General features: G+C 61.4%; 105 protein-coding genes and 2 pseudogenes (1 of these 107 running past the window's edge). 65 read left to right on the top strand and 42 right to left on the bottom strand.

The features are described 5' to 3' along the window. The 5 genes in view from galE to GHK62_RS07455 are tightly spaced (at most 25 nt apart) and all read left to right on the top strand, a layout consistent with a single transcriptional unit that may run on beyond the window. Positions 1 to 172 carry the 3' end of a UDP-glucose 4-epimerase GalE gene (gene galE / locus GHK62_RS07475; protein ID WP_153437718.1) on the top strand. 815 nt of this gene lie to the left of the window's left edge, so the window shows 172 of its 987 coding nt (coding positions 816–987); its start codon lies beyond the left edge, outside the window; the stop codon is at positions 170 to 172. Next, entirely contained in the window at positions 169 to 2,028 is a 1,860-nt protein-coding gene (locus tag GHK62_RS07470) for a glycosyltransferase family 2 protein (RefSeq protein WP_153437716.1), read from the top strand. Before galE ends, GHK62_RS07470 begins: the two co-directional genes overlap by 4 nt. 9 nt (positions 2,029 to 2,037) lie before the next feature. Then, positions 2,038 to 2,652: a DUF995 domain-containing protein gene (locus tag GHK62_RS07465; protein WP_153437714.1), complete on the top strand. Its 615-nt coding sequence runs from the start codon at positions 2,038 to 2,040 to the stop codon at positions 2,650 to 2,652. After that, positions 2,649 to 3,602: a glycoside hydrolase family 26 protein gene (locus GHK62_RS07460; protein ID WP_153437712.1), complete on the top strand. Its 954-nt coding sequence runs from the start codon at positions 2,649 to 2,651 to the stop codon at positions 3,600 to 3,602. Before GHK62_RS07465 ends, GHK62_RS07460 begins: the two co-directional genes overlap by 4 nt. Before the next feature lie 25 nt (positions 3,603 to 3,627). After that, complete coding sequence (locus tag GHK62_RS07455) at positions 3,628 to 4,143, top strand: DUF995 domain-containing protein (RefSeq protein ID WP_153437710.1); 516 nt, start codon at positions 3,628 to 3,630, stop codon at positions 4,141 to 4,143. A gap of 97 nt (positions 4,144 to 4,240) precedes the next feature. Here the strand turns inward: GHK62_RS07455 and GHK62_RS34135 are convergent, their stop codons facing one another. Next, complete coding sequence (locus GHK62_RS34135; RefSeq protein WP_234886809.1) at positions 4,241 to 4,546, bottom strand: hypothetical protein; 306 nt, start codon at positions 4,544 to 4,546, stop codon at positions 4,241 to 4,243. A 273-nt stretch (positions 4,547 to 4,819) separates the two neighbouring features. Between GHK62_RS34135 and GHK62_RS07450 the strand changes: the two genes are divergently transcribed. The 3 genes and pseudogenes from GHK62_RS07450 (at position 4,820) to GHK62_RS07440 (ending at position 9,039) form a co-directional block, all read left to right on the top strand. Next, positions 4,820 to 6,118, top strand: a complete 1,299-nt coding sequence (locus GHK62_RS07450; RefSeq protein ID WP_153437708.1) for an amidohydrolase family protein — start codon at positions 4,820 to 4,822, stop codon at positions 6,116 to 6,118. Between the two features lie 168 nt (positions 6,119 to 6,286). Beyond that, a pseudogene (locus GHK62_RS07445) lies at positions 6,287 to 6,675 on the top strand (hypothetical protein). Positions 6,676 to 6,753: 78 nt separating this feature from the next. Next, positions 6,754 to 9,039: a mechanosensitive ion channel family protein gene (locus GHK62_RS07440; RefSeq protein ID WP_153437706.1), complete on the top strand. Its 2,286-nt coding sequence runs from the start codon at positions 6,754 to 6,756 to the stop codon at positions 9,037 to 9,039. Between the two features lie 73 nt (positions 9,040 to 9,112). Here the strand turns inward: GHK62_RS07440 and GHK62_RS07435 are convergent, their stop codons facing one another. From GHK62_RS07435 to GHK62_RS07425, 3 genes are all read right to left on the bottom strand, one after another. Continuing rightward, on the bottom strand, positions 9,113 to 9,862 hold the full coding sequence (locus tag GHK62_RS07435) for a sensor histidine kinase (RefSeq protein ID WP_167528175.1): 750 nt from the start codon (positions 9,860 to 9,862) through the stop codon (positions 9,113 to 9,115). 354 nt (positions 9,863 to 10,216) lie between these two features. After that, entirely contained in the window at positions 10,217 to 12,115 is a 1,899-nt protein-coding gene (locus GHK62_RS07430) for a PAS domain-containing sensor histidine kinase (protein WP_153437702.1), read from the bottom strand. Positions 12,116 to 12,266: 151 nt separating this feature from the next. Continuing rightward, positions 12,267 to 12,917, bottom strand: coding sequence for a response regulator transcription factor (locus GHK62_RS07425; protein WP_153437701.1), 651 nt, complete (start codon positions 12,915 to 12,917; stop codon positions 12,267 to 12,269). Between the two features lie 496 nt (positions 12,918 to 13,413). Between GHK62_RS07425 and GHK62_RS07420 the strand changes: the two genes are divergently transcribed. From GHK62_RS07420 to GHK62_RS07390, 7 genes are all read left to right on the top strand, one after another. Further along, on the top strand, positions 13,414 to 14,967 hold the full coding sequence (locus GHK62_RS07420; protein ID WP_153437699.1) for an ABC transporter substrate-binding protein: 1,554 nt from the start codon (positions 13,414 to 13,416) through the stop codon (positions 14,965 to 14,967). Between the two features lie 153 nt (positions 14,968 to 15,120). After that, positions 15,121 to 16,893 (top strand): ATP-binding cassette domain-containing protein, encoded by a 1,773-nt coding sequence (locus GHK62_RS07415; RefSeq protein WP_153437697.1) that lies wholly within the window; start codon positions 15,121 to 15,123, stop codon positions 16,891 to 16,893. An 8-nt stretch (positions 16,894 to 16,901) separates the two neighbouring features. Further along, positions 16,902 to 17,744, top strand: a complete 843-nt coding sequence (locus GHK62_RS07410) for an ABC transporter permease (protein WP_234886808.1) — start codon at positions 16,902 to 16,904, stop codon at positions 17,742 to 17,744. 2 nt (positions 17,745 to 17,746) lie between these two features. Beyond that, positions 17,747 to 18,736 (top strand): ABC transporter permease, encoded by a 990-nt coding sequence (locus tag GHK62_RS07405; RefSeq protein ID WP_153437694.1) that lies wholly within the window; start codon positions 17,747 to 17,749, stop codon positions 18,734 to 18,736. A 173-nt stretch (positions 18,737 to 18,909) separates the two neighbouring features. Further along, a complete protein-coding gene (locus GHK62_RS07400) occupies positions 18,910 to 19,494 on the top strand; it encodes a helix-turn-helix domain-containing protein (RefSeq protein ID WP_153437692.1) in 585 nt (194 codons plus the stop codon). Positions 19,495 to 19,931: 437 nt separating this feature from the next. Further along, positions 19,932 to 21,131, top strand: a complete 1,200-nt coding sequence (locus GHK62_RS07395; protein ID WP_283065070.1) for a multidrug effflux MFS transporter — start codon at positions 19,932 to 19,934, stop codon at positions 21,129 to 21,131. 615 nt (positions 21,132 to 21,746) lie between these two features. Next, positions 21,747 to 22,709 (top strand): MBL fold metallo-hydrolase, encoded by a 963-nt coding sequence (locus GHK62_RS07390; RefSeq protein ID WP_153437690.1) that lies wholly within the window; start codon positions 21,747 to 21,749, stop codon positions 22,707 to 22,709. Positions 22,710 to 22,850: 141 nt separating this feature from the next. Here GHK62_RS07390 and GHK62_RS07385 read toward each other — a convergent pair whose 3' ends face one another. Beyond that, positions 22,851 to 23,318, bottom strand: coding sequence for an SRPBCC family protein (locus tag GHK62_RS07385; protein ID WP_153437688.1), 468 nt, complete (start codon positions 23,316 to 23,318; stop codon positions 22,851 to 22,853). Positions 23,319 to 23,571: 253 nt separating this feature from the next. Between GHK62_RS07385 and ric the strand changes: the two genes are divergently transcribed. From ric to GHK62_RS07365, 4 genes are all read left to right on the top strand, one after another. Continuing rightward, entirely contained in the window at positions 23,572 to 24,231 is a 660-nt protein-coding gene (gene ric / locus GHK62_RS07380) for an iron-sulfur cluster repair di-iron protein (RefSeq protein ID WP_153437686.1), read from the top strand. A gap of 8 nt (positions 24,232 to 24,239) precedes the next feature. Next, positions 24,240 to 25,424: an NnrS family protein gene (locus GHK62_RS07375; RefSeq protein ID WP_153437684.1), complete on the top strand. Its 1,185-nt coding sequence runs from the start codon at positions 24,240 to 24,242 to the stop codon at positions 25,422 to 25,424. A gap of 17 nt (positions 25,425 to 25,441) precedes the next feature. Then, complete coding sequence (locus GHK62_RS07370; protein ID WP_153437682.1) at positions 25,442 to 25,708, top strand: DUF6522 family protein; 267 nt, start codon at positions 25,442 to 25,444, stop codon at positions 25,706 to 25,708. A gap of 445 nt (positions 25,709 to 26,153) precedes the next feature. Then, positions 26,154 to 26,591 (top strand): pseudoazurin, encoded by a 438-nt coding sequence (locus GHK62_RS07365; RefSeq protein WP_153437681.1) that lies wholly within the window; start codon positions 26,154 to 26,156, stop codon positions 26,589 to 26,591. A 64-nt stretch (positions 26,592 to 26,655) separates the two neighbouring features. Here the strand turns inward: GHK62_RS07365 and GHK62_RS07360 are convergent, their stop codons facing one another. The 3 genes from GHK62_RS07360 to GHK62_RS07345 form a co-directional block, all read right to left on the bottom strand. Continuing rightward, positions 26,656 to 28,824 carry a methyl-accepting chemotaxis protein gene (locus GHK62_RS07360; RefSeq protein WP_153437679.1) on the bottom strand — a complete coding sequence of 723 codons (2,169 nt, stop codon included), beginning with the start codon at positions 28,822 to 28,824 and terminating at the stop codon, positions 26,656 to 26,658. Positions 28,825 to 29,147: 323 nt separating this feature from the next. Continuing rightward, on the bottom strand, positions 29,148 to 29,339 hold the full coding sequence (locus tag GHK62_RS07355) for a hypothetical protein (protein WP_153437677.1): 192 nt from the start codon (positions 29,337 to 29,339) through the stop codon (positions 29,148 to 29,150). A 694-nt stretch (positions 29,340 to 30,033) separates the two neighbouring features. Further along, positions 30,034 to 30,480, bottom strand: coding sequence for a DUF2214 family protein (locus GHK62_RS07345; RefSeq protein WP_153437675.1), 447 nt, complete (start codon positions 30,478 to 30,480; stop codon positions 30,034 to 30,036). A gap of 136 nt (positions 30,481 to 30,616) precedes the next feature. Between GHK62_RS07345 and GHK62_RS07340 the strand changes: the two genes are divergently transcribed. The 5 genes from GHK62_RS07340 (at position 30,617) to GHK62_RS34130 (ending at position 36,387) form a co-directional block, all read left to right on the top strand. Further along, a complete protein-coding gene (locus tag GHK62_RS07340; protein WP_153437673.1) occupies positions 30,617 to 31,213 on the top strand; it encodes a TetR/AcrR family transcriptional regulator in 597 nt (198 codons plus the stop codon). 322 nt (positions 31,214 to 31,535) lie between these two features. Further along, complete coding sequence (locus GHK62_RS07335; RefSeq protein WP_153437671.1) at positions 31,536 to 31,685, top strand: hypothetical protein; 150 nt, start codon at positions 31,536 to 31,538, stop codon at positions 31,683 to 31,685. Beyond that, entirely contained in the window at positions 31,682 to 34,825 is a 3,144-nt protein-coding gene (locus GHK62_RS07330; RefSeq protein WP_153437669.1) for an efflux RND transporter permease subunit, read from the top strand. The genes GHK62_RS07335 and GHK62_RS07330 overlap by 4 nt, the downstream gene beginning before the upstream one ends. 10 nt (positions 34,826 to 34,835) lie before the next feature. Beyond that, positions 34,836 to 35,987 (top strand): efflux RND transporter periplasmic adaptor subunit, encoded by a 1,152-nt coding sequence (locus tag GHK62_RS07325; protein ID WP_153437667.1) that lies wholly within the window; start codon positions 34,836 to 34,838, stop codon positions 35,985 to 35,987. 211 nt (positions 35,988 to 36,198) lie between these two features. Beyond that, complete coding sequence (locus GHK62_RS34130) at positions 36,199 to 36,387, top strand: hypothetical protein (protein ID WP_167528174.1); 189 nt, start codon at positions 36,199 to 36,201, stop codon at positions 36,385 to 36,387. Between the two features lie 91 nt (positions 36,388 to 36,478). Here GHK62_RS34130 and GHK62_RS07320 read toward each other — a convergent pair whose 3' ends face one another. Further along, positions 36,479 to 37,375, bottom strand: coding sequence for a LysR family transcriptional regulator (locus tag GHK62_RS07320; RefSeq protein ID WP_184108913.1), 897 nt, complete (start codon positions 37,373 to 37,375; stop codon positions 36,479 to 36,481). Between the two features lie 300 nt (positions 37,376 to 37,675). On the opposite strand from GHK62_RS07320, the gene GHK62_RS07315 reads away from it, so the two are divergent. From GHK62_RS07315 to GHK62_RS07300, 3 genes are all read left to right on the top strand, one after another. Continuing rightward, positions 37,676 to 38,308, top strand: coding sequence for a response regulator transcription factor (locus tag GHK62_RS07315; RefSeq protein WP_153437665.1), 633 nt, complete (start codon positions 37,676 to 37,678; stop codon positions 38,306 to 38,308). A gap of 476 nt (positions 38,309 to 38,784) precedes the next feature. Next, positions 38,785 to 39,264, top strand: coding sequence for a carboxymuconolactone decarboxylase family protein (locus GHK62_RS07305; RefSeq protein ID WP_153437661.1), 480 nt, complete (start codon positions 38,785 to 38,787; stop codon positions 39,262 to 39,264). 62 nt (positions 39,265 to 39,326) lie between these two features. Further along, entirely contained in the window at positions 39,327 to 40,082 is a 756-nt protein-coding gene (locus tag GHK62_RS07300) for an SDR family oxidoreductase (protein WP_184108902.1), read from the top strand. Positions 40,083 to 40,317: 235 nt separating this feature from the next. Here GHK62_RS07300 and GHK62_RS07295 read toward each other — a convergent pair whose 3' ends face one another. Continuing rightward, positions 40,318 to 41,142: an SDR family NAD(P)-dependent oxidoreductase gene (locus GHK62_RS07295; RefSeq protein ID WP_234886807.1), complete on the bottom strand. Its 825-nt coding sequence runs from the start codon at positions 41,140 to 41,142 to the stop codon at positions 40,318 to 40,320. A 245-nt stretch (positions 41,143 to 41,387) separates the two neighbouring features. On the opposite strand from GHK62_RS07295, the gene GHK62_RS07290 reads away from it, so the two are divergent. Continuing rightward, complete coding sequence (locus tag GHK62_RS07290) at positions 41,388 to 42,362, top strand: alpha/beta fold hydrolase (RefSeq protein ID WP_153437657.1); 975 nt, start codon at positions 41,388 to 41,390, stop codon at positions 42,360 to 42,362. Between the two features lie 143 nt (positions 42,363 to 42,505). Here the strand turns inward: GHK62_RS07290 and GHK62_RS07285 are convergent, their stop codons facing one another. After that, complete coding sequence (locus GHK62_RS07285) at positions 42,506 to 42,925, bottom strand: RrF2 family transcriptional regulator (protein WP_153437654.1); 420 nt, start codon at positions 42,923 to 42,925, stop codon at positions 42,506 to 42,508. 105 nt (positions 42,926 to 43,030) lie between these two features. Between GHK62_RS07285 and GHK62_RS07280 the strand changes: the two genes are divergently transcribed. Beyond that, positions 43,031 to 43,711: a TehB-like domain-containing protein gene (locus GHK62_RS07280; protein ID WP_283065082.1), complete on the top strand. Its 681-nt coding sequence runs from the start codon at positions 43,031 to 43,033 to the stop codon at positions 43,709 to 43,711. Between the two features lie 19 nt (positions 43,712 to 43,730). Continuing rightward, positions 43,731 to 44,945, top strand: a complete 1,215-nt coding sequence (gene hmpA, locus GHK62_RS07275) for an NO-inducible flavohemoprotein (RefSeq protein WP_153437652.1) — start codon at positions 43,731 to 43,733, stop codon at positions 44,943 to 44,945. 183 nt (positions 44,946 to 45,128) lie between these two features. On the opposite strand, the gene GHK62_RS07270 is transcribed toward hmpA, so the two are convergent. Together GHK62_RS07270 and GHK62_RS07265 are read right to left on the bottom strand one after the other, a co-directional pair. Continuing rightward, a complete protein-coding gene (locus GHK62_RS07270; protein WP_153437651.1) occupies positions 45,129 to 45,659 on the bottom strand; it encodes a dihydrofolate reductase family protein in 531 nt (176 codons plus the stop codon). Between the two features lie 547 nt (positions 45,660 to 46,206). Further along, positions 46,207 to 46,701: a response regulator transcription factor gene (locus GHK62_RS07265; protein WP_234886806.1), complete on the bottom strand. Its 495-nt coding sequence runs from the start codon at positions 46,699 to 46,701 to the stop codon at positions 46,207 to 46,209. Positions 46,702 to 47,025: 324 nt separating this feature from the next. Here GHK62_RS07265 and GHK62_RS07260 point away from each other — a divergent pair, with 324 nt between their 5' ends. The 7 genes and pseudogenes from GHK62_RS07260 (at position 47,026) to GHK62_RS07235 (ending at position 53,955) form a co-directional block, all read left to right on the top strand. Continuing rightward, entirely contained in the window at positions 47,026 to 47,286 is a 261-nt protein-coding gene (locus GHK62_RS07260; RefSeq protein ID WP_153437649.1) for an ATP-binding protein, read from the top strand. Next, positions 47,283 to 47,909, top strand: coding sequence for a response regulator transcription factor (locus tag GHK62_RS07255; protein ID WP_153437647.1), 627 nt, complete (start codon positions 47,283 to 47,285; stop codon positions 47,907 to 47,909). The genes GHK62_RS07260 and GHK62_RS07255 overlap by 4 nt, the downstream gene beginning before the upstream one ends. 14 nt (positions 47,910 to 47,923) lie before the next feature. Then, positions 47,924 to 48,301 (top strand): response regulator transcription factor, encoded by a 378-nt coding sequence (locus tag GHK62_RS07250; RefSeq protein ID WP_153437645.1) that lies wholly within the window; start codon positions 47,924 to 47,926, stop codon positions 48,299 to 48,301. Between the two features lie 383 nt (positions 48,302 to 48,684). Beyond that, a pseudogene (locus tag GHK62_RS07245) lies at positions 48,685 to 50,217 on the top strand (MASE1 domain-containing protein); the annotation flags it as partial. A 75-nt stretch (positions 50,218 to 50,292) separates the two neighbouring features. After that, positions 50,293 to 50,766 (top strand): sensor histidine kinase, encoded by a 474-nt coding sequence (locus tag GHK62_RS35175; RefSeq protein ID WP_420377792.1) that lies wholly within the window; start codon positions 50,293 to 50,295, stop codon positions 50,764 to 50,766. A gap of 373 nt (positions 50,767 to 51,139) precedes the next feature. Beyond that, positions 51,140 to 52,174 (top strand): HlyD family secretion protein, encoded by a 1,035-nt coding sequence (locus GHK62_RS07240; protein ID WP_184108904.1) that lies wholly within the window; start codon positions 51,140 to 51,142, stop codon positions 52,172 to 52,174. After that, positions 52,171 to 53,955 (top strand): MFS transporter, encoded by a 1,785-nt coding sequence (locus GHK62_RS07235; RefSeq protein ID WP_153437641.1) that lies wholly within the window; start codon positions 52,171 to 52,173, stop codon positions 53,953 to 53,955. Before GHK62_RS07240 ends, GHK62_RS07235 begins: the two co-directional genes overlap by 4 nt. Here the strand turns inward: GHK62_RS07235 and GHK62_RS07230 are convergent. Then, a complete protein-coding gene (locus GHK62_RS07230; RefSeq protein ID WP_184108905.1) occupies positions 53,848 to 55,302 on the bottom strand; it encodes a GntP family permease in 1,455 nt (484 codons plus the stop codon). The two genes, GHK62_RS07235 and GHK62_RS07230, sit on opposite strands and share 108 nt — an antisense overlap. A gap of 3 nt (positions 55,303 to 55,305) precedes the next feature. Beyond that, the gene (locus GHK62_RS07225; RefSeq protein ID WP_153437639.1) at positions 55,306 to 56,346 is read right to left on the bottom strand and encodes a patatin-like phospholipase family protein; all 1,041 of its coding nucleotides are present in this window, start codon (positions 56,344 to 56,346) and stop codon (positions 55,306 to 55,308) included. A gap of 278 nt (positions 56,347 to 56,624) precedes the next feature. Between GHK62_RS07225 and GHK62_RS07220 the strand changes: the two genes are divergently transcribed. From GHK62_RS07220 to GHK62_RS07190, 7 genes are all read left to right on the top strand, one after another. Next, the gene (locus tag GHK62_RS07220; protein ID WP_234886805.1) at positions 56,625 to 57,101 is read left to right on the top strand and encodes a MarR family winged helix-turn-helix transcriptional regulator; all 477 of its coding nucleotides are present in this window, start codon (positions 56,625 to 56,627) and stop codon (positions 57,099 to 57,101) included. Positions 57,102 to 57,212: 111 nt separating this feature from the next. Further along, positions 57,213 to 58,214 (top strand): nitrilase-related carbon-nitrogen hydrolase, encoded by a 1,002-nt coding sequence (locus tag GHK62_RS07215; protein WP_153437638.1) that lies wholly within the window; start codon positions 57,213 to 57,215, stop codon positions 58,212 to 58,214. Between the two features lie 40 nt (positions 58,215 to 58,254). Next, a complete protein-coding gene (locus tag GHK62_RS07210; RefSeq protein ID WP_153437636.1) occupies positions 58,255 to 59,196 on the top strand; it encodes an NmrA family NAD(P)-binding protein in 942 nt (313 codons plus the stop codon). Between the two features lie 161 nt (positions 59,197 to 59,357). Next, on the top strand, positions 59,358 to 59,759 hold the full coding sequence (locus GHK62_RS07205) for a cupin domain-containing protein (protein ID WP_153437634.1): 402 nt from the start codon (positions 59,358 to 59,360) through the stop codon (positions 59,757 to 59,759). Positions 59,760 to 59,811: 52 nt separating this feature from the next. Continuing rightward, complete coding sequence (locus tag GHK62_RS07200) at positions 59,812 to 61,116, top strand: epoxide hydrolase family protein (RefSeq protein WP_234886804.1); 1,305 nt, start codon at positions 59,812 to 59,814, stop codon at positions 61,114 to 61,116. Between the two features lie 144 nt (positions 61,117 to 61,260). Then, positions 61,261 to 61,998: a response regulator gene (locus GHK62_RS07195; RefSeq protein ID WP_153437632.1), complete on the top strand. Its 738-nt coding sequence runs from the start codon at positions 61,261 to 61,263 to the stop codon at positions 61,996 to 61,998. After that, positions 61,995 to 63,320: an ATP-binding protein gene (locus tag GHK62_RS07190; RefSeq protein ID WP_153437630.1), complete on the top strand. Its 1,326-nt coding sequence runs from the start codon at positions 61,995 to 61,997 to the stop codon at positions 63,318 to 63,320. The genes GHK62_RS07195 and GHK62_RS07190 overlap by 4 nt, the downstream gene beginning before the upstream one ends. 143 nt (positions 63,321 to 63,463) lie before the next feature. On the opposite strand, the gene GHK62_RS07185 is transcribed toward GHK62_RS07190, so the two are convergent. The 8 genes from GHK62_RS07185 to GHK62_RS07150 all read right to left on the bottom strand — a co-directional run bounded on the left by GHK62_RS07185 (position 63,464) and on the right by GHK62_RS07150 (position 72,232). Continuing rightward, positions 63,464 to 64,099, bottom strand: a complete 636-nt coding sequence (locus GHK62_RS07185; RefSeq protein WP_153437628.1) for a VOC family protein — start codon at positions 64,097 to 64,099, stop codon at positions 63,464 to 63,466. Between the two features lie 55 nt (positions 64,100 to 64,154). Next, complete coding sequence (locus tag GHK62_RS07180) at positions 64,155 to 65,522, bottom strand: epoxide hydrolase family protein (protein ID WP_234886803.1); 1,368 nt, start codon at positions 65,520 to 65,522, stop codon at positions 64,155 to 64,157. A 492-nt stretch (positions 65,523 to 66,014) separates the two neighbouring features. Continuing rightward, the gene (locus GHK62_RS07175) at positions 66,015 to 67,061 is read right to left on the bottom strand and encodes an alpha/beta fold hydrolase (RefSeq protein WP_153437626.1); all 1,047 of its coding nucleotides are present in this window, start codon (positions 67,059 to 67,061) and stop codon (positions 66,015 to 66,017) included. Positions 67,062 to 67,255: 194 nt separating this feature from the next. Then, positions 67,256 to 68,194, bottom strand: coding sequence for a GlxA family transcriptional regulator (locus GHK62_RS07170; RefSeq protein ID WP_153437624.1), 939 nt, complete (start codon positions 68,192 to 68,194; stop codon positions 67,256 to 67,258). Between the two features lie 194 nt (positions 68,195 to 68,388). Continuing rightward, complete coding sequence (locus tag GHK62_RS07165) at positions 68,389 to 69,192, bottom strand: SDR family NAD(P)-dependent oxidoreductase (protein ID WP_153437623.1); 804 nt, start codon at positions 69,190 to 69,192, stop codon at positions 68,389 to 68,391. A gap of 133 nt (positions 69,193 to 69,325) precedes the next feature. Then, complete coding sequence (locus tag GHK62_RS07160; protein ID WP_153437622.1) at positions 69,326 to 69,463, bottom strand: hypothetical protein; 138 nt, start codon at positions 69,461 to 69,463, stop codon at positions 69,326 to 69,328. A 142-nt stretch (positions 69,464 to 69,605) separates the two neighbouring features. Beyond that, positions 69,606 to 71,366, bottom strand: a complete 1,761-nt coding sequence (locus GHK62_RS07155) for a cytochrome c biogenesis protein DipZ (protein WP_153437621.1) — start codon at positions 71,364 to 71,366, stop codon at positions 69,606 to 69,608. A gap of 191 nt (positions 71,367 to 71,557) precedes the next feature. Next, positions 71,558 to 72,232 (bottom strand): type 1 glutamine amidotransferase domain-containing protein, encoded by a 675-nt coding sequence (locus GHK62_RS07150; RefSeq protein WP_167528172.1) that lies wholly within the window; start codon positions 72,230 to 72,232, stop codon positions 71,558 to 71,560. A 254-nt stretch (positions 72,233 to 72,486) separates the two neighbouring features. Here GHK62_RS07150 and GHK62_RS07145 point away from each other — a divergent pair, with 254 nt between their 5' ends. From GHK62_RS07145 to GHK62_RS07130, 5 genes are all read left to right on the top strand, one after another. Next, positions 72,487 to 73,419, top strand: a complete 933-nt coding sequence (locus GHK62_RS07145; protein ID WP_153437619.1) for a LysR family transcriptional regulator — start codon at positions 72,487 to 72,489, stop codon at positions 73,417 to 73,419. Between the two features lie 144 nt (positions 73,420 to 73,563). After that, complete coding sequence (locus GHK62_RS07140; RefSeq protein ID WP_153437618.1) at positions 73,564 to 74,277, top strand: SDR family NAD(P)-dependent oxidoreductase; 714 nt, start codon at positions 73,564 to 73,566, stop codon at positions 74,275 to 74,277. Between the two features lie 79 nt (positions 74,278 to 74,356). Next, complete coding sequence (locus GHK62_RS07135; protein ID WP_153437617.1) at positions 74,357 to 74,596, top strand: tautomerase family protein; 240 nt, start codon at positions 74,357 to 74,359, stop codon at positions 74,594 to 74,596. A gap of 98 nt (positions 74,597 to 74,694) precedes the next feature. Continuing rightward, positions 74,695 to 74,946, top strand: a complete 252-nt coding sequence (locus GHK62_RS34125) for a hypothetical protein (protein ID WP_234886814.1) — start codon at positions 74,695 to 74,697, stop codon at positions 74,944 to 74,946. Beyond that, positions 74,840 to 75,664 (top strand): NAD(P)H-dependent flavin oxidoreductase, encoded by an 825-nt coding sequence (locus tag GHK62_RS07130; protein WP_234886802.1) that lies wholly within the window; start codon positions 74,840 to 74,842, stop codon positions 75,662 to 75,664. The genes GHK62_RS34125 and GHK62_RS07130 overlap by 107 nt, the downstream gene beginning before the upstream one ends. On the opposite strand, the gene GHK62_RS07125 is transcribed toward GHK62_RS07130, so the two are convergent. The 5 genes from GHK62_RS07125 to GHK62_RS07105 form a co-directional block, all read right to left on the bottom strand. Further along, positions 75,631 to 76,398: an SDR family oxidoreductase gene (locus GHK62_RS07125; protein WP_153437616.1), complete on the bottom strand. Its 768-nt coding sequence runs from the start codon at positions 76,396 to 76,398 to the stop codon at positions 75,631 to 75,633. The genes GHK62_RS07130 and GHK62_RS07125 overlap by 34 nt on opposite strands. 33 nt (positions 76,399 to 76,431) lie before the next feature. Continuing rightward, on the bottom strand, positions 76,432 to 77,049 hold the full coding sequence (locus GHK62_RS07120) for an HAD family hydrolase (RefSeq protein WP_380787191.1): 618 nt from the start codon (positions 77,047 to 77,049) through the stop codon (positions 76,432 to 76,434). A gap of 163 nt (positions 77,050 to 77,212) precedes the next feature. Then, positions 77,213 to 77,875 carry a metallophosphoesterase family protein gene (locus tag GHK62_RS07115; RefSeq protein WP_153437615.1) on the bottom strand — a complete coding sequence of 221 codons (663 nt, stop codon included), beginning with the start codon at positions 77,873 to 77,875 and terminating at the stop codon, positions 77,213 to 77,215. 308 nt (positions 77,876 to 78,183) lie between these two features. Then, positions 78,184 to 78,564: a hypothetical protein gene (locus GHK62_RS07110; RefSeq protein ID WP_153437614.1), complete on the bottom strand. Its 381-nt coding sequence runs from the start codon at positions 78,562 to 78,564 to the stop codon at positions 78,184 to 78,186. Positions 78,565 to 78,772: 208 nt separating this feature from the next. After that, complete coding sequence (locus GHK62_RS07105; RefSeq protein WP_153437738.1) at positions 78,773 to 80,479, bottom strand: phosphoethanolamine transferase; 1,707 nt, start codon at positions 80,477 to 80,479, stop codon at positions 78,773 to 78,775. A 253-nt stretch (positions 80,480 to 80,732) separates the two neighbouring features. Here GHK62_RS07105 and GHK62_RS07100 point away from each other — a divergent pair, with 253 nt between their 5' ends. From GHK62_RS07100 to GHK62_RS07055, 10 genes are read left to right on the top strand one after another with little or no spacing between them, the layout of a single operon-like run. Beyond that, positions 80,733 to 81,014 (top strand): PepSY domain-containing protein, encoded by a 282-nt coding sequence (locus GHK62_RS07100; RefSeq protein WP_153437613.1) that lies wholly within the window; start codon positions 80,733 to 80,735, stop codon positions 81,012 to 81,014. Next, positions 81,011 to 81,565, top strand: coding sequence for a cytochrome b/b6 domain-containing protein (locus tag GHK62_RS07095; protein WP_153437612.1), 555 nt, complete (start codon positions 81,011 to 81,013; stop codon positions 81,563 to 81,565). Before GHK62_RS07100 ends, GHK62_RS07095 begins: the two co-directional genes overlap by 4 nt. A 13-nt stretch (positions 81,566 to 81,578) precedes the next feature. Further along, positions 81,579 to 82,253, top strand: a complete 675-nt coding sequence (locus GHK62_RS07090; RefSeq protein ID WP_153437611.1) for a response regulator transcription factor — start codon at positions 81,579 to 81,581, stop codon at positions 82,251 to 82,253. Beyond that, on the top strand, positions 82,250 to 83,602 hold the full coding sequence (locus GHK62_RS07085) for a sensor histidine kinase (protein ID WP_153437610.1): 1,353 nt from the start codon (positions 82,250 to 82,252) through the stop codon (positions 83,600 to 83,602). The genes GHK62_RS07090 and GHK62_RS07085 overlap by 4 nt, the downstream gene beginning before the upstream one ends. A gap of 48 nt (positions 83,603 to 83,650) precedes the next feature. Next, positions 83,651 to 83,824: a CBS domain-containing protein gene (locus GHK62_RS34985; RefSeq protein ID WP_337731618.1), complete on the top strand. Its 174-nt coding sequence runs from the start codon at positions 83,651 to 83,653 to the stop codon at positions 83,822 to 83,824. Positions 83,825 to 83,849: 25 nt separating this feature from the next. After that, entirely contained in the window at positions 83,850 to 84,554 is a 705-nt protein-coding gene (locus GHK62_RS07075; RefSeq protein WP_153437609.1) for a CerR family C-terminal domain-containing protein, read from the top strand. Beyond that, complete coding sequence (gene hlyD, locus GHK62_RS07070) at positions 84,551 to 85,558, top strand: secretion protein HlyD (protein WP_153437608.1); 1,008 nt, start codon at positions 84,551 to 84,553, stop codon at positions 85,556 to 85,558. The genes GHK62_RS07075 and hlyD overlap by 4 nt, the downstream gene beginning before the upstream one ends. After that, positions 85,555 to 87,315, top strand: a complete 1,761-nt coding sequence (locus GHK62_RS07065) for an ATP-binding cassette domain-containing protein (protein ID WP_153437607.1) — start codon at positions 85,555 to 85,557, stop codon at positions 87,313 to 87,315. The genes hlyD and GHK62_RS07065 overlap by 4 nt, the downstream gene beginning before the upstream one ends. Further along, entirely contained in the window at positions 87,312 to 88,466 is a 1,155-nt protein-coding gene (locus tag GHK62_RS07060; protein ID WP_153437606.1) for an ABC transporter permease, read from the top strand. The genes GHK62_RS07065 and GHK62_RS07060 overlap by 4 nt, the downstream gene beginning before the upstream one ends. Then, the gene (locus GHK62_RS07055) at positions 88,467 to 89,579 is read left to right on the top strand and encodes an ABC transporter permease (RefSeq protein ID WP_153437605.1); all 1,113 of its coding nucleotides are present in this window, start codon (positions 88,467 to 88,469) and stop codon (positions 89,577 to 89,579) included. It abuts the gene before it with no gap. 4 nt (positions 89,580 to 89,583) lie between these two features. On the opposite strand, the gene GHK62_RS07050 is transcribed toward GHK62_RS07055, so the two are convergent. From GHK62_RS07050 to GHK62_RS07035, 4 genes are all read right to left on the bottom strand, one after another. Beyond that, the gene (locus tag GHK62_RS07050; protein WP_153437604.1) at positions 89,584 to 89,970 is read right to left on the bottom strand and encodes a type II toxin-antitoxin system VapC family toxin; all 387 of its coding nucleotides are present in this window, start codon (positions 89,968 to 89,970) and stop codon (positions 89,584 to 89,586) included. Continuing rightward, positions 89,967 to 90,212 carry a type II toxin-antitoxin system Phd/YefM family antitoxin gene (locus GHK62_RS07045; protein ID WP_184108907.1) on the bottom strand — a complete coding sequence of 82 codons (246 nt, stop codon included), beginning with the start codon at positions 90,210 to 90,212 and terminating at the stop codon, positions 89,967 to 89,969. Before GHK62_RS07045 ends, GHK62_RS07050 begins: the two co-directional genes overlap by 4 nt. Positions 90,213 to 90,270: 58 nt before the next feature. Then, positions 90,271 to 90,873: an alpha/beta hydrolase gene (locus tag GHK62_RS07040; protein WP_153437602.1), complete on the bottom strand. Its 603-nt coding sequence runs from the start codon at positions 90,871 to 90,873 to the stop codon at positions 90,271 to 90,273. A 105-nt stretch (positions 90,874 to 90,978) separates the two neighbouring features. Beyond that, complete coding sequence (locus tag GHK62_RS07035) at positions 90,979 to 91,911, bottom strand: VOC family protein (protein ID WP_153437601.1); 933 nt, start codon at positions 91,909 to 91,911, stop codon at positions 90,979 to 90,981. 238 nt (positions 91,912 to 92,149) lie between these two features. Here GHK62_RS07035 and GHK62_RS07030 point away from each other — a divergent pair, with 238 nt between their 5' ends. Beyond that, positions 92,150 to 93,976, top strand: coding sequence for a sensor histidine kinase (locus GHK62_RS07030; RefSeq protein WP_184108909.1), 1,827 nt, complete (start codon positions 92,150 to 92,152; stop codon positions 93,974 to 93,976). Next, positions 93,973 to 95,337, top strand: coding sequence for a sigma-54-dependent transcriptional regulator (locus GHK62_RS07025; RefSeq protein ID WP_153437599.1), 1,365 nt, complete (start codon positions 93,973 to 93,975; stop codon positions 95,335 to 95,337). Before GHK62_RS07030 ends, GHK62_RS07025 begins: the two co-directional genes overlap by 4 nt. Positions 95,338 to 95,342: 5 nt before the next feature. Here the strand turns inward: GHK62_RS07025 and GHK62_RS07020 are convergent, their stop codons facing one another. The 5 genes from GHK62_RS07020 to GHK62_RS07000 all read right to left on the bottom strand — a co-directional run bounded on the left by GHK62_RS07020 (position 95,343) and on the right by GHK62_RS07000 (position 102,181). Beyond that, a complete protein-coding gene (locus tag GHK62_RS07020; protein WP_153437598.1) occupies positions 95,343 to 96,689 on the bottom strand; it encodes a mechanosensitive ion channel family protein in 1,347 nt (448 codons plus the stop codon). Positions 96,690 to 96,878: 189 nt separating this feature from the next. Further along, positions 96,879 to 98,480, bottom strand: a complete 1,602-nt coding sequence (locus tag GHK62_RS07015) for an ABC transporter ATP-binding protein (protein WP_153437597.1) — start codon at positions 98,478 to 98,480, stop codon at positions 96,879 to 96,881. A 1-nt stretch (position 98,481) separates the two neighbouring features. Further along, positions 98,482 to 99,612 (bottom strand): ABC transporter permease, encoded by a 1,131-nt coding sequence (locus GHK62_RS07010; RefSeq protein WP_153437596.1) that lies wholly within the window; start codon positions 99,610 to 99,612, stop codon positions 98,482 to 98,484. Then, the gene (gene oppB, locus GHK62_RS07005; RefSeq protein WP_153437595.1) at positions 99,605 to 100,528 is read right to left on the bottom strand and encodes an oligopeptide ABC transporter permease OppB; all 924 of its coding nucleotides are present in this window, start codon (positions 100,526 to 100,528) and stop codon (positions 99,605 to 99,607) included. Before oppB ends, GHK62_RS07010 begins: the two co-directional genes overlap by 8 nt. Before the next feature lie 54 nt (positions 100,529 to 100,582). After that, positions 100,583 to 102,181 (bottom strand): peptide ABC transporter substrate-binding protein, encoded by a 1,599-nt coding sequence (locus GHK62_RS07000; RefSeq protein WP_153437594.1) that lies wholly within the window; start codon positions 102,179 to 102,181, stop codon positions 100,583 to 100,585. A gap of 756 nt (positions 102,182 to 102,937) precedes the next feature. Here GHK62_RS07000 and fba point away from each other — a divergent pair. After that, positions 102,938 to 103,984, top strand: a complete 1,047-nt coding sequence (fba, locus tag GHK62_RS06995; protein WP_153437593.1) for a class II fructose-bisphosphate aldolase — start codon at positions 102,938 to 102,940, stop codon at positions 103,982 to 103,984. 60 nt (positions 103,985 to 104,044) lie between these two features. Here fba and GHK62_RS06990 read toward each other — a convergent pair whose 3' ends face one another. The 5 genes from GHK62_RS06990 to GHK62_RS06970 form a co-directional block, all read right to left on the bottom strand. Beyond that, the gene (locus tag GHK62_RS06990) at positions 104,045 to 105,838 is read right to left on the bottom strand and encodes an ABC transporter ATP-binding protein (protein WP_153437592.1); all 1,794 of its coding nucleotides are present in this window, start codon (positions 105,836 to 105,838) and stop codon (positions 104,045 to 104,047) included. 8 nt (positions 105,839 to 105,846) lie between these two features. Continuing rightward, the gene (locus GHK62_RS06985; RefSeq protein ID WP_153437591.1) at positions 105,847 to 106,884 is read right to left on the bottom strand and encodes a glycosyltransferase family 2 protein; all 1,038 of its coding nucleotides are present in this window, start codon (positions 106,882 to 106,884) and stop codon (positions 105,847 to 105,849) included. 1 nt (position 106,885) lies between these two features. Next, complete coding sequence (locus GHK62_RS06980) at positions 106,886 to 107,989, bottom strand: glycosyltransferase family 2 protein (RefSeq protein ID WP_153437590.1); 1,104 nt, start codon at positions 107,987 to 107,989, stop codon at positions 106,886 to 106,888. 16 nt (positions 107,990 to 108,005) lie between these two features. Beyond that, positions 108,006 to 109,193, bottom strand: a complete 1,188-nt coding sequence (locus GHK62_RS06975) for an acyltransferase family protein (protein ID WP_153437589.1) — start codon at positions 109,191 to 109,193, stop codon at positions 108,006 to 108,008. Between the two features lie 394 nt (positions 109,194 to 109,587). Next, complete coding sequence (locus tag GHK62_RS06970; protein ID WP_153437588.1) at positions 109,588 to 110,412, bottom strand: MerR family transcriptional regulator; 825 nt, start codon at positions 110,410 to 110,412, stop codon at positions 109,588 to 109,590. Between the two features lie 228 nt (positions 110,413 to 110,640). On the opposite strand from GHK62_RS06970, the gene GHK62_RS06965 reads away from it, so the two are divergent. The 3 genes from GHK62_RS06965 to GHK62_RS06955 all read left to right on the top strand — a co-directional run bounded on the left by GHK62_RS06965 (position 110,641) and on the right by GHK62_RS06955 (position 114,650). After that, a complete protein-coding gene (locus tag GHK62_RS06965; protein ID WP_153437587.1) occupies positions 110,641 to 111,909 on the top strand; it encodes a 4-aminobutyrate--2-oxoglutarate transaminase in 1,269 nt (422 codons plus the stop codon). 123 nt (positions 111,910 to 112,032) lie between these two features. After that, a complete protein-coding gene (locus GHK62_RS06960; RefSeq protein WP_153437586.1) occupies positions 112,033 to 113,508 on the top strand; it encodes an NAD-dependent succinate-semialdehyde dehydrogenase in 1,476 nt (491 codons plus the stop codon). Positions 113,509 to 113,704: 196 nt separating this feature from the next. Continuing rightward, positions 113,705 to 114,650, top strand: a protein-coding gene (locus tag GHK62_RS06955; protein WP_167528167.1) for an IS630 family transposase whose coding sequence is annotated in 2 segments (ribosomal slippage) — positions 113,705 to 114,043 and positions 114,045 to 114,650 — 945 coding nt in all. Because the reading frame shifts where the segments join, the coding sequence is not laid out codon by codon here. The last annotated feature ends 15 nt before the right edge of the window (positions 114,651 to 114,665 follow it).

Raw genomic sequence — 114,665 nt, 5'->3', positions numbered from 1 at the left:
CGGGCACGATGTCCCGGTCGTGTATCGCCGCCGACGCTGCGGAGATCCGCCGGCGCTTTATGCGGATGCGACGCTCGCGCATCAGACGCTCGGCTTCCTGCCCCGCTATTCCGACCTTGAGACGATCGTGCGAACGGCTGCCCCATTCTTCGGACTGGAGGCGCGACCATGACCCGCCTTTCTGCCAATGACGGAACAAAGGCAACGGAGAGCGGCGAGCCGTCGCTCGTCCCCGTGCTCACAGGTTATCGCCGCGCGGAATACCTCCTCGGCGCCGGCGTCTGGGCAGCAGCCCTCTTTTATTTTTGGGTCTGGTGGCTCGAGCCGCGCCACCACGTGGACACTTTGGGCAGCATCATGGTGACCGCGGTCCTCGCGTGGGTTACCCTGCTGCCCGCCTATTTCATAGCGGTCTTCTACCGCGCAGCAAAACCAAATGGACCCCTGCGGCTGCCGGCCGGAAGTCGCGTCGCCATGGTCGTGACCAAGGCGCCATCAGAACCCTTCTCGATCGTGTCGGAAACACTGAAGGCGATGCTCGCACAGGATGTTCCGCACGACACCTGGCTCGCGGACGAGGATCCCTCCGAGGAGACGCTCGCGTGGTGCCGCCGGTATGGCGTCTTCGTCTCGACCCGTAAAGGGCGCGCTGATTATCATCGGACCTCGTGGCCGCGACGCACACGTTGCAAGGAGGGCAACCTCGCCTTCTTCTACGATCATTACGGTTATGAGCGCTATGATCTCGTAGCCCAGCTCGACGCGGACCATGTTCCCGAGCCCGGCTATCTTTTCGAGATGCTGCGCCCCTTTGCCGACCCCAGGGTTGGCTATGTCTCCGCACCGAGCATCTGTGACCGCAACGGGTCCGAAAGTTGGGCGGCGCGCGGGAGACTCCATGCCGAGGCGAGCATGCACGGCTCGCTTCAGGCTGGCTACAATGGGGGGCTGGCGCCGCTGTGCATAGGATCACATTATGCGGTCCGCACAGCGGCGCTGGAGGAAATCGGCGGGCTCGGTCCGGAACTGGCGGAAGACCATTCCACAACGTTGATGATGAATGCTGCCGGCTGGCGCGGTGTCCATGCGCTCGATGCGATTGCGCATGGTGATGGACCGCGCACCTTCGGGGACCTCGTGACCCAGGAGTTCCAGTGGTCGCGTAGCCTGGTCATGCTGCTGCTGCAGTATTCGCCACGTTTGGTTGGTCGACTCCCGCTGCGGCTGAAGTTTCAGTTCCTCTTCTCGCAGCTCTGGTACCCGCTTTTTGCGCTTTTCATGGCGATTATGTTCGCAATGCCGATCATTGCCCTTGCGCGCAGCGAGACCTTTGTCGCTGTGACCTATCCCGATTTTCTCGCGCATTTCACGCCGCTTTCGATCATCCTCGTCCTTCTGGCCTATCGCTGGCGGGCGAGTGGCACGTTCCGGCCATATGACGCGAAGATCCTCAGCTGGGAATGCATGCTCTTCCTCTTCGCGCGTTGGCCTTGGGCGCTTGCTGGCACGCTGGCGGCGATGCGCGACTGGGTTACGGGCTCCTTCGTGGATTTCCGCGTCACTCCGAAAGGTGCATCCGAGGTCGATCCGCTGCCGCTCCGCGTGCTGACGCCTTATGCGCTCCTCGCAGTTACTTCGGTGCTGCCGGTTTTCCTCGTCAGCGATGCGGCCGCGGCCAAGGGCCTCTATATTTTCGCGATCCTGAATGCAGCGATCTACTGCCTGCTTCTGCTGGTCATCGTCGCGCGGCATTCAAAGGAGAACGCGGTCGTCGCCACCTCTCGTTTTCGCCGTCCGGCAATGGCCGCCAGCCTTCTGGCTCTTGTCGCGTTGCCCGGTATCGCGACCGCCGAGCACGGGAAAGATGGGCTTGAGGCGCTCGCATGGGGTGCCGGGCACCTCCGCCTCTTCGAAGAGCGCTACGCGGTGGCCGGCGCCGGCCAGGACGGCACCGCCTTGCGAAAGATCGTCTTTCGACCGCGCTGGATTTCCGTAACGGCAGAACAGGGACCGGGTGGAGCACGCTGAGGACAAGCCATGACACAAAAAGTCGCACTCGATCGGAAACAGGGCTGGATTGCCCGCCAGGCGATGCTCGTCAGGCGCCTCGCCCTTGGCATCATGACTGTAGCCATTCTTCTCTGCCAATCGCCGGCATCGGCAGAAGACGTCGTTCCGGAAAATGCGCGCCTCATGACCGCGGCGGAAGTCTACATGATCTTCCGCGGCAAAACGTGGAAATGGGAGAAAGGCGCCGGACGAATGCAGGACCAAGGCCGCGTTTTTAAGGCCTGGGCGCAATCGGAGACCGGAATGACATGGGCGGAAGGCCGGTGGACCCTGAACGATCACGGTCAACTCTGTCTGAAGGCGGTCTGGCACAGCCAGGAAGCGGCCGCGAGGGACACGACCTGCTTCAGCCACCGGATACTCGACAACACCATCTACCAGAAGCGCGAGCCTGCTGGAGACTGGTACGTCTTCAAACATGCCAAGCCGTTGGCCGACGACGAGTTCAAGAGACTGGTCGACCAGGATTTGGTCGGTGCGAAGCTTCCCCTTGTTCAACGACTCGTCACGACACAGCCGAAATCAGAGACAGATGCCGTTCCCCCGCAAACCGAGGCGAACGAGCTTGGAGGCATGCAATGAACAGGAAATCGAACGCGATCATACTCTCATTCGTCGGCCTGTTGCTGTCAGGCACCGTCCTGGCGGCCACTATGCCGCGCGGGATTCCCGATGCGGATTCCGCTACCACGGCGACACTCTCACAGAAGCGGCCGGTGCTTACGGAGCACTCGATAGACTTCGGCGCCTACGACCCCCACGGCGACTTCAGCGAGCCGTCGCAGTCCAAGATCGAGCATCTTTTCTTGCCCTGGGAAGACGTCGATCTGGCAACGCTGAACCTTGCCGACGATTACGCCCGAGCACGTGGACGCTCTCTCATGATCACGATCGAGCCCTGGTCCTGGTCGCCCGAGTGGCGGGTCTCGGACCACGAGCTTCTGCGCACCATTCTGAGCGGCGAGCGCGATGAAAACATGGCCGCGGTCTGCTCGACGGCCGCCACGCTGAAAAGCCCGGTCATCATAAGGTGGGGGCAGGAAATGGACGAAACGGATAACCAGTTCTCCTGGTCGCACTGGCGGGGTGAGGAATTCAAGGCGGCCTACCGGCGCATGGTGAACGTGTGCCGCGAACACCTGAAGAACGCGAAATTCATGTGGTCGCCCAAGGGGAACCGGGGGCTGGAGGCGTTTTATCCCGGCGACGACGTCGTGGACATCGTCGGGTTGTCGGTATTCGGCTATCAGGACTACGACAAAGGCACGACTGGCCGCGATCAGTCATTTTCGGAACGGCTGACGCCCGGATATGAACGGGTGAAAGGCTACGGCAAGCCGATCATGGTTGCGGAGCTCGGCTACGAAGGTGACGCCTCCTATGTGGCGAGTTGGGCGGCAAGCGTTGCCGCGCCTCATGCCGAATTCCCCGCGCTGACCGCGGTCGTCTACTTCAACGACCGCGAAATCTACGAATGGCCCGGAGGCTATGGGCGGCCCGACTGGCGGGTTGCCCGCGAAACCACCAACTAGCATTCAGTCCGACAGGAGACTTGAGATGAGGCCAGCACTACGCACAATGTCCTTGGCTGTCGCCATCGCCGCGGCCATAGGCGCGACGGCATCGCTTGCCGAGGCCGCTGCCGGACACATAGACGCTCAAAAGGCAACGCCGCTGACGCATGAAGAGCTCTACAAGCTCTACGGCCAGAAATCGTGGATCTGGAAAGCGGGCGCCGGATATTTCTCGGTGCGCCAACGCCGGTTTACCGCCTGGTCGAAGGAGAACGGCAGTCCCTCCTATGGCGTCGGCCGCTGGTTCATCACCGGCCCAGGAAAACTCTGCTTCAAGGCCGACTGGCACGCCAAGGATGGCTCGGCTCCCGCTACAACCTGTTTCAGCCATCGCAAGCAAGGGAGTCTCATCCTTCAGAAACGCGAGCCGAATGGCGAATGGTACGTCTTCAGGAACGCGCCGGCAAAACCTGATGACGAGTTCGCCAAACTTCGCCGCGGCAACTATGTGAGCGCGCGGCTGAACAAGATCGAAGCCAGGCTCGGAAAGGTCGAATGATCTTGACCAAGTAACGGAGTTGCGCAGCCGATTGGCGTCAGCGTATCAATCCGGCTCCGCAGATGAGCCCGTCGCCGGTCGGCGCGCAACTCCGCTCCTATCGAAGGAAGCATCGCGATGTGCTGCCAAAACCGCTCGGCGTGCAAATATATGGCGCGCGTCCGAGAAAGGCGGCTCGTTCGAGTTTGGCCGCCTGTTGAACGACGATCTGCTTTGACGCGACGGGCTTGTTGCTCAACGCCGGATAGCCGACCTGTCTCGTCAGCGACGAGGTTCGGATACTCTGGTCCGGCGTGGCCGAACATCCCGACACGGCTGTTGCAAGGAGTAGAGCAAACACGCTCCGCACTATTTTGCTGCGGCCGTCGATTAGCCCGACCGAATTTCTTGTTTGCGCTTTCATGTCTAGAACTCCTGGTTCTCGAACCTCATGCGCATCACGGTAGATGAGACGATTTAAGTCGCCGTACAGAAAATGCTTACAACTTGACCTATCCCGTCTGGGGGCACCTGCATGTGAGAGATCGGCCGATCGCGACCCCCACTACCGCAACATTCCGGCACATGTGATCAGGCGACAATGCTAAATGGCGCTGGCGGCACATCGACGATAATATTTGCTGTCCATGACTCGTCGCGGACCGGCGCGCTGAGTGAACACCTGGAGAAGCCACCGATGTTCGACCTGATCATCCGCAACGCCAACCTGCCGGACGGCCGCAAGGGTCTCGATATCGGCCTTGCCGGCGGCAAGATCAGCGCGATCGAGAAATCCCTTGCTGCAACTGACGGCGAGGAGATTGACGCGACCGGTCGACTGGTCAGCCCGCCGTTCTGCGACCCGCATTTTCATATGGACGCGACGCTATCGCTCGGCATGCCGCGAATGAATGTCTCCGGCACGTTGCTGGAGGGCATCGCGCTTTGGGGGGAATTGCGCCCACAGCTGACGAAGGAAGCATTGGTCGAGCGGGCCTTGCGCTATTGCGACCTCGCCGTCAGCCAGGGCCTTCTCTTTATCCGCAGCCATGTGGACACGTCAGATCCGCGCCTTGTGACGGCCGAAGCACTCTTGGAAGTCAAGGAAAAGGTCGCGCCCTATATTGATCTGCAGCTCGTCGCCTTCCCGCAGGACGGCTATTACCGCGCCGCCGACGGCGTCCGCTCGCTCGAGCGTGCACTCGACATGGGCGTCGGTATCGTTGGCGGCATTCCGCACTTCGAACGCACGATGGAAGACGGCGCCCGCTCGGTCGAGGCGCTGTGCCGGATCGCCGCCGATCGCGGTCTGCCGGTCGACATGCATTGCGACGAAACCGACGATCCGATGTCGCGCCACATCGAGACGTTGGCGGCCCAGACGATGCGTTTCGGCCTCAAGGGACGCGTTGCGGGTTCGCACCTGACCTCGATGCACTCGATGGACAACTATTACGTTTCGAAACTCATCCCGTTGATCGCCGAGGCGGAGATCAACGTGATCCCCAATCCGCTGATCAACATCATGCTGCAGGGCCGTCACGACACCTATCCGAAACGGCGGGGTATGACACGGGTGCGAGAGTTGATGGCGGCGGGGATCAACGTTTCCTTCGGGCATGACTGCGTCATGGACCCTTGGTACTCGATGGGCTCAGGTGACATGCTGGAGGTCGCTCACATGGCAATCCACGTGGCGCAAATGGCCGGCATCGAGGACAAGCACAAGATCTTCGACGCGATTACCGTCAATTCGGCCAAGACGATGGGGCTCGAGGGTTACGGGCTTGATATCGGCTGCAAGGCAGATCTCGTCGTGCTGCAGGCGGCCGATGTCACCGAAGCACTGAGACTGAAACCGAACCGGCTGTTCGTCATCAAGGCAGGCAAGGTGATCGCAAGGACAGCGCCGCGCATCGGTGAGCTGTTCCTCGGAGGGCGTCCGGCGTGGATCGATATCGCGCAAGATTACCTGCCGCAAACGCCGCAGCGCTGAGCCGCTCTTCGTGCGGTCCACGCGGTATCAGACCGGCCACCTATATAGTGCGTACCTATGCGAAAGTATAGACAACACTTTCGTACAATAGATTTTCCTCTGAGCTTGATTGATCCTTTCCATAGCATCCAACCATGCAGATGCGCTCAGTGGAAAGGAAATCGTGTCATGAGACACTTGTTTCTCATCACGCAGGTTCCGTCGAAGTTTCGCGAACTCGCCGCGTTTCTGTCCCTGGTCGCCGTGTTTCTCGTCGGTGCATGGGTTCTGCTCATAGCGCCGAATGCCAGGGCGCATGATGCGCTGCCAACTGCCGCGCAACCGCACGGGGGGGCCTATCCCCTGTCCTGTTGCTCCGGCTACGATTGCCGTGAAGTCGCATATAGTGCCGTCGCAGAGCGGTCCGAGGGCTACGTTATCAAGGGTACGGGGAAGTGATCACCTCTATAGACAGCCGCATCCGGAACAGCCCCGATGGCCTCTTTCACTGGTGTTCGGCGGCGGGGGCGAATGATGGGCGCACCATCTGCCTGTTTGTACCTCCGCATGGATCCTGACCCTCACAACAGGTCGCCGAGCCCAGCTGCCGCCCCTCTGATCACGTCCACAACTCTCCGCCTTCAGTCAACGGTTGTTTGGCTGAAGGCGAAGAGTTTTGGGCCTCGACCGAGGTGCCGGCTTTGGCGCAAACTGAAGGGATGACAACCCCAGTTCGGTTAACTCCCGTCGGCACCTGTAAATGCGGTGGGCGGACCAAGGAACGTTACATGAATTACCGCTGCTTGTTCCTCCTGATCTTCGCATTGCTGATGCCGTACCAATCGGCGCTGGCTCAGGCGGGCATCAATCCGGCCGAGCAACAGACTTCCGGTGCTGCGGCACCACCTCCGGAAGATTTGCGACGGCTTGTCGATCTCTTGCAACGGCCCGATATTCAAGGATGGCTTCAATCGCAAACGGGGAACCGCCCGGTCGAAGCGCAAAGTTCGGTCGAGGCCACCAACGCCAGCGAGATGATTGTTGGCCGGTTGAATGCCGCGCGCGCCTTCATTCATGACATGGCGACCGCCATTCCGACGCTGCCTGCCGAGCTCGATAGAGCGCGTGTCGCATTGATGACCGAGATGAGGGAACAGGGACCCTTCGCCGCCATTCTGTCGATGGTCTTTTTTGTGACGCTGGGATTCGGTCTTGAGTGGTTCTATTGGTACGCCACTGCCGGCCTGCGCAAGCGGTTGATCGCCGCACATCTGGATACGGTCGACGACCGGTTGCGCGTCGCCGGATTGCGTATGCTCTACGCGCTCGGCATCCTTCTGGCCTTTGCCGTCGGAAGCATTGGCGCCTTCCTGCTGTTCGACTGGCCACCGCTACTGCAGCACACTGTCCTTGCTTATCTCCTCGTATTTCTGGCCGTGCGTTTGACGTTGGTTACGGGGCGGATCGTGCTTGCTCCCGGCGCTGAGCGGTTTCGGCTGATGCCGATGGCGACAGGCACCGCTCGCTTTTGGTTTTTCTGGTCGGCAGCGCTGGTTGGCAGCTTTGCATTCGGGCACTTCACCTATCAGTTGTTGCCGATGCTCGGAGTAGGACGCGAAGCCAACTACATTGTTGCGCTTGCATCCGGTTTGATCCTGTTCGGCTTGGCCCTCGTCGCACTGTGGCGCAGTCCAACATTCGACGGTCTCGATTTGGTTAATCGCCGCCACCGCGTCGGCACGGTGCTTGTTACGCTCTATATAATCACCAACTGGCTGGTCGCGCTCTCCGGCATCGCCGCCACATTTTACGTCGGGGTTATACTTCTGGTTTTGCCGATCGCGATCTCGTGTGTGAAGCTTTCGGTCGACCACATTATGCGTCCGCCGGGTGCGGTAGCCGCTGATGGCGGCATTCCTTCGCTCACCGGGGCAGCATTGGAACGCGGTTTGCGCGCTCTGCTGCTGATCGGAGCCGCTTACCTAATAGCCTCGCTACTTGGAGTCGACTTCGGCGCGCTGGCGGCCAGGGACACGATTGTGACCCGCTTTGTTCGAGGGCTCCTGAATGCCTTTGTCGTCATTCTGCTCGCCGATTTTACATGGCAGATAACGAGTGCATGGATTGATCGCAAGCTGATGCAGGCCGCGGCGGGCTATGCGATCGACTCCGACGAGTTACGCCGAAGCGCGAGGCTTCGCACGCTGCTTCCGGTCTTTCGCAACATATTGTTTGTTGTGCTGCTCGCGATGGCCATACTGATGGCGCTTTCCAGTCTGGGCGTGGAGATCGGTCCGCTTATCGCCGGCGCAGGTGTTGTTGGCGTTGCGGTTGGCTTCGGCGCCCAGACGCTGGTGAAGGACATCATCTCCGGAGTGTTCTTCCTCCTCGACGACGCCTTCCGGGTGGGCGAATACATCGAGAGCGGCAGCATCAAAGGTACCGTCGAATCCTTTTCGTTGCGCTCGATAAAGATCAGGCATCATCGTGGTGCGCTCCACACGATCCCGTTCGGCTCGCTCGACAAGATCACCAACTATTCCCGTGACTGGGCGATCGACAAGATCATGGTGAGCGTCACCTATGATACCGACTTGGACATCGTAAAACGTGTGGTCAAGGAGGTCGGCCAGCAGTTGCTGACCGATGAAGAGATCGCGCCGCTCATCATGGAAACATTGAAGATGCAAGGGGTCGAGCAATTTGGCGATTTCGCCATTCAGATCCGCATGAAGATCATGACCAAGCCGGGCGAGCAGGCGGTCATCCGCCGCCGTGCCTATGCCTTGATCAAGAAGGCCTTCGACGCCCAAGGGATCAAATTTGCCGTTCCGACTGTCTCCGTCGCCGGCAGCGGGGATGCAAGCAACGCGGTCGCTCAGAAGGCGCTTGATCTCATCAAGCCACCGCCGCCGACCGGGCCAGCAGCGTCGGATGCCTAGACTCGGCGCTTGCGCGCGGTGTCAGGGCGACGTTTCCAGGAGGGTACGCAAGCCTGACAGGGAACGCCCCGCTTTAAAATTCTGGTCGGGCGAACTCGGGCGAATGGCTCGGCATTGGCAGCACGGCCGCCCTCGCCTCCCCTGCTTCATCTAGAAGCTCCGCGTATGGCGCGGGTTCACGTGGCAAATCCACATCGACGATGGCACCATTGCGGCCATTTGATGCGTTGATCGTGCCTCCATGAGCTTCGACGATGGAGCGCGAGATCGACAGCCCGATACCCATGCCGGTCCGCTTGGTTGAAAAGTAGGCGTCGAAGATCTTGTCAAGCAGCGGCTCTGGTATGCCGGCGCCGTCATCCTCAATCGAAATGCGGACGCCATGGAAGCTCTGTTTTGACTTCACCCGGATTTCCCGATGCCCGGACGGAGCCAGTTCGATCGCTTGCACGGCGTTGATAAGCAGGTTGATGATTACCTGCTGCAGTTGCAGGGCGTCGCCACGGACGAACGGCGTTGCGGGATCGAGGGAACAATGGATCCGGATAGACCGTGCCACGGTTTCGATGGCCATAAGTTCAATGGAATCCGATATCACGCCATTGATGTCCACATCGGTACAGATCGGGTCGCGCTTCACCGCCATCTGCTTGATCCTATGAACAAGCTCATTCGCACGCCGGGCGCTGTCCTTCATCCGAGCCATGTTGAAACGGAGCTTTTTCAGGTCCGGCGAGTCCTGCGACAGCAACCGCAGACTCGTATCTATATCCATGGCAATTGCCGACAGCGGCTGGCGGATCTCGTGGACGATCGAGCTCACCATCTCGCCAAGCACGCAAAGGCGTGCCGCATGCGCCTGGTCCTCTTCAAGCTGGCGTAGCCGCGCTTCCGTTTGCGCCCGGTCTGGAAGAGCGTCGATCCTCAAAGCCACAGTACCCATGATTGCCGCCCCTGCCTGACGAGAGTTCGGAAGGTGACCATTAAAGTATTTGGAGCCGTTGCGAATTTCGACAGCCTTGCGGGATTAATCGATCTATTCGCGGGTATAGGACGCCCCGACCGCGAGTTGGGGCTCGCATCGCACGCCTTGGCAGTGTTTGCTCAAGACGCCTCAGGTGCCCTTCAAGCGCGCCCGAATCCCGTGGTGATGTAGGGGAATGCTCACCTATGCCGCTCAGGCGGGCAGACGATCATGCCCCTGCGCCATTTGCGTTTTGCTGGCGACCAACGTGCCGACGTCGATCGGTTCGCGCTCACGCTCCGGCGATTGGACCGGCAGGCTGAAGGTGACCGTCGCTCCGCGTCCAGGGGCATTCTCGGCCCAGACGCGGCCGCCATGCGTTTCGACGACGGAGCGGCAAATCGCCAGTCCCATGCCGATGCCGTCTTTCTTTGTCGTGAAGAACGGTTCGAAGATCCGGTCGGAATCGGCGATTCCGCGGCCCCGATCGGAGACTGCCACTTCCAGTGTTTCGGAATTGCGCATGTGTGTCGCTATGCGAAGGATACGGGCATGCACGGGGGTTTCCTGCATGGCTTCAATCGCATTGCGGACGAGATTGATAACCACCTGCTCGATTTGAACGCGGTCCGCCCCAACACCTGGCAGAGCGGGATCGAGGTCGATTTCCAGCCTGATCTTGCCCGCCTGAAGTTTGTCGGAGATCAGCTCGCACACTTCCTTGATGACCGTATTCAATTGGATCGGCTGTCGTGAATGGCCGGTCTGCGTAAATAGCGCCCGAATCCGATTAACCACATCGGCCGCAGCATCGACGTCTCGAACAATCCACTCTGCGGTGCGGCTCGCTCGTTCAAAGTTCGGCGGGTTCGCACGTAGCCACCGCTGGAAGGCATTGGCGTTTGCGACGACCGCCTGCAGTGGCTGATTGAGTTCGTGCGCGATCGAGACCGACATCTCAGAAAGACTTGCCGCACGCAGGGCGCGAGCCAGCTTCTCGTCCGCGAGACGGGCGGCCTCCTGGGCCTGCATCTCATCGTGAATGTCGAGGCATACGCCATACCATTGAAGAATGCGGCCATCGGTGTCGCGCAGAGGCTCGGCCTTGCCATCGATCCAACGATAATCGCCGTCAGCCCGTCGCAGCCGGTACTTCAACATGAACGGCTTTCCGGCCCTGAATGACTGGCTGAGAGCCGCCTGAAAGGACGCCCGGTCATCCGGATGGACGGCTTCGATGATCGTCGCGGCCAATTGGCCGGCGGTCCGAGTTGTGTCCCCGCTCTGAGACATGCCCGTCCAGCGCAGCAATGGCTGGTTGAGGTAAGACGGCTTGCCGTCCGGAGTTGCGCACCAAATGAGTGCCGGCACTGTATCGATGAGCTGGCGCAGTTGCTGTTCGCTTTCACGCAAAGCGGCCTCCGCCTTGCGCTGGTCATCGATATCGACGGTCGTACCGTACCAAGCGGTGATGCGCCCGTGCTCATCTCGCGATGCGACCGCGGAGTCGCGAAACCATCGGTAGGTGCCATCGTGACGGCGGACCCGCTGTTCGTCGATCAGTGGCTCTCCGGTACTCAGGCTGTGCTTCCACAGCGCAAGGCTGCGCTCGCGATCATCGGGGTGTACAAACGGTTGCCACCAGGCGGTGTCACCGGCCTCCATCAGTCGTTTCATTTCCTCGACTGTCAGCCCGACAAACTCCAGCGCCTTCGGATTGACAAAACGCATCCGCCCGTCGGGGTAGCAGGACCAACCAAGACCGGGAATATCCTCCATGGTCGGCTGGGCATTCCTGTAGACCTGCTCGTAGAAGGTGACGACCCTGAATAGCTGGACCACAAGCCATAGGCCGAATGCGCTGGCCACGAACACGGCGACACGAAGCCATCCACCCATGCCAATGGTATCAGAAGCCGTTTCAATCGCGGCTGCCGCAAAGCCGGCGATTGCGATCGCCAGCAATCCCCCTTTCCAGCCGATGCAAATGCAGGCGGCGGCAACCGCGATCAACAGGCCGGTCGGATCTGAGGAAAACCAAGCCAGGAGGGCGCCGGCCGCACTTATGGCCGCTGCAAAAGCCCGCCGCTTCGTCGATGACATTGCTTCCATCGAACCCCTCCAAGCCTTCAGGCCTTGATCAATGCGTATAGGTCGATTCAACCTACCAGCGAGGCGTTGGGTCTGAATACCTATGCCTTGGGACAGTCAACAAAGCCTTGATCCGTCAGCGGCTTGGCGCCGCGCAGGCCCTTGGTGCCCGTCACTCGTCACCCCGCCGCACGCTTTCAGGCAGGGACTGCCAAGCCGTGAACAGCTGCGTAATGGAGTTTGCGTGCATCTTCTTCATCATGTTACTTCGATGAAGTTTGACGGTAATTTCGCTGATGCCGAGTTCGAAGGCGATCTGCTTGTTCAGGGCGCCGCCGACGACCGAACGCAACACCTGCCGTTCGCGCTGCGTTAGCGTCTCGTAGTCGGCAGCATGCTTGCGCGCCGTGAGTGTCGCCTCCCGTCGCGCGATGTCGGTCGCGATGGCGTTGGAGACTGCATCGAGGAAGGTCTGGTCACGCACCGGCTTCGTCAGGAAGTCGACAGCGCCTGCCTTCATCGCCTCCACGCTCATCGCGATGTCACCGTGTCCCGTCAAGAACACGATCGGCGTCTCTATGCCGTTGGTCTGGAGGTGGCGTTGCAGGTCGAGCCCGCTCAATCCCGGCATGCGCACGTCAAGCACGAAACAGCTTGGCCGATCCGGAAGTTTGGCCTCGAGAACTTCCCGGGCGGAAGAGAACGAAATCGTTTCGATCCCAACCGAGTTGAGAAGGTTGCTCATGGCCTCACGGACCTTGGCGTCATCATCAACCAGCATCGCGATCGGTTTGTCTTCCGATCCGGAAAATGATGTGTCCATGCCCCGCCCTTCAATTCAAGCTTCAACCAAGACCCCGCGCGCGACATGTGGTCTGTCGCAGCCGCACCATGGCCCTCGCTCGGAAGACAATGCGGACGGTGATTCTCGGAAAATCGCAGGGAATATACCGTAAAAGCGCAGGGGACTCGAATACGATTCTTGTCGCGCACCGCGCAAGACTGTCTCCTCCTCCGCCTGGAACGCCGGACTGATGCTCAGAAACACGCATGCGGGCACGACCAGCCCCGGTGGGGTCATCTGCAGGCGTATGGCGCGGTGCACGCCTATGCCTTTGTCCGGCGTTACCGCAGTCCGATTCTTCAATATTTTCCAGCCTTCAGCCGCTAGGCTTGAGGCGCCACGCCTCGCTGGATAGGTTGCGCCGCAGGCTGGCAGACAGCATTGCCTGGCAAGCAAGTGGGTCTCGTTTTGATAATGATCAAATTTCGGTGATGACGGACGTCGCCGATGGGAATAGGGCGTACGGGGACGAGGAATGAACCCTTCTGACGTTACTGGCCGAGCGGCAAAGTTTCGCCTTGGTGTTTTCCTGCTAGGGCTTTTTACGGCGCTGCTGGCTCTGGCGATGCCGGCCTATGCGAAAGAGATTCTGCGCCTTCCATACGCCATCGACATCGGCACGTTCGACCCTGACAACGGTTTTGAGGTCGATGGTGTAAGCGCGATCAACAATGTCTATGAGGGCCTCGTCGAATACGCGCCAGGATCCACTCAGATCGTCGGTTTGCTTGCCAAGCGTTGGGCAATTTCCAATGACGGCCTCAGCTACACGTTTGATCTGGAGGATGGCGTCAAGTTTCATGACGGCGCGCCCTTGACCGCGCAAGCGGTGGTCGGCTCCCTCAAACGTCGTCGCGATGGTGGGCTCGCGCTCAGCTATATGCTCGGTAATGTCGCGGATATCAGCGCACCCGATGATGACACCGTGGTCATACGACTGAAGCAGCCTCAACCCTCGTTCCTGGATGCGCTGGCGAGCGCTTGGGGACCGAAGGTGATCAGTCCTCTGGCGCTCAGCGAGCACGACAAGTCGGATAAGGCCACAAACTGGCTCGGTGAACACGCCGCCGGTACCGGACCCTTCAAGCTCGCGGAAATCAAGCGCGGTGAGGGTTACGTCCTCGAACGCAATGCAGACTACTGGGGCAAGCGACCATACTTCGACGAGATCAACATACCCGTGGTGCCGGATATTGGACAACAGATCCTCAAGCTGAAAGCAGGTGAGCTCGATGTCGTGCCGACCAACTTCCCGTTCGCGCAGTTGAGCCACCTGCCGGCAGGGCTTGAGGTCACCGCCGCGCCGAGCATGACGCAATACGCCCTGTTCGTTAAGCCCGGCTCGCCTCTCGACAATCCGGAAATTCGCCGTGCCGTCCTGACAGCGATCAATCCGTCCCTTTGGGTCAAGGACGTATTCGGTCCCTACGCAGAGTTGTCGAAGTCGGCCTATCAGAACCTGATGCTCGATCCCGCCGATCCAATCGAATATCCGGGTGACATCGAGGCGGCCCGGGCCGCGATCGCGAAACTTGGCGAAGTCAACCTCAGCATAGGCTTGCACAGCACGAAGGCGGCCTATGCCCGGATCTCCGACCGTCTGATCATCCAGCTCGCCCTGATCGGCGTCAAAACAACGGCCCACGTCCTGCCGCCGGGAGCCGCCTTTGCGTTGAAGGGCGACCCCAGCGCACCCGACGCTTTGCTCACCATTTCGAGTCCCGACGCAGCTCATCCGGAGAACCAGGCGCGGGCATTCTTCACCAAGGACGCACCGCTCAATTTCTATGGCAGGAGCCTGCCTGAGGCTGACGCCATCGTCGACGTGGCTGGGACTAAGACGGACGTTGCAGAGCGCAACGCCCTCTACGAGAAGGCCGGGCGCCTCTATCTCGACGCCGGCCATGTCATTCCCCTTGTCGATGTGAAAGATGTCGTGGTGCATGCCAAGGGCCTGACTGACCTTGGGCTGCGCCCCGCCTTTCCACCCGGCAACATCGATTTTGCCACCATACGGTGGACACGCTGATGTAACGTTTGAGTGGTTGAAGACAATCAACGCGTGAGGCTCGCGACATGATCGGCGTTTTGAACCCTAGCAATCCGCAGCCGGACCGGCATTCCCCGGCCACCGCGCTTCGAGACGCGTGCTTCGCTGAGTTTGTAATCGCCGCGCACCGAGATGGTTGATCAAGTCCTCACTGTTGCCGGGCTCGGCGTCGTTCTCTCCAGGAACGGCAGAAAGCACCGCGTCCTCGACGACATCAGCTTCGCGGTAGCTCCGGGTGAAATCCTGGCTGTGGTCGGGGAAAGCGGCGCGGGAAAGTCGACGCTCGGCGCCGCGATCCAGGGGCTTCTGCCGAGCGACAGCGCGCCGGAAGTGAGCGGGTCGATTCGGCTTGCCGAGCTAGAGATCGTCGGCTCACCGCCGCACCTGTTGCGCTCAGCGCGACGTTTACTCGTGCGCGCCGTCCCACAGGACCCGATGGGGGCAATCAATCCCACGATGACAATCCGCCGTCAGTTGCACGAATCGGCAGACGGGGACGAGACGTTGATCCTTGATAGCCTGCGCCGCGCCGGTTTGCGCGACGAGAAGCGCATCGCGGGCGCCTTCCCGCATCGTCTGTCGGGAGGCGAGCGTCAGCGGGTTCTGATCGCAATGGCGATGATGGCGCGGCCGAAACTCCTGATAGCCGACGAGCCGACGACCGCGCTCGATGTCACGACGCAAGCGCAGTTGCTCCAGATCGTGCGCAATCTCGCTCGGGAGGAGCACACCGCTATCATCTATATCACCCACGACCTCAATGTCGCGGCCGCAGTGGCCGACCGCGTGATGGTACTTTTCGGCGGGCGAATGGCGGAGATCGGCACGCTGCGCGAAGTCGCGCGAAATCCGCAGCACCCCTACTCGGCCAGTCTCTTCGCTGCCCGCTACGATCTCACGTCCGATCGATCACGCCCGTTGCCGACGAAGCGGACGGCATTCAGGCGTGACGAAACGAGCGAACGTGGCTGCAACTATGTCTTGCACTGCCAGATCGCCCGGCCCGACTGTTCCAGCATCCGCCCCCGAGAGCGCCGCGCTCGATCGCATTCCGGCCTGGTGGCCTGCCATCGCTCGGACGAGACGCCGTTACCTACCATTCCTGTCGCGGCTTCGCGCGAGGCATGGGCGGGCGAAGAGGTCACGGACGGACCGGTGGCACTTGAGCTTTTGGACGTTCACAAGCACTTCCCTGCAGACAGGCAAGGGGTCTGGGAACGGCGGCGCCTGATACCGGCGCTCAGAGGCGTGAACCTGTCAATCGCGCTCGGCCAATCGGTCGCCGTCGTTGGTGAAAGCGGCTCCGGCAAATCGACCCTCCTGAAGATCGCCGCGGGATTGATGGCTGCCGACAGCGGGCACGTCTCGTGCCTTGACCCCCGGCCGCAGGTAATCTTTCAGGACTCCGTGTCGGCGCTGACGCCGTGGCTCTCCGTCGGCGATCAGGTCGGTGAACGGCTGCGTCCACACGTCGCCTCTGCCGCCGAGCGCCGGCGGAGGGTCGGTGAAGCCTTGCAGAGCGTCGGGCTCGATCCGTCGCTGATGCATGCATTGCCGTCCGAGCTCTCGGTCGGCCAGTGCCAACGCGCCATCGTGGCCCGGGCCGTTGTCGTGCCACCCAAGCTGCTTCTGTGCGACGAGCCTATCAGCGCCATGGACGTCCCGCTGGCTGCGGCAACTCTCAACCTGCTCAATGATCTTCGCAGGCGCCTTGGGCTCGCGATGCTGTTTGTAACCCATGATCTTGCCGCAGCAAGGGTCATTGCCGACCGTATCGTCGTGCTAAACAAGGGGACGGTCGTGGAGGAGTTTGAAGCCGACATGTTGCAGTCCCCTTCCCGTGGTGCTGTCACACGGGCACTGATTGAGGCCTGTCCAAGCCTCGACGCGATGCTCGCTCGATGATCCGCGGCATGAATGCACAGACAAACTCGTTAGCGCGCCTCTACGACGGCCTGCGGCTGGTCGGCTGGTCGGGTTGGGTCGGCATTATCGGAGTATTGCTGATTACGATCGTAGCTTTGTTGGCGACATGGCTGACACCCCATGATCCCTATGCGCGGGTCGCCGAGGCTTATCTTCCTCCTTCAGGAACATATTGGTTCGGTACGGACGAGGTCGGTCGCGATCTGTTCGCGCGCGTGCTTGTCGGCGTGCAATCCACCTGGCTTGCGAGCCTTGCGGTGATCATTTTCAGTCTCGTGCTCGGCTCCTTCATCGGGGTTGTCTCCGGTGCGATCGGCGGCAAGGTGGATTTCATCGTTCAGCGTATCGTCGACTTGTTCCTGGTGCTGCCCAGCACCATGATTGCGCTTGCGGCGGTTGCGGTTTTAGGGCCGAGCCTCCTCCACAGCATCATCGCACTCGCGATCTTCTGGTGGCCATGGTACGCCCGTGTCTCACGGGACGAAATTCGGCGGCTCCATGCGCGGCCGCATGTGGAGGCGGCAAGGGCGGCCGGTGTCGCCAGCCCCCGCCTGATGCTGCGCTATCTGCTTCCAGGAGCCGTCCCCTCTCTGATCATTGCGGCGACGCTCGATGTCTCCAACATGGTCATGGCGCTATCGGTGATGTCGTTTCTCGGCCTCGGCCAGCCGGCGCCTTCGGCCGAACTCGGAGCCATGACAGCACGCTCACTCGACAGTTTGACGGTTTTCTGGTGGATCCCGATGTTGCCGGCGCTCGCCCTCTTCGTCTTGTGCCTCTTCTCAAACCTCGCCGGCGATGGACTTCGCGCGGCGCTGAAGGGCGCGTGAGCATGGCCTTTTATCTCGCGAAACGGGCGTGCGGTCTGGCCATCGTTCTCATGGTCATGAGCTTCATCGTCTTTTTGCTGCAAAGCGTCGTCCCCTCTGACCCGGCGCGCGCCATCGCAGGCCCCTACGCGCCATCGACAACGATCGAAACCGTGCGCGAGGAATTGGGCCTGGATGATCCCATTGCCGTGCAATACGGCCAATTTCTGATGCAGGTGAGCGCCGGAGACCTCGGGAAATCGGTCCGCACGCGCCAGCCGGTGGGTGACGACCTTCTGAGATATCTGCCCGCGACGCTGGAACTCATCTTGGTGTCCACCATCCTGGCGATGGGATTGGCGTTTAGCCTGACGCTGCTTCTATTGGGCGGCGCGCGGTCGCAGGTCCTGCGGCACGTGTTTATTGCGCTGGGATCGACACCAATCATCCTGTTGGCTGTGTTGTTGGCCTATGTCTTCTGGTTCCGCCTGGCCTGGTTGCCAGGAAGCGGTCGCCTTCAATTTCGTGACTTCGTCGGCACGACGGGCTTTTATGTCATGGATGGCCTTCTTGCGGGGCGGCCGGATGTCAGCATCGATGCCCTGGCACATCTGATCCTTCCTGCGACGGCCTTGGCCCTGCCGTTCGCGGTCGCGGTCGTTCGCAGCCTCGCAGGAGCACTGCATGACGTGATGCGACAACCCTATATCCGAACGGCGCGAGGCAAGGGTCTTGGCGAGGCAACCGTTGTGTTGCGACATGGCCTCAGGAACGCCGCTTCCGCCCCGTTGGCGATGACCGGGCTGCAGATAAGGCTGCTCTTCGGTAACTTGCTGGTGGTTGAATCCGTGTTCGGCTGGCCGGGTCTTGGTCTATATATGACCCAGTCCTTTGCAACTGCCGATCTGCCGGCGATCCTCGGGGTCTCGTTGGTATTCGGGGCGATCTACATTCTCGTCAGTATTGCGGTCGAAATCGCTCAATCGCTCACCGATCCGCGGATCGAACTGTAAGCGCCGCCAAATCTGTCGCCGTCGCGCCGCTCTGACCTGTGAAGCAAGGGTGACCTATACCGTCGCATAGGTCGACAGATACTACGATACGGTGGAACGGCGCGAGGATATCGAGATCTAATCGTATTTGCTCTGTGCCATATGCTTATGGTGCGGCTGCGAATGGAGCAACCATGGACCGCCTTATCCAGCCCAAGAATATCAATGAAACATCAATGGATCGGCCGGATAGGCGCGAACCTGTCGCAATCGTTCCCGGCCCTGCCCGCGTGCCTTCGTCAATCGGGCTCGAATCCGAAGCCTTGCGTGACAGCAGGGATGTCCAGGCCGGAGCCGACACCAGCCACCCGATCGGTGGTATCCGCATCTATCCAGGCCAAGGCGACGGTGCGCTCAGCGACCGCCAGTTCGAGCGCGTCGTGGCCTATGTATCGCGCAACATGGATGGTCCGCTCAGGGTTCGTGAACTGGCTGCGGAGGTCGGACTTAGCCCCAGCCACTTCACCCGCGCATTCTCGGTGCGACTCGGAAAATCGCCCTACGCCTTCATCATGGAGCAGAGAATGCACCACGCCCGCAATCTGATGATGAACACCGGTCAGAAGCTGACCGAGATAGCCGGCAACTGCGGACTTGCGGATCAAGCACATCTCACACGTATGTTCAGGAGGTTCGAAGGCACGACTCCGGCGAGATGGCGGCGCCTTCGCCGGTCGGATCCGAAGGCGGATTGTCAAACACTAGAGACGCAGGGCTGATCGGCCCGTCTGAGACCTTCTTCATTCTGAAGGAAGCCGGCGGCGCTGAATAGGCGCTCCAGCCCGCGCGGATTTTCCCTGTCGGACCGGTTCGCTGGCGCGCTGCCGAGGCACTATACCTGTGTACACTGACGACGGTCTCCGAGAGATAGTATGCTATTACATCATCACTCGCCGCCGCTTCCAGCAGGTGATGGTGCCCCGGTCCTCCCTCCGCAGTGGCACGACAAACAAGACTGATCCGCATGATAGGGCCGTCTGAATCCTCCGCAGACGGCCCACTTTTTTGTTCCCAGCGAAAGCCGGCGATGTGTGGCGGCGGTGAAGCTTGAGCGCCGTACACATTGTGTAGACAGAGCGCGCATGAAGGCTATACTGCCGCCCTCGTTGCTTGAGGGCGCAACCTGAATTCGAAAAGCCTCTCCCGTAGGGAATTCGTGGCACTCGTAGCTGCCCTTATGGCCATCGAGGCGCTAGCGCTCGACATCATGCTGCCGGCGCTGCCAGATATCGGCGCTGCGTTCCAGGTCGCTGATCCAAACGACCGCTCGCTTGTCCTGACGATGTTTCTTATCGGCTTCGGCTTGCCGCAAGTGGTGTTCGGACCGCTCTGCGATCGTTTCGGCCGCCGCCGGCCAATATTGATCGGTATCGCCGTCTATATCGCCTGCGCGCTGGCTTCGGCCGCCGTGCGCGACTTTTCAGAGCTGCTTTCGCTTCGTTTTGCCCAAGGGGTGGCCGCGGCGGCGATCCGCGTCGGAATGATTTCGGCGGTGCGCGACCGATATGAGGGCGCTGCGATGTCGGAGGTCGTCTCGGTTGCCCTATCGATCTTCCTGCTCATTCCTCTTTTTATGCCCGGTGTCGGGCAGATCATCCTTCTGGTGGGGCCATGGGAGTTGATCTTCGTCGCCATGGGCGGCCTTGCGGCGATGATCGGAGTGTGGACCTTCCTGCGCATGCCGGAAACCCTGGCGCTCGCAAGCCGCCGACCACTCGACTTCACGAGCGTGGTGGATGGCTTTGCCATCGTGATCCGCAACCGGACCGGGTTCAGCTACGGGCTGTCCGGCATGTTCCTGCTCGGAATTATCTTCGCACTGATTAATACGTCACAGCAGGTGTATGTCGATATCTATGGGCTCGGTCCTTATTACCCGCTCGCCTTTGCCGCCATGCCCGGGGCCGCAATCGTCGGGTTCCTGGTCAATTCGCATCTTGTGGCAAGGTTCGGAATGCGCCGGCTGGCGCATGGCGCAATGCTCCTCTTTCTTGCCGGGAGCGTTGCGTGGCTTGCAATGGTCCAGCTTGCAACACCGCCGCTCTGGCTGTTTTCGCTCATGATCGTGCTGGTCACTCCCATGGTCGCGTTTGGTTTTCCCAATACCGGGGCGCTCGCGATGGAACCGCTCGGGGAAGTCGCCGGAACGGCGTCCGCCATCTTCGGCGCCATCCAGACCGTTGGCGGGGCGATCCTCGGCTGGGCGGTGGCGCAGTCCTTCGACGGAACACTGACGCCGGTGATCGCGAGCCTCTGCATCTTCGGCACCTGCGTGCTCGCCTGCTTCCTGGTCGCCGAGAAGGGTCGGCTGTTTGGCGACGGAACGGTGCAGAACGCACCTGCGGCGGACGCCTGATCGAACCCCGAAAGCGAATTTCCCATTTGTTAACCAAATTTGCTCATTGTCCGTGGCTCGACCAAAGAACCTCGGAGCACATGATGAGCTACGATTGGACCGGCGAGCGGACACGCCGAACGAGGATGCGGAGGATCAGTGGATTGGTCCTGATAACCGCCGCGATCATCGCCGTTGCAGCGGCCCTGTCCATGTAATGCGCGTCGCGCTCAATCGGACTCGTGTGACGCGCTTTAGGTCATTGATTTCATGCATCGTTGCCCGAAACCGCTGCACACTTTTGGCCGACAATGCATTAGGCTCAGGACCTGAGCCCAGCAGCCGGTCGCGGCAATGCGAACTTCGGCTGGCCCCACTCCGGGATGGCGGCGGAGGTGCCCGATACGGCCGTCGGTAAGCGGCTTCGAGTCAATGTGGAGTGCGGGGCCACCGTTCGGCGGGCGAGCGCGTCCACTTCTTCATGCCAGCCTCTTCATCACCAAATCCTCGCTGAGGCCGACTGACAGCACAGGCTACCCATACTCAGGTGTGGCTCGTTCGCCAACGCGCCTCAACATAGAGTCCGCGACGTCACTCGTGACCGACACAGTCGATCACGCAAAACAGGAGCGCGTCATGTCGCAGGCAGAAACAAAACCCCGTACGAATGGTCAGCAGGAGAAAAACATGAGCTTGGTCAAGACCTCACATCCGGGTAGACCCGAAGAGCTGGTTCCGTCGCGCTATGCGGTGCAGATCGGCGAGATCGAGGTGGTCGTGATCAGCGATGGGGTGCTACCGCTCCCGACCAAGATGTTGGGACACAACGCCGCCCCGGCCGCCCGGGCGGCCTGGCTGGACGAAATGTTCCTGCCCCCGGACGCTTTCGACTGGGCGCTGAATGTGGTCCTGGTGCGCAGCGGCGACCGGACCATACTTATCGACGCCGGGCTAGGCTTGGACCCGAACTTGAACCTGCCGCGGGCCGGGCAGCTGATCAAGCGACTGGAAGGCGCCGGCATCGATCTTGGCTCCGTGACCGACGTGGTGCTGACCCACTTGCACATGGACCACATTGGCGGGCTGCTCGTCAACGGGGTGAAGGAGCAGTTGCGTCCGGACCTGCGGATCCACCTGGCGGCCGCAGAAGTCAAGTTCTGGGAGGCGCCCGATTTCTCCCACGCGGTCATGCCCGACGGCTTCCCGGACGCGCTGCGGGCGACCGCCAAGCGGTTTCTGAGCGTATACCACAATCAACTGCAGCAGTTCGAGGATGAGTACGAGGTGGCGCCGGGCGTGGTCGCTACTCGCACCGGCGGCCACACCCCGGGGCACTGTGTCGTCCGCGTGGCTTCCGGCGGCGACCGGCTGATGTTCGCCGGCGACGCCGTGTTCGCGGTCGGGTTCGAGCACCCCGACTGGTACAATGGCTTCGAACACGACCCCGAGGAGGCGGCCCGCGTTCGGACCGGTCTTTTCAAGGAGCTTGCGGCGACCAGATCGTTGCTGGTGGCCACCCACCTGCCGTTCCCGTCCGTCGGTCGGGTGGCGGTCGATGGCGACCACTTCCGTTGGGTACCGGTCTTCTGGGACTACTGACAGCTTATTGGGCTAGGGCCAAACTACAACGCCGCGCGTCCAATCGGACGCGCGGCGTAGCACTTTGAATTGCTGCATGATTTTGTCGCTAATGATCTGGTGTCGGCGGCCGTGCGGCAGCTCGCCTGATGCGGGATCTCTTCATGTAGCGCGGGCCAGGCGATGCACGAGACCTCGCCGGCCGCGTTCCATCACGACTGCATGGTTCCAGCTGAAGACAGGTTTCAGGATGAATGAAAGTCTGATCATCCAGGGCTTGGTGACCCTGACGATCCAGTCGTAGCGGACATTGCATTTCGAGCCATCGGGTTGCAACGTCCATCGACCAAGCCCCTCGAGCTCGCCGCGGGCTCTCCCCTCGATGATGGATAGCGGCACGATCCTGGTGGTTTCGATTTCGAAGGCGAGGTCATAAGGCAATGCCGTGGACCATCTCATCCGATGGACGGCGCCGATGCCGGCCTCGTCGCCTTCGCGCAGAAGCGTGACCTCTTTCACCGTGGGCCACCATTCCGGCCAGGTTTCGGGCGCATTCAGCAACCGCCAGACATCCTCGACCGAGGCGTCGATGGTCCATGTCGTAACGAGCTGAAATTCGGTGGACGGCATTCAGTCTCCCGGCAGGCGAACGAGTGAGCTTCATTCTGACTTCATCGGCTCACGTGATCCAGCTTGATCGCTCAGTTCTGATTTGTCCAACCGGTCCATTCGCCTGCTTGTGCCTGTTTGCGCGGGCACAAAGACGAAACGGCGCCTTCTCCGACAAAATGGCGAGCACATCTCGATGTTGGATCATCGGCCGGCTCCAGTCCCGGCATCGTCGGCTCGAAAGATCCAGCGCCAACAGATCAAGGAACAGATCATGACCGGAATAAGCCTCGACCAGACAGTCGCAACGATCGCAGCGGAATTGCCAGGGGCGGCGGAACTTTTCCGCCGCCATGACATCAGCTTTTGTTGCGGCGGCAACCTGCGGCTCTCGGAAGCTGCCGTCAAGGCCGGGCTCGCACCGTCGACGTTGCTTTCCGAACTTGAGACATTGGTGGAGGCGGCAAGACGGGATGCGCCTGAAGAGACCGCTGACCTCATCGCGCATATCCTCGCCAGATATCACGAAACGCACCGCTCGGAACTGACCTGGCTAATTCCGCTCGCACAGAAGGTGGAGCGCGTACATGCCGACCATCCGTCGGCACCGATCGGGCTTTCACAGGCGCTGGAGGCTCTGCGGAACCAACTCGAAGGCCATATGGTGAAGGAAGAACTGGTTCTCTTCCCGATGATGCGGTCCGGCGGCAACGAGACGATCATGCATCCGATTACGCAGATGCGGCATGAGCATGATGACGAGGCGGAGCACCTCCGGACGATCGAGCATCTGACCCATGGCCTCTCGCTGCCGGCTGGAGCCTGTGGCTCGTGGACTGCGCTCTATACGGGGCTGCGCAAGTTTACCGATGACCTCGTCGCCCATATGCATCTCGAAAACGCCGTGCTGTTTCCTCGTTTCGAACCGGCATGACGGGTCGGATGACGAGTGCCGCTCCGAAGATTAGGATATCCATCTGGCAGGCGCCTTACCGCCCCTTGTTTCTTCTGGCGGGATTATGGGCGTTGGTCGCGCCCGCAGTCTGGCTGCTTCCAGCGGGAACAGGTCCGGAGCCCGTCGCCTGGCACCGCCATGAACTTCTCTTCGGCATGACCAGTGCTGCGGCGGGAGGCTACCTTTTGACAGCCTTGCCTTCCTGGACGAAAAGCCGCCCCGTCTCGCCCATCGTCACGGTCTTCGTCACCTGCCTCTGGTGCGCCGCCCGTATGACGGCAGCATTTTCGGACCCGTTGCCGTTTATCGCTGCGGCAATAGGAGCAACCGCCTATTTCGTCTGCCTGACAGTGATCCTGATGCATGGCGTGGTGTCCTCCAGGGCCTGGCATCGGCTCTGGGCGCCGCTCGGCATGGCCGCGCTCGGTGCAAACGCCCTGTCCCTTGTCGATCGAGGTGTGAGCCCCATAAGCACGCCGCTTTTGTATGTTGTCCTGATAATTCTGATCGGCGGACGTGCAGTGCCTGCTTTTACCCGTCGATGGCTCGACAGGACTGGTGCAGGGCCCCTTCGCGATCGCCCGGCGCTTTCGTACCTGGCGATAGCCGGCGTACTTGCCACCGCCTCGATCGAAGCTGTCCATCAGCATCAGACATCGGGTTACGTGCTGATGTCTTCGGGTGGTTTGCTGCTGCTGCAAATGAGGGCATGGCAAAGTGTCAGCACCTATCGTTATCCTGCCTTGTTCGTGTTGCATCTTGCGTTTGCCTGGACGCCGGCGGGTCTCGTTCTGAACGGTCTGGCGGTCGTCTTTCCCGATCGGATTCCGGCTGCCGCCGCTCTGCATGCGCTGACCATGGGTGCGATGGGAACGATGATGGCCGCCGTGATGATGCGCTCGGCCATGAGACGAAATGGAGAGGCCTTGGTCACCAATGGGACCATGGCGTGTGCATTCGGCCTCGTGACTCTTTCAGCGCTGCTGCGCATTCTCGCCGGATTGCCGATCGACGCGCATTTCAATCTTATGGTTGCGTCCGCGATCTGCTGGATGGCCGCTTGGGCGCTTTTCCTCGCCGTCTACATACCGGGCCTGACTGGTCCTGTTCCGAGGCCGGTGTTCAGCGCAGCAATCGGCAACCGCGGCGCACGCGCCGATAGCAACGACTGAACCGCAGTGAAATGCCAATGTACATAGAACGCAATCAAAGCGGAGACTTCATACTGGAATCAAGCGAGCTCGCAGAGCGGTTCGGGCTGTCGAGCGACGAGTTCCGCCAACATCTGAGGAGGGGCTCGGTGATGAGCATGGTCGAGCGCGGCGAGGCCGAGGATGCCGGCACGTGCCGCCTCAGCGTAAGGCTCGGAAACCGGATGTGGCGCGCCATCCTGGACGACCAGGGTCGGGTCGCGAGCGAAGAAATGACAATTCTTCGCAGCCGCGGGCGGCCCTGACCCTCGGTACAGGACCGCACTCCTCTTGGCTGCGCGCCCATTCGGTTGAAGCGGCCGAGCGAGCTGAGCATCTTTTGCGGGAACCGCTGCCGAGTCGCCTCTCCTGCAGCACGTGCCAGACAACGTCTCCGAGCGGCTGGTCCCGCTTTGTGAGTTCCTACTCGATTGCTACCTAGACTGCGCCGAACGCGAGCGCACGGAGGCGGAACGGAAGCAGGCGCAGACGTTTGCGGGCGACATGATCCGATGTCTGCAGGACATACGCGCCCTTCCGCCCTGGTAAGCGCATCTGAGTCACCGTCTTTCGGCTGCATGGAAACCAAAGGTTGCGTCGTTCTGACGCGAGCCAAATTTGCGTTATGTCAAAGAACGAACGGACCACACGGCTTAGTCATCGTCCCTGCAAGGCGCCCATGCGGGGTGTCTTCCAGCAAGGAGAATTGCAATGCGTTCCATGACCAAGTTTCTCGTCGGTGCAGCGTTCCTGAGTGTCTTGAGCGTTCCCGTTTTTGCCGCCGATCATGAGATCAAGATGCTCAACAAGGGCACGGACGGCGTGATGGTCTTCGAGCCGTCGGTACTCAAGGCCAGCCCCGGTGATACCGTGACCTTTGTGCCTACGGACAAGGGGCACAATGCGGAAACGGTCAAGGATATGATCCCGCAGGGTGCCGAAGCGTTCAAAGGGAAGATAAACGAAACGCTTAAAGTGACCCTGACCGAGCAAGGCATCTATGTGGTCAAATGCACGCCTCACTTCAGCATGGGCATGGTTGCCGTCGTTGTCGTCGGTGACGCACCAGCCAATGTCGAGCAAGTCAAGGCGGCAAAGTTCCCGAAGAAGGCGCGTGAACGGGTCGACGCCGCGCTCAGCAAGCTTTGAGCCTTCGTAAGGATGCGACCACGGCGAAGCAAGATGTCGGCGTGATCGCAGGGATGGGCGCGGGTCAGGCGGCATCGGCTTGCCGGCGCCTCTCCGCCCTCGCCTGCCGCGTCTGGAAGGTCGCCAGTTGACCGCGCAGCTTGCTGGCCTCGACCGCAAGGGTTTCCGAGGCGGCTGTCGTCTCCTCCACCATGCCGGCATTCTGCTGTGTGATCTGGTCGAGCTGGCTGACCGTGGCGGTAATCTCGCTGAGCGCCGAGGCCTGTTCCTTGGCGGACTGTGCGATAGTGAGAACCTGCCGGCTGATCGACTGTACGTGCCGCTCGATACCGGAAAGCGCCTCACCGGTCCTGCCCACCAGCGCGACGCCAGCCGAAACGTCGTTCGTAGCCTGACTTATAAGCGCCTTGATCTCCCGCGCCGCGGCGGCCGAGCGCTGCGCCAGCTCTCTAACCTCCTGCGCGACGACGGCAAATCCCTTGCCAGCTTCGCCTGCACGTGCCGCCTCGACCCCGGCATTCAGCGCCAGAAGATTGGTCTGAAAGGCGATCTCGTCGATCACACCGATGATCTGGCCAATCCGCTCGGAAGAGTTGGCAATATCGCGCATCGCGCTCACCGTTTCGGCGACAACACGGGTCGCCTCGGCCGCATCGCTGCCTGCGATGACGACCGAGCGCTGCGCCTCGTCGGCGCCAATCGACGACATCTTGACCGCAGCCGCGACCTCCTCCAGAGCGGCCGCCGCTTCCTCCAATGCAGTCGCCTGGCTGCCCGTGCGCCGCGCGAGGTCGTCCACGGCCATCCGCAACTCGGCACAACCGCCGTCGATGACATTCGCGTTCTCGCCGGCCAGGGAAACGAGCCGCTCCAGCGTCTCGACGGACCGGTTGAAGGCCGTTCGAAGCGCGTCGAAATCCGGGGCAAGCTTGTGGGCGATCCGGAAGCAGAGGTTCCCCCGCGAAAGTTCGTCCAAGCCACGGTTTACATTGTCCAGCGCCTGCTCGAGATCTCTTGCCCGCGCTGCCCGTTCTTCTTCGAGCGCCCGCGCCTCCGCCTGCCGCTCCGCCGCACGACGCAGATCTTCCTGACGCTGTGCCTCCGCCTGATGCCTGGCAGCCTCTACGGCCCTGGCGACTGCGCGCCCCATAGCTCCAACCTCGTCCTTGGCACCGGTCTGGCCCGCTGTCGTGCAGGCGTCGCCGTCCGCGAAACGCTCGATTGCCGCGGTGAGTGCCCGGATCGGCCGGACCACTCCGAGCGCAATCAGCACCGATACAAAGCCGGCGGCGGCGAGCGCGACGATCAGGCCGCCACCAATCATCAGCAGAGCCGTCATCTGCCGACGGGCGAGATCAGCGGCGTCCACTTGCGTCGCCTCGAGCAGCGCCTTCTCGACCTCGCGCATGGCGTCGATCCGCGCACTTGCCAGGTGATACCATTCGTCTGCATCAAGGGTGGAGAGGTCTCCTGCCTCGCCGACCGTCAAAAGCACCCGCCGCATTTCCGCCAGCGATGCCGAGGCATCAGGCATGACAGCCCTGGCCCGATCGGCGAAGGCCGGCAACTTGGCGGCGAACTCATTGAGCAGCGTCGTCTGCGCGCCATAAAGCTTGGCCAGGCGGACCAAGCCCTCTCGATCAGCCAGGCCCGTGGCGATCAAAGCGTTGCCAGCCGCCCGTTCCTGGCCCGCATATTCCTTCGCCAACGAGAAGAGGTTGTAGGCTTCGACGTCCCCGGCAAGCGCATCGTCGATGTGCCCGCCGTTGGTGAGCGCGCGCAGGACGCTGAGCAAGCGGGAAACGGATTGGCTGTACAGCGCACTGCTCTCCGCCGGCGCCAGCTCGCGCCGATCGACGCGGCCGCGCAGCACCGAAAGCTGCTGCAGTCCCTCTCGCAGGGGAGCATCCTGATCGATGGCGAGGTTTGACGCGGCAGTCAAAGCCGTTGCAGCACGGCCGTCGAAACCACGCCGTGCGGCGTTCAGTGATGCGTCGTCGCCATTGGCTTTACTCGCGAGAAAGATGGCCGTCGCGGCGCGCTCCATCTGCAGGGCATGCACTGCGTCGCCGAGGATTGAGATATAATCGCTGACCTCCACCAGGCGCGCAGCGTCCCGGTAGCTGGCCAGGCTCCCGTCGACCCGCCCATAGGCGAGCCAGGTGGCGACAAGCGCCGGCAGGGCAACACACCAGAGGATCCGCTTGGTCAGCGAGACGTCCGACAAACGCATGAGGCAACGCTCCAGGGGAAGTTCGACCTCATGCCGACGCGCCGCAATTCATTTTCGGCCCGATGCACTTACACCGCTGTCAGGTTCATCTCTTTGATCCGGCACAAACAACACGGTTCCCTGGGGGAAAGACAAGGCTTGTAAGCTGCCCGCAGAGGCCACATCGCCGACTGCGCACGATCGATAAGGCACGATCGGCGCCGCTCAAGGCAGTCTCCCCGCCTTGAGCAGTCGAACTTATCAAAATCGATCGTGATCGAGACCAATTTCCGGGAAAATGCCGAGCGGTTTCGCTTGGAGTCGGGTGATCTCAAAGCGTTAGATCATTCACGAAAGATGCCCTTGTAGTAGGAGCCGTTTCTTGGTGGGGCACCACTTGCCCTGGGGTTCAACGCCCCGTTCCGGTTCTCCGCATTGGGCGCTATCGATGCAGTGTCAGGGTTTTCTGATACGCAGGCTACGCTGCCGACGCTGATTGCCACCGCCGTCAGTGCGAGAATAACAAACTTGCTCATCTCTACTTCCTCTGTTGAAGCTCGCCCGATGATTCGAATTCAAATCGGGTTGGAAGCCAGGATCATCCGCTCCTCGTCGTAAGGACCCGGCCAGTCTGCGGTCGCGCGCCGGCTGCTGCAAAGTCGCGGAACTGCCTCGGACGGTTGTCGTCAATCGGTAGATCCGCCGCGCGAAGGATGTCCGGCACGAGTGGATCCGGCGCCTTTGCCGGATCGACTGCGGGGTCAAACGCTTTTGAAGCGATCCCTGCCATCCTCTCAGGATGGCCTGTGCCATGGAACTACAAGCTCAGTTTCGGCGCAAAATGTAACGGGTGTGTGACACCCCGCCCAGCTGGTTTTCTACTATTCTGAAAAGACCCCGCTCGCCGCCGCCATCGCTGCCTGAACGCGGCTGAGCCCAGCATAGGGCAGCATGTGGAGAATGGCCTCGGTCACTTCTTGCTTGTTGCCCCGGTATTCAACGCCCCTGCGACGTGGACCTTGAGGGGCGTTTCATCCGCTGTCGTGCCACGCGCCGCAAGTGTTGTTCAGGCCTGGCATGCTCGTCATGACGCAGATCCCGGCCACCAATGGCTTCGACGCGTGGTTCGCGAGATCTCGCAACAAACATGACGTTCTCCGTTCCGCAGAGCTACTTCGATGCCCCAGAACGTTTCGAGGCGGTCGACGTGCGGTCTTGCCAAAGGAACTCTCAATAACCGTAGCGAGCCATCGTGGCGGCGAGGACCGGAATAAGCGTGAAAACGCCGATTTGCGCCAGAATATAGCCGCGCACCTTGGCAACGTCCTCGGCTAGCGGGGTAAAGGTGTCTTCGTCCGCATTCTTTCGCCACTTGCGGATTTGCATCGTCGGCCTGATGGAGAGGAGCCCGACCACGGCAAAAGCCAGCATCTTCAGCCAGAACGCCCAATTGTAAACATAGGCTTCCCATCCCTTGAGACCGAAGAGGACACGAGCAATCCCGATGAGGAGCACAAGGGTGGCGGCCGCGCCGTAATACGCATCGATCCGCGAGAGTAGTCTCCCGCTTCCTCCCGACATATCCGGCCGCACAATTACGGCTTCCATCGCGATGATCGCGGCCAGCCCGAAAACCAGGACGTGGTGGGCACTAGCGAGAACAAGATCCGTGAACATCCGGCACTCCCCGCCCGTCTGACAAAAGGCCGCGGTCGGACGTGGTGGCTCCGCCTTGACTTTCGCGTGGGCACGTTAATCTTAACGGCGTTAACATAACGGCGTTCTTAACAGCGTCAAGATTGCGGTCCGAAGAATGAAGTCGAAAACACCCACACGAGGATATCATCACGGTGACTTGCGAACCGCGCTGATCGAAGCAGGATTGGAGCTGCTCGAGCGTGAAGGCCCGGGAGGAGTAAGTTTGCGCGCCGTGGCGCGCCTGGCCGGTGTCAGCCAGGCTGCCCCCTACGCGCACTTCGCCGGCAAGCGCGACTTGATGTCAGCCATTGCCGTCATCGGATTTTCGAGGCTGCGAGATCTGATCGCGCCGCTCGCTTCAGACCCCGCACAGAGCATTGGCGATCTTGGTGTAAAGTACATTGAATTCGCCAAAGGGAACCCTGGCCTCTACACGCTGATGTTCGGATCCAGCGAGTACATCGACAGTCGGGACGCGCAGTTGTCTCACGCCAGTCGCCAGGCTTTTGAGCTTCTTGTCAGGAAGGCGGGCCGGAAAGGGTCGAGCGCAGTTGGCGATCCGGGCCCGATTGCCGCCTGGTCTTTGGTGCATGGGCTCGTGATGCTGCTAATGAACGAGAAGATCCCGGCGGAAATGAACGAACGCCTGCCTGAAATCCTTCGCCTGCTGGAGCCGGGGATCGCCGAGCACACTCGCGAAGGAGGAGTATAGCGAAACGCCACGGACGTATCCTTCAGAAGCAGTTGCAAGCAGCGTCGAGAATGCAGCAACGCTTGGATCGCCGCAATTGGCTGCAGTCTAGTTGCCATCGGGCTCGGCCGGCCTATTTCGGTACGGATCGAGCGTTGCCCCCTGACGTTGGGTCTGATCGGTAGCGGAAGCTCCAGGAGCAGCCGATTTTCTCGAACGCTTCCGCATGTGGTGCTGACAGCACGAAAAAATTTCTGGCACAATGTCACAATGTCGGTTGGCACCATCGTCAAACGTCTAAGTAACGGTGCAAATCGCGATTTGCTGGTGCTGGAGCCTTACGATGCGCAAGCTGGCGGCGGCGGAAAGGATTCTGAATAATCGGATGGTCCGCGTGTCGGTGACCGCGGAGAAGGTCGATTTCTGCGGCGCCGACCGGGCGTTGCCGGCCCGCGGTGACGCTCGCGTCCAACGTGGATCGATCCGGCCATGATCGAGTTCTTTATCCACCGGCCGATCTTCGCCTCCGCTATCGCCATCGTCATGACGCTTGCGGGCACCATTTGCTATTTCCTGCTTCCCGTTTCGCAGTTTCCGGACATTACACCGCCGCAGATCGTCGTTTCCGCCAACTATCCGGGCGCCAGCGCCCAGGTCGTCGCCGATACCGTCACGACACCGCTCGAGCAGCAGATCAACGGCGTGCCGGGCATGCTCTACATGTCTTCGACGAGTTCCAATGACGGCTCGTCGAGGATCATCATCTCCTTCGACGTCGGTTATCCGATCGATGTCGCAGCGCTCGATGTGCAGAACCGCGTATCGCAAGCGGCATCCTCGCTGCCGGCGCTGGTCAACCAGAGCGGGGTGACGATCGCCAAGCAGATCCCGAACTTCACCGTGCTGGTCAGCCTCGACTCGCCCGACGATTCCGTCGATTTCGCCTCCGTCAGCAACTATGCCTACCTGCAGATCCTCGATCCGCTCAAGCGCCTGCCCGGCGTCGGCGATGTCCAGCTCTTCGGCGAACGGCGTTACTCGATGCGCGTCTGGCTCGATCCGGACCGGATGGCCAATCTGGGCATAACGGCGGTCGACGTAGAGAACGTCATCGAGGAGCAGAACGTCCAGGTTGCCGGCGGAAAGATCGGGCAATCCCCGGCGCCGGCCGGCACACCCTTCGAGATGCAGATCAACGCGGTCGGTCGTTTGAGCGACCCCAAGCAATTTGCCGATATCGTCCTGCGTGCCGACCCAGAGACCGGCGCGACGATCAGGCTGCGAGACGTGGCACGTGTCGAACTAGGCGCGCTGCTCTATTCGTCCTCCGTGAGCTTCAACGGCAAGCAGAGCGTCGTGTTGGCGGTGTTCCAGGCACCCGGCTCGAACGCACTCGATCTCCAGAGCCGGGTCAAGGCCAAGATGGACGAACTGTCACAGCGCTTCCCGAGCGGCGTCGCCTATCACATGTTCTACGACACCACGCGCTTCGTGTCAGCCGCAATGCATGATGTGGTGATCACTCTGGTCGAGGCGCTGGCGCTGGTAATTGCCGTCGTCTTCATCTTTCTCCAGAACGTCCGCACCACGATTATCCCGACGATCGCCATTCCGGTGTCGCTGATCGCGACGCTCATCGTCATGTACCTGCTCGGCTTCTCGCTGAACATGCTGAGCCTGCTCGGAATGGTGCTCGCCATCGGCCTTGTCGTCGACGACGCGATCGTGGTCGTCGAAAACGTCGAACGACAGCTCGAGGCCGGCCTGCCGCCGCTCGCCGCGACGCATAAGGCAATGCAGGAGGTGACGGGACCGATCATCGCGACGACCGCCGTTCTTCTTGCGGTCTTTGTGCCGGTCGCCTTCATTCCGGGCGTTGCGGGAAGCCTTTACAATCAGTTCGCCCTGACGGTCGCGATCTCGGTCGCGTTCTCGGCTTTCAATTCGCTGACACTCAGCCCGGCGCTCAGCGCCGCATTCCTGCGTCATCGCGGCGCGCCGAGATTCGTGCTCTTCCGCTGGTTCAACACCGGTTTTCACTGGCTATCGCATAGCTACGAGCGCAGCATTGCCAGGCTCGTCCGTTGGCGTTGGGCGCTCTTCGCACTCTTCCTGATCGCCATCGGCTCCACCTATGCGTTGTGGCAACGGATTCCCTCCACCTTCCTGCCCGTCGAGGACCAGGGATATTTCTTCGTGGTCATCCAGCTTCCCGACGGCGCGTCGATAGAACGAACCGAAGCCGTCGCGAGACAGTCGGAGGGCATCCTTCGCGGCACTGCGGGCGTGGATTTCGTCGGTTCGGTCGTCGGCTTCAATTTCCTGAGCTTCGCGAGCCAGTCGAATTCCGCGGTTCAGTTCGCGGTCCTGAAGCCGTGGGACGAGCGCCCTCCGGAACAAGGAGCATCGGCGCTGCGCGAAGCGGTGCAGCCGCTCCTGTTGCAGATCCCCGACGCTCTCGTGCTCGCCTTCGATCCGCCGTCGATACAGGGGCTCGGGGCGACAGGCGGCTTCGAATTCCAGGTCGAGGACTTGGGCGGGCGCGGCAGCGTGGCACTGAACGACGCCACGCAAGCGCTGATCGCCGAGGCGCGAAAGCAGCCGGAAATCAATCCGCACCAGCTCTTCACCACGTTCAGCACCTCAAGCCCGCAATTCAATTATGACCTCGACCGGGACAAGGCAAAGCAGCTGGGTCTCAGCCTGCCGGATATATTCAACACCTTGCAGATCTACTTCGGCTCGCTTTATGTCAACGACTTCAACCTATTCGGCCGAACTTTTCGCGTGACGCTTCAGGCCGATCAAAGCGCGCGCTCCAACCCCGCCGACATTTCCCGACTTTACGTGCGCAATTCGGCGGGTGACATGGTGCCGCTCAGCACGCTCGGCGCGCTGAAACCGACCGTCGGCCCCGAGACCGTCAGCCACTACAACAACTATCCCGCGGCGCTGATAAACGGCGCGGCCGCGCCGGGCTACAGTTCTAGCCAGGCGGTGGCGGCGATGGAGCGCACTGCGGCGGCCACGCTGCCGCGGGACTTCGGCTTCGAATGGACGGGCATCACCTATCAGGAGATCAGGGCAGGATCGATCGCCGCGCTCGTCTTCGCACTCGCGATTGTCTTTTGTTTCCTGATCTTGGCGGCGCAGTATGAAAGCTGGTCTATGCCCTTCATGGTGCTGCTTTCGGTGCCGCTCGCCCTTCTCGGTGCGCTGCTGGCCCTTTGGCTCAGGGCCATGCAGATCGACGTCTACTCGCAGATCGGCTTTGTGATGCTGGTTGGCCTTGCCGCGAAAAACGCTATTCTGATCGTCGAGTTCGCCAAGCGGCGCCGGCAGGAAGGCTTGGACATACTCACCGCCGCCGCCGAAGCGGCCCGCCTGCGGCTGCGGCCGATTTTGATGACGGCGTTCGCCTTCATCCTAGGCGTCATTCCGCTAATGTACGCGACGGGCGCCGGTGCCGCCAGCCGGCAGTCGATCGGCACGACGGTGTTTGGCGGCATGCTCATGGCAACCGTCCTGACACTTGTTTTTGTCCCGGTTTTCTACGCTGTCATCGAACAATGGCGGGAGGGGCTGTCGGCAAGCCCCGCCGACGGGCAGCGAGAGCCCAAAGCGGCGGAATAGGAAGGTAGATATGCGCGGTTTGAAACTAGGCCTTGCCGCAGCAGTCGCAATCGCGGCGCTGGCTGCGGCCTATTCATACACCGGCGGCAGGTTTGACCTTGAAGGCGGCGGCGCGGGCGCAGCGGTTGCAAATGCGCCCCCTGCCATGCCTGTCCCCGTCGCCGCGGTCGTCAAGAAGACGATCCCCATTTACCTCGAATATTCGGCACGGACGGAATCGATCCGCAACGTCACGCTCCGGGCCAAGGTTTCCGGCTATATACAGTCGCAGGAAGTTCCAGATGGCGCCGACGTTAAGCAGGGCGAACTCCTTTATCGGATCGACCCGCGCGACTTCGAAGCGGAACTCGATCAAGCCAAAGCCCAGGTCCAACGCGATGAGGCATCGCTCGCCTACCTTCGCAGCAATCTCACACGCGGCAACGAACTGGCGACGACAGGATATCTGGACAAGGACACCTTCGACCAGCGCGCAAGCGCGGTGCGCCAGGCGGAGGCGGCGCTCGCCATGTCGCGGGCAGCGGTCCGCACCGCCGAGATCAACCGCGACTACACTGAAATCCGCGCACCCTTCGCAGGAAGGCTCGGGCGAAACCTGGCTCCCGAGGGAACACTGGTCAGCGACACGGCCGGCACGCCACTCAACAACCTCGTGCAACTTTCGCCGATCTATGTCTCCTTCAATCCGAGCGAACCTGAGCTCGTCGATCTCCAGAAGGCACGGGCGGCCGGACCGGTTCAGGCCGAAGTGTTTCTACCGGGTGATACCGAGCCGCGTCACCGCGGCGATCTGACCTTCATCAACAATGTGGTCGAGCGCAATACCGGCACGGTCGTGGCGCGGGCGACCATCGAAAACGCGGATCTGACCTTGCTGCCCGGCCAATACGTGCGCGTCCGCCTGCGCGTCAGGGACGAACCGAACGTGCTCATGGTGCCGGAGACCGCACTCGGGTCGAGTCAACTCGGCAAATATGTCTATGTCGTCGGCAAGGGCGACGTTGTCGAGCAGCGGCTGGTCTCCCTCGGCCCCGGCACTGGCGGCCTCGTCGGCGTGTCATCCGGTGTTTCCGAAGGCGACAAGGTGATCGCCGGCAACCTGCAGAAAATCTTCCCCGGCGCGCCGGTCAAGCCGATGCCGGCGAACCAGGCGCAGAAATAGCCGAGCGGGAACGGTCGTTCGTTGCGCCGAGTGGGTACGGTTTCAGTTCTCGCATCCGATCCGGATGGTGCTCGTCAATTTGCTGCGCGAGGCACCGCAGCCATTAAACTCCCGTATAGTTACGGCACCTGCGGAAAGTATCTACACCGCCACGAGCGACGGCTAAACGGCATCCGGTCTACCGTTCACGAGATGGAGTGGGAGATACGGGATGACACGCAGGGATATTGGAGCCCTCGATGGGTCTCCGGCAAAGCATATCTTCGATGTGGCGGAATACTGCAGGCGGGCGGGTATAAGCGAAGCCGAGCAAAGGCGCCTGGTCAAAGTGCTCGGTCCGTATGCGTCAAGCCACGAACTGCAGATGAACATCGTTCGGCCTCGGATCCGCACGCGCTGAACGGCAAGAGGAAGACCGGCGGCGGCTCTGCCGCGATAGCCACCGGACGTAAGCGCGAGGACAACCGGCTACTCCGGCGTCATCGGAACTTTCACTGGCCATGAAGGTACGGTTTGATCTGTTCCGCCACGAAGTCCATGAACAGTCGTGCGCGCAACGGCGGCGTCCTGCCGAATGCATGAAGAAAATGAAGTGGCACGCGTTTGAGGGGGCGTGAGGGCAAAACGACTTCCAGCCGGCCCGCGCGGATGTCGGCTTCGACCGCGCAACGCAGGAGATAGGCCACTCCGAAGCCGTTTAATGCGGCGGCCCGAAGCGCGAAGCCACTATCCAGATCAAGACGGCCCTCAGGCTCGATGGTCTCACCATCCAGGAACTGGATGAGAAAAGGTCGCCCGCCGAGGATGTAGCGCAAATGATTTGCGCGGCCGAGCTGTTCGATGGAAACGGGACGTCCAATCTCGCTCAGATACTCCGGCGACGCTACCAGGACCATCGGCAGTTCGCCGAGCGTGCGGAGATTGAGTTCGCTGTCAATGGGCGCACCGGCACGCAATGCCAGATCGTAGCCCTCGCGGATCAATTCCACTGGACGATCCGCCCACCCCACCTCCAGCCTTATCTCCGGGTGGACGCGCAGGAAATCGGTTGTCAACGCGCCCATCAAAATTCTTCCGAGCTCGCTCGGCATCGTTACGCGCAGCGTGCCGCGAGCTGCGGAAGCCGACCGAACCACTTCCTCGGCATCCTCAAGGCCCCGGAGCAACGGCACGGTTCGCTCGTAATAGGCTGTTCCTTCGACGGTCAGCGTGAGCGATCGCGTGGAACGCCTGAAGAGCTTGGCTCCAAGGCGCTGCTCCAATCTTGCTACACTCTTTGAGACCGCGGATGGGGTGGTCCCCAGGAGCTTGGAAGCCGCGCTGAAGGAGCCGGTCTCTACGGTCAAAACAAAGGCCGATAAACCGGCGGTCTTATCACCAATAATCATTACGGACATCCCGGCACAAATGCTGTGCCAAACTAGGCACGCACGAGCCCGATTGTCGAGGATGCAATGCGCCGTGGTCTGGAGCCAAGCGAGTGCCGCATCGCCTAACCCGCGGACAATGCAGTGAAATCGCCGATCATTCAAAATCCTGGACGTTCAATTGCGCATTCTTCAGCCTCTGCTCGCTACGGCCAAAAACGCGGGCGGCCTAAACCATTCTATACCTTGAAACAGAGTGCCTCCCTCGGCAATTCGAGGCAGAATGCGGGCTATCGTTCCCGCATTCGAGGAGACAGCAACATGTCTGCCGCACGCAAAATCGAAGACGCGCCAGTCGAAGAACAAGCCGTGATTGTGATTGACGACGATGCTGAAATACGTCTCTCCATGACCGACCTCTTTGAATCTGTGGGCATCAAATCATGTTCTTTCCGCGATGCTCTGGATTTCATCGAGAATGGATCCTTGAATACATCCGGCTGCATTGTTCTGGATGTTCGCATGCCGGGGATGAGTGGCATCGAGTTTCAATCCCGGCTGGAGGATCTGGGATGCCAAACTCCAGTTGTCTTCGTGACCGGCCATGGCGATGTGCCCATGAGTGTGAGCGCAATGAAAGCCGGTGCGGTAGACTTTCTGCTAAAGCCCTTCACCAATGAAGAACTGCTCGGTGCAGTAGCGAGGGCCTTCGAGACGGACCGGTCCAAACGACAGGATGCCGTCGTCAGGAACGCTATCAAGCAGAAAGCGTCGACACTGACGCCCCGGGAAAAGGAAGTGATGCAGCACGTCACCGACGGCCTTATGAACAAGCAAATAGCCTATGAGCTTGGGATCAGCGAGATCATGGTCAAGATTCACAGAGCCAGCGTGATGCGAAAGATGGAAGCCCGCTCGCTAGCCGACCTGGTGAAAAAATCGGAGCTCATCTGATCCTGGCGTGGTGAACAACCGTCAGAGAACAATTGCTCGGCATCCCGTTTTCTAAAGACGCCCGTTCGACGCGACACGCGGCCTGTTGTGGCACCCCCCTCTGCCCTGCCGGCATCCCCCAACCAGGGGGGAGATTGGCAGAAGACACCGCCGTGTCCACCACCAGCTCCGAAGCGAGGTTCGCGATTCTCGAAAAGAGGGAGTGAAGAGTCCGCCTCTTGCGGATCTCCCCCCTTGTGGGGGAGATGCCCGGCAGGGCAGAGGGGGGTGTCGCCGCCGGGAGATAGAAGAGATAAAATCCCCGTAATCGTTGCTCCAGCCGCCGCAAATCTCGTGTCCGCGAGTGGCTCAAACTGGATCCTAAACCAAGGTTTAGGATCCGCGGGAGGGGCGTTCAAACTACTATTCGTGGCGTTCCATCTCCCACGTGCCGGCGTGGCCGGCATCCATTGGCGAACAAGCAAGGTAAGATTTCAATGACACAGCGCCTGAACTACGCACAGCAGTCCCCCGAGCTCTTCAAGAAGTTGATGGAGCTCAGCGCCGCAGTGAACGACAGCGTCATCGACCAGAAGACGCGAGACCTGGTGCAGATCCGTGCCTCCCAATTGAACGGCTGCGCCTTTTGCCTCGACATGCACGTCAAGGAAGCAAAGATCCATGGCGAAAGCGAATTGCGGGTCCACCATGTTGCGATCTGGCGTGAGTCCAACCTGTTTGCACCTCGCGAGCGGGCAGCGCTGGCCTGGACGGAAGTACTGACGAACCTGCCGGTCGGCGGTGTTCCCGATGACATTTACGAGCGTGTCCGCGGTCAGCTCTCCGAGAAAGAGATTTCCGACCTCACATTCGCAGTCATGACCATCAATGCCTGGAACCGCGCAAGCATCGGGTTCAAGGCCGTGCCGGGATCAGCCGACAAGGCCTTTGGCCTCGACAAGGCCGGCTTGAACTAGATCATTGCTCTCGACCGCTCGACTCCAAACGCGACTTGATCTGCAACCGGAGGTATATTTCTGTGAAAATCGTAATTATTGGCGGGACCGGCCTGATCGGTTCAAAGACTGCCGACCGCTTGCGCAAGCGCGGCCACGAAGTCATCGCTGCGGCACCAAATACGGGCGTCAACACGATTACCGGCGAAGGGCTCGCCGACGCTCTTAAGAATGCCGAGGTGGTCCTTGATCTCGCAAACTCCCCATCGTTCGAGGACAAGGCCGTACTTGAGTTCTTCGAGACTTCGGGCAGGAACCTGCTCGCTGCAGAGAAAGTGGCTGGTGTGCAGCACCACATCGCTCTGTCGGTGGTCGGCACCGAACGCCTGCAGGAAAGCGGCTACTTCCGCGCCAAACTGGCGCAGGAAAAGCTGATCCGGGCATCCGGCATTCCTTACACGATTGTGCACTCCACACAGTTCATGGAGTTCGTCAACGGCATCGCCCAATCCGGCACCGTCGGTGACACGGTGCACCTGTCGCCTGCTTTCATACAGCCGATCGCATCGGACGACGTCGCGGACGCCATGACCGAAGTGGCACTGGGCAAGCCGCAGAATGGAATCGTCGAAATCGCCGGCCCAGATCGTATGAAGCTCAGTGGATTGGTGGAGCGTTATCTGAAGAAGATGAACGATCCGAGAAAGGTCGTGGCAGATCCGGAAGCACGCTATTTCGGAGCCCGCCTCGAGGACAACTCTCTCGTTTCGGACAAAAGCCCGCGCCTTGGCCGCATTACGTTCGAACAGTGGTTTGCCATGGCGGCCCAGCCGAAGTAAAGCGGAGCACGTGACGAGAGCATTGGTGACGTGCCGGGCGACCGGCACCTCCTCACCGCAGAATGGGCCACTAATACCTGGAAACAGCAAGAGGCTGGCCGCGACAACTAAGATTCGCGGCCAGCCGTTTTCGTTCCCGTGTTGCCGCACGAACGGCGCCTCCGGGGGGGTCGGAGGGGACCGCTACACCCCCTCGCCAATTCAGCCGTCGCCCTCAGACCAAATCAGCGCAACCTCAGACGACCGAGAGCCCTCCATCTACCGACAGAATTTGACCAGTCGTCCATGCCGTGTCCGGGTTCGCAAACATTGCTATCCATTGCGCCACGTCTTGCGGTGCGCCGCGCCGCTTCAAGGGGATGAGATTGCGCTCATACTCCTTGACGTCCTCCGCTTCTTTGGCAGTCAGTCCCATCATCCCCGTCAGCGCGCCGGTTTCCGTCGGTCCGGCGGCAACTGCATTTACGCGAATTCCATGGGGTGCAAGCTCAAGCGCCCAGCAACGCGTGAGATGCTCGAGCGCTGCCTTGCTCGCGGCGTAATGCGAGAAGCCCGGAGCAGCCTTGTGACCATAGGTGCTGGAGATGTTGATGATCGTTCCGCCCCGGCCGCTCAGGTGCGGAAGGGCTGCGGCGGCCAACAGACTTGGGCCCACTACGTTGACAGCGAAGATGTCCTTTATGCGCTCCTCCGTGGCGTCCCCAAGCGGCATGATGCCACCTGCTCCGGCGTTGTTGATCAGAATATCCACCCTCCCCCAAAGACCGATTGCTTCCTCAACCGTCCGCTGGACATCTGCCGCCTTTGCTACATCGGCAACAATTCCTTTGATATTTTCCGATTGGGCGCAGACTTCATCAATTCCCGGCTGACGCCGTGCCGTTATCAGAACACGAGCTCCAAGCTTTGCTAAAGTAATAGCCACTTCGCGGCCGATGCCGGAACTGCCACCCGTAACGATTGCGACTAGATCGCGCATCACTAAACCTCTTAATTTCACTGGATTTTGGTCGTCATTGGCGACAACTGATCTTTGCCAAACGAACGACGTACTCTTCATTCCTGCTGACAGGAGCCGGACTGATCTATCACAAGCGGAGGTTTTTATTAGCTATCCACATGGCACGTCGCCTTTGCCGCTTTGTCTTGAATGATATCGCGATCGCACACAGACCCGGTACCCAAACCTATGTACAGCTTCAGCCGGCGAGCCTGGGCGGTCATGTTCGCAAGCGCTCAACGACCTCGAGCACGAAAACCATCCAACACGCATCGACGCCATTTTTGCGGATGCAGGAGAAAGCAATGGATTCCAATAGCACCCAGGCCACTCGCCGTGGCGTAATGACCGCCGGGCTCGGCCTCGCCACCGCAGCGGCTCTTCCCGTGACGTCGGCCACAACAGCCTCGGCCGCCCCCGCGTCTCCGGCGGTGGGCCGCGCATTGCGCGCAAACAGAGTCACAACCGCCGACGGCGTAGAGATCTTCTACAAGGATTGGGGCCCGAGGAGCGGGCAGCCTATCATGTTTCATCACGGTTGGCCGCTCAGCTCCGACGATTGGGACACACAGCTGCTTTTCTTCATGGAGAAGGGCTATCGCGTCGTCGCTCACGATCGACGTGGGCATGGGCGATCAAGCGATGTAAACGACGGCCACGATATGGACCATTATGCCAGCGATGCCGCGGCCGTGGTCGAGCACCTGGATCTTCGCAATGCGATCCACGTCGGTCACTCGACGGGGGGTGGCGAAGCCGCCCGCTATGCCGCCCGCCATGGCAATGGGCGCGTGGCCAAGCTGGTCCTCATTGGCGCAGTCCCCCCGCTGATGGTCAAGACGCCCGAAAACCCCGGCGGACTGCCCATTGAAGTGTTCGATGGTTTCAGGAGGGCACTGTTGGAGAACCGCAGCCAGCTTTACCGGGATTTCGCAAGCGGACCGTTCTACGGATACAATCGGCCCGGCGCGATCCCGTCAAACTCTGTGATCGAGAACTGGTGGCGGCAGGCAATGACGGGCAGCACCAAGGCCCAGTACGATGGCATCAAGGCATTCTCGGAGACTGACTTCACCGATGACCTCAAGACCATCGATGTGCCGGTACTCGTCATGCACGGAGATGACGACCAGGTCGTTCCGGTCGCCGACTCCGCCCTCTTGTCCGCCAAGCTTCTCAGCAACAACGTGCTCAAGGTGTACAAGGGGCTTCCCCACGGGATGGCGACGACCCATGCCGACGTGATCAACCGCGACATCCTCGAGTTTATCACCGCTTAAATACGATGCGCCGTGCAATACAGCCCCCAGCATCGCTGGGGGCTTCCGAAATGCCTGTAAACGGAACGTGCATTTTGCCTCGACATCTGCCACATGGTCGAGATCGAGCCATCAATCACCGGCCCCCTCCCCCTCACGGCCCGCTATGCCGCCTGCAGCAATGCCTGGAGGTCGCGTCTTCGTCGCAGAAGATCGGCGATGGTGTACTTCTCAAACACTGAGACAAAGGCTCTCGTTGCTTCCGACAGTATCGGTGGGAGACTGCAGGCCGGAGCTATCACACAGCCGGAACACTCAATAAGGTCCGTCAAACCCTCCGTATGCCTCAGCAGGTCCCCCAGGTTTATTTCGCCGGCGGGCCTGGCAAGCTGAATCCCACCATTTCGTCCGCGCGTCGACTTGATGAAGCCGACGTTCGCGAGATCCTGCACGACCTTCATCAGGTGGTTCTGCGAGATGTCGAACGCATCCGCAATCTCACGTATGGAGCACACGGCGGGTTCCCGCGCGCCCAGGTAAGTCAGCGTCCGGATCGCGTAGTCCGTATATCGCGTGAGCCTCATTTCCCCACCTGCGTCAAAACGCCTGCCCGATAAAGATGCATTTCAATAGCATCTTTTTGTGCGGCGCAATAGATGTATCTCAGAAGCATGTTATGGAGGCTTGCGGTGGAAAGAGAAAAACTCGACGAGCGCGAAATTCCGAAAATTCTGGCGCGGTTTTACGAGCGCGTGAGAGCCGACGCCGAGCTTGGACCAGTCTTTGCCGTCGTCGCGGATTGGGACGAGCACTTGGTCCGCCTGTCGGAGTTCTGGTCGTCGGTGATGCTGACGACAGGCCGGTACAAAGGAAATCCTGTCTCCATGCACATGATCCACGCCGAACGGATCCGTCCGGAAATGTTCGATCGCTGGCTGGCTCTGTGGCGCCTGACGACATCCGAGATGCTGCCGCAGCATTTGGCGATTGAGATGCAAGCCAAAGCCACACGTATAGCATCGCGGCTGTCGCGCGCCATTCGTCCTGAGGCGTCACAAGCATACTCGGGGCAGCCGGCCAAGACGGCAGGGCCGACCACGCCGTACAGGATCACCTCGGCGTTCGACGAGGCTTCTTTGCCTCAAGCCCTGCTTCGGTCGCATGCGCTCAAATCCGGAACCTGGGGTGTAATTCGCGTCCACGACGGCGCAGTGAGGTATCGCGCCGATGGCGCGACACAGGCGATCCTTCTTGATCGCTATAGACCGGGGATCGTTCCCCCCGAAGTTCCGCATCGCTTGGAGCTTGCGGGGCCGGTCAATCTGCAGATCGAGTTCTACGATCGCAATCCAGGCATTGAAATCAGCTAAGAGAAAGAAAGGACCCCTTATGCCACGTCCGCTGTCATCGCAGACAATCGAGCTCGTGAAACAGAGCGCACCCGCGCTTGCCGCGCATGGCGCTGAAATCACCAAGCGCATGTACACGCTGCTCTTTCAGGAGGAACACATCCGGGCACTCTTCAATCACGCCAATCAGGGTGAGAAGGGATCGCAAGTGCACGCGCTTGCGGCGGCGATCCTCGCATACGCCGAGAATATCGAAAACCTCGCGGTTCTCGGTCCTGCCATCGAACGCATCGCGCACAAGCACATCGGCTATCACATTCTGCCCGAGCACTATCCGTTCGTGGCCAGGGCACTGCTTTCGGCGATCGGAGACGTTCTCGGAGACGCCGCCTCTCCCGCCCTGCTTGAGGCCTGGGGCGAGGCATATTGGTTCCTTGCCGACGTGCTGAAGGAGCGCGAAGCCGAGATCCGCGCCGATCTTGATAGAAGGGCGGGCGGCTGGAATGGATGGCGAACATTCGCGATCGCCGAGAGGCGGAAGGAGAGTGACGTCGTCACGTCGTTCATACTTCGGCCGACGGACGGCCAGCCGGTCGTCAGGCACAGGCCGGGTCAGTACCTGACCTTCCGCTTCCGCCTCGCCGACGGATCCGACGTGAAGCGCAACTACTCGATTTCCAGCGGTCCCAATGACGAGTACTACCGGATTTCGGTGAAGCGTGAGGAGCACGGTCAGGGCGGCTCGAAATTTCTGCACGACCACGCGGAGATCGGCACCGTGCTCGAGGTTACTCCCCCCGCGGGGGACTTCTTCCTTCCGGATGAACCGAGCCGGCCGGTCGTGCTCCTCTCAGGCGGAGTCGGGCTCACACCGATGGTGAGTATGCTGGAAGCGATCGCCTCGGACTACCCGGAATTGGAGGCCCACTACGTCCACGGTGCGCTGAACAGCTCGACGCACGCGATGGATCGCCATGTGCGATCGCTCGCCAAAACGCACGGCGGCGTCACGGTCCGGACATTCTACAGCGAGCCGGGCTCGGCAGATGCGGCGGGCTACTCGCACGATCATGATGGCTTCATCACGGCAAACTGGCTGAGGGAGAATACGCCCTTCGCGTCGGCGGACTTTTACCTCTGCGGCCCCAAGCCCTTCCTGCGCGCCTTGGTCGGTGATCTGACCCGCGCGGGCGTTCCGAGCGAACGCGTTCACTTCGAGATCTTTGGGCCTGCGGACGAAAAGATTGCCGCCTGACAGCTCCGCCGGGGCCTCACGGCCCCGGCGGTTCCGTCGTGCTGTGAAGGTTCAAATCCATGCCCATAAAGACTCCTGGACCGCATACCCCAAAAAGGGGCGCCGCCGATGGGTCGCGAAGGGCGGCTTCCGCCCAAAGGCGGACCTGACGCATCGGCGTAGTGCATCGGGCGAGCAGCGCGACTAAGCCGGGACGTATATCAGCCGAACCGTGTCCTCGCCAACGCGATCGCTGGAAACAAGGCGGAGCGGCGGCCGTGGGGCGGCAAAGTATGGCGTACCGCGACCAAGCACGACGGGGTGGAAGTAGAGTCGATACTCATCAATAAGACCAAGATCGGTCAGGCTTCGTGCCAGATTTGGTCCAGAAACTGCAATCTCTCCAACGAGCCGAGCCTTTAGCGCACGGACCGCCGCCTCGACGTCATCCTCGACAAGTGTGGCGTTGGGGCCGACCGACTTCAAGGAGCGCGACACGACCCACTTCGGTTGGCGCCGCCACGCCGCCGCGAACTCGTGTTCCTCCTCACTCCACTCAGGACGGTCTTCATCCCAATAACGCATGATCTCGTACATGCGGCGACCGTACACACTGCCGGTCAGGTCGCGCACGTGCTCTATCCAGTGACGAAAGAGGGCGGGGCCAGGCGCAAATTCCTGGTGGTCGACGTAACCGTCTAGGGACAGGTTCATTCCGAAGACAAGCTTCGCCATGCTCCCAAATCTCCACCCCTGCAGCGCCGCGCGTCTCATCAGGCGCGCAAAGGACGCTAGCACCTTGAATTGCTGCCAATTTCCGTCCTTGAATCGAGTAGGATTTCAGGAAACATGCAGTAGGTCTTCACGATTAGTATGACCCGCGTGATGCAGAAAGTGAAGTTGGCCCGCATATTGCGGGCCGCGTCGTCGGTGCGACGAATAACCGGAAGCCCGTTGCCACCCGGAAATAGACATTCACGGGATGGTGGCGAGTGTCGCTCTCGGGATTCCATACCAACGTCTAGTTACGCACGCATGCATTTCTACGTACTCTAGCAACGTGGCATGCACCGGTTGACCACAAGGATGGGTCCCCCTCCCCGTCCTAGGGCGGCAAGTCCTTCCCCCTCCCCCGCCGCGGTGCAGCCGGCTTGGCCGCCCCTCACCTTCGAAGGGGCGGCCATTTTTCATGTCATTCGCAGACAAACGGCGTAGCTACGGGCGCCGTGCAGTCATCTGTTTGGAGGTCTGCGCCCCCTGCTCTGATGCCGGAAGTGAGCGGCTAGTCCGTGCCCTCACCGCAGTCGTCGCCGCCGACTGCCGACTCAAGCATCGCAACCAGTTGATCTGAGTCGATGGGCTTTGATAGAACACCACGAGCGCCCCCTTGCCGGGCAGCCGTGGTTAACCGCTGATCACGAAACGCCGTCATGAATATGAACGGCGTTTGTACACCCTTGCTGTTTAATATTTCCAACAACTGCAAGCCGTCGATACCTGGCATTTTGACATCGGAGACAATGCAGTGAATTGGGCATTGGCGGTGAAACGCGAGGAATTCCGACGCCGACGAAAAAGCAATGGCTTCGTAGCCCAGCGACTCTAGCATATCCTTCATCGACTCGCGGAGCGCGTCATCGTCATCAATAACAGCGATGGTGCATGAATGACTCAAGAACCTAACTCTACTTCGGAAACTACTTGGTTCGAAGGCTAATCCCTCGAACTGCGACTTGTGCTGGCCAAAACTGAATTTTGCCCAGGCCGGAACCTGCAACAGGTCTCCGGCACTTCAAGATGCGATACTACGTTCAACTCTGCCCTCGGGAAGTCCCAATCCTGACATTTAACACCCCGCACGCTTCGAGTGCTGGCGTTGGTTGTCCGCTATAGTTCAGCGCATGGTACGATCGCCTCCCATAGCGAGGAAGACGCGGTCAACGTACTCCAAACTCCAACCGCGTAAATCGCCGGGGCATCCTCCTTCTGTCTCATTGCAAAACTACCACATCGAGACTCGTATTCAGACTAAACGAAAGTTTAGGTTGTCTAATACTGGCCGCACACTCCAGGCGGCCGTCCACCAGGCGGGGAGGTGTTGATGAATCTGATCCGCGACGGTATCGAGGTGATGGACGCAGTTGTCGACGGCGCGTGCGCTCCAGATACGCTCCCGGACGCGACTCGCGCGGAGGTTCCCGACGCCGGAATCAGTTTCAAGGGCGCCGAGCGCGCCTTCGAGCCGTATTTCGCGACGAGGCAGCAAGAGATAGGCATGGGGCTCTCGATATGCCGTTCGACCATCGACTCTCATGGGGGGCGCCTCTGGATGGCCGACGACGAGGCGGGCGAGGCAGCATGAGCCGGCGCGAGGAAATGGTCTTCGTGGTGGACGACGACGCCAGGGTGCGCGAGGCGCTCGGTGAACTGCTGGAGTCGCTGGGATGGCGGGCCGTGACGTTCGCCGTCGCTGCGGATTACGTCGTCTATGCGAGGCCCGATGACCCGGCCTGCCTGATCCTCGACGTCGGGCTGCCCGGCATCAACGGCCTCGAGTTTCAGAAGCAGCTGTCCGGGGACATTCATCCCCCAATCGTCTTCCTTACGGGGCATGACATTTCAGCGTCGGAGCTTGCGATTGGGGGCGGCGTTGTCGGCATTCTGAGGAAACCGGTCGGTGAGGACGAACTGGTCGCGGTGGTTCGGGCGGCGATCGACCGGGACCGCGTTCAACGAGCGGCACGGGTGGAACTGACCGAGTTCGAACGCCGCTTGGCGGCACTTACGCCACAGGAGCGCGAGGTGCTGCCGCTTGTGGTGAGCGGTCTTCCGAACAAACAGGCGGCCACCGAGCTCGACATCGATGAGATCACGGTTGAAATGCACCGCAGCAAAATCATGCAGAAGATGCAGGCAAGCTCACTTGCAGATCTGGTGCGAATTGCGGAAAAATTGCAAGTTCCAGTCATTCGTTCCAGACGTTGAGGAAATTCTTGCGTATGTCCAACTCAAAGGGCGTGGTGGCGGTCGTCGATGATGACCGGCGCGTGCTCGATTCGCTTGCGGATCTTCTTGAGTCCGCGGGGCACACCGTACGGGCATTCTCGTCGGCCCATACCCTCTTGAACAGCGATGCGGTGCCGGAGATTGATTGTCTGATCACCGACGTCGGCATGCCCGGCATGGACGGCTTCGAACTGAGGCGCGTGATGAGCGAGATGCGCCCGGGATTGCCGGTGATCCTGATCACCGGCCGCCACGAGATCCCTGAGCCGCAGGAGGCAAAGCACAACCGGTTCTTCCGCAAGCCTTTTGACGGGCAAGCGCTGCTCGCAGCGATCGGCGAGGCCCTGGCTGGAAAAGAGAACCTACCGTGAGCGCGAGCTGCCAGAGCGGAATGCGCCACCGATCTCGGCCCGGGGCAATCGAGCCGAGAGGTTAGCTCTCATGCCAACGATTTCTTTGCATTAAACTCGCCATGCGGTGTACAAATGAACCGTCTCACAACAGCAAAAACTACGTCACCGGATGGTTCCCTGCGTCGGTTGACATCGGCGTGTTTCAACAGAACCGGGCTCCTCGTTGCGCGAGTGGGAGCGAGTGCTCTCACAGGTGTCCGCGCGACACTTGAATTTTCCAGGTATGGCTCGGGCCTTGGGGGGTAAGGCGTGGGTGCGATTTCTCCATCCCGGATATCGAGGACGAGCGCCATACGAAGCGCTGAAGTCCGGGACCTTGTTTTGTCCGGTGGGAGCAACCAATGATGAGCGTCTGGTTGCAGCGGCCTCGATTTTTGCATCTGGCACTCTTTGTGGCGGCCTATGTCTTGGGCTGCGCATTCGCAAATGTGCTCGGGATCGTACCCGGAACAAGCATTTCAATATGGCCGCCGGGCGGGCTTTTCATGGCTACGCTTATGCTCGCCTCCGCACCGAGCTGGCCGTGGTGGGTGCTGGCGGGCTGCGTCGGTGAACTGATCGGTCAGTTCTTGTGGTTCCATAGCCCGCTGCCTGCGTCCATCCTGATGTATGTGGGCAACGCTCTTGAAGCGATGGCCGGCGCTTGGCTCGTGACCCGGGTCTGCGGGCGCCCGGTTCGCCTGGAGAGCTTGAAGGAAGTTCTCGCATTCGTCGTATTGGGTGCTGGAATTGCGCCAGCCATAAGCGCGACAGTCGGAAGTGCGACACTTGCGTGGTTCGGCATATTGTCGCAGACCTTCACGGCGGCTTGGCCACTATGGTGGATAGGAGACGCCACCGGGGTCTTGATCGTGGCGCCGTTGGCGCTGGACGTATTCCAGAACTGGCATGGAAATTCCCGGCTCTCGGCCGCGCGATGGATCGAGGCCAGTGTCCTCGGGCTGATCTTTCTCGGTGTCGCCGCCCTTTCCTTGAGTGGTTATCTCCCCTTCGCCTATATCATCATGCCGCCTCTTCTTTGGGCGGCAGTGCGCTTTGAGCTCAGAGGCGCCGCCGTCACCTTGATCGTCCTCGCTCTGATCACTGCGGTGTTCACAATTTCCGGCGTCAGCCAATTTGCCGGCGATCCCGAGTCCCAGAGGCAGAGGCAGATCATGCTGCAGCTGTTCCTGGCCATTTCGGCACTATCGGCGCTCATCGTCGCCGCCATATCCCGGCAACACCAACTTGCGGTGCTCAGATTGCGGCAAAGCGAGCGCTCGCTGCGAGACCTCGTCGAGACCCTGCCTGCGCTTATCTGGTGTGCGGCGCCGGACGGTAGGCCCATATATTTCAGCCAGCAATTGCGTGGCTTCGTCGGTTTCGACGTCGAGGACAAGGATGTCGCCGACAGCTCACGCCTCGCCAACGTGCTGGACGCAATCATTTATCCGGACGATCTGGCCGCGGTAAAAAAGCTGTTCGCGCACTCTTTGACCACCGGCGAACCCTATGCGCAGAAGCATCGCCTACGTCGCTTCGACGGCGAGTACCGATGGGTTGAAATGCGAGCCGCCGCGATGCGCAATGGCGACGGCGCGATCGTACAATGGAATGGCGTCTGCCTCGATATTGAAGATCAGGTCCGTGCTCGGGATGACTTGCGGCTTGCCCAGGAGAACCTCGCCCGCGCCAGTCAGGCGGCGAGCCTTGCCGAACTCTCCGCGTCCATCGCGCACGAGGTCAACCAACCGCTGGCGGCCATCGTAGCAAACTCACACGCCTGCCAGCGCTGGCTCACCGCCGACCCGCCAAACATGGAGCGGGCGCAAAAGAGGATTGAGCGTATCATCCAGGATGCCAACTCGGCAGCGGACGTCGTCAGCCACATCCGTGCCTTGTTCAAGCACTCCAGAGAGACGAGGACCAGCACGACATTCGCCAGCGTCATTGCCGAAGCGCGCGATCTCATGGCCGAGGAGGCGGCGCGGCGGCGCGTTCGTATGGATGTTGATGTCGAAAGCAACCTTCCATTCGTCATGCTGGATCGCGTCCAGATCCAGCAGGTGCTGATCAACCTCATCCGCAACGGCATGGATGCGATGGATTCTTCCGCGGACGACAGGGTTTTCGGAATACGCGTGCGCCGGATCGGGGATCTCGTCCAGACCGAAATCAGTGACCGCGGCCCCGGCGTCGCGTTTCCCGACAGGATATTCGAGCCGTTCTTCACGACAAAAGAGCACGGGATGGGCATGGGGCTCGCAATTTGCCGCTCGATCGTCGAGTCCCACGGCGGTCAGTTACGGGTGGAGAATAACGAACCGCACGGAGCGAGATTTATCTTCACGCTGCCGGTCGACGCGCCGGCGGAAGCGACCGCCGTCCTTGCGGCAGGCCATCAAGGTCACGCCCTTCAATCTCCCGATCGCCAGGGGCATTAGCGCCGTGCCTGCACAGGCAATCATCAGCTCGAATTTTTCCTTGCTTCTTGGCGAGTTCGCTTCGATCGATGCAGCATGCGGTAATTCCTAGCGTTACAGGTTTGCTCGAAGAAGAGCTCGGTAGCGGCTTGAAGAAGGGCTCCCCATAGACTTTCCAACCGCATTGTTTCGCTGCAACCCCAGATTTTAAACTGTTGAATCCCGGCGCAATACTTGCCAACCTTTGTATAGTCGACGGCTACCTCTTCAGCCATTACGCTTCTTGCCAACATAGGCAAAACAACGCCCGTGATCTCAACGGACGATGCAGCCTCTTGACTGGTAACAGCCATTACCGTAAATGTGATGGTAACGCACATTACCGGAGGTCGTCGTGGCGCAACTCAACAAGAAAAAGGTCGTCGGCTTGGCGCTGTGCCTCGGGGCGGTGGTCGTCGTGGCGGCCGGCTGGGCCTGGGCCCGTTCCAGCGGCGCAACGTCGACCGATAACGCTTATGTCCGCGGGGATGTCACCTCGCTCGCCCCAAAGATCGCGGGCTATGTCACGGCGGTAGAGGTCAAGGACAATCAGGCGGTCCGCACGGGTGACGTTCTGTTCCGCATCGACGATCGCGACTATCGCGCGCGCCTTGCGCAGACAGAAGCCAACGTCGCAGCCGCCGAGGCGCACCTCACCAATGTCGATGCGGAGACTGAGCTCCAGCATGCCATGATCAGGCAGGCCGAGGCTCAGCGGCGTTCCGCCGTTGCGGAGCTGGACCTGGCGACCAAGGCCTATGACCGCCGCCGCGAACTCATCCGCAGCAACACCATCAGTCAGGCCCATGTCGATGAAAGCGACGCGGCGCGAACGAGAGCCGAGGCGAGCGTGTCGGCTGCCGCCGCAACGCTGGAGGCGCAGCAGCAGCGCATCGCCGTCCTTGCCGCCCAGCGCGAGGCGGCCGTCGCTGCGGTGGCCCAGGCACGGGCCGCGCGCGATCTCGCTGAGATCGATTTCGAGAGCACCGTGGTCCGCGCACCCGTCGGCGGCGTCATCGGCAACCGTCAGGTCCGCATCGGCCGGTTTGTTACGCCCGGCGTCCCACTACTCGATATCGTTCCGGTCAACGATGTGTGGATCGTGGCCAATTTCAAGGAGACCCAGGTCGAACATATCCAGGCCGGTCAGCGCGTCCGCATCACCATCGACGGCTATCCGAGCGGAGCGCTTGAAGGCGTGGTCGACAGCTTTGCACCCGGCAGCGGGTCAGCCTTCAGCTTGCTCCCGGCCGACAATGCAACAGGCAACTTCGTTCGCGTCGTCCAGCGTGTTCCCGTGAAGATCCGGTTTGCCAGCAATCCGATGCCCGGCCGCCTCGTGCCCGGCCTGTCCGCGCGCGTCGCGGTCGACACGGGAAGCGCGCCATGACCTCGGCCATCGCAGTTGCACCGGCCCGCGGAAGATCTGAGGCAGGAGCCCTTCTGATCGCGGGCATCGTGCTGGCCACGCTGACCGAGGCGATCGCGAGCACGGTCCTGTCGCTCGGACGCGGCGACATCATCGGTGACACATATGCCACTCCCGACGAGTTCGCATGGCTGGATGTCGGCTATACCGCTCTGAAGCTCATCGGTTTCATGGCAGTCCCCTGGTTGGTGAGCCGCATCAATCCGTTGAGCCTGATTATCGCCTCGACGCTCGCCATGGGTATGGCGTGCGGCGTTGCCGCCTTTACGACGCAGCTGGACCTGCTGATTGCACTGCGCATGATTCAAGGCTTCTCCGGCGCCACCCTGCTCGTCGGCGGCCAGGCGATCATTTTTCTCGCCTATCCGCAATCCCGGCAGCCCATCCTTCAGGCGCTGTTTGCGATGGGGTCCGTTGTCGCGCCGGCGACGATCGCCCCCGCTCTTCAGGGGTGGTTGCTCGATAGCCAATCCTGGACATGGATCTTCTTCAGCGTCGTTCCGGTCGCGCTGGCGGCTGCCGGGCTCCTGATGGTCGCGGATAGCCCGACGCCTGTCAGGACCGCACACCGCCGCCCGTTTGACTGGATCGGTTTCTCGCTGATTTCCATCACGCTGTTCTGTTTCACCTATGTCCTCAGCCAAGGCAGCCGATGGGACTGGTTCGAGGAACCGCGCATCCTGTGGCTGGCCGTGATCGGCGCGGCCGCTCTGCTGGCATTCCTCGGCCAACAGGTGTTGGCAAGGGGCCAAGGCCTGCTCGACTTAACCGTGTTCAAATCGGACGATTTTCTCTTCGCCTTCATCGTCAGTTTCGTCGCCGGCGCCGCACTGTTCGGGAGCGCGTACTTGATTCCGTCGTTTGCCGTGTCCGTCCTCGCCTTCACGCCCACCGATGCCGGGCAGTTGCTGTTGCCGAGCGGTGCACTTTTCGTCGGCGCACTCCTCTTTGCCGCCTTTCTCATGCAGGTCCGCCACGTTCCTCCGTTCGCCACCGTGCCTTTTGGCATCCTGATGATCATGGTTTCGATGTGGATGCTCTCCGGATCGACCAGCGAAAGCGGCGCGGATGACATGATGGCGGCGATCCTGCTGCGCGGGTTCGGTCTCGGCTTCCTGTTTCTCTCGATCACCCTGATCGCCTTCAGCAAGCTCGACAGCCGAAATCTCGCCTTCGGAATCGGCCTCTTCAATACGGGTCGTCAGCTTGGTGGCCTCATCGGGGTCGCCGCACTCCAGACCCTGATCGACCACAACGTCGCCGGCAATGTCGCGGTGCTCGGCGCCAGTGTCACGTCGGGGCGCTCCGCGGTCATCGAACGCCTGGCGACCACGACAGCCATGCTGAGCGCGAAAGGAATGGACGCGGCAGCCGCAGGCCGGGCAGCGACGGGCCTTCTCGGCCGGGCCGTGACAGGTCAGTCCACCGTGATCGCCTTCGACACGGCCTTCAACGCAGTCGCCCTGCTCTTTGTATTCGCCGCGCCCGTGCTGGTGGCGATCAAGATCGGCATCGCCCGGTACGAGAAAGCGCGCGCTGGGCGGCTGCCAGAAGCGCAGGATCGTAGCCAGGACCCAGCGTCAGAGGTTGAACCCGACGACTGCTCAGTCGCAACGTTCCCTCTCACGGGACTATCAAAACGAGCCGAAAATGGTCCCCAAAACGATGACCGCGATCAGCGCGAGGATCGCTCCGATAATTCCGACGACGACAATGTCGCGGTAGCTCTCTCCGTGGGTTGAGCCGCAAACGGCAAGCAGGGTAACGACTGCGCCGTTGTGGGGCAGGCTATCCAGCGTACCGGCGCCGATGACCGCGACACGGTGCAACAGCGCCGGGTCGAGACCTGTTTCCTGGGCGCGCATCAGGTAGGTGCTTCCAAGCGCGTCGAGGGCGATCGTGAGGCCGCCGGAGGCGGAGCCCGTGAGCGCCGCCAGGGTGTTCGTGGCCACCGCGATCGAAACGAGCGGTCCTCCACCGATACCGAGCACCCAGTCGCGTACGATCGCAAAGGCGGGCATCGCCGCGACAACCGCTCCAAAGCCGACCAGACTTGCGACCGCGACCGCCGGAAGGACGGACGCATTGGCACCTGCGTCCATCGTCGCGCGCAGTGTCGGCAATCGGCGGAAGTTCAACGCGACGACGGTCGCAACCGCGGCGGCCAGCGCCGTCACGACAGCCCATACACCGCTGACGGCGGAGCGGGAGGTCCCGCCCCAGCGCTCGTCCGCAAGAAACCTGAGATCAAGCGCCGGCAGGATCAACAGCGTCATGCCGAGATTGACAAGAACGACCACGGCGAGCGGCAGTATCGCGACCAGGATTGACGGCGCAGCTTCGGCGTGTTGGCCATGTGCGATCTCGGCCGGGTCGAATTCCCTGCCGACCGTGGCGCGTTCGCGCAGCCGGTCGTCGGAAGCGAGACGTTCTGGTGTGGCGGGTGCGCCCTCCCCGAACCCTTCGCCGGACCTGCGTGCGACCGCCGCTGCGCGACGAAGCCACCACATGCCGAAGCAAAGCATGATAACGGAAGCGACGATGCCGAGACCTGGCGCCGCAAAAGGTGTCGTACCGAAAAAGGGCATCGGGATGGCATTCTGTATCGATGGCGTTCCCGGAAATGCTGACATGGTGAAAGTCGACGTTCCAAGCACGATCGCCGCAGGCATCAGCCGCCGCGGAATGCCGGTCGACCGGAACAGCTCCTGCGCCATCGGCCCGAGGACGAAGAAGGCGACAAAGAGGCTGACACCGCCATAGGTGATCAGCGCACCGGCGACGACGACAGCGAGGATGGCGTGGTCCTTTCCCAGCCGCCGCATCATGAAATCGGCGATGGCGGTAATGGAACCGCTGTCCTCCATCAGCTTGCCGAAGAGTGCGCCAAGAAGGAACAGCGGAAAGAATTGAGCGAAGAAACCTGCCGCGCTGTTCATGAACGTCAGCGTCCAGTGCGCCAGCGCCGGTTCGCGGGCAAAGAGCGCGGTAACGAAGGCGCCAACCGGCGCCAGCAGCAGCACGCTCCAGCCCCGGAAGGCGAATGAGATCAAGAGCCCGAGCCCGATCAGAATGCCGAGAAGCCCCACGGGTCAGATCCCTTCCAGCAAGATATCGAGATCGAGCGACGAACGGTGGCCGAGATCGTCGCCATGGGCGTCCAGGAAGGCCTCGGCGGAGCTTCGACCCTCGTTGTGCAGCATGGTCAGAAACTCCCATTCCGCATTGAGCTTCGAGGAGTAGCCGAGGTCGGTCATGGTGTCGCTTGCGACCCGGTGGATCCGCATCGACGCCCAGCGTGCGCCCTCGTCATCCTTCACCTGCGCCACCTTCCGAAGCAGGGCGATCATCTTCAGTTCCTTTAAAAGGACTGCGTTGAAGGAGACTTCGTTGATGCGATTGAGGATCTCGCGCGCAGACCGGGGTGTGCCCGGCCTTTCAACCGGGTTGATCTGCACGAGGATGGTGTCCTGCGATGTGCATTCGCGAACCAGCGGCGTGATCGTCGGGTTGCCGGCGTAGCCGCCGTCCCAATAAGCTTCACCATCGATCTCGACAGCTTGAAAGAGCGCCGGTAGGCATGCGGAAGCAAGCAGCACGTCCGGCGTCAGCTCGCCGTTGCGGAACACGCGCCCGCGGCCGGTGCGGACATTCGTTGCCGTCACAAACAGCTTGGTCTGACTGGTCGACAGCCGCTCGAAATCGACGGTTTCCGCAAGTATGGCGCGGAGCGGGTTGGCGCCGGTAGGGTTGAGATTGTAAGGCGAGAACACCCGCGCCATCATGTCCATCGCCACGAAAACCGGCGAGTGGTCGAGCGTCCAGCGGCCGAGCAGGACATCGAGGGGGCCGCGTTGGAATGGACTGAAGCGCGCCGCCTCCGATACCCTGCGCCAGAATGCCCCCAGGGCCTCGCGAGCGCCTTCGGCACCGTTGAGGGCATAGCCGTGCGCCATGACGGCCGCGTTCATCGCTCCGGCTGAGGTGCCGGAAATCCCCTCGATCACCAGCCATGGCTCTTCCAGAAGGCGATCGAGCACGCCCCAGGTAAAGGCACCGTGGGCGCCGCCGCCCTGAAGGGCAAGGTCGACGCGGAGTGGGGCCCGTTGCGTTACCTTCGCATTTGCCGGCATCAGCCTTGCCTGTTTTCAGATTGTGCGGCGCACAAACAGTATCGCAGAATTGTGCACTCGTCATCCTCTCACCGTATTGGTGCAGGGGCGAACGAAACTATCTTCAGCGGCGCCAGGCCGACCCCCCGCTTCAGGTTGGTCGTCTCAACTGCAGACTGCGCAAATCCCGCCTGTGCGGCGGGACGGCAAGCCGCTGGTCGCGTCCTGCGTCGAAGCAGGCGTTGACAGAACGTTGCATATGCATCATTCTGTGTTGCATATGCACTATCGAGTGCCCCATGATGACGAGCAGCAACACCCCGACCGCCGAGGCAGGCGTTATAGGCGAGGTCACCCGCCATTGCGTGATGACCCGCACGCGTCGGATATCGCGCGTCGTAACCGGCATTTACGACCAGGCACTTCGGCCGCACGGCGTCAATGCCTCGCAGTTTTCGCTGCTGGTGCTGATCGCGAAGCTGGGCGGAGCAAGCCGCGCCGAAATCGGGCGGGCCAACTACCAGGATCGCTCAACGCTCACGCGCAATCTGGCGCCGCTTCTGTCGGAAGGCTGGGTCGAGGAGATCCCTTCCGAAGCGGGCGGCCGGAGCCGTCCGGTCTTCATATCGGAAGCGGGCAAGGAACTGTTGGTTATCGCGGCGCCCGCTTGGCGATCGGCGCAGGCGAAGGCAAGGGAATTGCTCGGCGAGGAAGGTATCACCGCCATCGTCAGCGTGGCTGACAGCCTTCCTCCCGACGAACCCGCAAGTCTTTAACGCAAACCCGACGAACAACGCTGCATGTTCCTCCAGGAACTGCTCTCATTTCCAATGTTGCATATACAGCATAAGGCGTGAACTCGAAACTCAACCTGAAAGGATAATCGCTTGAGCACCATCGTCAGAGCCGCCGCCGTGCAGATCAGCCCCGTATTGTACAGCCGAGAGGGTACGGTCGCCAAAGTCGTGAAGAAGATTCGTGAGCTGGGCAAACAGGGCGTCCGGTTCGCTACCTTTCCCGAGACCCTCGTCCCTTACTATCCCTACTTCTCCTTTGTACAGTCGGCGATCGAGATGATGCAGGGAAAGGAACATCAGCGCCTCCTCGAACAGTCGGTCACGGTCCCGTCCGACGAAACGCGGGCGATCGGCGAGGCTGCGAAAGCGGCGAACATGGTGGTCTCGATCGGCGTCAATGAGCGCGATGGAGGCACGATCTACAATACGCAGCTTCTCTTCGACGCGGACGGCACGCTGATCCAGCGCCGCCGCAAGCTCACGCCCACCTATCACGAACGCCTCGTATGGGGCCAGGGCGACGGCTCGGGCCTCGTCGCCGTCGACAGCGCCGTCGGCCGCATCGGGCAACTCGCCTGCTGGGAGCACTTCATGCCGCTGGCGCGCTACGCCCTCATCGCCGATGGCGAGCAGATCCATTCGGCGATGTATCCTGGATCGGCTTACGGTCAGCCGTTCACGGACAAGATGCAGGTCAGCATCCGCCAGCATGCGCTCGAATCGGCCTGCTTCGTGGTCAACGCCACCGCGTGGCTCTATGCCGACCAGCAAGCCCAGATCATGAAGGATACCGGCTGTTCCATCGGGCCGATCTCCGGCGGTTGCTTTACCGCCATCGTCAATCCGGAGGGCCAGATCATCGGCGAGCCGATCACGGAGGGCGAAGGCGAAGTGATCGCCGATCTCGACTTTGCCCTGATCGACCAACGCAAGAAGCTCATGGATGCGGCTGGCCACTACAGCCGCCCCGAAACGCTGAGCCTGCTGATCGACCGGACTCCGGCGCCGCATGTTCACGAGCGAACCGCCCCGTCCAGGATCGACTTTCTGCGGGCCGCCGCCGATGAGCGCAAGACCATCGAGATTGTCTGAGCAAACCGCTCCAACAAATTGTAATCGAAAGGAATTCAATATGACCGCCACATCCGTGAATGAGAGGCCGATCCTTGTCACCGGAGCCGCCGGCGATCTCGGCGCCATCGGCCGCAACGTCACCGAAATGCTGCTCGCCAAGGGCAAAAGGGTGCGCGCGCTGGTCCGCAAGGAAGACGAGCGTGCCGAGGGTCTAAGGCGGCTCGGCGCCGAAGTCGTGCAGGGGGACCTGACCGATCTTCAATCGATGCACCGCGCGATCGAGGGTGTTTCCCGCATCTATTTCGGCATGTCGGTTTCGCCGGCCTATCTGGAAGCCACCGTCAACACGGCCGCCGTGGCGCGGCACCATGGTGTCGAGGCATTCGTGAACATGTCGCAGATGACGGTGACACAGATGAGCATCACCGAAACCACAGACAGCCCGCAGCACAAGCTCCACTGGCTTGCGGAGCAGGCATTGGCGTGGTCGGGGCTTCCGGTCGTGACCGTGCGGCCGACGGTGTTCCTCGAGGGCTTCTTCCTGCGGCTGGCCGCCGCCGGCGTTAGGGAGCGCGACGAACTGGCGTTGCCGCTCGGCGACAGCAAGACTTCGCCGGTCTCGGCTGTCGACGTGGCGCGCGCAGTGTCGGTCATCCTTGACGAGCCGGCGCCCCATATCGGCAAGGTCTATAATCTGACAGGTTACGAGTCGGCGGATCTGGAGCACTATGCGCGCGTGTTCTCCGAGGCGTTGGGCCGCAAGATAACGTATCGCAACATGCCGCTTGCCGGCTGGATCGAGGCTCTGCGCGGCTTCGGCGTGTCGGATCACCTCGCCAGCCACCTTTCCGTAATGTCGAAGCTTCACGCGGATGGGCGCTACGACCGTATGACGGACGACTTGTTCAAACTCACCGGCAGGACGCCGACGAGGGTGCATGACTTCGTCAAGCTCCATGCCGCTGAATTCACGCAACGTGAAGCATCGGCCTGGGGGTAAGACCGATGCCGGCCGGGGCTCGCCCGGCCCGCCGACGGCGCGCCTGGATACATGGGCTTACAAATATCCCGCGCGTCCGACACATCGCCAATACACGCCTGCACTGAAATCGACGCCGGCCTCGGATGAAGGCTCGATCATAGGAGTGAAAGGATGACCTTATGAAACCCACTCGGATCATGGCAGCCGCATTGTTGATCGTTGGCGGCGGATGGACGCTGAACGTTGCTGAGGCACAGCAGCCGGGAATTCACCGCACCGATATCCTCAACGACGATCTTGGCACCCCCGGACGTGAGGTCGTCCAAGTGCGTGTCGACATCGAACCGGGCGCGGCCTCGATCAAGCATTCCCATCCGGGCGAAGAGGTCGCCTATGTCCTCGAAGGCTCGCTTGAGTATCAACTCGAGGGCAAGGCCCCAGTGACGCTTCACGCCGGCGAGGCCCTGTTCATTCCGGATGGCGTGGCCCACGTGGCGAAGAATGTCGGCAGCAGCAAGGCCTCGGAGCTCGCGACCTATATCGTCAACAAGGGCAAGCCCCTCGTCGTGCCCCTCAGGTGAGCTTTCTTGCGATGAAACGGATATTGGGTACGACCGGCAAAGGGGTGCGAACTTGAAATCGGCCAACGCTTTCACTCTCTCCCGTCGAGCCCTGCTCCTCAACGGAGCGGCTGCGGCGAGTCTTGCAGCAATATTCTCTCCCGCAATGGCGGCCGCCTCGCAGTCTTTCGCGGCCGACGACATCCGTCCTTTCCGCGTCGACGTGCTGGAAGCAGAACTCGTCGATCTTCGCCGTCGCCTTGCGGCGACGCGCTGGCCAGACCCGGAAACCGTCAGCGACCGGTCCCAGGGCGTGCAACTCGAGAAGCTTCAGGCGCTCGCGCGCTATTGGGAGACGGACTACGACTGGCGCAAGGCCGAAGCGAAGCTCAACGCCTTGCCGCAGTTCCAGACGAATATCGACGACCTGGACATTCATTTCATCCACGTTCGCTCGCATCACGCGAATGCATTGCCGCTTATCATGACCCACGGCTGGCCCGGTTCGATCTTCGAGCTGCTGAAAGTCATCGGTCCTCTGACGGATCCGACGGCGCACGGGGGGAACGCGGAAGACGCTTTCCATCTCGTGCTTCCGTCCATCCCCGGCTTCGGCTTTTCGGAGAAACCCAAGGGCACCGGCTGGAACCCGGCCCGCATCGCCCGCGCCTGGCACGCCCTCATGCAGCGCCTTGGATACAGCCGCTATGTGTCACAGGGCGGCGACTGGGGCGCCATCATTTCCGATGCCATGGGACGCCAGGCGCCTTCGGGCCTGCTCGGCATCCATGTCAACAGGATCGAGCGCTCCACCACGCTCCCGCCTGACGTTGCGAAGGCCCTGAAATATGGGGAACCCGCCCCGGCTGGGCTGACCGCCGAGGAACGAGCCTTGTTTGATGAAGCCAGGGAATTCCTCAACAAGGGTTTCGGATATGCGGCGATCATGGGCACGCGTCCGCAAACCGTCGGGTACGGCCTCGCCGACTCGCCGGTCGGATTGGCGGCATGGTTCTACGACAAGATCGCAGACTGGGTGTTCACCCGTGGCGAACCGGAGCATGCGTTGAGCCGTGACGAGATCCTCGACAACATCACGCTTTACTGGCTGACGAACACGGGACCCTCAAGCGGCCGGATCTATTGGGAGAACGCTGCCGGCAACAGTAAACTGTCCGCTATTTCGATCCCAGCGGCCGTGACAATTTTCCCGGGCGAGGTCTACCGGCCGCCGAAGAACTGGGCAGTACGGACTTATCACAATCTCATCTACTACAACCGAGTGGACAAGGGCGGGCACTTCGCCGCCTGGGAGGAGCCGGATCTATTCAGCAGAGAGCTGCGGGCCGCTTTCCATCCTTTGCGTCGGTTCTATTAGGTTAGAGCGGGATGGGAGAGGAAAACCGCGCACACTTTTCCTCATCCCGCTCTAAGCACCTCGCCATAGGCGCACTGTCGAGCGATGCTGCCACAGCATGCTGATTTTGATAAGGAATGGCTATTGAACGGTGGAGATCGCGCGATGGAGCACATTGATCACATCCTGGTCGTCGATGACGATCGGGAAATCCGGGAGCTGGTATCGGCTTACCTGAAGAAGAACGGCCTGCGCGTTACCGCCGTCGCCGATGGGCGCCAGATGCGCACATTCCTCGAAGGTAATACGGTCGATCTGATCGTTCTCGACGTCATGATGCCGGGAGACGACGGCCTCGTCTTGAGCCGCGAGCTGCGTGTGGGCAGACACAAGGCGACGCCCATAGTCATGCTGACCGCCCGCTCCGACGAGATGGATCGCATCATCGGACTTGAAATGGGCGCGGACGACTACCTCGCCAAGCCGTTTTCGGCGCGCGAACTGCTGGCCCGCATTAAGGCGGTCCTGCGGCGCGCGCGCATGCTGCCTCCAAATCTTCAGATCTCCGAGGCTGGGCAGCTGCTGCGTTTCGGCAGATGGAGGCTGGACACGACGGCGAGACATCTCGTTGACTCCGACGAAACGGTCATTGCACTCAGCGGAGCCGAATACCGCCTTCTGCGGGTTTTCATCGATCACCCGCAACGCGTCCTCAATCGCGATCAGCTGCTCAATCTCACGCAGGGCCGCGATGCCGAACTCTTCGACCGCTCCATCGATCTCCTTGTCAGCCGGGTTCGCCAGCGTCTCGGCGACGATGCCCGGGAACCGGCCTACATCAAGACCGTGCGCAGCGAGGGCTATGTCTTTTCAATGCCGGTCGAAATCGTGGAACCCCGCTGATGGCGCCCTCCGTTCTCAACGGAATTCGCCTGTGGCCGCGCACACTCAGAGCGCGGCTGTTCGTCATTCTGCTTGCCGGCCTGGGGATCGCCCACGCCATGTCGTTTGCGGTGCTGTTTTCCGAACGCTACATCGCCGCCAGGTCGGTGATGTTCAATACGCTCGAAAATGACGTCGCGACATCGATCGCCATCCTTGACCGGCTCCCGGCCGCCGAGCGTGCCGCCTGGCTCGATCAACTTGCCCGCGGCTCCTACCGGTTCGTTCTGGGGCAAGGCATCCCCGGCAATCCCGTGCTTGGGGCTGATGACGTCGAGGTCGCCTCCAGGATCCAGACCGCGATCGGCGCGAAATACCCAATCGAGGTTGAAGCGATCCCGGGCGGGGCCCGCCATTTTCAGGCCCATCTTCGTTTGAGCGACGGCGAACCGCTGACGATCGATGTCACGCCAAGGGGCGTCATGCCAGTGGCTGACTGGCTGCCCTACGTACTCGTTGCGCAGCTTGCCCTCCTGGTGCTGTGCAGCTGGCTCGCGATGCGCCAAGCCGTCCGTCCCCTCGCCAACCTCGCGAGAGCCGTCGACACGCTTGACCCGAACAGCAACACGCCGCGGCTCAGCGAGATTGGACCAAGGGAAGTCGCCTATGCGGCAACGGCCTTCAATGCGATGCGTGATCGCATCGCACAGTATCTGGAGGAGCGCGTGCAGATCCTCGCGGCGATTTCACATGATCTCCAGACGCCGATTACGCGCATGAAGCTCCGCGCGGAAATGGCCGAAGAATCCGTCGACAGGGACAAGCTCATTCAGGATCTCGATGAAGTCGAACGTCTCGTGAAGGAAGGAGTCGCCTATGCGCGCAGCGCCCATGGCAACGACGAACAGGCATCGCGCATCGACCTCCCCTCGTTCATCGAGAGCCTGGCCTATGATTATCAAGATACCGGCAAGGCCGTCACAGTCGGAGAATTGAGCAGCGGGGCCATCCTGATCCGGCCGCACGCCTTGAAGCGAATCCTCACCAATCTGATCGACAACGCGCTGAAGTTCGGCGGCAGCGCGGAAATCGAGGTGCAGCGTCGCGCCGATGACACCGTGATCATAAAGGTTCTCGATCGAGGCCCTGGCATTCCGGAAAGTCAGCTGGAAGCGGTCATGGAACCCTTCTACCGCCTGGAGCAGTCGCGCAACCGCGACACCGGTGGGACGGGCCTCGGCCTTGCCATCGCCCAGCAGCTTGCCACCGTCATCGGCGCTTCATTGACGTTGCGCAACCGCGAAGGTGGCGGCCTTGCGGCAGAAATAGCCCTCCGCCAGTAGCGCAATTCCAGGAAGGATGCATAGCGGAGTTCCGTCCTGAATTGTGTATTCTCAACTGGTTAGATATTTCACTTCACCTAAAGTGTTAACTGCCGCTTTCCACGGCAGCAGGGCGGGCTCGGCCGCCCTGCTCCCGCATTCGTTCATGCGGCGGTCGCCGCTCCGGTCTGCTCGCGCACCATGTACTCGGCGTACCAGGTGGGCCAGTCCTCGTCCCGGTGGCCGAGTTGCTTCTCGTATTCGCCGTGTGCCGTCTCCGCACGCCGGAAGGCGCTCGCGAGGTCCGCCGCCGAGGCGAATGTCGTGGCGCTCGCATCGACGCGTCCGGGCAAGCGCTCGGTCACCTCCTGGATGAGCCAGCCGTTGCCGTCCGGATCGCTGAACGTGGCATAGGAGCGGTAGCTGCCCCGCTCGGGGTGCCGTCCGCTCACGGGCGGCTGTCCGGGGCCGGCGCGATGAAAAACTTCGCTCACCTCTGCGCCGCGGCCGACGAGTTCAGCGCGCGCCGCCTCAATATCCGACACGACCAGGTACATCCCGCTTGCCGAGCCGGGCGCGGCCGAGGTGATCCCCTTCCCGAAGTGGATCGAGCTCGGCGAACCCGGCGGGGTGAACTGCACCACGCGGAACGCGTCACCGACGGCAAAGTCGGCGTCGAGCCTCCAGCCGAGGCCGCCGTAAAAATTCTTGGCACGATCGACGTCGGAAACGGGGATGACGACGACCTCGAGCTTCAGGTCGACCGTTGGCGCTCCCCCGGTGCTGGTTTCGGTTGTCATGGCTTTCTCCTTAGGTTTTAGAAGGGCGGCGCGCCATGGGCGCGCCTCTTGTTTGTCAAATCGACTGCCGCAAGGATCTGAATGCGGCTCTGAGTTCCTGCGTGAAGACCTCCGGCTGTTCCCAGGCGGCGAAGTGTCCGCCTTTTTCCAGCCGATTGTAATGAATGAGCTTGGGAAACGCCTTCTCTGCCCAGGAGCGCGGTGCCTGATAGAGTTCGTCCGGAAATGCGCTCACGGCAACCGGTATTGTAATGCCCTTCGGGGCAAAGAACGCGAGCTTATTTTCCCAGTAGAGGCGTGCCGAAGACACTCCCGTGTTGGTCAGCCAGTAGAGGGTTATGTTGTCGAGCACGTCGTCTCGCGTCAGGCCCTCGCGCTCACCGTCGAAGACGCGGGCGATGAGGTCATAGCTGCGTGCATCGTGGTCAAGCATCCAGCCTGCCAGCCCGATCGGCGAGTCGTCGATCCCGTATAGCGTCTGCGGGCGCTTGCTCATCTCCAGGGCATAGGAGAGGCCGTTCTTGTAGAAGAAGTCGAGCTGCTCATAGGCCCGAAGCTCGTCGGGAGAGAGGCCGGACGGCGGCGGGCCGCCGACATCAAGCGCCTTCTGGATTTCTTTCGGTACTGCGCCCGGCATGTTGGTGTGAATGCCGATGAGCTCCGGCGGCGCCTGAACGGCCATCTGCTCGGTGACCGCGTCACCCCAGTCGCCGCCCTGAGCGACGTATCTGGTGTAGCCCAGGCGCTTCATCAGCACCGTCCAGGCACGAGCGATCCGGACCGGATCCCAGCCAAGTTCGTCAGGCTTGCCCGAAAATCCATGGCCGGGCAGCGACGGTATGACGACGTCGAAAGCATCCGCCTCGGTCCCTCCATGGGCCGTGGGGTTCGTCAGGGGCTCGATGATCTTCATCTGTTCGACAATCGAGCCGGGCCACCCATGCGTGACGATCATCGGCAAAGCGTTCTTGTGCTTCGAACGTACGTGAATGAAGTGAATGTCAACCCCGTCGATGTTGGTTACGAACTGCGGGAGGGCATTGAGTCTCTTCTCGAACTTGCGCCAGTCATAGTCCGTCGACCAATACTTTGCGAGCTTCTCCATGGTGTCGAGCTGCACGCCCTGGGTGGCATCCCAGACCAGCTCCCGCCCGGGCCACTTGGTTGCCACGATGCGCCGCTTGAGGTCGGCAAGGGCCTCGTCTGTGGCACGGAACTGGAAGGGACGGATGGATTCGTCGAAGGCCGGTTTGGTTTCAGCCGCACCGACCACCGAAGGCTGCCCAACGGTTGTAGCACTGCCGGAAGCGGCAGAAATCGTTCCGGCGTAGGCGGCGGCCGTGGGAAGAAAGACGCCGATCGCTCCGACCAACAGGGAGGCCGCAACACGATGCTTATCAATCAACGAATAGAATCTGGTCATGTCATTCTCCTATTCTGTGACGTCGACGGACCGCCGCCGATTTGGTGTGAAACGCAAATGCTGATGGCGGCGATACTCTCGATGTCGAGTAAAACACGGATTCATTCAGTTCATTTTCCAATACCAATACTAAGACGAGGCGCTTGTGGCTCAAATGTCGTATATACGGCTTTTTCGGCCATGCCGGCACGCGTCATCTCGGCCCTCGATGCGTGACTGCCTTGTTCGACTGTCGAGGCACACTTGGCACTCTGCACGTGTATCGGATGTTTCGGGACGGGCGCGAAATGTCAGCCAATCCTCACAGAATAGAGGACAGACACATTGCGATACGAATGCACGTCACGCGCTCGGGTGGCTCACTGCTCGTCATCGGCAACTCCGGAGAAGCCGGAGGTGCCGATGGCGCCCTGATGATGCGTCTTGCACACTAGAGTGGTCGTCACCAGCGCGTGCACGAGTTCGGACATCACCGCCTGCTGGCGAAGTTGATCAGAAACGATCGACGTCGACCACGGCCTGGGCAAATGCTTGTGGTGCCTCCTGCGGCAGGTTGTGGCCGATGCCGCCGGTGACCGACCGGTGCTCATACCTGCCCGAGAACTTCTTGGCATAGGCTGCGGGCTCCGGATGCGGCGCGCCGTTGGCATCGCCCTCGAGCGTGATCGTCGGCACGCCGATCGATGGGAGTTTGGCGAGCTTCGCTTCCAGATCATCGTATTTCGGCTCGCCGTCAGCCAGGCTGATCCGCCAGCGGTAATTGTGGATCGTGATGTCGACATGATCCGGGTTTTCGAATGCCGCTGCGCTGCGATTGAAGGTGGCGTCGTCGAAATTCCACCTCGGCGACGCGAGCTGCCAGATGAGCCTCGCGAATTCGGCGCGGTTTTGCTCGTAGCCGGCTCGGCCGCGTTCGGTAGCGAAGTAGAACTGGTACCACCAGGCGAGTTCCGCCTTTGGCGGCAAGGGCTTCTTATTCAGGTCACGGCTGCCGATCAGATAGCCGCTCACCGAAACCAGGGCCTTGCACCGCTCCGGCCAAAGAGCGGCGATGATGTTGGCGGTGCGCGCGCCCCAATCGCAGCCCGCGATGACCGCCTTCTGGATCCCCAGCGCATCCATCAGGTCGATGATGTCGGCGGCGATTGCCGACTGTTGGCCGTTGCGCGGCGTGTCGGGCGACAGGAAGCGCGTCGTCCCGTAGCCGCGCAGATAGGGAACGATCACGCGGTAGCCGGCCGTGGCCAGCAAGGGCGCCACATCGACATAGGTATGGATGTCGTAGGGCCAGCCATGCAGAAGGATGACCACAGGGGCGTCGCTCGCACCGAGCTCGGCATAGCCGACATTGAGCAGGCCGGCGTCGATCTGCTTGAGCGAGGCGAAGGATGTGTTCGTGCCAGGTGCGGTCGCAGGAATGCGGACCTCAGTGGCTGATTGTGCATGGGCGATGCTCGTCATGCCGAGTTTGGCAGCTGCGACCGTCAATGCCGCCATGCCCATGAAATGCCGCCGCGGCTGGTTGATTTGCTCCGTCATCGACTTTTTCCCCGATTGCGTGAAGACAGCGACAGGTGCCGGCACCCACTTGTCTTCACTGTGTCCTCAGCCGGCGAAATTGAAAGCCAATGTCGAAATCGGGCGCGCAGACATATTGAGATACAATTTCATGCCGCTGCGTCGGCACTCGCCGAGGTTGGCGAAACACCAGATCGGGGGCCGCTTCCGGCTGCCTATGCGCTTTCGCGCGCATTCCGCCGGATCGTTTGTGGCGGCTGGCCGAGCGTGCGAAGGAAGGCCCGGCGCATACGGTCGCGGTCGGCAAAGCCGGTTTCCTCGGCGATCACGTCCATGGAATGCCGGCCCTGCTCCATCATCAGCCGGGCCGCCTCCACGCGAATATTCTCCACCGCCTTGGCCGGCGACTGTCCGGTCTCGGCCCGAAACGCCCGGCTGAACTGTCGCGCGCTCAGCCCGGCCGCATCCGCCAGCTCTTCCACCGACAGGACTCCGCGCAAGTGAGCCTTGGCGTAGTCGATCGATCGCTGGATCCGGTCAGACTTCGGATCGAGCTCGAGCAATGCCGAGAACTGCGACTGGCCGCCGGCGCGCCGATGATAGACGACGAGCTTGCGGGCGGCCGCGCGTGCAATGTCCTGGCCGTGGTCCTTCTCGATCATCGCAAGCGCGAGATCGATGCTCGCCGTCATCCCGGCAGACGTCCACACGCTTCCGTCGACAATGAAGATGCGATCTTCCTCTAGCTTGACCGTCGGGAACCGCTCCTGGAACTGGCGCGCGAAGGCCCAATGGGTCGTCGCCCGACGCCCGTCCAGCAGGCCAGCTTCGGCGAGGATGAAGGCGCCCGTGCATGGGGCAGCTACGCGCCGCGCCGTTTCGAGCGCATGACGCGCGAACTCGATCAATCCCGCCGTCATCGGCTCGATCGTTGAGCTGGCGCCGAACATCACCGTGTCATAGGCGGCGTCATCGAAGGCTTTCGTGAGGACACCGAAGCCGGCGGACGATTTGACCTCCCCGCCCGTTTCCGAAAGCAGCTCTATCTCGTAGGCCGGCTCTCCCAGCGCGATATTGGCCATCTCGAAGGCGGTCACCGCCGCGAAGCCCATGAGCTGGAATCCTGGAAAGACGACAAAGCCGATCCGATGCATGACGCAATTCCCTGGCTGGAATTGCTGTATATATGGCATCTGCGACATGACATAAACCCTGTGGTGTCTCGCTCATCTTTTCGGCCTTTCGAATGGCCGCCGTCGCTGTCGCGCTTTCGACGACTGGTCGTGCATTCATCATTTGAGGCGGTACGCGCTCCGGAGCGCATACCGTATCGCTCCAAGAGAACGCGTTAGCCGGCCGCTGCTCGATATCGGGCGGCGGGGACACTGCGGGAAAGGTTCGGCATCAGCTTCTGGCGGGCTGCCTCGTAGGCATCCCAATCAGCGGCGTCCGGCAGTGCCGGTATCGTGATCCGTTCACCCATATCGAAGCCCGCGAGCGCCGCGTCCACCATGTCCTCGGCAGGCATCACGATCTCACTCGGCACATGTTCCAGCGGCGTTCCGGCAATGCCCCAGAAATCGGTCGCCGTCGCGCCGGGGAGTACGGCCTGGATGCGGATATTCTTCTCGGCAAGCTCCTTCTGAAGCGACAAGGTGAAAGCGAGGACGAAGGCCTTGCTGCCGCCGTAGACGCCGTTCAGCACTTCCGGTGCGATGCCGACGATCGAAGCGATGTTGATGATCGCACCGGTCCCGCGTGCCGCAAAGCTGGGCACCGCAGCATAGGTCAGCCGCGTCAGCGCGCTGACATTCAGCGTAATCATCTCTTCCATCTTCTCGATATCGGAGTTGAGCAGCGGGGCGGTCGCGCCAACGCCGGCGTTGTTGACCAACATGGTGATGCTGGCGTCGGTCTGAAGGATCTTCTCGACGCGATGGACATCGGCCTTATTACCGAGATCCGCGGTGACCACCTCGACGCTGCGGCCGGTGTCGTCGGCAAGGCGCCTGGCCAGTTCACTTAGGCGGGCCCGGTTGCGAGCGACCAGGATCAGATCATATCCCCTGCGCGCCAGGCGATCGGCGTAGATCGCACCGATGCCCGAGGATGCGCCGGTGATAAGCGCGGTACCTTTCGAATGCTGGGTCATGAGGGACTCCGTTCCGTTGGATTTGGAGCCCTGATACTAGTCCGAAAAGACAATGTCTCAAATGTCATATATCCGGCATTTTAGGACATAGCGCGTCGGCTGTTTCTGTCCGGGGGGCAACGCCGTCGGGACATCACCGTCGGGCGTCGGCCGGAACTATCGCCCCGCCGAAGAGCGCGACGATCGCCGACGGCTCCCGCGGATCGGAATCCCAGGCACAGGGCGCGGCGGCGAGCGCGACGATGGCAATGCCCATCACAAGAATGCGCATGTGAACTCTCCTCTATTGCGTCTGACCATGGTGATTGTGACGCTGGCGGGGTACCGCGGCAGCCCGGTGGAGGCGGTCGAGAGACGGAACCCCTTCGCCGCTCGACCGGGCAGCATCCCTCGCTGCCCGAGGCTTGCTTCCGCTATCCAAACGTGAATACGAATGCTTCAACACCTGGATCAAGGAAGCGGATCTCGAACGTCCGCTCCCGCACCTCTCCCGATTGGCGTACGAGTTGATAGAGCCGCGTTTCCGAAACCGTACCGTTGCCATCGCGGTCGACGTCCGAACCGTGATCCGGACCCGGTGAAACGCCGTCGACCTTCACCTGAAAGCGCACTTCCCTGTCGCCGGCCCCTGGTCCGAGGACGAGGTGCAGGTCGCGGGCGCTGAACTTGTAGGTGATGCCTCCGCCGGCGCGATTGAGTGTCGCCTGCTCAGGCCCGACGGTCCAGTTGCCGGCGAGGCCCCACTGGTTGAGGCGAGGCTTTCCGGTCGTATAGTCGCGTGGCTCGTCGGCCGCGACACCTTCGGGCGATACGAAGTTCGCGGCACGCATGTAGCCGACATAGTCCTCACCCGACTGCAGATTGGCGAAGTCGGGCGCGGCCTCGGCGCCCTTTGCCTCCGGCCTCACGAGATCGCTGCCGTTCCGGTGGCTGCCCGCCGCTTCCGCCAGCAGTTCCTGTATGACGCGCTCGGACTGCTCGTATTCGCCCTCTCCGAAGTGGTGATATCTGATCCGCCCCTCCGCATCGATGAAATAGTGCGCCGGCCAGTAGCTGTTCCCGAAGGCGCGCCAGATGGCGAAGTCGTTGTCGATCGCAACGGGATAGCCGATCTTGAAATCCTGTACTGCCCGCCTGACGTTGTCGATACTCTTCTCGAAGGCGAATTCAGGTGCATGCACGCCGATGACCACTAGCCCCTGGTCCCGGTATTTTTCAGCCCAGGCGCGAACATAGGGGATCGTGCGAATGCAATTGATGCAGGAGTAGGTCCAGAAATCGACGAGCACGACCTTGCCGCGCAGTTCTTCCGCGGTCAGCGGCTTGGAATTCAGCCACTCTACGGCACCGTCGAGCGGTGGGAGAATGCCTTCCACCGGCAAGCTGCTTCGATACGTCTGCCGCTGACCGTTCGCGGCCGATGCGGCACGATTTACAGTTGCCGCTCCGGAGGTGTCAGCCCCCAGACGGTTCAGGAGCGACTGCTCAAGATTCGCCGTGCCCGCATAAGACAGTCGTGCCAGCATCCCCGTATCGAGGCCGAGCGCAATTGCCGCGACGCCGGCGAGCACGGCGATGCCAAGCACCTGCCGCAGACGCTCGCCAAGACCGAGCGACCGCTTCATCGCCGCGAATACCTTTCCGCCGGCGAATACAGCGAGGGCGAGCGAGGTGGCCGCGCCCGCCGCGTAGGCGGTGAGCAGAAGAGTCGTCTCGACGTTGGCGCCGTGGAGTGCGGCACCGGTCAGGACCAGCCCAAGAATCGGCCCGGCGCAGGGCGCCCATAGAAGCCCGGTTGCTACGCCAAGGAGCAGAGATGCTCCAACGCTCGCCTTCTGCCCGGCCGTTTGTCGTGCGAGCCGGTTGCCGAGGGCGACTGCCGGCCGGGTGACGATCGCTGCAACCTGCGGCGAAAGCAACATCACGCCGAAGACCGCGAGCACCACTATCGCCGCATATCGGCCGGCCTCATTCGCCTGGACGGCCCAGTCCCCGCCGATCGCAGCAAGCGTCGCCACGCCCGCGAATGTCACGACCTTTCCGAGAAGCATCGGAAGAATGCTCCTCGTGAATGGTTGACCGGCTCGGGAAAACACGAAGGGCAAGACAGGAAGGATGCAGGGGCTGACAATGGTCAGCACGCCTGCGAGATAGGCTATCGTGAAAAGGATCATCGTCGTCCCTCTGCAATGAACCAACGCCTTATTCAGCGTCGGTCGCGCTTGACACGCGCAGCAAGAGACCAGAGCGAAGTATCCGGTTTGTGTCCTCCTCCAAGGGGATGTGTATCAAAATGCTGCAGGAGGTCCCGGGAACCTCCTGTACCCGCAAATGCCGCCGGCGAACCAGCCCGTGCTAGAGACGGCTACTGCAGAAGCTTGAGCAGTTCCTTGGCAGCCGAGGTCGAGGAAGAAGGGTTCTGTCCAGTAATTAGCCGCCCATCCACGACCGTGAAATCAGCCCAGTCGGCGGCTTTTTCAAAGCGCCCGCCCAGACGTTTCAATACGTCTTCGACAAGGAACGGCACGACGTCGGTCAGTTGCACCGCCTCCTCCTCGGAATTGGTGAAGCCGGTAACGCGCTTTCCTCTGACGATGGGCTGCCCCTGGTGAGTGACCGCTTTGAGAACAGCCGGGCCATGGCAGACGGCCGCGACCGGCTTGCCGGTGTTGTAGAAATTCTCGATCAGGGCGATCGAGTTCTTGTCGTCGGCGAGATCCCACAGGGGGCCATGTCCACCCGGATAGAAGATTGCGTCGAAGCCGTCGGCTTTGACGTCGCCGAGCTTTATTGTAGTTGCCAGTGCCTTCTGGGCCGCCGGATCTTTCTTGAAGCGCTCCATCGCCTCGGTCTGGTTGCCCGGCTCGTCGCTCTTGGGATCGATCGGCGGCTGGCCGCCCTTCGGCGAGGCGAGCGTGATCTCCGCACCGGCGTCCTTGAAAACATAATAGGGTGCAGCGAACTCCTCGAGCCAGAAACCGGTCGGTTTGCCGGTGTTCCCGAGTTGGTCATGCGAAGTCAAAACCATCAAGATTTTCATCGTCATTCTCCCTCTTTTGAGGCGCCCAAACTTGGGATCGCCGGGATAATTCTCGACCACGGGGCTTCGTACCATGAGGATAGCTCGTCCATGACCACACGGGCACAGATGTTCCAGCTTCTCAGCCTATTCCTGGTACTTGGCCGGATATTGGCCGATTGCAGCGGCTTCTTCTGCACCATATTTACTTCTTGCCGCCTTCGCGGGAATACTTGGTGCACGACAGTCACTCTCCCGCAAAACGGCAGAATAAGATGGATCGCATCGATGCAATGAAAGTGTTCGTTACTGCGATCGACGAGGGCAGCCTCGCCGGCGCCGCTCGCCGGTTGAAGCGATCACCGACGGCGGTCAGCCGGGCGCTGAGCTTCCTGGAGGCCCATGTCGGTGTCGAGCTCTTGCATCGCACGACCCGCACGCTCAAGCTGAGCGAGGCCGGGCAACGCTATGCGGCCGCCTGTCGGCGGGTGCTCACCGACCTCGAGGAAGCCGACATGCTCGCAGGAGGAGAGCGTTCCGCGCCCCGTGGGATGTTGACGATTTCGGCGCCACCAATCCTCGGCGAAGAGGTGCTTCGCCCCATTGTCGATGACTTCCTCGACCTCTACCCCGCCGTGTCGGCCCAGCTTCTTCTTCTCGATCGGTTCGTCAACCTGGTGGATGAAGGAATCGACATCGCCTTGCGCATCGGCCATCTGGCGGATTCGTCGCTCATCTCCACGCGGATCGGCGGCGACGTGCGGCGGGTCGTGGTCGCCTCGCCTCGATACCTCGCCAATCATCCTCGTATCGATGAACCTGCGGACCTCGCCAAGCATCAGATCGTGGCCTTCACCAATTTCGGTCTTGAGTCCTGGAGCTTTACGCCCGCGGAGGGCTCGTCCATCCCCAGAACGGTCCAGTTCACGCCGAGAAGCATCGTCAACAGCGTGCGGGCTGCAGCCGCCTCAGCGGCCGCGGGCCACGGCGTCACCCGGCTCTATTCCTACCATGTCGCGGAGTATGTGAGAGACGGGCGCCTCAAGATCGTGCTCGCCGACGCCGAGCATCCGCCCCTGCCGGCACATATGCTCGCACCCCAAGGTCGCATGTCGGTGCCGAAGGTCCGTGCCTTTGTCGACTTCGCCGCGCCGCGTCTGCGCTCCGAATTTGCTCGCTTGGCGGCAGGATCGGGTACGCTCGGCTGATTATGCCGATTCGCGAATGAGTGTCCGCCAACCGCTGGCAATTCTCCCAAAGATCGGACGGATCTAACTTCGATTGCACCAACGCCGAGGGCGGAGGGCGGACGCAGGGAAGCGGCCGCTGCAATCGAAAAAAGGATCACGATCATGGCTACCGAACAGAAAGTCGTCATCATCACCGGCGCATCACAGGGCATCGGCGCGGGGTTGGTTCGCGCCTACCGCGACCGAAACTACCGCGTCGTCGCCACCTCCCGGTCCATAAGGCCGAGCGCTGACCCGGATATTCACACGGTCGCCGGCGATATCAGCCAGCCGGAGACCGCGGAACGGATCGTCCGAGAAGCGCTCGAACGCTACGGCCGCATTGACACGCTGGTTAACAATGCAGGCGTCTTCCTCGCAAAGCCGTTCGTCGAAATGTCCGAGGAGGACTACGAGCATAACCTCGGCGTGAACGTGGGCGGCTTCTTCCACATCACCCGACGCGCTGCGGCCGAGATGCTGAAGCAGGGCTCGGGCCACATCGTCAGCATCACCACCAGCCTGGTCGACCAGCCGATGGTCGGCATACCGTCCGCCCTTGCCTCCCTGACCAAGGGTGGCCTGAACGCGGTGACTCGGTCGCTGGCGATGGAGTTCTCGAAGAGCGGCGTTCGCGTCAACGCGGTCTCCCCGGGGATCATCAAGACGCCCATGCATGCGCCCGAGACGCACTCGGCGCTGGCCGGACTGCACCCGGTCGGCCGCATGGGCGATATCCGCGACATCGTCGACGCCGTTCTTTACCTCGAGTCCGCCGGTTTCGTCACCGGCGAGATCCTCCACGTCGATGGCGGCCAGAGTGCCGGACGCTGGTAACCCGCACAATGGAGAGCGGCCGCGCTGTAGCGGCGCGGCCGCGGTCAACGACGAAAAAATTTACACAAAGGAGACTGCAATGCCTATCGTCACCGTACAGGTTACCCGTGAGGGAAGCGTACCGGGCCGCAATTCGGTTACCGCCGAGGAGAAGGCCGCCATCATAAAGGGCGTCAGCGAGGTGCTCTTCAACGTCCTGAACAAGCCGCTTGAATCAACCTATGTCGTGATCGAGGAGGTCGACCTCGACAATTGGGGCTGGGGCGGCCTTCCCACCGTTCAATACCGCCAAAGACGGGCCGCAGAGGCAAAGTCCTGACGTCCCAACCTAGGCGTTTGCCGTCTGTCGGTGCGCCCCGCAGGCGGCAAGCGATCCCACACACGCGAGAAAGCGACTGGAACTTGCGGAGATCGAACATGGCAACGATCATGCACAACAATGCTTTTCGAAAACTGGGGCTGAAGCATCCCCTCATTGTCGCACCGATGGCGGGCGGTCCTTCATCGCCTGAGCTTGTGGCAGCAGCGTCAGCCGTAGGCGCACTGGGTCAGCCGGTGCGGCTTGTTCAAGTCCGGAGGAGATCGAAAAATTCGCCGCTCAAGTTCGTCGGCGTACCGATCGGCCCTTCGCGCTCAACCTCTTCATTCCCCCCCGATCCCCCAGATTGATCCCGGCACGGTCGAGCGAGCATTCGCAGCCACTGCCAAGTACCGCGCCGAAGTCGATCCGGCGCCCGCGGCCTTCTCGGGACCGTATGCGGAAGACTTCGATGCACAGTTCGAGGCGGTCCTCCGGGTCCGACCGGCTGTCTTCAACTGCGTCTTCGGACTGCCGTCGGCCCAGCATATGCGCGCCGCACGACGGGCTGGCATGCTCCTCATCGGCACTGCCACAGCGCCGGAGGAAGCGCAGCTCCTTGAAGAAAGTGGCGTCGACGCGATCACACTTCAGGGCTTCGAGGCCGGCGGTCACCGCGGCACTGGCGGTGCCGATGGGCACGGCGTTCCTGGCCAGCGCCGAAGCGGCGCCCTATTGGTCGAAGCTTCTGGAACCCACACGAAAGACACGGACGACACGGGTCTTTTGGGTCGCCTGGCACGCGGGATTGAGAACCGCTTCATGGACGAAATGAAGGCCGAGGCAATCATGCCCTTTCCCGCGCAGAACAAGTTCACGCGCGATATCAGGAGCGCATCGGCGGCCGGCGGTTCGGCGGATTTCCAGTCGTTATGGGCCGGCGCAGGACAAGGAGATCTATGGCAGGGCCCGGCATCCGAACTGATCGACCAACTCTTCTCGAATGAAGGAACAGTCGGGACGAAGGCGCGCCAGTGGCTAGGCGAACTCGATGGTCAAAGGCAGGTCGTGATTCCGCCATCGACATAAAGCGTGTGTCCATTGACGAAGGATGATGCACGGCTGGCAAGAAAGACAGCCGCGCCGACGAGCTCATCAACGTCGCCCCAGCGCGCCGCTGGTGTCCGCTTTTCCAGCCACGAAGAAAACTCTTCGCTGTCGACAAGCGCCTGGTTCAACGGCGTCTTGAAATAGCCCGGTGCAATGGCGTTCACCTGCAGGCCGTGCTTTGCCCAGTCGGCGCACATGCCGCGCGTCAGGTTTCTCACTGCACCCTTGGTCGCGGTGTAGGGGGCGATCCCGGGACGCGCGAGCTCGCTTTGTACCGAGGCGATGTTGATGATCTTGCCCTGCCCGCGCTTGATCATGTGACGAGCGGCCGCCTGGCCAGCGTAGAAGACGCTGGAGATGTTCGCTTTCAGCAGCTGCTCCCAGCGCTCGGCCGGAAAGTCCTCGAGCGCCGTGCGGAACTGCATGCCGGCATTGTTGACCAGGATGTCGATCGGCCCGATATCCCGCTCGATCGCGTCGATGCCTTGCCTGACCGCATCGTGGTCGGTGACGTCGAAATCGGAAACCGACACCTCATGTCCGGCATCCCGCAGCGATTTTGCTGCACTTTCCAGTTTCGAGCGGTCCCGCCCATTGAGAACGATCGAGGCACCATGCTCGGCGAGACCACGCGCCAGCGCGTAGCCGATGCCCTGCGACGAGCCGGTGACAAGGGCACGCCTGCCTGTGAGGTCAAAAAGTGGAAAAGCCATTGCTGTGTTCTCCTGCGCCATGTCGCCCCCGCCTCAGCGATTAAGCCGATGCAGCGCCAGACGCCCGTCTTCGCCGAGGCGGGCTTCGACGTCGGTGTAGTGCGCCAGCGTGATATGAGGCATGTCGGCGGCCGCGACATGTGCGCCGGTGATAACCGCGACTTCTGCCCCCGCTGCTCTTCCTGCAAGGATGCCGGCCGGCGCGTCCTCGAAGACGAGGCAGTCCTCTGCGCTGACGCCCAGCCTTCCGGCGGCAAGAAGGTAGCCTTGCGGGTCGGGTTTTCCGGCCGATACATCTTCACCGGTTACCATCAGCCGCGGCGTCGGTATCCCTGCAGCGGCAAGGCGGCGGACCGCGAGTTCCAGCGGCGCGGAAGTGACGATCGCCCATTTCTCCGGTGGCAGGGAGTTCAGAAATGCGATGGCGCCCGGAATTTCGACGATGCCCTCGACGTCCGCGATTTCCGCAGCGGCCAGGTCGCGCGCTTCATGTTCGGCGTCGACCGCGAGGCCCAGTGTGCGGATGACATCGGCCGCGCGCACGCCGTGTACGGACTTCATCAGAATTTCGCGATCGACCCCGTTGCGGACTGCCCAGGCCCCCCAGACCCTTTCGACGACGGCCATCGAGTTGAGCAACGTTCCATCCATATCGAATAAAAGGGCGGCAAAGCTTTTCGTGAAGAGCGATGAATTCAACTGATCCAAGCCAATCCCCTTGGTAATGGAAGCGAGCGACGAGCGCACGGGTATAATCTTGCGCACTGCATGACAATCCCTCGCTTCCAGTGATGCCACTTGAAAGCGGGATGATTTAGCCGTCCACGCTCTCGGCGACGAGAAAACCGACCGGGCCGCCCGGCTGGTCGTCGTCGAAGACAGCGCAGGAAAGCACGCCGCCGAATACGGCTCCGGAATCGACATTGGTCCTGTTGCCGACTGTCCTGGGATTGCTTCGGCTCGGCGTATGGCCATGGCACAGATGCTTGCCCCAGTAATCGCCGGAATGATTTGACGGGGTTCTGATCCAAAGCAGGATGTCGTCGCCCTGCTGGTCCAGCGGAATATTCTCGTCGACCCCGGCGTGCACGAAGATGCGATACTGATCGACGATGATGGACGGCCTCTCGGCCATCCAGACAAGATGGCTCAAGGGTATTGCTCCGCCATAGGATGCCATGGTCTCGTCGCCGCCGTTCATGAGCCACGCGCTCATCTCGGCGTAGCCTCTTCGTGCGGCCAGGAGCATTTCTTCATGATTACCCTTGAGGGTCAGCCATTCCCAGCCGGGCTTCGTCGGCCCCGCCATTATCCGCTCGACCACACCACGACTCTCCGGCCCCCGGTCGATCAGATCGCCAAGGAATATGATCCTGCCGCTCGGCACGGCGGATTCGATGCTTGTCAGTAGGGCTTCGAGCTGCGCCAGGCATCCGTGAATGTCACCGACTGCGAAGGTAAGACGTCGGGCATTCATGCATTGGATCTCCTGCACTTGTTCAGGGTGGCGTTCTCCGCTTGATGAGAATCGACCGTCGCCGCTGCATGTGTCCTTAAATCGTGGCCGATTAACGATAAAAACATGCAACAATTCAAAGTGCTACAGCGACCTTTGTGCGGCTGAAAGGACGCGCGGCACTGTAGTGGTGGGCGCTTCCGGATGCGGTAGCGCCGGAAGTCGGGCACAAGCTCTAGCGCAAATTCTTGCCCAGGAGAATCCAAATTCTGAAAAAAAGCGCGGTAACTCAAAATGTTACGGCAGCCTTCTCAAGTCGCGTGAACCCTTCAACTGTGCGCGGAGCCCTTCGGGATCGCGGAACTGACGATGGACACAGGATCGCTTGCGGGAAACGTGTCTTCCAGCCCTTCTTCCAGTTGCTCTTCCATCGCGTGCTGATCATGAGTCTGGCGGGCGTTGGCAAGCGCACCTTCCGGGACCGATGGAGATCGCCTCGTCCCGGTGATGCCGGGAAGCGCTTCGTCTGCCTCCATGGCTGCGGCAAGAACCTGTTTTGCCCGCGCGACGACGTTAAGTCGGTTGAGCGTACCTTCGGCATTCTGCGGGCAGGAAACCGAAACGATCTCTCCGGTCGCGCCTATGAATTCAACAGTGAAACCCGTCTTGCCGCCGCGCTCCGCATAGACCTGAATTCCGACGAACTGCATCGATCAAACTCCTTCCGCGCATGTGCCACGAAGGTCGCGATGAAGTCGATCAGGCGCCCAGCGGCCACTTACAAGAAACGCTCGGGTGGCGTCTTGTTTCGCGGAGTCTATCAGATTTGCAGGCCAGCCGACAGCTTTGCCGGCGACCGATGTCACCCTGCGACAGCGTCCTTTGCGCGTCTGACAAGACGCGTGGCGCTGTCGTGTGTCAGAGGAGGCCCGAGACCGGGTTAACAATCGATTGGCTGTCCACGGCGTGGTATCCGGGCGCCGCTTTACCGGCATCGGGTCGCGTGCACGAGGCGAACGCGTCGAGGGCGCGGTTGTAGACCTTGGTCTCAACGTCCATCATTCCAAGCACCGTATGGAACAGATTGTCGTGTGATCTCGGTTGATCGCTCTCCTTCGCCAGGCAGCCGGTATCGACCCCCATCACCGCTTGATACGATTTGGAGAACCATGCGATGAAGGGTATCCGGGTCTGCTCCTCCGGCGCGATGGCATAGGGTGCGCCGTGCAGGTAGATGCCGTTCTCTCCGAGCGACTCGCCGTGATCCGACATGTAGATCATCGCGCCGGCAAGGCGATCCTGATGCTTCTCCAGAAGCTTCGCGACGCTTGCCAGGACGTGGTCGGTGTAGAGGATCGTGTTGTCATAGGCGTTGACGATCTCGGCGGTTGTGCAGCGCATCAGTTCAGGCGTGCGGCAATCGGGGGTGAACCGGCGGTACGCCTCGGGATAGCGCAGATAATAGGACGGTCCGTGGCTGCCGAGCTGGTGGAGGACGATGACGCTGTTTCGAGTGGTGGCGCTGAGCTTGCGATCCAGTTCACCGAGGAAGATTTCATCGAGGCATTCGCCCTTGTGGCACAATGGGCTGTTCTTCTGCTTCGTCATGTTGGCGAAGCTGATGAGGTCGGCGATGCCCTTGCTGCCGGTGTTGTTGTCCCACCAGGTGACCGATACACCCGCGTGGGTGAGGACGTTGACAAGGTTTTCGGTCGAGCGCGCCTTCCAGTCGCTGTAGTCGGCACGCGGGTAGACCGAGAACATGCAGGGCAGCGACACTGCCGTCGCCGTGCCGCAGCTCGTCGTCTTGGAGTAGTTGACGGCGCCAAGCGCCTTCAGTTCCGGATTGGTCTCGCGACCGTAACCGTTCAGCGAAAAGTTCATCGCCCGGGCCGTCTCCCCGGCAACCACGATGACGACCACGGGTTTTCCGGATTGTGCAATACGGCCGCCCTGGTGTGCGTCGGTGCCGAGCGGTTGGACGACGAGATTGCGCTCACGATAGGTCGACAGGCCGTAGCGTGCCGCGGCGATAATCGGCCCGGTGGGGTTGAACCTTTTCATCAGGTCCGTGTGCTCCCGCAACACATAGGCGTAGGTTGCGAAGTTGGAGTAGACCAGGCCGCCGGCGGCGAAGAGCGCGGCGGTCACAAAGAGAAAATTGACGACAAACTTTTGCAGAAAGCGACGATGGCGGACCTTGACCCACGCCACGATGAGCGCGGGAACGAGACCATAGACCACCAGGTGCTGCGCAAGGCTGCCTGTCAGGAGATGGCTGGACTCGGCTGGCGTCGTAACCACGGCGCTGCCGATCATGTCCCTGTCGACGATGACGCCGAATGCGTCGGCGAAATAAGAGGCGGAGGCCGATACCAGGATGAAGAATATCAATGCCGGCTTCATCAGGTATTTGACCGACATCGGGATCAGTATCGAAAACAGCGCAAGGTAGAGCGCCGCGCCGAAAAATAGCAGGCTCGTTTTCGAAGTCCCGAAATAGCGGTCCGCATGGGTCCAGAAGGTATTGTTGGTCGCCAGAAGCAAATAAGCGGCGGCGATGGCGCACAAGGCTACGCTGCCGATCTCAGGCCGGCGAATTCTTGAAAAGGTCAAAACACTCATCTCCAAAACGACGAACAGGCCGGTGCCGAAGCGCGTACCGGCTGTCCTTTTGGCGGCGTGCAGCCGAATCGCCGCCACGTCTAAAGTCCGTCGGCAGTACTGCGGATAAGCTGTCGAAGTCCTGTCGGGAGTTTGCGGAGCGAGGGTCGAGGAGGGCGGCGTCCGCATTTCGAGATGCGGACAGTTGCCAGACAGCAAGCCAAGGGCACGGTCGGCACTGCCACTGCTTGAGCTGGTTTCTGATGGAGCTGTTATGAGAACGATTCTTTTCTGTGCCCTCGCGGTCGCCGCCCTGCCCGCCTTCGCGCTTGCAGACGACGACAGCGTGTCCTGCACGACAAAACCGCAGTCCGCGTGGATGAAGCTTGAGGTCGCCGCCTCAAAGGTTGAGGAAGCAGGCTACTCGGATGTGCGCAACATCAAGGCGACCGGTTCCTGCTACGAGATATATGCCTTCACGGCAAAGCACGAGCGCGCCGAGGTTTACATGAATCCCGTGACTGCCGAGATCGTCAAAGCGGAGGTGGAGGATTGACGTCGCCGGCCGAAAGTCGGGAGGCGGCCTCCGGCGTCCGCGAAGTTCTCGTCTGGGACCCGATCGCCCGGCTTTTTCACTGGGGCGTCGTTCTGTGCTGCGCCCTCGATCTCTTCCTGCTGGCGCCCGGAAAAGCGGCGCACCGTTACGTCGGCTATGCCGCACTGTTATTGCTCGCCGTCCGTTTCGTCTGGGGTTTCATCGGCACCAGATATGCGCGCTTCGCTGACTTTGTTCGCGCACCTCCAGTGGTTCTCCGCTATGCGCGCGCCGCTGCCACTGGCACAGCCGAAAGACACATTGGCCACAACCCTGCCGCCGGCTGGATGATGGTGTTGCTGATGGCATTGCTGGCGGTCGTCATTGTGTCCGGATGGCTGACGACGCTCGACGCATTCTGGGGCAACGAGACGCTCGAAGAGGCACATGAATTCGTCGCGAATTCCATCATGGTGCTTGCCGGTGTGCATGCCGCCGCGGCCATTTTCGAAAGTTGGCACCTCAAGGAAAACCTCATATGGTCGATGGTCACCGGTCGTAAGAAGGCTTGATCCAGGAAACCATATGCGCCTCCTGCTCGTGGAAGACAGTCCCCGCCTCATCGAGCTCGTGGGAGAGACAATGCGTGACGCCGGCTGGCGACTTGATGCGGTATCGACACTTCACGATGCCGAGGCGGCGATCGCCGCGCAGGAACACGATCTCGTGCTTCTCGACCTTGGGCTGCCTGACGGTGACGGTCTCGATCTCTTGAAGTGGATCCGGCGTGAGCATCCCGGACTTCCGGTCTTGATCATAACCGCCCGGGGATCGGTCGATGAACGCATCATGGGGCTCGATGCCGGCGCCGACGACTATCTCGTCAAACCCTTCCATCACCGTGAATTGCTGTCGCGCTGCCGGGCCATGCTGAGGCGCAATCCGCATGCGATACAGCCGGTCCTGGAGGCCGGTGCGTTGCGTTACGATCCGGCCACGGCCGACCTTACCTGCGACGGCGCCGTCGTGCCGCTGCCTCCTCGCGAGCGCTCCCTGATGGAGATCCTGATGCGCGAGGTCGGGCGCGTCGTTCCGAAGCGCAGGCTCGAGACGGCGCTTTCGGAATACGGGCAGGAAATCAGTTCCAATGCACTGGAACTTGCCGTTTCCAGGGTGCGCAAACGACTGCAGCCCCTCGAAACCGGAGTGCAGATCGAGACCGTGCGTGGAATTGGCTACCTGCTCAGGACCGGCGCATGAAAAGAAGAAATCCGTCTCTGATCGGTATCGTCGCGCGCCGCATCATCGCTTTCTCCCTGCTCGCGATGGCGCTGCAGATCGGCGTGGTCTTCGCCGACTATTGGTTCGACGATGACAAGCTCAGCGTGCTCATGCTGCAGCAGGAGACCGAGACCCTATCAAGAGGGATCGTGAACCGGGACGGCGTGCTGACCTACAAGCCGGATCATGAACTGCGCGAGCGCTATCTGGAACGCCGCGGCCGCGATGGTGCGATCTATGTCCGGGTGCGCACAGCCTCCGGCTCGGTGCTCTTTTCCAATTGCACGACGGAGTGCGCGGCGCATTTCCTGCCGCTCAGCGTCAACGCACCGAATTTCTGGAAGCGGCTGATCGCGCCGGGCAAGCCCTTCAGTATCGCCGGGGGCCAGTCCTTCGAACGCGACGGCGTGCCGGTTCTTGTCGAGCTTGCGATTCTCAAGGACCCGAACGGCTTCATGTTCAGCGCCCTGCTTCATGAAATGTTCGATTCGATGATCGTGCCGATGACTCTGATGTTCTGTCTCGTCATCGGCGCAACCATCTGGTCGATCCGCAGCGCGCTGCGCCCGGTGGCGGTGGCTGTCAAGGCGGCTGACGCGATCGACCCGCGCGACAGCGGCGCGCGTCTGCCGGCGACCCGCATGCCGCAGGAAATCGAGCGCCTTGTCAGCGCCGTCAACCGGCTGCTGGTCCGTGTCGCCGATCTGATCCAGTCGCAAAAGATATTTTCGTCCTCGATCGCCCACGAGATACGTACGCCCGTCTCGATCGCCAAGATGGAACTTAGCCGCATCGCCGACCCGCGTGCGCGCAATGCCGAGCGCGATCTCGATGCGCTGACGCATATCCTCGAGCAACTGACGTCGCTCGCACGTGCCGATGCCGTCGACCCCTCCGCCTATCAGCGTGCAAATCTCTCCCTTATCGGAGCCGAGGTCACGGAGATGACGGCGCCACTCGTGTTCGATCAGGACAAGTCGATCGAATTCGTCGACCACGGCACGACGCCGGTCACCGTTATTCCCGCGCTCGTTGAAAACATGCTGCGCAACCTGATCGAGAATGCGGTAAAGCATAATCCGCCGGGCACACGCATCGTGGTGACCTGCGGCCCCGGCCCTCAGGTCTCGGTCGAGGACAATGGCAACGGGCTGGTCGATTTGCCAGAGCATCGCGAGGATCTCGGCTACGTCAAGCGTTCGGGCCAGATCGGCCTCGGATTGAAGATCGTTCACCGGATCAGCGAGTTGCACAAGGCAAGGATTGCGATCGACACAGCGCCCGATCAAGGGACGAAGGTCACGATCGATTTCGCCACCGCAGCTTAAGGTCCTTTTCCGCGAAATGGCGTTGCCCTCGGATCTTTCGTGGGCACGATGCATCGCATGCCGGTGGTCGACGCCGACAGCCGCGTGATCGGCATCGTGACGCACTCCGACCTTATCCGGAGCCTTGTTCCAGCGGCGGTTCGACAGCGCCGGGGAGTCGCGGAACGCTGCCTGAGCCTCCGACCCGCTTTTGTTCAAACCGAATTCATTCGATTGACTTAATCAGTTGAATGAGGTAATTAAGCTTATGATGAAAAACAATGACCCGACTTTACAACCTCGTGCTGACCGCGGCGACGTAACGCGGGAGAAGCTCCTCAGCGCCTCCATCGACGTCTTCGGGCGCTATGGCTTCGATGGCGCAACGACCCGCATGCTCGCCGACAAGGCGGGCGTCAACCTGCAGGCCATCCCCTATTATTTTGGCGGCAAGGAAGGCCTCTACATCGCCGCCGCAGAGCACCTCGCCTCGATCATAGGCGGACATGTCGCGGATTTGCGGAGCGTCATTCTTACGCGCTTCGCGGAACTCGATGCTGGCGGAACGGAAATGGCCCCTGCGGAAGCACGCGCGCTTCTGACCCAGATGGTTCAGAGAATGATCGTGCTCTTCGTCAGCGAGCGATCGGAAAGCTGGGCGCGGTTCATCATCCGCGAGCAGATGGAGCCGACCGAGGCATTCAACCGCATCTACGGCAACATCATGCGGCCGATGATCGAGATGGCGCGGCGGCTGATAGGCACCATCCTCAGCGACGATCCAGCCTCCGAACGCATTCGCCTGAGGACGCTGTCCTTCGTCGGAAGCGTCCTCGTCTTTCGGATGGCCCATGCCGCCGTCTATGCCCAGCTCGAATGGGAAACCGCCGGGCCGCATGAACTCGAAATCCTGCGCCAGCACGCGGCCGAACTCGTCGCCGTGCTCGGCGCTGAAAGGAACTACACGTCATGAAGAAAATAGCTGTTCCCGCTCTCCTTCTCGCCGTCCTGGCGGCCGGGGGCTGGTGGTTCGACCTGCCGGCGCGGATCGGCTGGGCCGAGGACAATCGCCAGGCGGTTCTTTACGGCAATGTCGATATCCGACAGGTGTCGCTTGGCTTCCGCGTCAGCGGCCGCATCGCGGAGCTGCGTGTCGACGAGGGCGATGCCGTAAAGGCCGGCGATGTGATCGCCAGACTTGACGCCGAACCGTTCGAGCAGGCGGTCGATGCAGCCAAGGCCGACGTTGAAGCCTTGAGCGCCACGCTTACCAAGCTCAGGGCGGGCGCCCGGGCTACGGAAATCGCACAGGCACGCGCCGTCCACGAAGAACGCCTCGCCGAGCTGGAAAACGCCAATCTCGCCTATGAGCGCGCGCGGCAACTCAGGCCGAACGGCACGATTTCCCAGGCGGAACTCGATCAGGCGAGCGCTTCCCGCGCCGCAGCGGTAGCCCGCGCAGCCTCGGCGCGCGAGGCCTTAGCGCTGCTTGAAGAGGGTAGCCGCGTGGAGGACATAGCCACGGCCCAAGCGCAGGTGAATGCCGCAACGGCGAAGCTCGCCAGTGCCCGGACTTCGCTCAAGGACACCGAGCTTGTCGCACCAAGCGCCGGCGTCGTCCTCTCGCGCGTCCGCGAGACCGGCGCCATCGTTTCCCCGGCCGACAATGTCTATGTGCTCTCGCTGACCGAACCGGTCTGGGTCCGCGCCTATGTTGCAGAACCGGATCTTGGCCGCGTTCACCCGGGTATGAAGGTCAAGGTGACCTCGGACACCGCCCCCAACAGGGCATATGAGGCGACCGTCGGCTTCATCTCGCCCGTTGCCGAGTTTACGCCGAAATCGGTGGAGACACCTGAACTGAGGACTGATCTCGTCTACCGGCTCAGGATCGTGGTGACCAATCCCGGTGCGGACCTGCGCCAAGGCATGCCGGTCACCATTCATCTGCCGCCGGAGGGGGAGGCCATGTCATGACGGACGCTGCCCCTGATGGTGCTGCCATCTCCGGCGCCTTCGTCCGGTTGACAGGTGTCACCAAACGGTTCGGTGCCCCGGCGCCTGCGCTCGACGCCATCGACGGTACGATTGCTGGCGGGCGGATCACCGGCCTCGTCGGCCCCGATGGCGCCGGCAAGACGACACTGATCCGCCTGATGACCGGGCTCATGCTGCCGGACGCGGGCACTGTCCAGGTGCTTGGCTACGACACGCGCACGGATCCGGCGGGCATCCAGGCGGCAATCGGCTACATGCCGCAACGCTTCGGCCTCTACGAAGACCTCTCGGTTCAGGAAAATCTCGATCTCTATGCGGACCTCCGTGGCCTGCCCAAGGACGAGCGCGCCGCGACGTTCGGCGATTTGCTCGAATTTACCGATCTCCAGCGCTTCACGACGCGCCTTGCCGGAAAGCTTTCCGGCGGTATGAAGCAGAAACTCGGCCTTGCTTGCGCGCTCCTGCGCAAGCCGCGCCTGCTGCTGCTCGATGAGCCGGGCGTCGGCGTCGACCCCATTTCGCGGCGCGATCTCTGGAAAATGGTCGAAAACCTGACATCCGAAGGCGTCGGTGTCGTCTGGTCGACGGCCTACCTCGAAGAGGCGGAGGCCTGCGACCATGTCTTCCTGCTCAACCAGGGCAAACTGCTTTTCGCCGGCCGGCCGCAGGACATGACGAGCCGCGTGGCGGAACGTGTGTTTCGGGTGAGCGGCATCGAAGGTCGTCGCCGCGAGAAGCTTGCGCGCCTTCTCGACGATGAAGGCGTGGTCGATGGTGTCATTCAGGGAGAAGCGATCCGCCTGGTGATGAAGGCGGGACTCGAGCCTCCGTCAGTCGCCGGCAACGGCGCCGCGACGACCTGGCGAACCGATATGAGGCCGCCGCGCTTCGAGGATGCCTTTGTCGACATGCTTGGCGGCGGCCCCGGCGGCCGCTCGCGGCTTGCGGAAACGCAGAGGACCTTTGCCGCGGAAGAGGGCAAAGCGGTGATCGAAGCGCGAGGACTGACAAAACGCTTCGGCGACTTCACCGCCGCCGACAACATCACCTTCGATATCCCCCGCGGCGAGATTTTCGGCTTGCTCGGTCCGAACGGCGCCGGCAAGTCGACCACGTTCAAGATGCTGTGCGGGCTGCTGAAGCCGACCGCCGGCGCAGGCCGGGTCGCAGGCTTCGATCTCAGGCGCGATGCCGCCGAAGCACGCAACCGGCTCGGTTACATGGCGCAGAAATTCTCTCTCTACGGCGATCTCAGCGTCATCCAGAACCTCAATTTCTTTGCAGGCGTCTACGGGCTTTCCGGCGCGAAGCGGCGCGAGCGCATCGAACTGATGACTGAGATCTTCGATTTTCGGCCGATCCACGATATGTCCGCCAAGGACCTGCCGCTCGGCCTCAAGCAGCGCCTGGCCCTTGCATGCGCCGTGCTGCACGAGCCGGAAGTGCTCTTTCTCGACGAGCCGACTTCGGGCGTCGATCCGATCACCCGGCGCGAGTTCTGGACCCACATCAACGGCCTCGTGGAAAAGGGCGTGACCGTTCTCGTCACCACCCATTTCATGGACGAGGCGGAATATTGCGATCGTATCTCGTTGATTTATCGCGGCCGGTCGATCGCGCTCGGCTCCCCGGACGAGATGAAAGCGCGCGTCGCCAACAAGGACCTCCCGGACCCGACGATGGAAGATGCCTTCATCTCGCTCGTCCAAGGCTCGGAGGCGGAGGAAGCGGCATGAACGTCAGCCGGAAGAGTGACAGCATTGAGGAGCGTGGCGGCAGAGCAAGGCGCTTCGCCGCCCTCGTCCGCAAGGAAAGCTATCAGATCGTGCGCGACCCGAGCAGCATTCTGATCGCCTTCGTGCTGCCGCTGATCCTGCTCTTCCTCTTCGGCTACGGCGTTTCGCTCGATACGACGCGGACGCGCGTCGCACTGGTCGTCGAGGAAGCAACCCCATTGACGCGCGACCTCGCCGCAAGCTTTCAAGGGTCGCGTTATTTCGCCGTCGTCAACGGCCACGATCGCCGCGAATTCGAGGATGATCTCGTACTCGGCCGCGTGCGCGGCATCCTGGTGATTCCGGCCGGCTTTGCGGCCGACCACGCCGCGGGACGCCATCCGGCGATCCAGGTCGTCGTCGATGGCTCCGATCCGAACACGGCAAATTTCGTCCAGAACTACGCGCAGGGCACCGTCGCCAACTGGGAGCGCCAGCGTTTCAGCGAGGGCATGGGCCGCTCGCCGGCGATTGCTGCCGAGCAACGCTTCTGGTTCAACCCTGAGTTGACGAGTCGCAATTTTCTTGTTCCCGGATCGATCGCCATCGTCATGACCCTCGTCGGCACGCTGCTGACGTCGCTGGTCGTGGCGCGGGAATGGGAGCGCGGGACGATGGAGGCGATGATGGCAACACCGGTCTCCGCCGCAGAGCTCCTCGCCGGCAAGCTCCTGCCCTATTTCATTCTCGGGCTCACCTCGATGACGCTCTGCGTGCTGCTCGCCGTCTTCCTGTTCGGCGTGCCTTTCCGCGGCTCGGTGGCGGCGCTCTACGCCCTCTCCGCCACGTTCCTCATGCCGGCGCTCGGCCAAGGGTTGCTGATCTCGGCTGCCACCAAAAACCAGTTCCTCGCCTCGCAGCTTGCGTTGATAACAGCGTTCCTGCCGGCCTTCCTGCTTTCCGGTTTCCTCTTCGAGATCAATTCCATGCCGACAGTCATCCAATGGATCACCTTCATCGTGCCGGCGCGCTATCTGATCCCCAGCCTGCAGTCCGTGTTTCTGGCCGGGGATATCTGGCCGATGTTTGCACGCGCGATCGCAGTCATGCTTTTGATCGGCAGCGTCTTCTTCGCGCTTGCCGCACGCAGCACCAGAAAGAGGATCGGCTAAATGTGGTGGACACGGCTGAAGGCACTGATCATCAAGGAGCTTCTGGCGGTGCTGCGCGATCCGAAGGGCCGCGCCATCCTGATCGGTCCGCCGATCATCCAGCTGCTCGTCTTTTCCTATGCGGCGACGTTGGAGGTGAAGAACGTCGATTTGATGGTGCTCGATCGCGATACGGGCCAATGGAGCCAGGAACTGGTCCAGCGGATCGGCGGGTCGCCGACCTTTCGAACGATCACGGGGGCAAACAGCCCGGCAGAAATCCGGCTCGCCCTGGATACGCAGCGTGTTCTTGCCGCATTGGAAATCGGCCCGACCTTCTCCCGCGACATCGAAGCGGGACGGCCGGCCGAAGTGCAGGTGATCCTGGACGGGCGGCGTTCCAACGCCTCGCAGATCGTTTCCGGTTACCTGAGCCAGATCGTCGGCACGCTCGCTTCGGAAACCCCCGCGGGAAAACGCGCGGCATCCGATGCGATCCGGGTCGAGGCACGCAACTGGTTCAATCCCAACCTCACCTACCAATGGTTCATGGTGCCGAACCTGGTGGCGAGCATCGCGCTGTTGATCGGGCTGGTCGTCACCGCCCTATCGGTAGCCCGCGAGCGCGAGCTCGGGACGTTCGATCAGCTCATCGTCTCGCCGCTGCGCACCCATGAAATCCTCATCGGCAAGCTGATACCGCCAATGATGATCGGGCTCTTCCACATCACGATCTATATTCTCGCGGCCGTGTTCATCTTCGGCGTGCCGTTGCGCGGCTCGCTTCTCCTGCTTTACGGCAGTGCTGTCTTCTATCTCGCTTCCGTCGTCGGGCTCGGCCTTTTCATCTCGGCACTGTCGATGACGCAGCAACAGGCGATTTTGGGCGCCTTCCTGTTCATGGTTCCCGCGATGCTCCTGTCAGGGTTCGCGACACCGATCGAGAACATGCCGTCCTGGCTGCAGCCGGTCACGCTCATCAACCCGCTGCGCTATTTCCTGGTGATCGTGAAAGGCGTGTTCCTGAAAGATATCCCCTTCGCCGAGGTCGTCCACCAGACGCTGCCGCTCTGCCTGATCGCCATCGTGACACTTACCGCCGCCGCCTGGCTCTTCCGCAGCAAACTGGAATAGCAAGTCAGACAAGCCGGATTGGTCCGGGATACTTGCCTACGATCTCGTCCGCGGTGAGCAATGTCACACCTTCGACTATCGACTGGGCGATCAGAAGACGATCGAAAGGGTCTTTGTGGATTGCAGGGAGTTGGTCGATTTCTACCGTGTGGGCACTGCTGATGGGCAGTTCCTCATAGCCGTTGTCCAACAAGCCGCGGCGCAGCAACCGAGGGTCGGCCTCGAAATCGGCGCGCCCGAGGCCACGCTTGATGGCGATTTCCCAAAAGCTCGCCGCACTGAAAAAGAGGGCGTTCTCTCGGCTTTCGACGAGCGCCCGGGCTTCCTGCGGTAACCGGTCGGGAGCACCGGCTACCCACAGAAGTATGTGCGTGTCGAGCAGAATATTCATGCGCCGGTGCCGAAGAGATTTTCAATCTCATCGCTGCCCATACGATCGAAATCGTCCGGCACAACGATCTGGCCGGTCATAAAGCCGAACCTCTGCTTTTCGGTCTCGGAAGGCTGATCGAGGGCGACCACCTTCACCAGGGGCTTTCCCGCCTTGGCGATGATGAACGGCTCCCCCCTCGCCGCCTTTTCGACCAGCCGCGACAAATGGGTCTTGGCCTCGTGAATATTGACCGTCTCCACGGCTGCCCCCATCGGATTGAACTTAGTTTACTAGACTTAGTTCAATCCGATGAGACTTTCAAGCGTTCAGGAACCGCTCAACCGCGGCGATCTCGTTCTGCCGGATATCGTGGCCACCGGGATGCCACTCAACGGTAACCACCGACTTTTGAGCCTTGAAATAATCGGCGAGCGACTGCGTCAGCGGTGCGGGGCAAATCGGATCGCGCTCTCCGGCAGTGATCAGTATGCCCCGGCCCTCGAGCTTCGGATTGGCTTTCGGCTTGAACGGGACCAGCGGGTGCATCAGCACCGCCTTGTCGAAGACACCCTCTTCGATCAGCACATTCGCAATAATATTGGCGCCGTTGGAATATCCGAGGCCGATGATTTCCGAGGCCTCGTGCTCGCCCGCGAGCGCGCTGGCGAAGTTTGCAAGCTTCGTGGTGGCGCGGGCGAGATCCGCCATGTCGTAGACACCCTCACCGGTGCGCCTGAAGAAGCGAGCTGCGCCATGCTCCGAAACGTCGCCGCGAGGCGACACGATCGTTGCCTCCGGCAAAAGTTGCGAGCCGAAGGTGAAGAACTGGTTCTCGTCACCTCCCGTCCCGTGAAGAACGAAGAGGATCGGGCTGCCGGGCTTGCCGGCTTTCAATTTATGTACATAGCCGTGGTCGACCATTGGAACTCTCCTTGGCAGCCTGCACATGCAGGCGGTGCCGCCACTATTCGTCACATCAAGCCCCTCCCCCGCGTGAGACGGAGGAGGAAATCGCGGCTGCAGGAATTAAGCTTCCAGCTTCTGCAGGTGGCTTTCCAGGATCGGGCGCAGATGCTTGTGCTGCTGCGGCAGTTTCAGCGCCTCGCCGAGATGGGCAATCTCTTCGTCACGATCAAACCCGGGTTCGTTCGTGGCGACCTCGAAGAGCACCCCTCCCGGCGTGCGGAAATAGATCGCCCAGAAGTAATCGCGATCGATGACCGGCGTGACGTGGTAGCCAGTGTCCATCAGGGCCTTGCGGACCTCCAACTGCTTTTCGCGATTGTCGACCGCGAAGGCGACGTGGTGCACGGAGCCGGCGCCCTGTGCCGCGCGATTGACGTTCGGCAGCGTTTCGAGGTCGACGAGGCTTGCGCCATTGCCGCCGGGCACGATCAGCCGGGTGACGCCATCCTTGCGGTCGAGTTCCTCGTAGCCCATGAACTTGAGCAGTTCGGAAGTAGCGCCTTCATCGCGCAACCGCATGGCGACGGAATGGAAGCCACGGATCGCGTGGTCCGCGGAAATGCCGCCCTCGGTCCACGGGGCACGCGGATCATCCTTCACCTCGACCAGAGCGAAGCCGTCACCGTCCGGGCCGGCGAAGTTCAGGCGCTTCTCGCCGAAGGTTTCTTCGTCCTTGAGGCCCGTGACACCGAGTTTGCTTAAGCGCTCGCACCAGAAACCGAGCGAACCGACAGGGACGGCGAAGACGGTGGTTCCGACCTCTCCCGTGCCGGCACGGCCGCGCGGCATCTGGGGAAACGGGAAATAGGTCATCACGGTGCCGGGCGTGCCGATCTCGTCACCATAATAGAGGTGGTAGACGTCCGGCGAATCGAAATTCACGGTCTTCTTGACCCGGCGCAGGCCGAGCGTGTTGGTGAAGAACCGGTTGTTGGTCAGGGCGTCGTCCGCCATCGACGTGACGTGATGCAGGCCCTTGATCTGGTCGAGCATTGTCAAATTCCTTTCTGCCCGTCTCCAATCGGGCTCGTTGATGGCGTATAGATGCGCTCTTCCCTTCCTTTCCGAAAGGCTGACGCGAACAAACGCATTGTCAATGCGGCGTTGACATGCGTGGCATCTCGTTGAGAAAAATCGACTGCCATGCGTGACTTGCCACCGGTTGAGCCGCCCCCTACCATCGATTAAATCGGTCATCCGAGAGGAACGCATGGGAGGAGCCGGGCATTCCGTGAGATATCGTTTAGTGCTTGCGCTCTGCCTGCTGCCGCTCATCGCCGTGCCCATTGCCTGGGAGGGCAATGCTGTCGCCACGCGCCGCTATATGCAGGAGGCTTCGGCGCAGGCGACCACGACACTGAGGCTTGCCGTCTCCGCCTTGAGCGGCCACCTCAATCGCTACCAGGCGCTTCCGGCCCTGATTGCCGATCACGATGACATCAAAGAACTGGCCACGCGGCCGCAGGACCGGCGGCTCCGCGAGTCCGTCAACACCTACCTGAAAGAAATCAACGCGCTCCTCAGATCGTCGGACATCTATGTGATCACGCCGGATGGCGACACGATCGCAGCAAGCAATTACGACGGCCCCGCGAGCTTCGTCGGCGAGAATTTCAGCTATCGCCCCTATTTTCAGGATGCCTTGAAGGGCATGCAGTCGCGGTTCTATGCGCTCGGCACGACGTCGCTCAAGCGCGGCTATTATTTCGGCTCGCCAATCCGCGTCGGCGATGAAATCCGCGGCGTCATCGTCTTCAAGGTCGATATCGAAACGATTGAGGCCTCCTGGCAGGGAGGCGAATACAAGCTGTTCGTCTCCGATCCAGAAGGCATCATTTTCATGAGCGGCAGCCCGGAATGGCTCTATGCGAGTATCCTGCCTTTGACGCCTGACCGTCTCTCGCGAACCGAGGCTTCACGCCGCTATGCAAATGCGGTTCTGCGCCCGCTGCCGGTGTCGCGCAGCACGCTCTTCGATCACCAACTGATGCGGATTGCGACCGGTGACGCGAGCCGCGAATACCTCGTTCTTTCGCAATATATGCCGGAGGCTGATTGGACGGTGAACGTCCTGATCGACACTGCGTCGGCCAAGACACAGGCGCTGACCGCCGTTGCAGCCGCGATGCTGCTTTGCGGCCTTGCCGGCCTTGCGGTCGCGGTGCTCTGGCAGCGCCGTGCGCGCCTCCGGGAGCGCCTCCTGATGCAGGCGCAAGCCCAAAGCGAGCTTGAGCGCCGGGTCGAAGAGCGCACCGCCGATCTCGCGCGCGTCAATGCCCAGATCGAGGAGGAGATCGCCGAGCGGAGGCTCACCGAGCAGCAATTGCGCCAGACCCAGGCCGATCTCATCCAGGCGGGCAAGCTCGCCGGCCTCGGCCAGATGTCGGCAGCCCTCTCGCACGAATTCAACCAGCCGCTTGCCGCCGCCAAGACCTATGCCGACAGTGCTGCCCTCCTGATCGAGCGGGGGCGTACGACCGAGGCGAGCGACAATGTCAGGCGCATTTCCGGCCTCATCGACCGTATGGCGTCCATCAGCCGGCATCTGCGCAATTTCGCGCGCAAGCCCAATGAGAAGCTTGGTCCAGTACCTCTCGACGACGTCATGCGCGATACGATGGAAATCGTTGCCGCTCGGATCAAGTCAGCAAACGCCGCCGTGAACATCGATCTCGGTGATGAGCCACTTGTTGTCCGGGCGGGTTCGGTCCGGCTTCAGCAAGTGCTCGTCAACATTATCTCCAACGCAGTCGACGCGGTCGACGGCCTCGATCATCGTGTGATTTCGGTCAAGGCGTGCCGCGAAGGCGACAAGGTGGTGCTTACCATCCGCGACCGCGGACCCGGTGTGGCATCCGCCATCGCCGAACGCATCTTCGATCCGTTCTTCAGCACCAAGGGTGTCGGCAAGGGGCTCGGCCTCGGGCTTTCCATCTCCTACAACATCGTCAAGGATTTCGGCGGCAACCTCACCGTTTCGAACCACCCAGAAGGAGGCGCCGTGTTTCGCATCGAACTTGCGGTCGTCAGCCGGACCGAGCGCGAGGCCGCCGAATGACCGAGAGCCGCGTCCTGCTCGTCGACGACGAAGAGGAACTTCGCCATTCGAGCGCCCAGGCGCTCGAGCTTGCAGGTTTTCGCGTCGACACATTCGCCAGTGCCGAACGCGCGCTCGAGTTCATCAGCTTCAGCTTTTCCGGCGTGGTGATCAGCGACATTCGCATGCCCGGCATGGACGGCATGACCTTTCTGCAGCGTATTCGCGAAATCGACGCCGAGGTCCCGGTGATCCTCGTGACCGGCCACGGCGACGTCCAGCTTGCCGTGCGGGCGATGCGCGAAGGCGCCTATGATTTCGTCGAAAAACCCTTCACCGCGCAAACGCTCGCCGGCACCATTCGCCGCGCGCTCGAGTGGCGCAGCCTCGTGCTTGAAAACCGCCGCCTCCGAGCGGTTGCGGGAAAGCGCGACGACATCGAGCAACGGCTGCCGGGTCGAAGCCAGACGATGGTAGACCTGCGTTACAAGATCCGCGCCATCGGCGCATCCGATGCCGATACGCTGATCATCGGCGAAACGGGTGTCGGCAAGGAAGTCGTGGCACGCGCCCTCCATGACTTGAGCAGCCGCGCCAACAGTCCCTTCATCGCCATCAATTGCGCCGCTCTCCCGGAGACGCTGATCGAGAGCGAGCTTTTCGGGCACGAGGCCGGCGCCTTTCCCGGCGCATTGCGACCGCGCTACGGCAAGTTCGAGCACGGACGCGGCGGCACGATCCTGCTCGACGAGATCGGCTCCATGCCAATCGACCTCCAGGCAAAGTTCCTGCGCGTGCTGCAGGAACGAGTGATAACCCGGCTCGGCTCCAATGAAATCGTGCCGCTCGATGTGCGTTTCGTCGCCACCAGCAAGGTCGACCTGGAGCGGGAGGTTGCCGCTGGCCGTTTCCGCGCCGATCTGCTCTATCGCTTGAACGTCGCGACGCTGCGTGTGCCGCCGCTCAGCCAACGCCGCTCCGACATTCCGCTGCTTTTCATGCAGCTCGTGCGCGAATCCGCTGCGCGCTACGGCCGCGGCGACGTCGAAATTTCCCCTGCTCTGGCGTCGGAAGTCGCCGAGCGCGACTGGCCCGGCAACGTTCGCGAGCTGCGCAATGCGGCCGAACGGTTCGTGCTCGGGCTCGATGCCGAAGAGGACGACGCCACTTCCGTTCGGTCCAACGGCACGCGTCTCGCCGACAAGGTCGCCGCCTTCGAAAAGAGCCTGATCGCCAGCGCGCTTGCGGCCCATGGCGGGGCACTGAAGGCCGTCTACGAATCTCTCGGTATCTCGCGCAAGACGCTCTATGAAAAGATGCAGAAATTCGGCCTCGACAAGAGGCTTCTGGCGGCCGAGGCACAACGCGACGACAACGCGTGATGCCCTCAAGCGTTGGAACGGGAAGCGGGCGCTGGACCGCTACGCATTTCTTCGCCCCGTTCAAGCGAATCCACGACCTCGACAGGTGTCTTCATGATGATTTCACGGTGCGGGAACGGGATGGAAATGCCGGCCGCCTTGAACGCATCCCACAACGCCATGAGGACCTCGCCACGGACGTTGGTCAGTCCGTTGCTCGGATCGGAAATCCAGAATCTCAGTTTGAAGTCGAGCGACGATGAGCCAAATGCGGTCATCCAGCAGACCGGCTGGGCGTAGGCACTGGCGACCCGCGGAATGGCTTTCGCAGTCTCGACTGCTATGCGCGCAACCTCGTGCGGATCGCTGTCATACGAGGTTCCAAAATCGACCTCGATGCGGACATACTCGCTGGAAAAGGACCAGTTCACGACCTGCTGGGAAATAAAATCTTCGTTCGGGATGAGGTACTCCTTTCCATCTCTCGTGATGACGGAGACGAAGCGGGAACGTAGGTCGCGGATCGCGCCGAAGGTTTCCCCAAGCGTTATCGTGTCCCCCGGTTTGATCGACTTGTCGAGAAGGATGATAATGCCGGATATGAAATTGGAGACCACCTTCTGCAGGCCGAAACCGATGCCGACGCCGACGGCGCCCGAAAAGACCGTGAGGGCCGTCAGGTCAATGCCTGTCGCAGATAAAGCGATGGCGCCCGCCAACCCGATCAAGCTGATCTTGATGAGCTTGCTGATGAGGACCTTGAGCGATGGAGTGAGATCCGCGGACTTCTGTATCCAATGCGACGACATATTGCCGATCAGAACGGCCAGCCAGATAAGCGCAGCAGAAAGGACGATGGCCTTCAAGACCAGCAACATCGAAAGACGGGCCGCGCCAAGGTTGACGGCAATGCCATCGAGGGCTGCCAGTATCGTCTCATCCAGTCCAAGTGCATAAAGTGCAAAGTAGAGCCAACCGGCGACCGCAACGACCCGCGCGAGCATTTGGTTTCTGATTATGCGCGTGAGCACCGCGATCACAAACCAGGCCGCCACGAGCGTAAGGGCTGTGGCCACCATCCACCGGTACGAAGGCCATCCAAATCGCGACAGCACCACGTCCGCGATCCAGAGCCACACGATCAAGAAGAGCCACCGCAGCCGCCGCATGAAGGCGATGATGACGCGGAGCAGATCGGGATTTCCCTTGATGGTGCGCGCGCGGCTTTCCAATGCCGGCTCTATCCGTTTTGCCAGGAAACCGCAAAACAGGTAACCGGCTACAATCACGACAGACTGATAGACCGTCCACTGGTTCAGAATGACAGTCTGCAGCCAGGATCCGGCAGCGCTGACCGCTTCAAGGAAGTCCATCACCTTTCTCGCCGAAATTTCCGCAGGGGGCAACCCGCGGCATCGAGTTCTCTCAAAACCGATGCTCGGATTGGAAACTCGGATGAGGCAAGGATGGTTCCTGTCGTGGCACCCGCCAGTCGAAGCGGGCGCCGACGCGACAGAGGCAGAGACGCAGGTGTCGCGTCTCTGCAGTTTATGCTGCGGATCTCAGACGTTGAACGCCGCGCCGATCAGCGTCTTCGTATAGGGCTCCTTCGGCGCCTCGAAGATCGCATCCGTTTCGCCTTCCTCGACGATGCGGCCGTTCTTCATCACGATCACATAGTCCGACATCGCCTTCACGACGGAAAGATCGTGACTGATAAAGATGTAGGAGAGGCCGTACGAACGCTGCAGGTCGCGCAGAAGCTCGATGACCTGCCCCTGCACCGAACGGTCGAGCGCCGACGTCGGTTCGTCGAGGATCACGACTTTCGGCTTCAGGATCATGGCACGGGCGATCGCGATGCGCTGGCGCTGTCCGCCGGAGAACTCGTGCGGATAGCGGTTGCGCGAAGCGGGATCGAGGCCGACCTCTTTGAGTGCGGCGATCGCACGGCGGTCCCGTTCGGCCCGGTTGAGATCGGGCTCGTGCACGTAAAGGCCCTCGGTGATAATCTCACCGACCGTCCGACGCGGCGACAGAGAGCCATAGGGATCCTGGAACACGAGCTGAAGCTCGCGGCGCAGGGGCCGCATGGCGCCGCGGTCGAAACCCGAAATATCGGTCATGCCGAAGCGATAGTGCCCCTTGCTCGGCAAGAGCCTCAGCAGCGCCCGCCCCAAGGTCGATTTGCCCGACCCGGATTCGCCGACGATGCCGATCGTCTGGCCCTGCCTCAGGCGCAGATTGACGCGATCGACGGCCCGAAACACCGAAGAGCCGCCACGGAACAGCCCGCCGCCGATCGCATAATCGACCGAAACGTCACGGCCTTCCAGAACGATCGGGGCGTTTTCCGGCGGTGAGGCCTTGCGTCCGCTTGGTTCGGCAGCAAGCAGCATCTTCGTATAGTCGGCCTTCGGCCGTTCGAAGATTTCCGCAGTCGTGCCCTGCTCGACGACCTCGCCGCGGCGCATCACGGCAACGCGCTCGGCAAAGTGCTTCACGATTCCGAGGTCGTGCGTGATCAGCACGATCGCCATGCCGAAGCGCTTTTGCAGCGACTTCAGAAGGTCGAGAATCTGCGCCTGGATGGTGACGTCCAGCGCGGTCGTCGGTTCGTCGGCGATCAGGATATCCGGCTCGTTGGCAAGCGCCATGGCGATCATCACGCGCTGCCGCTGACCGCCCGAGAGTTCGTGCGGATAACTGTCGACACGACGAGCCGGTTCGGGGATGCCCACGAGCTCCAGCAGTTCAAGCACGCGCTTGCGCGCCTGCTTGAACGTCCCGCCGCGGTGGTGGACGATCGGCTCGGCGATCTGCCGGCCGATCGTGTAGAGTGGATCGAGCGACGTCATCGGCTCCTGGAAGATCATCGTGACCTTCGAGCCCCTGACGTTGTTCAGCGCCTTGGGCGCAAGGCCGACAAGCTCCTGACCGCGATAGCGGGCCGAGCCGGTCACGGTGCCGTTCTTCGCCAACAGTCCCATGATACCCATCATGGTCTGGCTTTTTCCCGATCCGGACTCGCCGACGACCGCCAGCGTTTCGCCGGCGCAGACGTCGAGGTCAATGCCCTTGACGGCCTCGACGGTACCGTCCGGGGTCGAAAAGTCCACCTTGAGGCCGCGGACGGTGAGAATGGATTCCTTCATGTCTGCCATGTCAGCGGTCCTTCGGGTCGAGCGCATCGCGCAGGCCGTCGCCGACGAAATTCAGCGAAAACAGCGTGACGACGAAGAAGATGGCCGGGAAGATGAGCAGCCACGGCGCCGACTGGATGTTGTTTGCTCCTTCGGAGATCAGCGCCCCCCAGCTCGTCAGCGGCGCCTGCACGCCAAGACCGAGGAAGGAGAGGAAGCTTTCGAGCAGGATGACCTTCGGCACGACGACGGTGACGAAGACGATCACCGGGCCGATCGTATTCGGAATGATGTGACGGCGGATGATCTGCCAGTCGGTAAGACCGAGCGCCTGCGCCGCGCCGACGAACTCGCGCCGTTTGAGCGCAAGCGTCTGCCCGCGCACGATACGTGCCATGTCCAGCCATTCGACCGCGCCGATCACCAGGAAGATCAGGATGAAGCTGCGGCCGAAGAAGACGACGAGCACCACGACGAGGAAGACGAAGGGCAGCGAATAGAGGATCTCGACCAGACGCATCATGACATTGTCGACGCGCCCGCCGATATAGCCCGAGGTCGCACCGTAGACGACGCCGATGCCGAGCGAGACGAGACTCGCGAGCAGCCCGACCGCGATGGAAATCTGTCCACCGAGCATCACGCGAACGAGCAGGTCTCGACCGTTCGAGTCAGTGCCGAAGGGGAAATATTCGCGGTCCACCTGACCTTCGACCTTCAAGGTACGGCCATCGTCTTCGGTCGCGACCACCTTCGTGCCCTCGAACTCGTTGGCCCTGTCGAAGTAGCGCGTCGCGCGCGGATCAATCGGCTGATCCGAAGTAATGGTGGCGGTGAAGTTTTCGCCTTCGACGTTGAATTCCTTGAGCGTCACGCGGGCCCGGGTGGCAACACCTTCCATGACCTCCTGAAGTGTCGACGCATCCGGTCTTGGCTCGAGGCTCGGACCGATCGAGACATAGGACGGGAAGACCTGATCGTAGGTGTGCGGCGAGAACAGCGGCCCAAGGAACGAAAACAGTGCAATCAGTGCCAACATGACGCAGCCGGCCATGGCGGCGCGATTGCGGCGGAATCGGAGCGCGGCAAGCTGAAAGAGGCTGCGTCCCTTGGTCTCCGGCGTCGACGCCGGTGCTTGGACGATATCAGTCATGGCGGACCCTCGGATCGAGCAGGCCGTAGAGAATATCGACCATGAGATTGAAGACGATGACGAATATGGCGACCAGGATCACGGTGCCCATGACCAGTGTGTAGTCGCGATTGATCGCGCCGAGTACGAAATAGCGGCCGACACCGGGAATGGTGAAGATCGTCTCCACCACGGCCGAGCCGGTGAGAAGTGCCGCCGCACAGGGTGCGAGATAGGAAACGACCGGAAGCATCGCTCCGCGCATCGCGTGCGTCACCACCACCGCGCGTGACGGCAGGCCATAGGCTTTGGCGGTACGAATGTGGTCGGTGTGGAGCGCTTCGATCATCGAGCCGCGGGTGAGCCGGGCGAAGACGGCGAGCTGCGGCAATGCGAGAGCGATCATCGGCAGGATCAGGAAGCGGAACGACCCGTCCCCCCAGCCGCCCGCCGGCAACCACGACAGAACGATCGCGAAAACGAGCGTCAGGACCGGACCGACGACGAAGTTCGGAACGGTGACGCCAATCGTCGAGACGGCCATGATCCCGAAGTCGAGGATGCTGTTCTGCCTGAGGGCTGCAATCGTACCGGCGATCACACCGCCGATCACGGCCAGTAGCAGTGCATAGAAACCCAGCTCCATCGAATAGGGCAAGCCCTTGCCGATCAGCTGCGCAACGTTGTTGTCCTTATAGATGTAGCTCGGACCGAAGTCGCCCGTCACCGCATTGCTGAGATAGTGAACGTATTGGCGCCAGAGCGGCTGATCGAGGTGATAGGTCCTCATCAGGTTCTCCATCGTGGAGGGAGGGAGAGGACGCTCGAGATTGAAGGGGCCGCCCGGGGCAAACCGCATCAGAAAGAAGGATATGGTGACGACGATGAACAGCGTCGGCACCGCACTCGCCAGTCGGCGGAGGATGAAGGGGATCATGGATGTACTCCGGAGGCGACGCGCGGCAGACCGGCCGCGCGTCGCCTCAGTTCGTTATTCGGCGACGCTCAGGAACTTGCTCAGATGCGCGTTCGGTCCGTTGTCCTGCCAGCCCTTGACGCGGCTCGATACGAGCCACAGGTCCGCCTGGGTGAGGAACGGCGCGATCGGCTGTTCCTTCATCAGCAGCGCCTCGGCTTCATGGAGAAGCTTCGCGCGCGCTGCAGGATCCTGTTCTTCATAGGACTTCTTCATCAACGCGTCGTACTCGGCGTTTTCGAAGTGGCCATAGTTGAAGGTCTTGTTGCTGCTGAGGCTCAGCGCCAGGAAGTTTTCGGCGTCGGCATAGTCGGCAACCCAGCCGGCACGCGCGACGTTGAACTTGCCGCCTTCCTGCAGGTAGGCGTAGTGCGACGACACGTCGAGGTTCACCAGCGAGACCTTTGCTCCGAAGGTGTTCTTCCACATGTCGGCGACAGCCGTTGCAACACGCTCATGGTTCGGGTTGGTGTTGTAGCGGATTTCGATGTTCAGCGGCTTGCCGCCTTCACCGTAGCCGGCTTCCTTCATCAACTCGATTGCCTTGTCCTCGCGATCGAGTTGCGACATGTCCGCAAAATCGGCCTTGGCGGGCTCACCGTAGCTCTCGATGCCCGGCGGCACCATCGAGTAGGACGGAAGCTGCGAGCCGCTGTAGATCTCCTTGGCGAGGAAGTCGCGGTCGACCGCCATCGACAGGGCGCGGCGAACGCGGACGTCGCTATAGGGCTCCTGGCGCGTGTCGAACGCATAGTAATACGTCGCAAGCGTCGGCGAGACGTGGACCTGGTCGCCATAGGACTTGCGCAGCCGCTCGATCTGATCGGCCGAGAAGTTGTAGGCGAGGTCCATTTCCTTCGCTTCGAAGCGACGCACCGAGGCAGCCTGGTCATCGATCGGGTAGAAGATCACCTTGTCGAGCTTGACGTTGGCAGCGTCCCAGTAGTTCGCGTTCTTCTCGACGGTCAGGCTGTCGTTCGGCACATGGGCGGTCAGCTTGAACGCGCCGTTCGAGACCATCACACCCGGCTTGACGAAATCGGCAGCGTTCTTCTCGACGCTTGCCTTGCTGACGGGAAGAGCGGTCTGGTGCGCGAGCAGTTCCAGGAAGAACGGGGTCGGGCGCTCAAGCGTGATTTCGAGCGTCTTGTCGTCGACCGCCTTCACGCCGAGCTGGTCGACCGGCGCTTCACCCTTGTTGACCTTCTCGGCATTCTTGATCGGGAAGAGAATGTTGGCGTATTCGGCCGCCGTTTTCGGATCTTCCACACGACGGAACGAGAAGGCGAAATCTTCGGCCGTTACCGGCGAACCATCCGACCACTTGGCATCGGCGCGCAGCTTGAAGGTATAGACGGTGCCGTCATCCGAAAGCTCCCAGGTTTCGGCTGCACCGGGGATGATCTTGCCCGCGGCGTCGTAAATCGTCAGGCCTTCATAGAGATCCTTCAGGATGAATTCTTCGATATTAATCGAAGTGTGGGCCTGGTCGAGCGTCTGCGGCTCGCCGGCGTTGCCGCGGTGAAGCACCGCTTCCGCGAGCGCCGGGCTTGCGCCGATCAGCAGCGAGCCAAGCAACGCTGCGGCGCTGAGTTTAAGTTTCAGTGAGGTCATTGTTTTTTCTCCTTCCCCTCTTTTTGGGTTTGTGATCGCAGGAGAGAAGGGCAAATTCTCAACAAAGGCAAGGCGCTTTGTGCGGAAAATTGCATCCTGCTCTATAGGGCGTCATTTTTGTAGACGCATAAGTTGTATGACGTTTGCGGTGGATTTCGTCTCCTTTGCGACTTTTGTCAGGCTGGACAGCAACAGGCCGAAGAGCAAACTGTAACGTTTTAGTTCAGATTCAAGGATCGCCCTTTCGGGTCCGAAAACCGACCCCGAAGGGCCGATATGCAAACATTGTGAATTGAAGTGGCACTTTACGTAATATGCAAAAAAATTTGCGGCCCCTGTCGCAATTTTTTTGCAATTCGCGAGTAAGCATCCACCGCGCCCCGGCGTCGTCAGGGGTCGATCTTGTCTCTCCGCGACAACGGCATGCGCGCCCTTACCCTCCTCCACGCGCCACCCTGCCAGCACCACCAGAAAGCGAAAGCCGTGAATTCTGACGGTACGATTTCTCATCCACAGCAAAATCCGCTGACGCACGTCAATCAAGTGTTCGGCCGTGCCGGTGCCCCCGTTGCCAAAAGAGCCGCATGAATTATTGTGCCTTCGACTTGATCCGGCAGCGTCCGTTCCAGGTCCGCCGGAAGCGCGTCAGAACTGGCTTCGACGCCCGCGCGAACAAGACCGATCGGGTATTGTTGAACCCGTGTCCGCCTATCGACGGCGCCTGGAGTGGGGCGTCCAGCATCAGGGAGATTTCGAATGGCATTGATCACATTGCGGCAACTGCTCGACCACGCGGCGGAGAACAATTATGCGCTGCCTGCCTTCAATGTGAACAATCTCGAATATATTCAGGCCGTCATGCGAGCCGCGGATGCGACGGATTCCCCGGTGATCCTGCAGGCGAGCCGCGGCGCGCGCGCCTATGCCGGAGACGCCTTCCTTCGCCACCTGATCCTCGGCGCGGCCGAAGAGTACCCACACATCCCGGTCTGTCTGCATCTCGACCACGGCGACCAGCCCTCGACCTGCATTTCCGCCATCACCAACGGCTTCACCTCCGTGATGATGGACGGCTCGCTCGAAAAGGACGGCAAGACCGTTGCGAGCTATGAGTATAACGTCGCGGTGACGGCGGAAGTCGTGAAGATCGCCCATGCGGCCGGCGTTTCCGTGGAAGGCGAACTCGGCTGCCTCGGCAATCTCGAAACCGGTGCCGGCGACAAGGAGGATGGTCACGGCTTCGAGGGCAAGCTCTCCCGCGAAGAACTGCTGACGGATCCGGACCAGGCCTTCGATTTCGTCTCCAAGACGGGCGTCGACGCACTTGCCGTCGCGATCGGCACCAGCCACGGCGCCTACAAGTTCACCCGCGAGCCGGACGGCGAAATCCTTTCGATCGACACGATCGCCAAGATCAACAGGCGGCTGCCAAACACCCACCTTGTCATGCATGGATCGTCATCTGTGCCGGCCGATCTCCAGGAGCTCTTCAATGCCTACGGCGGCAAGATGAAGAAGACCTGGGGCGTGCCGGTCGCCGAGATCCAGAAGGCGATCCCGCTCGGCGTGCGCAAGGTCAATATCGACACCGATCTCCGGCTCGCCTTCACCGGCGAAATCCGCAAGCATCACCTCGAGCATCCGGACAATTTCGACCCGCGCAACTACCTGAAGCCAGCGATCGCGCGCATGACCGAGGTCTGCAAGGAACGCTTCGAGGCCTTCCGCGCTGCCGGCCAAGCCTCGAAGATCAGGGTGCTGCGCCTGCCGGAAATGGCCAAGCATTACGCCAAGGCCGCCTGATCCGTCCGCACCGATGCTGCTACAGCGCCGCGCGTCTTACCAGAAGCGCGCCGCTGTAGCTCAACCGTGGCGCTCCACGCGCGTCTCGTGCTCGTAGAGCTGATCCATGCTCAAGGAGGCGACGTCAGCCAGGGGCGTCTGACTTTGCACGCGGCCGCTGCCGAGAACCACTACGTCGTCGCAGAACGAAATCGTGCTGCGGTGGTGGCTGATCACGATGGTCGTGCGGCGGCCGGCCCTCAGCCTCAGCGTCTCGACGATCGCGGCCTCCGACAGACCGTCCACCGCATTGGTCGCTTCGTCGAGGATCAGGATTTCGGGGTCGCGCACCAAAGCCCGTGCAAGGGCAATGCGCTGCCGCTGCCCCGCTGACAGGCTCGCTCCGCGATAGCCGACGATCGTCGCGTAGCCGTCGGGCAGCTTTTCCACGAAGCTATGTGCCTCTGCCAGTTTGGCTGCTTGCTCCACTTCGGCGATCGTTGCGTCCTGTCCGTAGGTGATATTCTCGAGGATGCTGCCGTCCACCAGTTCGAGGTCCTGGCTGGCGACGGCGATCTGACGCCGCCACTGGGCGGGATCGATTTGATCGAGCGGCACACCGTCGACGAGGATGCGCCCTTCATCAGGCTCAACAAACCGGCACAGGAGGTTGACGATCGTGGTCTTGCCGGCGCCCGACCGCCCGATGATCGCCGTCGAGCGGCCGCTGCGAATGTCGAAGGTCGCCGAACTGAGCACGATGGGGCGAGCCTCGGAGCCTGGATACCGGAACGTCACGTGATCGAATTTCATGCCCTCGCGCAACCCGGCGACGGGCTCATGACCGGCGGGAGGCTTCGGCTTGTCCGACGGATCGAGGAGCCAGCGCACCTCTTCGAGCGACCCGCTCCAACCCTGGATCTGCCCCCAGGACATTTGCAGCGCACGCACATGCGGCTGCAAGCGATAGAGCAGGACGACGAAGGCGACGATGACCGGGAAGCTCACGCCGACAGACCACGCACTGACAACCGCCGCCAGGAACAGGGCCGAATGCAGCACTTCGGTGAGCGGCGGCAGCGAACCCTGGCGGGTCTGCAAAACGAATCCAGCGCGGCGGACGGCGTCCGAAGCGGAGTCGAATACGGCCTTCTCGCGCTCCTCCTGGCCGAACACGCGGATGAGCCGGCCGGCATGCACGAGATGAAGCATCCTCGCGGCGAGTTCGCTGTTGAAGGACGTCACTTCCCGGCTCGGGCCTCTAAGAGTGGCCGACAAGGCGGCGTGCGCCAGTTGGACGAGAACGAGGCCAAGCGCCACGAACAGCGTCATTTGCCAGGAAAGCATGAGCAGAAACGCAAGCAGGATGACGGCGGCGGACCCGTTCACCAAGGCAGCAAGCACGGTTTGTATTGCGTCGGAGGCCCGCCATGACTCGTTGGAGATGATGTTGAGCAGGCGACCGGGGCTTTGCTGCAGGAAGAAGGGATAGCCGATCCGCAAAAGCTGGTCCGAGAGCGCACTTCGGATCGCGTGACTGGCCTTTCCATAGATGAAGGTCGTCAGCAGGGTGTTCACAAAGGCGAGGACATTCTTCAGCGCGATCAGCGCAAGAACGCCCGCTGCGATCGCCAGTAGCCTTTCGCCGTCGTCGAGTCCCGCCCCCACCTGCTGAAAGAAGGCAGAGATCCCGTGCAAACCGCCGGCACCCTGATCGCCGGCAATGATGCCAAGCATCGGGATGATAAGGCCGATGCCGGCGCCTTCGAGCGCGGCGCTGGCGAGACCCAAGGCAACGACGATGGGCAGCAGCCGCAACTGCCGTCCCAGCGCGTTGCGCAGGACCTGGATGCCGGGCAATAGGAATCGCAACATCACAGCCCTCATCTTACCTTTGCCGCTGTGCGGTCGATCTGACGCAGGCCTGACCGCGGTGCCGGGCCGGTCACGGCGAGACGCGCGAACCTTGCGGCGCCAAGCAGGTTCATCGACACGATCGGCCAATGGGATAGCTGCAGTTCAGGGTCGAACCTCTCACCGCCTAGGGCTTGGCCGCAGGCGGATCTGAAAGTCCAGCAGAAATGCTTGAGCAGCCATGGCGCCTTGAATAGATGCTTCAAGCAGAGAGCGCCGTTACCGAGGCTGTAGTTGCGGTGCAGCTTCTCTATAGCCTCGCGAGCCTTCCGGCCGTGGTGATGATAGACGGTCATGTCGGGCACGTATTCGACAGGGATAGCGAGCTGGAAGGCGCGTACCAGATAGTCGGTATCCTCAGCCGATTGCAGCGGCGCGCCCGCCCCGAAGCGCTCGTCGAAAGGGCCGACCAGCGCCGCGACGTCGCGGTGCATCGTCATGTTGCACCCGAGCACGAAGCCCCCCGGATGGACGTCGCGGGTCAATCGCGCGGAAACGGCAGATCGTTTGATCGTGAACGGCAGATCGGACGGATCGCCAAGTTCGACGCGGCCGCCGCGGATGATGCGCCGTTCGCCATCGGCGTAATGTCGCGCGAGATCGCCGAGATAGCGGCGGTGCACTTCGCAATCGTCGTCGACGAAAACGAGAATCCGGCCGCGCGCCCGCTCCATTCCCGCATTGCGCGCCGCCGCCAGGCCCGGGCGCGGCTCGGCGACGAGCGTCATCGCGACAGGTGACGCCGCCGCTATTCGGACCAGTTCGTCCGGTGTCCCATCCGTCGAGCCGTTGTCGACGATCACGAGCTCGCTCGCGACGGCGGCATGTGCCAGACATGCGGTCTCGATCGACCGGATGCAGGCGGCAAGTGCCTGAACACGGTTTCGCGTGCAGATGATGAAGCTCGCGAATGGCCGCGACCCGCCGGGAACGGAAGCAGTGGAGGTCGGCCGCGCGACGACTGCGTCGCGATGCTCTTGTGTGATTGTAGAACGCTCTGACGCCATGTTAGGCCGTGCCATTCTGAGGAAGAACAGTTGCAGCGGGCACCGATTGCAGGTACCGCGCCAGCTCGTCCACACGCCGCGTAGCGGCAAGCGACATGCGGCTGCACCACGGTGCACGCGCACCGGCGAGCAAACCGTATCGCTCGCGGCGCCGAATGAGGCCCCATTTTCCGGTACGGGTCAGGAAAGCATGGGTCAGGTCCGGTCGCTCTTCATCGGCTATGAGCTGATAAAGAAAGTAAAAGAAACACAGCACTCCGTCCTCATATGCCCGGCGCACGTCCGCCGGTCGGGACGAAATTGTCCGTTCGAGCGCCAGGAGGAATTCGGCGAGATTTCGTATCGTTTCGATCGTGACAGCGATGCCGATCTCGTGGAGCGCGCTCGTGTCATCGACGAGGCATTCCCGCCGAAGGTTTTCGGCCACGATCTTCAGATGGGTTTGGCGCATCCGGCGCTTGTGCTTATTCGTGACACTCTCGCCGTGGATACGATAGGCGACCAGAGCTTCGTCGATAATCGCTACCGGAAAGCGATCGGCAATGCGCCTGAACAGATCGAAATCCTCCGCATGCACGTAGCTCGGATCGTACGCGAGCATCGGCTCCGGTATCGCCTTGCGATTGTAGATCACGGTCGAGTGCATGAAGATCGTGAAGAACAACGACAATGTCCGCAGGCTGCCGGCCCGAAAGATCGGGTTGGGCGTACCGCGAATGATGCGATTGCCGATCAGCGTGTCGATCCCCGTGCCGCAAAGCGCCAGTTCCGGCCGTTGCCTGAACAACGCGACCTGACGCGAAAAGCGGGACGGATACGAAATGTCGTCGGCGTCCATCCTGGCGACGAGATCGCCTCTCGCGAGGCCTAGCCCTTCGTTCAACGTGGCGATAAGGCCGCGGTTTTCGCGCGAGACGATGAGGATGCGACCGTCGTCTTTCCGATATCGCTCGAGGATTTCCAGCGAACGGTCCGTCGACCCGTCGTCGATGGCAATGATTTCGACATGCTCGTAGTCCTGGCGCAGGATGCTTTCGAGCGCCGCGGGAAGAAAGGATTCCGCGTTGTAGACAGGCAGCAGGACAGAGACCAATGGCGTCGGCATTGTTCAGCTCGCAAGGTTAATGGAGATCCGAAGTTCGAAAGGATTTGCGGGAACTGAGGGGTTCCGGCCGATAGGCGGGATATTTGGCGTGCCTGCCTCCAATCCGATCGCCCGCGTTCGTCAATACCGGCACGGCCCCTGTTGCCCTCGGCCGGACGTATGGAAAATGTCGTTTCAGTGCATTGAGCGGCTGTTCGAAGGCCAGCCAGGAGATCGAGGCGATCAGCAACGTGGCCGCTCCCGCAACCAGGAATCGCCCAAGCCCCTGCTCGGAGACGTTGACCGGAATCCAGGGCTGAGCCTTGACCGCCAGCGCCAGCACGATCGCATGATAGAGATAGACGCCGTAACTGATGCGCCCGAGCGCGGTCAGGGGCGGAAGTTCGGTCAGCCGGCCGAGATAGCCGCCGAGCCCTCTCGAGCAATTACCGACCAGCATCGTCAGTGGCAGAAGGGGAAAGACCTCCAGCCCTATCCAGCCCAGCCATTCCAGCATCGGCGTCAACGTCGCGGGCCTCAGCCAGAACAGGACGACGGATGCGCTGAGGAGCGGCATCAAGCTGAATTTGGCCCATTGTGGCCAGGCCGCATTCTCCGACCGGTAGGCTGCCAGCAGAGCGCCGGAGACGAGCGCGTCCATTGACGCGGGCGGAAGCAGATCGCGAGCGAGCGACGGCTCACCGGTGAACGGCCAATAGAAGCGGTAGGCGATGGAGCAGACGATGACGCCGATGCAGATTGCTGCGATCGAGCGTCTCGGTGCGATGAGGACGATCAGCGGCCAGACGACGTAGAATTGCTCTTCGATGCTGAGGCTCCAAGTATGACAGAGGACCCATGGCGTCCACGCGTCCTGGAGCGCGTACCACAAATTCGAAACATAAAGCGCGTGCCACGCCAGCACCGTCTTGGAACTCTCCAGATCGATAAGCCAAACGATGCCCAGCACTGCGAAATAGGGCGGAAAGATGCGCAGCGCCCGACGCGCATAAAAGGATTTCAGCGCCGTCGCTGGCGCGAAACCGGCATTCTGGCGCGCGTCGAGCAGCAGTCGGGTAATCAGGAAGCCGCTCAGCACGAAGAACAGCCGCACGCCGATATGGCCCCAATAGGAACTGTCGGCCGCGAAAAAATGTCCATAGAGCACCATCGTGACAGCGATGGCTCTCAACCCATCCAACTGCCGGTCGCGTGCAATCCGCATCGAACATCCCCCTCCGAGCTGAAAATCCTTGCGGGATACTCTCCTGGTGGCACCAGCTCCCTACGCAATCATGATTTTTGCCGCCGGTTTCGGTGAAAGTACTCTGGCGAGAGTCTCAAATTTATGCAGGTAAACGAATGGTTAAGAGGCAGCCTCCGCGACAGTAGGAGCGAATAGGGCCAAACTTTGGCACCGCAGAGCCAAGGATAATGCTTCAGCGGCCGAGACACCTGAGGTGTGTCTTTGCGGCAATATCGGACTAAAGTCTGATTAGACATCAGATCGAGCACAGGTACGGCGACATTAGTTGTAGAAATCTTGCCAATACAGCCGACAGGCGGCTTCATGATAAGAATATACTAATTCAACTATCCCGCGCGCGCGCGTCTGCAGACTAGAATGTCGGCGGCGTATTGACCCACAGCAGAACGGTCTCGCCGTCGTGACGATTGGACCAGGCATGCCGTCGGCGGCTCTCGAAATAGAGCGAGTCGCCCGGATGAAGATCGTAGAACTGATCGGAGTCCAATATGAATTCGACACGACCGGAGAGGACATAAACGAACTCCTCGCCATCGTGCCGGTATGCACCCTCGCTTGAGGCTCCCGGCGCCAGCACAAAACGATGGCAGTCCATCTGGTTCTTGCCTTCCGCGAGCAATTGCACGGTCACCCCTGGCGTCGTGCGCGGCCAGTTGCGCCATTCACCGGCCCTGACGAGCGCCCGCACCTCAGGCTCTTCCTCGCCGGAAAGGCTGGAAACGGTCGTGCCGAAATATTCTGCGAGATTATGAAGAACTGCGACGGAGACGCCCTGTGAGGTGCGTTCCAAGGTCGAAAGGACGGATGCTACGATGCCGACATCGCTTGCCACCTGCTCGAGCGTCTTGCCCGCGGCGTGCCTCAGGCTCCGCAACTTTCGGCCGACCTGGAGGTCAGGATTGCTCTCCGACGATGCAGCCGGACTGGTGTCGTCGTTTGGGTCCTCGGCCTCCAAAGCCTCGCGAATGGCGGCCGGGTTCAGGCCGCGCTCGGCACGAAACCAGGAAATGCGCTTCAGGCGGGCGAGATCTGCATCGGTATATTGCCGATGCCCCGTGGCCGAGCGCTCCGGCACCACCAGCCCTTGCGTTTCCCACAGCCTGAGCGTGGACGCCGAAACGCCGGCCAGCCTTGCCGCTTCGGCAACCTTGTAGCGTATAGTGCCGGCTCCGCTCATCGATCCATTTCCTCTTTCTGGCATCGGTGTCCCAGGCGATTCCAAGCTATCGGTGTCGCCGGCAATCTAGCCGCCGCGCTCGTCGATTCACAAGAAGCGCCCATCAGTGGCGGTGTTGTCTCGATCACCAAATTTGATTTGCAATCCATCCGAAAAGATGTACCACTTCCGGAGAAAAATTGCAGAAAAAATGCAATATATTCCCTCCTCGTAAACAGGACGACGACGATGACCAGCCTCACCGATCGCAAGAATGCAGCCATTTCCCGTGGCGTCGGAATGACCACGCAGATCTACGCCGACCGCGCAGAAAATGCCGAGATCTGGGACAAGGAGGGCAACCGCTACATCGATTTCGCCGCAGGCATCGCGGTCGTCAACACCGGTCACCGCCACCCCAAGGTGATCGCGGCGGTCAAGGAACAGCTCGATCGCTTCACCCACACCTGCCACCAGGTCGTGCCCTACGAGAATTATGTCCATCTCGCCGAGCGCCTGAACGCGATCACGCCCGGCAACTTCGCGAAGAAGACGATCTTCGTCACGACCGGCGCCGAAGCCGTCGAAAACGCGGTCAAGATCGCCCGCGCCGCAACGGGCCGCCAGGCGATCGTCGCGTTCGGCGGCGGCTTCCATGGCCGCACTTTCATGGGCATGGCGCTCACCGGCAAGGTCGTGCCCTACAAGGTCGGCTTCGGCGCGATGCCGGCCGACGTCTTCCATGCCCCCTTCCCGATCGAGCTCCACGGCGTCAGCGTCGAACAGTCGCTTGCCGCACTGAAGAAGCTTTTTGCCGCCGATGTCGATCCGGGCCGCGTGGCTGCGATCATCGTCGAGCCGGTTCAGGGCGAAGGCGGCTTCTACCCGGCCCCGACCGCCTTCATGAAGGCGCTGCGCGAAATCTGCGACCAGCACGGCATCCTGCTGATCGCCGATGAGGTCCAGACCGGCTTCGCCCGCACCGGCAAGCTCTTCGCGATGGAGCACCATGACGTCGCGCCCGATCTGATGACGATGGCAAAGAGCCTTGCCGGTGGCTTCCCGCTTGCCGCGGTCACCGGCCGCGCCGAAATCATGGACGCGCCAGGACCTGGCGGCCTCGGCGGCACCTACGGCGGCAACCCGCTCGGCATCGCCGCCGCCCATGCCGTTCTCGATGTCATCAAGGAGGAGAGGCTCTGCGATCGCGCGAACCAGCTCGGCAACCGCCTGAAGCAGCGCCTCGCCGCAATCCGCGAAAAGGCGCCCGAGATCGTCGACATCCGGGGCCCGGGCTTCATGAACGCGGTCGAATTCAACGACGTGAAAACCAATCTGCCAAGCGCCGAGTTCGCCAACAAGGTCCGCCTCATTGCTTTGGAAAAGGGCCTGATCCTTTTGACCTGCGGCGTCCACGGCAACGTCATCCGCTTCCTGGCGCCGATCACCATCCAGGACGAAGTCTTCGCGGAAGCGCTCGAGATTCTCGAAGCGTCAATCCTCGAGGCGCGTGGTTGACGGCAACTCGGGCGCCCGCTATCGCGGGCGTCCGGCCAACGACGCCGGCTCGGGGTGCGCAACCGCCGCTCCGCAGAAAAATGAAGCGAGGCTTGGCCAACAGGCCTCGCCCGAGGACGTGCCATGGGATTGACATCCGCACTGACCAAGCACCTGCGAGCAGCCGACCTGTTTGCGGCACTCGAAAATGTAACCCGGTCCTCGGTCAAGTGGACCGGCGCGACATTCGACGTGTTCAACCCCTCGACCGGCGAATTGCTTGCAACGCTTCCCGACATGGGTGCCGACGAGGCGCATGCCGCGATCGACGCTGCGGCCGCGGCGCAGGGCCTCTGGGCTGCAAAGCCGGCGAAGGACCGAAGCACAATCCTCAGGCGTTGGCATGACCTGATCGTCGAGCATGTCGATGATCTCGCAGCCATTCTGACCGCCGAAATGGGCAAGCCGCTCGCGGAAGCAAAGGGCGAAGTCCTTCACGCGGCATCCTATGTCGAGTGGTATGCCGAAGAGGCCAAGCGCGTCTATGGCGAAACCTTCCCGGCGCCCGCCAATGACCGCCGCATGCTTGTCATCAAGCAGCCCGTCGGCGTCGTCGGCACCATCACGCCGTGGAATTTTCCGGGCTCGATGGTGGCGCGCAAGATCTCGCCCGCGCTCGCCGCCGGCTGCGCCGTGGTGCTGAAGCCGGCGGAACAGACGCCGCTCGTCGCCGGCGCGATGTTCGTGCTCGCGGAAAAGGCAGGCTTTCCGAAAGGCGTCGTCAATCTGCTTTACGCCGCTGAAGGCGCCCCGATCGGCCGCGAACTCTGCAGCAACCCCAAGGTCCGCAAGATCAGCTTCACCGGCTCCACCGAGGTCGGACGGCTCTTGATGCGGCAATGTTCCGATCAGATCAAGAAGGTCAGCCTCGAACTCGGCGGCAATGCACCCTTCATCGTATTCGACGATGCCGATATCGACGAGGCGGTGGACGGCGCCGTTCAGGCCAAGTTCCGCAATGCCGGCCAGACCTGCGTTTCTGCCAACCGCATCTATGTGCAATCCGCCGTGCACGACGCTTTCGCTGATAAATTCGTCGCACGCGTGCGCGAACTCACCGTCGGCGACGGGTTTTCTGCCGGGGTCGCGATTGGCCCGATGATAGACAGCCATGCTATCGAGAAGATCGAGGCGCATGTCGCCGACGCCTTGGCCAAGGGCGGAGAAGTACGATGCGGCGGCAGACGGATCGGCTCCACGGGCACTTTCTTCGAGCCGACCGTCCTAACCGGCATTTCACATAGTATGCGCGTTGCCCAGGAAGAGACCTTCGGCCCGATTGCGCCGATCATTCGTTTCGAAACGGCCGAACAAGTGGTGGCCGAGGCCAACGACACGATCTATGGTCTCGCCGCCTATTTCTACGCCGAGAACCTGAAGCGCGTCTGGCATGTGGCCGAAGCGCTCGAATATGGCATGGTTGGCATCAATACCGGGCGGATGTCTTCCGAAGCGGCGCCTTTCGGCGGCATCAAGCAATCCGGTATCGGCCGGGAAGGCTCCCGCCATGGGCTCGAGGACTATCTCGAGATGAAGTATCTCTGCATGGGCAACATCTGAGCGACGGCGGCGTGGCCGCGCCGCTAGATCATAAACGTGATCGATTCCAAGAAGTTAGCGCTAGATGCGGGCGGAAAACCGCATACCTTTCCTCATCCCTCGCTAGAGTCGGTCAGCGTTAAGCTGAATCGAAACAGGATTCCCTTTTTGTTGGGATTGTGATTCAAGATCATTGCTGGTGAGGAGGCCAGCAATGATGGCGCGACCTCTTTCTCTTGATTTACGCCAGCGCGTCGCCGCCGCTTTGGCCGGAGGCATGACGGTGCGGGCGGCCGCCTTGCGCTTTGGGATATCGGCGGCGACGGCGGTGCGGATCGGCCAGCTCGACCGGTCCGGCCGCGGTTTGGCGCCGGCCAAGATGGGGGGCCATGTCAAACCCATGCTGCGGGGCGCGGCGGCCGATGAGGTTCACCGCCGACTGGCGGCCAAAACCGATTGGACGGTGCGGGCGCTTGCCGCCGATCTGAAGGCGGCCGGGATCGATGTCTCGCATGACACCGTTTGGCGGTTTCTGCGCCGCGAAGGCAAGACATTTAAAAAAAACGCTGATCGCCAGCGAGCAGGACAGGCCGAAGGTGGCGCGCTTCCGAAGCCGCTGGAAGACCCATCAACATCGACTTGATCCGCGCCGCCTGGTGTTCGTTGACGAAACCTGGGTCAAAACCAACATGACGCGCAGCCGCGGCTGGTGTCAGCGCGGCCAGCCGCTGATCGCCAGAATACCGCATGGCCATTGGAAGACGCTGACCTTCCTCGCCGGGCTGCGTCACGACCGCATCGTCGCACCCTTCGTGCTCGACGGCCCGATCAACGGCATTGCCTTCACCGCCTGGGTCGAGCAATGCCTGGCGCCAACCCTCAACCCCGGGGATATCGTCATCCTCGACAATCTCGGCAGCCACAAGGGCAAGCCGGCGCGCAGCGCCATCCGCGACGCCGGCGCCCATCTGTTCTTCCTGCCGCCCTACAGCCCCGACCTCAATCCGATCGAGATGATGTTCGCCAAACTCAAGACCCTGCTGCGCAAGGCCGACGAGCGTAGCGTCGAGGCGACATGGCGGCGCGTCGGCGAAGCTCTCAAGGCGTTCAGCCCGCACGAATGCGCCGCCTATCTCAGGCATGCAGGATACGTTTCAACGTAGGTCTGACAGACTCTA

Origin of the sequence: Sinorhizobium terangae (assembly GCF_009601505.1) — a bacterium.
GTDB classification, from domain to species: Bacteria; Pseudomonadota; Alphaproteobacteria; order Rhizobiales; family Rhizobiaceae; genus Sinorhizobium; species Sinorhizobium terangae.
The sequence above is the reverse complement of the archived record's forward strand: the minus strand, read 5'-3'. Positions and strand labels throughout refer to the sequence as shown.

Excerpts from the sequence above, each read along its gene's own strand:
- GHK62_RS07410 (WP_234886808.1), top strand. The coding sequence starts at position 16,902 with ATGAATGCACAGACAAACTCGTTAGCGCGCCTCTACGACGGCCTGCGG.
- GHK62_RS07315 (WP_153437665.1), top strand. The coding sequence starts at position 37,676 with ATGTCTGCCGCACGCAAAATCGAAGACGCGCCAGTCGAAGAACAAGCC.
- GHK62_RS07360 (WP_153437679.1), bottom strand. The coding sequence starts at position 28,824 with ATGCGTTTGTCGGACGTCTCGCTGACCAAGCGGATCCTCTGGTGTGTT.
- GHK62_RS07160 (WP_153437622.1), bottom strand. The coding sequence starts at position 69,463 with ATGCGCATTCTTGTGATGGGCATTGCCATCGTCGCGCTCGCCGCCGCG.
- GHK62_RS07175 (WP_153437626.1), bottom strand. The coding sequence starts at position 67,061 with ATGACGGAGCAAATCAACCAGCCGCGGCGGCATTTCATGGGCATGGCG.
- GHK62_RS07170 (WP_153437624.1), bottom strand. The coding sequence starts at position 68,194 with ATGCATCGGATCGGCTTTGTCGTCTTTCCAGGATTCCAGCTCATGGGC.
- GHK62_RS07165 (WP_153437623.1), bottom strand. The coding sequence starts at position 69,192 with ATGACCCAGCATTCGAAAGGTACCGCGCTTATCACCGGCGCATCCTCG.
- GHK62_RS06975 (WP_153437589.1), bottom strand. The coding sequence starts at position 109,193 with ATGCGGATTGCACGCGACCGGCAGTTGGATGGGTTGAGAGCCATCGCT.
- GHK62_RS07405 (WP_153437694.1), top strand. The coding sequence starts at position 17,747 with ATGGCCTTTTATCTCGCGAAACGGGCGTGCGGTCTGGCCATCGTTCTC.
- GHK62_RS07055 (WP_153437605.1), top strand. The coding sequence starts at position 88,467 with ATGTGGTGGACACGGCTGAAGGCACTGATCATCAAGGAGCTTCTGGCG.
- GHK62_RS34125 (WP_234886814.1), top strand. The coding sequence starts at position 74,695 with ATGGCAACGATCATGCACAACAATGCTTTTCGAAAACTGGGGCTGAAG.
- GHK62_RS07415 (WP_153437697.1), top strand. The coding sequence starts at position 15,121 with ATGGTTGATCAAGTCCTCACTGTTGCCGGGCTCGGCGTCGTTCTCTCC.
- oppB (WP_153437595.1), bottom strand. The coding sequence starts at position 100,528 with ATGATCCCCTTCATCCTCCGCCGACTGGCGAGTGCGGTGCCGACGCTG.
- hmpA (WP_153437652.1), top strand. The coding sequence starts at position 43,731 with ATGCCACGTCCGCTGTCATCGCAGACAATCGAGCTCGTGAAACAGAGC.
- GHK62_RS07285 (WP_153437654.1), bottom strand. The coding sequence starts at position 42,925 with ATGAGGCTCACGCGATATACGGACTACGCGATCCGGACGCTGACTTAC.
- GHK62_RS07060 (WP_153437606.1), top strand. The coding sequence starts at position 87,312 with ATGAACGTCAGCCGGAAGAGTGACAGCATTGAGGAGCGTGGCGGCAGA.
- GHK62_RS07450 (WP_153437708.1), top strand. The coding sequence starts at position 4,820 with ATGTTCGACCTGATCATCCGCAACGCCAACCTGCCGGACGGCCGCAAG.
- GHK62_RS07105 (WP_153437738.1), bottom strand. The coding sequence starts at position 80,479 with ATGAGTGTTTTGACCTTTTCAAGAATTCGCCGGCCTGAGATCGGCAGC.
- GHK62_RS07390 (WP_153437690.1), top strand. The coding sequence starts at position 21,747 with ATGTCGCAGGCAGAAACAAAACCCCGTACGAATGGTCAGCAGGAGAAA.
- GHK62_RS07120 (WP_380787191.1), bottom strand. The coding sequence starts at position 77,049 with ATGGATGGAACGTTGCTCAACTCGATGGCCGTCGTCGAAAGGGTCTGG.
- GHK62_RS07085 (WP_153437610.1), top strand. The coding sequence starts at position 82,250 with ATGAAAAGAAGAAATCCGTCTCTGATCGGTATCGTCGCGCGCCGCATC.
- GHK62_RS07225 (WP_153437639.1), bottom strand. The coding sequence starts at position 56,346 with ATGCCGGCAAATGCGAAGGTAACGCAACGGGCCCCACTCCGCGTCGAC.
- GHK62_RS07270 (WP_153437651.1), bottom strand. The coding sequence starts at position 45,659 with ATGGCGAAGCTTGTCTTCGGAATGAACCTGTCCCTAGACGGTTACGTC.
- GHK62_RS07420 (WP_153437699.1), top strand. The coding sequence starts at position 13,414 with ATGAACCCTTCTGACGTTACTGGCCGAGCGGCAAAGTTTCGCCTTGGT.
- fba (WP_153437593.1), top strand. The coding sequence starts at position 102,938 with ATGGCATTGATCACATTGCGGCAACTGCTCGACCACGCGGCGGAGAAC.
- GHK62_RS06985 (WP_153437591.1), bottom strand. The coding sequence starts at position 106,884 with ATGGCGTCAGAGCGTTCTACAATCACACAAGAGCATCGCGACGCAGTC.
- GHK62_RS06960 (WP_153437586.1), top strand. The coding sequence starts at position 112,033 with ATGGGATTGACATCCGCACTGACCAAGCACCTGCGAGCAGCCGACCTG.
- GHK62_RS07210 (WP_153437636.1), top strand. The coding sequence starts at position 58,255 with ATGACCGCCACATCCGTGAATGAGAGGCCGATCCTTGTCACCGGAGCC.
- GHK62_RS07065 (WP_153437607.1), top strand. The coding sequence starts at position 85,555 with ATGACGGACGCTGCCCCTGATGGTGCTGCCATCTCCGGCGCCTTCGTC.
- GHK62_RS07335 (WP_153437671.1), top strand. The coding sequence starts at position 31,536 with ATGCGCAAGCTGGCGGCGGCGGAAAGGATTCTGAATAATCGGATGGTC.
- GHK62_RS07400 (WP_153437692.1), top strand. The coding sequence starts at position 18,910 with ATGGACCGCCTTATCCAGCCCAAGAATATCAATGAAACATCAATGGAT.
- GHK62_RS35175 (WP_420377792.1), top strand. The coding sequence starts at position 50,293 with ATGGCCGAGGAGGCGGCGCGGCGGCGCGTTCGTATGGATGTTGATGTC.
- GHK62_RS07075 (WP_153437609.1), top strand. The coding sequence starts at position 83,850 with ATGATGAAAAACAATGACCCGACTTTACAACCTCGTGCTGACCGCGGC.
- GHK62_RS07340 (WP_153437673.1), top strand. The coding sequence starts at position 30,617 with ATGAAGTCGAAAACACCCACACGAGGATATCATCACGGTGACTTGCGA.
- GHK62_RS07150 (WP_167528172.1), bottom strand. The coding sequence starts at position 72,232 with ATGAAAATCTTGATGGTTTTGACTTCGCATGACCAACTCGGGAACACC.
- GHK62_RS07155 (WP_153437621.1), bottom strand. The coding sequence starts at position 71,366 with ATGATCCTTTTCACGATAGCCTATCTCGCAGGCGTGCTGACCATTGTC.
- GHK62_RS07470 (WP_153437716.1), top strand. The coding sequence starts at position 169 with ATGACCCGCCTTTCTGCCAATGACGGAACAAAGGCAACGGAGAGCGGC.
- GHK62_RS07115 (WP_153437615.1), bottom strand. The coding sequence starts at position 77,875 with ATGAATGCCCGACGTCTTACCTTCGCAGTCGGTGACATTCACGGATGC.
- GHK62_RS07370 (WP_153437682.1), top strand. The coding sequence starts at position 25,442 with ATGTACATAGAACGCAATCAAAGCGGAGACTTCATACTGGAATCAAGC.
- GHK62_RS07430 (WP_153437702.1), bottom strand. The coding sequence starts at position 12,115 with ATGGAAGCAATGTCATCGACGAAGCGGCGGGCTTTTGCAGCGGCCATA.
- GHK62_RS07260 (WP_153437649.1), top strand. The coding sequence starts at position 47,026 with ATGAATCTGATCCGCGACGGTATCGAGGTGATGGACGCAGTTGTCGAC.
- GHK62_RS07050 (WP_153437604.1), bottom strand. The coding sequence starts at position 89,970 with ATGAATATTCTGCTCGACACGCACATACTTCTGTGGGTAGCCGGTGCT.
- GHK62_RS07290 (WP_153437657.1), top strand. The coding sequence starts at position 41,388 with ATGGATTCCAATAGCACCCAGGCCACTCGCCGTGGCGTAATGACCGCC.
- GHK62_RS34130 (WP_167528174.1), top strand. The coding sequence starts at position 36,199 with ATGACACGCAGGGATATTGGAGCCCTCGATGGGTCTCCGGCAAAGCAT.
- GHK62_RS07185 (WP_153437628.1), bottom strand. The coding sequence starts at position 64,099 with ATGACAACCGAAACCAGCACCGGGGGAGCGCCAACGGTCGACCTGAAG.
- GHK62_RS07205 (WP_153437634.1), top strand. The coding sequence starts at position 59,358 with ATGAAACCCACTCGGATCATGGCAGCCGCATTGTTGATCGTTGGCGGC.
- GHK62_RS07180 (WP_234886803.1), bottom strand. The coding sequence starts at position 65,522 with ATGACCAGATTCTATTCGTTGATTGATAAGCATCGTGTTGCGGCCTCC.
- GHK62_RS07195 (WP_153437632.1), top strand. The coding sequence starts at position 61,261 with ATGGAGCACATTGATCACATCCTGGTCGTCGATGACGATCGGGAAATC.
- GHK62_RS06980 (WP_153437590.1), bottom strand. The coding sequence starts at position 107,989 with ATGCCGACGCCATTGGTCTCTGTCCTGCTGCCTGTCTACAACGCGGAA.
- GHK62_RS06990 (WP_153437592.1), bottom strand. The coding sequence starts at position 105,838 with ATGTTGCGATTCCTATTGCCCGGCATCCAGGTCCTGCGCAACGCGCTG.
- GHK62_RS07025 (WP_153437599.1), top strand. The coding sequence starts at position 93,973 with ATGACCGAGAGCCGCGTCCTGCTCGTCGACGACGAAGAGGAACTTCGC.
- GHK62_RS07090 (WP_153437611.1), top strand. The coding sequence starts at position 81,579 with ATGCGCCTCCTGCTCGTGGAAGACAGTCCCCGCCTCATCGAGCTCGTG.
- GHK62_RS06970 (WP_153437588.1), bottom strand. The coding sequence starts at position 110,412 with ATGAGCGGAGCCGGCACTATACGCTACAAGGTTGCCGAAGCGGCAAGG.
- GHK62_RS07020 (WP_153437598.1), bottom strand. The coding sequence starts at position 96,689 with ATGGACTTCCTTGAAGCGGTCAGCGCTGCCGGATCCTGGCTGCAGACT.
- GHK62_RS07015 (WP_153437597.1), bottom strand. The coding sequence starts at position 98,480 with ATGGCAGACATGAAGGAATCCATTCTCACCGTCCGCGGCCTCAAGGTG.
- GHK62_RS07455 (WP_153437710.1), top strand. The coding sequence starts at position 3,628 with ATGAGGCCAGCACTACGCACAATGTCCTTGGCTGTCGCCATCGCCGCG.
- GHK62_RS07465 (WP_153437714.1), top strand. The coding sequence starts at position 2,038 with ATGACACAAAAAGTCGCACTCGATCGGAAACAGGGCTGGATTGCCCGC.
- GHK62_RS07345 (WP_153437675.1), bottom strand. The coding sequence starts at position 30,480 with ATGTTCACGGATCTTGTTCTCGCTAGTGCCCACCACGTCCTGGTTTTC.
- GHK62_RS07110 (WP_153437614.1), bottom strand. The coding sequence starts at position 78,564 with ATGCAGTTCGTCGGAATTCAGGTCTATGCGGAGCGCGGCGGCAAGACG.
- GHK62_RS07220 (WP_234886805.1), top strand. The coding sequence starts at position 56,625 with ATGATGACGAGCAGCAACACCCCGACCGCCGAGGCAGGCGTTATAGGC.
- GHK62_RS34135 (WP_234886809.1), bottom strand. The coding sequence starts at position 4,546 with ATGAAAGCGCAAACAAGAAATTCGGTCGGGCTAATCGACGGCCGCAGC.
- GHK62_RS07140 (WP_153437618.1), top strand. The coding sequence starts at position 73,564 with ATGGCTACCGAACAGAAAGTCGTCATCATCACCGGCGCATCACAGGGC.
- GHK62_RS07355 (WP_153437677.1), bottom strand. The coding sequence starts at position 29,339 with ATGAGCAAGTTTGTTATTCTCGCACTGACGGCGGTGGCAATCAGCGTC.
- GHK62_RS07255 (WP_153437647.1), top strand. The coding sequence starts at position 47,283 with ATGAGCCGGCGCGAGGAAATGGTCTTCGTGGTGGACGACGACGCCAGG.
- GHK62_RS07135 (WP_153437617.1), top strand. The coding sequence starts at position 74,357 with ATGCCTATCGTCACCGTACAGGTTACCCGTGAGGGAAGCGTACCGGGC.
- GHK62_RS07125 (WP_153437616.1), bottom strand. The coding sequence starts at position 76,398 with ATGGCTTTTCCACTTTTTGACCTCACAGGCAGGCGTGCCCTTGTCACC.
- GHK62_RS07375 (WP_153437684.1), top strand. The coding sequence starts at position 24,240 with ATGACGAGTGCCGCTCCGAAGATTAGGATATCCATCTGGCAGGCGCCT.
- GHK62_RS07425 (WP_153437701.1), bottom strand. The coding sequence starts at position 12,917 with ATGGACACATCATTTTCCGGATCGGAAGACAAACCGATCGCGATGCTG.
- GHK62_RS07000 (WP_153437594.1), bottom strand. The coding sequence starts at position 102,181 with ATGACCTCACTGAAACTTAAACTCAGCGCCGCAGCGTTGCTTGGCTCG.
- GHK62_RS07100 (WP_153437613.1), top strand. The coding sequence starts at position 80,733 with ATGAGAACGATTCTTTTCTGTGCCCTCGCGGTCGCCGCCCTGCCCGCC.
- GHK62_RS07145 (WP_153437619.1), top strand. The coding sequence starts at position 72,487 with ATGGATCGCATCGATGCAATGAAAGTGTTCGTTACTGCGATCGACGAG.
- ric (WP_153437686.1), top strand. The coding sequence starts at position 23,572 with ATGACCGGAATAAGCCTCGACCAGACAGTCGCAACGATCGCAGCGGAA.
- GHK62_RS07460 (WP_153437712.1), top strand. The coding sequence starts at position 2,649 with ATGAACAGGAAATCGAACGCGATCATACTCTCATTCGTCGGCCTGTTG.
- GHK62_RS07385 (WP_153437688.1), bottom strand. The coding sequence starts at position 23,318 with ATGCCGTCCACCGAATTTCAGCTCGTTACGACATGGACCATCGACGCC.
- GHK62_RS07010 (WP_153437596.1), bottom strand. The coding sequence starts at position 99,612 with ATGACTGATATCGTCCAAGCACCGGCGTCGACGCCGGAGACCAAGGGA.
- GHK62_RS07250 (WP_153437645.1), top strand. The coding sequence starts at position 47,924 with ATGTCCAACTCAAAGGGCGTGGTGGCGGTCGTCGATGATGACCGGCGC.
- GHK62_RS06965 (WP_153437587.1), top strand. The coding sequence starts at position 110,641 with ATGACCAGCCTCACCGATCGCAAGAATGCAGCCATTTCCCGTGGCGTC.
- GHK62_RS07235 (WP_153437641.1), top strand. The coding sequence starts at position 52,171 with ATGACCTCGGCCATCGCAGTTGCACCGGCCCGCGGAAGATCTGAGGCA.
- GHK62_RS07330 (WP_153437669.1), top strand. The coding sequence starts at position 31,682 with ATGATCGAGTTCTTTATCCACCGGCCGATCTTCGCCTCCGCTATCGCC.
- GHK62_RS07305 (WP_153437661.1), top strand. The coding sequence starts at position 38,785 with ATGACACAGCGCCTGAACTACGCACAGCAGTCCCCCGAGCTCTTCAAG.
- GHK62_RS07295 (WP_234886807.1), bottom strand. The coding sequence starts at position 41,142 with ATGAAGAGTACGTCGTTCGTTTGGCAAAGATCAGTTGTCGCCAATGAC.
- GHK62_RS07035 (WP_153437601.1), bottom strand. The coding sequence starts at position 91,911 with ATGCTCGACCAGATCAAGGGCCTGCATCACGTCACGTCGATGGCGGAC.
- GHK62_RS07365 (WP_153437681.1), top strand. The coding sequence starts at position 26,154 with ATGCGTTCCATGACCAAGTTTCTCGTCGGTGCAGCGTTCCTGAGTGTC.
- hlyD (WP_153437608.1), top strand. The coding sequence starts at position 84,551 with ATGAAGAAAATAGCTGTTCCCGCTCTCCTTCTCGCCGTCCTGGCGGCC.
- GHK62_RS07325 (WP_153437667.1), top strand. The coding sequence starts at position 34,836 with ATGCGCGGTTTGAAACTAGGCCTTGCCGCAGCAGTCGCAATCGCGGCG.
- GHK62_RS34985 (WP_337731618.1), top strand. The coding sequence starts at position 83,651 with ATGCATCGCATGCCGGTGGTCGACGCCGACAGCCGCGTGATCGGCATC.
- GHK62_RS07320 (WP_184108913.1), bottom strand. The coding sequence starts at position 37,375 with ATGATTATTGGTGATAAGACCGCCGGTTTATCGGCCTTTGTTTTGACC.
- GHK62_RS07040 (WP_153437602.1), bottom strand. The coding sequence starts at position 90,873 with ATGGTCGACCACGGCTATGTACATAAATTGAAAGCCGGCAAGCCCGGC.